Annotated in this window: 99 protein-coding genes and 2 tRNA genes (2 of these 101 running past the window's edge); 57 read left to right on the top strand and 44 right to left on the bottom strand. The window is 72.2% G+C overall.

Annotated elements, in window-relative coordinates; translation table 11 throughout:
- A protein-coding gene (locus JSY14_RS05545; RefSeq protein ID WP_259557787.1) for a DNA polymerase III subunit gamma and tau crosses the window boundary here: on the top strand, positions 1-1867 show its 3' portion. 1259 nt of this gene lie to the left of the window's left edge; 1867 of the gene's 3126 nt are visible here — the last part of the coding sequence; its start codon lies beyond the left edge, outside the window; it ends in the stop codon at positions 1865-1867.
- A 3-nt stretch (positions 1868-1870) separates the two neighbouring features.
- Here the strand turns inward: JSY14_RS05545 and JSY14_RS05540 are convergent, their stop codons facing one another.
- Positions 1871-2395, bottom strand: coding sequence for a GyrI-like domain-containing protein (locus tag JSY14_RS05540; protein WP_259557785.1), 525 nt, complete (start codon positions 2393-2395; stop codon positions 1871-1873).
- A 155-nt stretch (positions 2396-2550) separates the two neighbouring features.
- Between JSY14_RS05540 and recR the strand changes: the two genes are divergently transcribed.
- Entirely contained in the window at positions 2551-3144 is a 594-nt protein-coding gene (recR, locus tag JSY14_RS05535) for a recombination mediator RecR (protein ID WP_285892252.1), read from the top strand.
- Between the two features lie 10 nt (positions 3145-3154).
- Entirely contained in the window at positions 3155-4792 is a 1638-nt protein-coding gene (locus tag JSY14_RS05530) for a hypothetical protein (RefSeq protein ID WP_259557783.1), read from the top strand.
- 27 nt (positions 4793-4819) lie between these two features.
- On the opposite strand, the gene JSY14_RS05525 is transcribed toward JSY14_RS05530, so the two are convergent.
- Complete coding sequence (locus tag JSY14_RS05525) at positions 4820-5965, bottom strand: ABC transporter permease (protein WP_259557782.1); 1146 nt, start codon at positions 5963-5965, stop codon at positions 4820-4822.
- Positions 5965-7014, bottom strand: coding sequence for an ABC transporter ATP-binding protein (locus tag JSY14_RS05520; protein ID WP_259557781.1), 1050 nt, complete (start codon positions 7012-7014; stop codon positions 5965-5967). Before JSY14_RS05520 ends, JSY14_RS05525 begins: the two co-directional genes overlap by 1 nt.
- A 368-nt stretch (positions 7015-7382) precedes the next feature.
- On the opposite strand from JSY14_RS05520, the gene JSY14_RS05515 reads away from it, so the two are divergent.
- The 8 genes from JSY14_RS05515 (at position 7383) to JSY14_RS05480 (ending at position 17082) form a co-directional block, all read left to right on the top strand.
- Positions 7383-8750 (top strand): aspartate kinase, encoded by a 1368-nt coding sequence (locus JSY14_RS05515; RefSeq protein WP_259557780.1) that lies wholly within the window; start codon positions 7383-7385, stop codon positions 8748-8750.
- A 5-nt stretch (positions 8751-8755) separates the two neighbouring features.
- Positions 8756-9892 carry an aspartate-semialdehyde dehydrogenase gene (locus tag JSY14_RS05510; RefSeq protein ID WP_259557779.1) on the top strand — a complete coding sequence of 379 codons (1137 nt, stop codon included), beginning with the start codon at positions 8756-8758 and terminating at the stop codon, positions 9890-9892.
- Between the two features lie 5 nt (positions 9893-9897).
- Complete coding sequence (locus tag JSY14_RS05505; RefSeq protein ID WP_259557778.1) at positions 9898-10671, top strand: TetR/AcrR family transcriptional regulator; 774 nt, start codon at positions 9898-9900, stop codon at positions 10669-10671.
- The gene (locus JSY14_RS05500) at positions 10668-13100 is read left to right on the top strand and encodes a hypothetical protein (RefSeq protein WP_259559703.1); all 2433 of its coding nucleotides are present in this window, start codon (positions 10668-10670) and stop codon (positions 13098-13100) included. Before JSY14_RS05505 ends, JSY14_RS05500 begins: the two co-directional genes overlap by 4 nt.
- 32 nt (positions 13101-13132) lie before the next feature.
- Complete coding sequence (locus JSY14_RS05495; protein WP_259557777.1) at positions 13133-13531, top strand: PRC-barrel domain-containing protein; 399 nt, start codon at positions 13133-13135, stop codon at positions 13529-13531.
- Between the two features lie 12 nt (positions 13532-13543).
- Positions 13544-14422, top strand: a complete 879-nt coding sequence (gene rfbA, locus JSY14_RS05490) for a glucose-1-phosphate thymidylyltransferase RfbA (RefSeq protein ID WP_259557776.1) — start codon at positions 13544-13546, stop codon at positions 14420-14422.
- Positions 14423-14581: 159 nt separating this feature from the next.
- On the top strand, positions 14582-15595 hold the full coding sequence (gene rfbB, locus JSY14_RS05485; protein WP_259557775.1) for a dTDP-glucose 4,6-dehydratase: 1014 nt from the start codon (positions 14582-14584) through the stop codon (positions 15593-15595).
- Positions 15596-15648: 53 nt separating this feature from the next.
- On the top strand, positions 15649-17082 hold the full coding sequence (locus JSY14_RS05480) for a bifunctional dTDP-4-dehydrorhamnose 3,5-epimerase family protein/NAD(P)-dependent oxidoreductase (protein WP_259557774.1): 1434 nt from the start codon (positions 15649-15651) through the stop codon (positions 17080-17082).
- 36 nt (positions 17083-17118) lie between these two features.
- On the opposite strand, the gene JSY14_RS05475 is transcribed toward JSY14_RS05480, so the two are convergent.
- Complete coding sequence (locus tag JSY14_RS05475) at positions 17119-17316, bottom strand: hypothetical protein (protein WP_259557773.1); 198 nt, start codon at positions 17314-17316, stop codon at positions 17119-17121.
- A gap of 1311 nt (positions 17317-18627) precedes the next feature.
- On the opposite strand from JSY14_RS05475, the gene JSY14_RS05470 reads away from it, so the two are divergent.
- From JSY14_RS05470 to JSY14_RS05460, 3 genes are read left to right on the top strand one after another with little or no spacing between them, the layout of a single operon-like run.
- On the top strand, positions 18628-19635 hold the full coding sequence (locus JSY14_RS05470) for an AAA family ATPase (protein ID WP_259557772.1): 1008 nt from the start codon (positions 18628-18630) through the stop codon (positions 19633-19635).
- Positions 19632-20858: a DUF58 domain-containing protein gene (locus JSY14_RS05465; protein ID WP_259557771.1), complete on the top strand. Its 1227-nt coding sequence runs from the start codon at positions 19632-19634 to the stop codon at positions 20856-20858. Before JSY14_RS05470 ends, JSY14_RS05465 begins: the two co-directional genes overlap by 4 nt.
- Positions 20858-23332 carry a transglutaminase TgpA family protein gene (locus JSY14_RS05460; RefSeq protein ID WP_259557770.1) on the top strand — a complete coding sequence of 825 codons (2475 nt, stop codon included), beginning with the start codon at positions 20858-20860 and terminating at the stop codon, positions 23330-23332. The genes JSY14_RS05465 and JSY14_RS05460 overlap by 1 nt, the downstream gene beginning before the upstream one ends.
- Here the strand turns inward: JSY14_RS05460 and JSY14_RS05455 are convergent.
- Positions 23296-24669, bottom strand: coding sequence for an NAD(P)/FAD-dependent oxidoreductase (locus tag JSY14_RS05455; protein ID WP_259557768.1), 1374 nt, complete (start codon positions 24667-24669; stop codon positions 23296-23298). The two genes, JSY14_RS05460 and JSY14_RS05455, sit on opposite strands and share 37 nt — an antisense overlap.
- A 318-nt stretch (positions 24670-24987) precedes the next feature.
- On the opposite strand from JSY14_RS05455, the gene JSY14_RS05450 reads away from it, so the two are divergent.
- The 12 genes from JSY14_RS05450 (at position 24988) to JSY14_RS05385 (ending at position 42791) form a co-directional block, all read left to right on the top strand.
- The gene (locus JSY14_RS05450; RefSeq protein ID WP_285892251.1) at positions 24988-27390 is read left to right on the top strand and encodes a bifunctional metallophosphatase/5'-nucleotidase; all 2403 of its coding nucleotides are present in this window, start codon (positions 24988-24990) and stop codon (positions 27388-27390) included.
- 129 nt (positions 27391-27519) lie between these two features.
- On the top strand, positions 27520-30282 hold the full coding sequence (locus tag JSY14_RS05435) for an ExeM/NucH family extracellular endonuclease (RefSeq protein WP_285892250.1): 2763 nt from the start codon (positions 27520-27522) through the stop codon (positions 30280-30282).
- Positions 30283-30438: 156 nt separating this feature from the next.
- Positions 30439-31635, top strand: coding sequence for an exonuclease SbcCD subunit D (locus tag JSY14_RS05430; RefSeq protein ID WP_259557766.1), 1197 nt, complete (start codon positions 30439-30441; stop codon positions 31633-31635).
- Positions 31632-33974, top strand: coding sequence for an AAA family ATPase (locus tag JSY14_RS05425; RefSeq protein WP_259557764.1), 2343 nt, complete (start codon positions 31632-31634; stop codon positions 33972-33974). Before JSY14_RS05430 ends, JSY14_RS05425 begins: the two co-directional genes overlap by 4 nt.
- 374 nt (positions 33975-34348) lie before the next feature.
- Positions 34349-34810, top strand: coding sequence for an SbcC/MukB-like Walker B domain-containing protein (locus JSY14_RS05420; protein WP_349773619.1), 462 nt, complete (start codon positions 34349-34351; stop codon positions 34808-34810).
- Positions 34811-34916: 106 nt separating this feature from the next.
- A complete protein-coding gene (locus tag JSY14_RS05415) occupies positions 34917-35426 on the top strand; it encodes a DUF456 domain-containing protein (protein WP_259557762.1) in 510 nt (169 codons plus the stop codon).
- Positions 35423-37354 carry an ABC transporter ATP-binding protein gene (locus JSY14_RS05410; RefSeq protein ID WP_259557761.1) on the top strand — a complete coding sequence of 644 codons (1932 nt, stop codon included), beginning with the start codon at positions 35423-35425 and terminating at the stop codon, positions 37352-37354. Before JSY14_RS05415 ends, JSY14_RS05410 begins: the two co-directional genes overlap by 4 nt.
- Positions 37351-39192, top strand: coding sequence for an ABC transporter ATP-binding protein (locus tag JSY14_RS05405; RefSeq protein WP_259557760.1), 1842 nt, complete (start codon positions 37351-37353; stop codon positions 39190-39192). Before JSY14_RS05410 ends, JSY14_RS05405 begins: the two co-directional genes overlap by 4 nt.
- The gene (locus tag JSY14_RS05400; RefSeq protein WP_432803602.1) at positions 39189-40097 is read left to right on the top strand and encodes a class I SAM-dependent methyltransferase; all 909 of its coding nucleotides are present in this window, start codon (positions 39189-39191) and stop codon (positions 40095-40097) included. Before JSY14_RS05405 ends, JSY14_RS05400 begins: the two co-directional genes overlap by 4 nt.
- A gap of 128 nt (positions 40098-40225) precedes the next feature.
- Positions 40226-41143 carry a WXG100 family type VII secretion target gene (locus JSY14_RS05395; RefSeq protein ID WP_259557759.1) on the top strand — a complete coding sequence of 306 codons (918 nt, stop codon included), beginning with the start codon at positions 40226-40228 and terminating at the stop codon, positions 41141-41143.
- 50 nt (positions 41144-41193) lie between these two features.
- On the top strand, positions 41194-42078 hold the full coding sequence (locus JSY14_RS05390) for a hypothetical protein (RefSeq protein ID WP_259557758.1): 885 nt from the start codon (positions 41194-41196) through the stop codon (positions 42076-42078).
- The gene (locus tag JSY14_RS05385; RefSeq protein WP_259557757.1) at positions 42075-42791 is read left to right on the top strand and encodes a hypothetical protein; all 717 of its coding nucleotides are present in this window, start codon (positions 42075-42077) and stop codon (positions 42789-42791) included. The genes JSY14_RS05390 and JSY14_RS05385 overlap by 4 nt, the downstream gene beginning before the upstream one ends.
- 524 nt (positions 42792-43315) lie before the next feature.
- Here JSY14_RS05385 and JSY14_RS05380 read toward each other — a convergent pair.
- Positions 43316-43978, bottom strand: a complete 663-nt coding sequence (locus tag JSY14_RS05380) for a DUF6318 family protein (RefSeq protein WP_259557756.1) — start codon at positions 43976-43978, stop codon at positions 43316-43318.
- 106 nt (positions 43979-44084) lie between these two features.
- Between JSY14_RS05380 and JSY14_RS05375 the strand changes: the two genes are divergently transcribed.
- The 3 genes from JSY14_RS05375 (at position 44085) to JSY14_RS05365 (ending at position 46851) form a co-directional block, all read left to right on the top strand.
- Entirely contained in the window at positions 44085-45005 is a 921-nt protein-coding gene (locus tag JSY14_RS05375) for an ABC transporter substrate-binding protein (protein ID WP_259557754.1), read from the top strand.
- Positions 45002-46012, top strand: a complete 1011-nt coding sequence (locus JSY14_RS05370) for an amino acid ABC transporter permease (RefSeq protein ID WP_259557752.1) — start codon at positions 45002-45004, stop codon at positions 46010-46012. Before JSY14_RS05375 ends, JSY14_RS05370 begins: the two co-directional genes overlap by 4 nt.
- 77 nt (positions 46013-46089) lie before the next feature.
- Positions 46090-46851 carry an amino acid ABC transporter ATP-binding protein gene (locus JSY14_RS05365; RefSeq protein ID WP_259559561.1) on the top strand — a complete coding sequence of 254 codons (762 nt, stop codon included), beginning with the start codon at positions 46090-46092 and terminating at the stop codon, positions 46849-46851.
- Positions 46852-46923: 72 nt separating this feature from the next.
- Here the strand turns inward: JSY14_RS05365 and JSY14_RS05360 are convergent, their stop codons facing one another.
- From JSY14_RS05360 to JSY14_RS05345, 4 genes are read right to left on the bottom strand one after another with little or no spacing between them, the layout of a single operon-like run.
- A complete protein-coding gene (locus tag JSY14_RS05360) occupies positions 46924-47940 on the bottom strand; it encodes an aldo/keto reductase (protein ID WP_259557751.1) in 1017 nt (338 codons plus the stop codon).
- Complete coding sequence (locus JSY14_RS05355; protein WP_259557750.1) at positions 47937-48488, bottom strand: GNAT family N-acetyltransferase; 552 nt, start codon at positions 48486-48488, stop codon at positions 47937-47939. The genes JSY14_RS05360 and JSY14_RS05355 overlap by 4 nt, the downstream gene beginning before the upstream one ends.
- Positions 48489-48495: 7 nt before the next feature.
- Positions 48496-49560: an App1 family protein phosphatidate phosphatase gene (locus JSY14_RS05350; protein ID WP_259557747.1), complete on the bottom strand. Its 1065-nt coding sequence runs from the start codon at positions 49558-49560 to the stop codon at positions 48496-48498.
- A 50-nt stretch (positions 49561-49610) separates the two neighbouring features.
- Positions 49611-50096, bottom strand: a complete 486-nt coding sequence (locus JSY14_RS05345) for a GNAT family N-acetyltransferase (protein WP_259557746.1) — start codon at positions 50094-50096, stop codon at positions 49611-49613.
- 173 nt (positions 50097-50269) lie between these two features.
- Here JSY14_RS05345 and JSY14_RS05340 point away from each other — a divergent pair, with 173 nt between their 5' ends.
- Positions 50270-50806, top strand: a complete 537-nt coding sequence (locus JSY14_RS05340; RefSeq protein WP_259557745.1) for an arsenate reductase/protein-tyrosine-phosphatase family protein — start codon at positions 50270-50272, stop codon at positions 50804-50806.
- A gap of 47 nt (positions 50807-50853) precedes the next feature.
- Here JSY14_RS05340 and JSY14_RS05335 read toward each other — a convergent pair whose 3' ends face one another.
- From JSY14_RS05335 to JSY14_RS05310, 6 genes are all read right to left on the bottom strand, one after another.
- Positions 50854-51411 carry a hypothetical protein gene (locus JSY14_RS05335; protein ID WP_259557744.1) on the bottom strand — a complete coding sequence of 186 codons (558 nt, stop codon included), beginning with the start codon at positions 51409-51411 and terminating at the stop codon, positions 50854-50856.
- Positions 51412-52290: 879 nt separating this feature from the next.
- Entirely contained in the window at positions 52291-53928 is a 1638-nt protein-coding gene (pgm, locus tag JSY14_RS05330) for a phosphoglucomutase (alpha-D-glucose-1,6-bisphosphate-dependent) (protein ID WP_259559559.1), read from the bottom strand.
- 74 nt (positions 53929-54002) lie between these two features.
- Positions 54003-54551, bottom strand: a complete 549-nt coding sequence (locus JSY14_RS05325; RefSeq protein WP_259557742.1) for a hypothetical protein — start codon at positions 54549-54551, stop codon at positions 54003-54005.
- 205 nt (positions 54552-54756) lie between these two features.
- Complete coding sequence (locus tag JSY14_RS05320) at positions 54757-55806, bottom strand: inorganic phosphate transporter (RefSeq protein ID WP_259557740.1); 1050 nt, start codon at positions 55804-55806, stop codon at positions 54757-54759.
- 3 nt (positions 55807-55809) lie between these two features.
- The gene (locus JSY14_RS05315; RefSeq protein ID WP_259557739.1) at positions 55810-56430 is read right to left on the bottom strand and encodes a DUF47 domain-containing protein; all 621 of its coding nucleotides are present in this window, start codon (positions 56428-56430) and stop codon (positions 55810-55812) included.
- 184 nt (positions 56431-56614) lie between these two features.
- Positions 56615-57235, bottom strand: a complete 621-nt coding sequence (locus JSY14_RS05310; RefSeq protein ID WP_259557737.1) for a hypothetical protein — start codon at positions 57233-57235, stop codon at positions 56615-56617.
- 86 nt (positions 57236-57321) lie between these two features.
- On the opposite strand from JSY14_RS05310, the gene JSY14_RS05305 reads away from it, so the two are divergent.
- The 3 genes from JSY14_RS05305 to JSY14_RS05295 all read left to right on the top strand — a co-directional run bounded on the left by JSY14_RS05305 (position 57322) and on the right by JSY14_RS05295 (position 60095).
- Complete coding sequence (locus tag JSY14_RS05305) at positions 57322-58083, top strand: VIT1/CCC1 transporter family protein (protein ID WP_259557736.1); 762 nt, start codon at positions 57322-57324, stop codon at positions 58081-58083.
- Positions 58084-58173: 90 nt separating this feature from the next.
- Positions 58174-58779: a DUF4126 domain-containing protein gene (locus JSY14_RS05300; protein ID WP_259557735.1), complete on the top strand. Its 606-nt coding sequence runs from the start codon at positions 58174-58176 to the stop codon at positions 58777-58779.
- Between the two features lie 104 nt (positions 58780-58883).
- The gene (locus tag JSY14_RS05295) at positions 58884-60095 is read left to right on the top strand and encodes a pyridoxal phosphate-dependent aminotransferase (RefSeq protein WP_259557734.1); all 1212 of its coding nucleotides are present in this window, start codon (positions 58884-58886) and stop codon (positions 60093-60095) included.
- An 18-nt stretch (positions 60096-60113) separates the two neighbouring features.
- Here JSY14_RS05295 and JSY14_RS05290 read toward each other — a convergent pair whose 3' ends face one another.
- From JSY14_RS05290 to JSY14_RS05270, 5 genes are all read right to left on the bottom strand, one after another.
- A complete protein-coding gene (locus tag JSY14_RS05290; RefSeq protein ID WP_259557733.1) occupies positions 60114-62375 on the bottom strand; it encodes an alpha-galactosidase in 2262 nt (753 codons plus the stop codon).
- Positions 62376-62414: 39 nt separating this feature from the next.
- Positions 62415-63911 (bottom strand): FAD-dependent oxidoreductase, encoded by a 1497-nt coding sequence (locus JSY14_RS05285; RefSeq protein WP_259557732.1) that lies wholly within the window; start codon positions 63909-63911, stop codon positions 62415-62417.
- 102 nt (positions 63912-64013) lie between these two features.
- The gene (locus tag JSY14_RS05280; protein WP_259557731.1) at positions 64014-64997 is read right to left on the bottom strand and encodes a transglutaminase family protein; all 984 of its coding nucleotides are present in this window, start codon (positions 64995-64997) and stop codon (positions 64014-64016) included.
- Positions 64990-67320, bottom strand: a complete 2331-nt coding sequence (locus JSY14_RS05275; RefSeq protein ID WP_259557729.1) for a circularly permuted type 2 ATP-grasp protein — start codon at positions 67318-67320, stop codon at positions 64990-64992. The genes JSY14_RS05280 and JSY14_RS05275 overlap by 8 nt, the downstream gene beginning before the upstream one ends.
- Positions 67321-67331: 11 nt before the next feature.
- The gene (locus JSY14_RS05270) at positions 67332-68012 is read right to left on the bottom strand and encodes an AIM24 family protein (RefSeq protein WP_259557728.1); all 681 of its coding nucleotides are present in this window, start codon (positions 68010-68012) and stop codon (positions 67332-67334) included.
- A gap of 183 nt (positions 68013-68195) precedes the next feature.
- Here JSY14_RS05270 and JSY14_RS05265 point away from each other — a divergent pair, with 183 nt between their 5' ends.
- From JSY14_RS05265 to JSY14_RS05255, 3 genes are all read left to right on the top strand, one after another.
- Positions 68196-70127 carry a serine/threonine-protein kinase gene (locus JSY14_RS05265; protein WP_259557727.1) on the top strand — a complete coding sequence of 644 codons (1932 nt, stop codon included), beginning with the start codon at positions 68196-68198 and terminating at the stop codon, positions 70125-70127.
- Between the two features lie 198 nt (positions 70128-70325).
- Positions 70326-71201, top strand: coding sequence for a DsbA family protein (locus tag JSY14_RS05260; RefSeq protein WP_259557725.1), 876 nt, complete (start codon positions 70326-70328; stop codon positions 71199-71201).
- Between the two features lie 72 nt (positions 71202-71273).
- Positions 71274-71345: transfer RNA gene (locus JSY14_RS05255), tRNA-Thr, on the top strand.
- Positions 71346-71447: 102 nt separating this feature from the next.
- Here the strand turns inward: JSY14_RS05255 and JSY14_RS05250 are convergent.
- From JSY14_RS05250 to treS, 5 genes are all read right to left on the bottom strand, one after another.
- Positions 71448-71660: a hypothetical protein gene (locus JSY14_RS05250; RefSeq protein ID WP_259557724.1), complete on the bottom strand. Its 213-nt coding sequence runs from the start codon at positions 71658-71660 to the stop codon at positions 71448-71450.
- A gap of 134 nt (positions 71661-71794) precedes the next feature.
- Positions 71795-72502, bottom strand: a complete 708-nt coding sequence (locus JSY14_RS05245) for a DUF3618 domain-containing protein (RefSeq protein ID WP_259557723.1) — start codon at positions 72500-72502, stop codon at positions 71795-71797.
- The gene (locus JSY14_RS05240; protein ID WP_259557721.1) at positions 72499-72942 is read right to left on the bottom strand and encodes a phage holin family protein; all 444 of its coding nucleotides are present in this window, start codon (positions 72940-72942) and stop codon (positions 72499-72501) included. Before JSY14_RS05240 ends, JSY14_RS05245 begins: the two co-directional genes overlap by 4 nt.
- Positions 72939-73802: a hypothetical protein gene (locus JSY14_RS05235; RefSeq protein WP_259557719.1), complete on the bottom strand. Its 864-nt coding sequence runs from the start codon at positions 73800-73802 to the stop codon at positions 72939-72941. The genes JSY14_RS05240 and JSY14_RS05235 overlap by 4 nt, the downstream gene beginning before the upstream one ends.
- A gap of 387 nt (positions 73803-74189) precedes the next feature.
- Complete coding sequence (gene treS / locus JSY14_RS05230; RefSeq protein ID WP_259557718.1) at positions 74190-75965, bottom strand: maltose alpha-D-glucosyltransferase; 1776 nt, start codon at positions 75963-75965, stop codon at positions 74190-74192.
- A gap of 52 nt (positions 75966-76017) precedes the next feature.
- On the opposite strand from treS, the gene JSY14_RS05225 reads away from it, so the two are divergent.
- Together JSY14_RS05225 and JSY14_RS05220 are read left to right on the top strand one after the other, a co-directional pair.
- Positions 76018-77361, top strand: coding sequence for a TrkH family potassium uptake protein (locus JSY14_RS05225; RefSeq protein ID WP_259557716.1), 1344 nt, complete (start codon positions 76018-76020; stop codon positions 77359-77361).
- Positions 77354-78094, top strand: a complete 741-nt coding sequence (locus JSY14_RS05220) for a potassium channel family protein (RefSeq protein ID WP_259557714.1) — start codon at positions 77354-77356, stop codon at positions 78092-78094. The genes JSY14_RS05225 and JSY14_RS05220 overlap by 8 nt, the downstream gene beginning before the upstream one ends.
- A 10-nt stretch (positions 78095-78104) precedes the next feature.
- On the opposite strand, the gene JSY14_RS05215 is transcribed toward JSY14_RS05220, so the two are convergent.
- Entirely contained in the window at positions 78105-78797 is a 693-nt protein-coding gene (locus JSY14_RS05215) for a uracil-DNA glycosylase (RefSeq protein WP_259557713.1), read from the bottom strand.
- 83 nt (positions 78798-78880) lie between these two features.
- Here JSY14_RS05215 and JSY14_RS05210 point away from each other — a divergent pair, with 83 nt between their 5' ends.
- The 3 genes from JSY14_RS05210 to groL all read left to right on the top strand — a co-directional run bounded on the left by JSY14_RS05210 (position 78881) and on the right by groL (position 81710).
- Positions 78881-79159, top strand: coding sequence for a DUF3263 domain-containing protein (locus JSY14_RS05210; protein ID WP_259557712.1), 279 nt, complete (start codon positions 78881-78883; stop codon positions 79157-79159).
- Positions 79160-79213: 54 nt separating this feature from the next.
- A complete protein-coding gene (locus tag JSY14_RS05205; protein ID WP_259557711.1) occupies positions 79214-79843 on the top strand; it encodes a LytR C-terminal domain-containing protein in 630 nt (209 codons plus the stop codon).
- Positions 79844-80075: 232 nt separating this feature from the next.
- Positions 80076-81710: a chaperonin GroEL gene (gene groL, locus JSY14_RS05200; RefSeq protein WP_259557709.1), complete on the top strand. Its 1635-nt coding sequence runs from the start codon at positions 80076-80078 to the stop codon at positions 81708-81710.
- Between the two features lie 114 nt (positions 81711-81824).
- Here groL and JSY14_RS05195 read toward each other — a convergent pair whose 3' ends face one another.
- Both JSY14_RS05195 and JSY14_RS05190 read right to left on the bottom strand, forming a co-directional pair.
- The gene (locus JSY14_RS05195) at positions 81825-82310 is read right to left on the bottom strand and encodes an NUDIX domain-containing protein (protein WP_259557708.1); all 486 of its coding nucleotides are present in this window, start codon (positions 82308-82310) and stop codon (positions 81825-81827) included.
- Positions 82310-82741: a rhodanese-like domain-containing protein gene (locus tag JSY14_RS05190; RefSeq protein WP_259557706.1), complete on the bottom strand. Its 432-nt coding sequence runs from the start codon at positions 82739-82741 to the stop codon at positions 82310-82312. The genes JSY14_RS05195 and JSY14_RS05190 overlap by 1 nt, the downstream gene beginning before the upstream one ends.
- 67 nt (positions 82742-82808) lie before the next feature.
- Between JSY14_RS05190 and JSY14_RS05185 the strand changes: the two genes are divergently transcribed.
- On the top strand, positions 82809-84119 hold the full coding sequence (locus JSY14_RS05185; RefSeq protein ID WP_259557705.1) for a threonine/serine exporter family protein: 1311 nt from the start codon (positions 82809-82811) through the stop codon (positions 84117-84119).
- On the opposite strand, the gene JSY14_RS05180 is transcribed toward JSY14_RS05185, so the two are convergent.
- The 9 genes from JSY14_RS05180 to JSY14_RS05140 form a co-directional block, all read right to left on the bottom strand.
- Entirely contained in the window at positions 84103-85137 is a 1035-nt protein-coding gene (locus JSY14_RS05180) for an LLM class flavin-dependent oxidoreductase (RefSeq protein WP_259557703.1), read from the bottom strand. The genes JSY14_RS05185 and JSY14_RS05180 overlap by 17 nt on opposite strands.
- Positions 85138-85192: 55 nt before the next feature.
- Positions 85193-86026, bottom strand: coding sequence for an energy-coupling factor transporter transmembrane component T family protein (locus JSY14_RS05175; protein ID WP_259557702.1), 834 nt, complete (start codon positions 86024-86026; stop codon positions 85193-85195).
- Positions 86023-87768 carry an ABC transporter ATP-binding protein gene (locus JSY14_RS05170; RefSeq protein WP_259557701.1) on the bottom strand — a complete coding sequence of 582 codons (1746 nt, stop codon included), beginning with the start codon at positions 87766-87768 and terminating at the stop codon, positions 86023-86025. Before JSY14_RS05170 ends, JSY14_RS05175 begins: the two co-directional genes overlap by 4 nt.
- Positions 87765-88316, bottom strand: a complete 552-nt coding sequence (locus tag JSY14_RS05165) for an ECF-type riboflavin transporter substrate-binding protein (RefSeq protein ID WP_259557700.1) — start codon at positions 88314-88316, stop codon at positions 87765-87767. Before JSY14_RS05165 ends, JSY14_RS05170 begins: the two co-directional genes overlap by 4 nt.
- A 37-nt stretch (positions 88317-88353) precedes the next feature.
- The gene (locus tag JSY14_RS05160) at positions 88354-89193 is read right to left on the bottom strand and encodes an SAM hydrolase/SAM-dependent halogenase family protein (protein WP_259557699.1); all 840 of its coding nucleotides are present in this window, start codon (positions 89191-89193) and stop codon (positions 88354-88356) included.
- Between the two features lie 76 nt (positions 89194-89269).
- Complete coding sequence (locus JSY14_RS05155; RefSeq protein WP_259557698.1) at positions 89270-89800, bottom strand: hypothetical protein; 531 nt, start codon at positions 89798-89800, stop codon at positions 89270-89272.
- A 303-nt stretch (positions 89801-90103) separates the two neighbouring features.
- On the bottom strand, positions 90104-91063 hold the full coding sequence (locus tag JSY14_RS05150) for a cation diffusion facilitator family transporter (RefSeq protein WP_259557697.1): 960 nt from the start codon (positions 91061-91063) through the stop codon (positions 90104-90106).
- A gap of 91 nt (positions 91064-91154) precedes the next feature.
- Positions 91155-92480 (bottom strand): DEAD/DEAH box helicase, encoded by a 1326-nt coding sequence (locus tag JSY14_RS05145; RefSeq protein ID WP_259557695.1) that lies wholly within the window; start codon positions 92478-92480, stop codon positions 91155-91157.
- A gap of 251 nt (positions 92481-92731) precedes the next feature.
- Positions 92732-94723, bottom strand: a complete 1992-nt coding sequence (locus JSY14_RS05140; RefSeq protein WP_259557694.1) for an OPT family oligopeptide transporter — start codon at positions 94721-94723, stop codon at positions 92732-92734.
- Positions 94724-94871: 148 nt separating this feature from the next.
- Here JSY14_RS05140 and JSY14_RS05135 point away from each other — a divergent pair, with 148 nt between their 5' ends.
- The 4 genes from JSY14_RS05135 to JSY14_RS05120 all read left to right on the top strand — a co-directional run bounded on the left by JSY14_RS05135 (position 94872) and on the right by JSY14_RS05120 (position 98707).
- Positions 94872-95945 carry an alpha/beta hydrolase gene (locus JSY14_RS05135; RefSeq protein ID WP_259557692.1) on the top strand — a complete coding sequence of 358 codons (1074 nt, stop codon included), beginning with the start codon at positions 94872-94874 and terminating at the stop codon, positions 95943-95945.
- Positions 95946-96048: 103 nt separating this feature from the next.
- Positions 96049-96966: a ribonuclease HI family protein gene (locus JSY14_RS05130; protein WP_259557691.1), complete on the top strand. Its 918-nt coding sequence runs from the start codon at positions 96049-96051 to the stop codon at positions 96964-96966.
- Complete coding sequence (locus JSY14_RS05125; protein ID WP_259557690.1) at positions 96963-98162, top strand: DUF418 domain-containing protein; 1200 nt, start codon at positions 96963-96965, stop codon at positions 98160-98162. Before JSY14_RS05130 ends, JSY14_RS05125 begins: the two co-directional genes overlap by 4 nt.
- Positions 98159-98707 carry a DUF4031 domain-containing protein gene (locus JSY14_RS05120; RefSeq protein ID WP_259557688.1) on the top strand — a complete coding sequence of 183 codons (549 nt, stop codon included), beginning with the start codon at positions 98159-98161 and terminating at the stop codon, positions 98705-98707. Before JSY14_RS05125 ends, JSY14_RS05120 begins: the two co-directional genes overlap by 4 nt.
- Here JSY14_RS05120 and JSY14_RS05115 read toward each other — a convergent pair.
- From JSY14_RS05115 to JSY14_RS05105, 3 genes are read right to left on the bottom strand one after another with little or no spacing between them, the layout of a single operon-like run.
- On the bottom strand, positions 98680-100251 hold the full coding sequence (locus tag JSY14_RS05115) for a sensor histidine kinase (protein WP_259557687.1): 1572 nt from the start codon (positions 100249-100251) through the stop codon (positions 98680-98682). The genes JSY14_RS05120 and JSY14_RS05115 overlap by 28 nt on opposite strands.
- 14 nt (positions 100252-100265) lie before the next feature.
- Positions 100266-100979 (bottom strand): response regulator transcription factor, encoded by a 714-nt coding sequence (locus JSY14_RS05110; RefSeq protein ID WP_259557686.1) that lies wholly within the window; start codon positions 100977-100979, stop codon positions 100266-100268.
- A gap of 55 nt (positions 100980-101034) precedes the next feature.
- Positions 101035-101466 (bottom strand): LapA family protein, encoded by a 432-nt coding sequence (locus tag JSY14_RS05105; RefSeq protein WP_259557685.1) that lies wholly within the window; start codon positions 101464-101466, stop codon positions 101035-101037.
- A 124-nt stretch (positions 101467-101590) separates the two neighbouring features.
- Here JSY14_RS05105 and gnd point away from each other — a divergent pair, with 124 nt between their 5' ends.
- Positions 101591-103147: an NADP-dependent phosphogluconate dehydrogenase gene (gnd, locus tag JSY14_RS05100; protein ID WP_259557684.1), complete on the top strand. Its 1557-nt coding sequence runs from the start codon at positions 101591-101593 to the stop codon at positions 103145-103147.
- 100 nt (positions 103148-103247) lie between these two features.
- On the opposite strand, the gene JSY14_RS05095 is transcribed toward gnd, so the two are convergent.
- The gene (locus JSY14_RS05095; RefSeq protein WP_259557683.1) at positions 103248-103595 is read right to left on the bottom strand and encodes a hypothetical protein; all 348 of its coding nucleotides are present in this window, start codon (positions 103593-103595) and stop codon (positions 103248-103250) included.
- Between the two features lie 155 nt (positions 103596-103750).
- On the opposite strand from JSY14_RS05095, the gene JSY14_RS05090 reads away from it, so the two are divergent.
- From JSY14_RS05090 to cls, 8 genes are all read left to right on the top strand, one after another.
- Positions 103751-103825, top strand: a tRNA-Leu gene (locus JSY14_RS05090).
- Positions 103826-103856: 31 nt separating this feature from the next.
- A complete protein-coding gene (locus JSY14_RS05085; RefSeq protein ID WP_259557682.1) occupies positions 103857-104573 on the top strand; it encodes a YggS family pyridoxal phosphate-dependent enzyme in 717 nt (238 codons plus the stop codon).
- Positions 104574-104645: 72 nt separating this feature from the next.
- A complete protein-coding gene (locus JSY14_RS05080) occupies positions 104646-105779 on the top strand; it encodes a trans-sulfuration enzyme family protein (RefSeq protein WP_259557681.1) in 1134 nt (377 codons plus the stop codon).
- Between the two features lie 42 nt (positions 105780-105821).
- Entirely contained in the window at positions 105822-106706 is an 885-nt protein-coding gene (locus JSY14_RS05075) for a transporter substrate-binding domain-containing protein (protein ID WP_259557680.1), read from the top strand.
- Between the two features lie 5 nt (positions 106707-106711).
- Positions 106712-107380: an amino acid ABC transporter permease gene (locus tag JSY14_RS05070; protein ID WP_259557679.1), complete on the top strand. Its 669-nt coding sequence runs from the start codon at positions 106712-106714 to the stop codon at positions 107378-107380.
- A complete protein-coding gene (locus JSY14_RS05065; RefSeq protein WP_259557678.1) occupies positions 107364-108134 on the top strand; it encodes an amino acid ABC transporter ATP-binding protein in 771 nt (256 codons plus the stop codon). Before JSY14_RS05070 ends, JSY14_RS05065 begins: the two co-directional genes overlap by 17 nt.
- A 132-nt stretch (positions 108135-108266) precedes the next feature.
- Positions 108267-109208 (top strand): Bax inhibitor-1/YccA family protein, encoded by a 942-nt coding sequence (locus JSY14_RS05060; protein WP_259557677.1) that lies wholly within the window; start codon positions 108267-108269, stop codon positions 109206-109208.
- Positions 109209-109345: 137 nt separating this feature from the next.
- Complete coding sequence (cls, locus tag JSY14_RS05055; protein ID WP_432803601.1) at positions 109346-110842, top strand: cardiolipin synthase; 1497 nt, start codon at positions 109346-109348, stop codon at positions 110840-110842.
- A 24-nt stretch (positions 110843-110866) separates the two neighbouring features.
- Here the strand turns inward: cls and JSY14_RS05050 are convergent, their stop codons facing one another.
- Positions 110867-111763 (bottom strand): hypothetical protein, encoded by an 897-nt coding sequence (locus tag JSY14_RS05050; RefSeq protein ID WP_259557676.1) that lies wholly within the window; start codon positions 111761-111763, stop codon positions 110867-110869.
- Between the two features lie 45 nt (positions 111764-111808).
- The gene (locus JSY14_RS05045) at positions 111809-112945 is read right to left on the bottom strand and encodes a glycoside hydrolase family 3 N-terminal domain-containing protein (protein ID WP_259557675.1); all 1137 of its coding nucleotides are present in this window, start codon (positions 112943-112945) and stop codon (positions 111809-111811) included.
- A gap of 39 nt (positions 112946-112984) precedes the next feature.
- Between JSY14_RS05045 and JSY14_RS05040 the strand changes: the two genes are divergently transcribed.
- Together JSY14_RS05040 and JSY14_RS05035 are read left to right on the top strand one after the other, a co-directional pair.
- Positions 112985-113548 carry a hypothetical protein gene (locus tag JSY14_RS05040; protein WP_259557674.1) on the top strand — a complete coding sequence of 188 codons (564 nt, stop codon included), beginning with the start codon at positions 112985-112987 and terminating at the stop codon, positions 113546-113548.
- Positions 113545-115343, top strand: the 5' portion of a protein-coding gene (locus JSY14_RS05035; RefSeq protein ID WP_259557673.1) for a prolyl oligopeptidase family serine peptidase. 331 nt of this gene lie beyond the right edge of the window; the window shows 1799 of its 2130 coding nt (coding positions 1-1799); its start codon is at positions 113545-113547; its stop codon lies beyond the right edge, outside the window. Before JSY14_RS05040 ends, JSY14_RS05035 begins: the two co-directional genes overlap by 4 nt.

The following is a 115343-nucleotide window of genomic DNA, read 5'->3' as shown; positions in this document are numbered from 1 at the left end:
GGAGCAGATGCGACGCATCGCCCGTGAACAGGCCGAGATCGCCCGCCGCGAGCGGGAGGGGCGCGGCGCCCCGGTGCGACCGGGGACGCCCCCGGCCGGTGGCGGGTCGCTGACCGAGGAGACCCGCCCGCGTTCCTCGACCCCGGTCGGGGACTCCGGCGACGGGTGGCCCACCGAGACCCAGGCCCCGCGCCCGACGGGCCCCGAGACCCAGGCCCCGCGCCCGACGGGCCCCGAGACCCAGGGACCGGAGCATTCGTCGCCCGGGCAGACCGCACCCGCGCAGCCCGCGGCGGCGGAGGCGACCCCGAACCGTCGGGAGGAGGGCCCCGGATCACAGGACGCCGCCGATGACGGCTGGGGCCCGGTCGCCGCGCCCGGTGGGCGGGGTGCGGCAGGACGCCCCGAGCACGACGGTGAGCAGCGGTCCGAGTCCCCGACCCCCGCCGACGCCCCCGCGGATGAGCCGGGCGCGGGCGGTGTCACGCTCGAGGAGATCCTCGGGCACTGGTCGGCCATCGTCGACGAACTGCACGAGATCCGCCGCCCCGCATGGGCGCTGGTCTCGCAGAACGCCCACCCGGTCGCGGTGCGCGGCGATGTGCTGGTGCTCGGTTTCCGCACCCAGGGTTTGGTTGCGGCGTTCCACCGTGGCACCACCGCCGACAACCTCGCCGACGCCGTCCGCCGCGTCACCCGCCACACCCTGCGGATCGACGCGCAGGTCGGGGACGAGGGCCCCTCCGGTGGCGGCACCGGCGGCGGCACCGGCGGCGGCGCCGATGGAGGCGGGCCCCGCCGGCCCCCTGCGCCGACCCAGAGCGGATCGGGCCGCTCACCGCAGGCCACGGCGCCCGTGCGCAGCCCCGGCCCCGGTGACCGTCCGCAGGACGGCCCGGGGAACGGACCGGCCGATCGGGGGAGCGGTCCGCGCGCCGCCGGCCGGGAGGACTCCGCCCCCGTCGGGGCCGGTGCCCCCGCCCGGGTATCCGGGCCGCCGCCCGGTGACGACTGGCCGCCGGAGCCTGACGACGACCCCTACCCGCCCGACCCTCTGGACCACCCCGGCGAGCCCGTCGGCGCTGCGGCCAGCACCGATACCCCCGCCAGCCCGCCCGCGGAGCCTGCCACCGGGCCACAGGGCGACGCCTCACAGGCCGGTGATGCCGCTGACGAGACGCTGGAGCACCCCGCCCGCACCGACGAGCCCGAGATCGCGGACGAGGTCCCTCGGGACACCGTGCCGGAGGGGGAGCCGCGCACACACGGTCAGGCGGCGCTGCGCCGTGCCCTGGAGACCGGACGGGTGGTGCGCCCCCGTCGTGTCACCGGCACGCCCGGGTCGCCGGGCGCAGCCCCTGCGGATGAGGGGGAGACCCCGACGTCGGCTCCCGCGACCTCATCGGAGCCGCCCCCCGTGCACGCCGATGCGGACTGGCCGACGGCCTCGCTTCCCCACGGGGAGCAGGCCCCCGCAGCCCGGCGGGACGACCCCATCGATGACCGGTCGGCACCGCCAGCCTCCCCGGTGACCGACGAGCACCCCAGCGGGCCGAGCCTGGTCCGGGCGGCCCTGCACAGTGCTGGACCGGGGTCCACCACCGGGCGCCCCGGCCCGGCGGGAGGGGCCACCGGTCGCCGCGGCACAGGCGCCGCGAGCCCGGGGCACACCCCGACCGGCGGGCGTGCGGCCGCCCCCGGGTCCGAGGAGGCGGACCCCACCGGTGGGGCCTCCCGCGACGACGCCGATGCCGACCCGATCTCCCGCCGCAGCGGCCGCGAGGTGATCGAGCGCCTGCTCGGCGGCACCGTACTCGAGGTGATCACCGAGCAGCCGGGGGAGGAACCGCGCCGCACCGCGCGCTGAGGCTCAGGCCAGCAGCGTCACCAGGTCCGTGCGCACCTCGGCCGGGTCCAGATCCGGCGTGGGCTCCGTGACGTAGAACTCCCAGAACGGCAGAGCCCCGCGCTCACCGCGCTCACCCACGGCCGCGATGAACGCCCCCCACGCCTCCGCCAGGCCCTGGTACGGGCCGACATGGCTGATCACCGCGACCCGCCCGCCCGGCAGCCGGGAGGGGGTGGCCACCATGTCGTCGTCGAGCTCCAGACGCACCTGCGCCGGGGCCGCGACAGGGAACCCCACCTCGATGTCCGCCGTCGCCACCGGCATCCGGTGGTACAGCGCGTAGGCGGGGCCCGCCGGCTCCAGACCGTGGTGCGCCAGAGCCTGCGGCAGCTGCGAGAACACGGTGTCCATCAGGTGGCCCATGTCGGCGGTGCGCCAGTCCCGCACGCACACCGCCACGGTCGGCACCTCCGGCACCTCCCGGATCTCCACCGTGTGTAGCGGCTGTTCCGCCCGGTGCAGAGCCAGCCCGTCGCTCGTGGTCATCACCGCCTCCTCCCGCGCCCGCTGGGCCACCGCCGCGGTGGTCCCGCCCCGGACGCCTCCCTCGCATCCTCTCAGACCCGCTCGGACCCATCCCCGGTGGCCGGTTCCCCGGTCACCGCCCTCGGATGTCGGGCCCCCTCACTACAGTGGAGCGCGTGTACGAAGGCATCGTCCAGGACCTGATCGATGAGCTCGGCCGGCTTCCCGGCATCGGGCCGAAGTCGGCGCAGCGCATCGCGTTCCACCTCCTCGACGCCGACGTCGAGCAGGTCCGCCGCCTGGCCGACGTTCTCGTCACGGTGAAGGACACGGTGCGCTTCTGCGAGATCTGCGGGAACGTCTCCGCCGAGGAACGCTGCCGCATCTGCACCGACCCGCGCCGCAGCGACGAGATGATCTGCGTGGTCGAGGAGTCGAAGGACATCGTCGCGATCGAACGTCTGCGCGAGTTCCGCGGCCGGTATCACGTGCTCGGCGGCGCCATCGACCCCATCGGCGGTGTCGGCCCCAACGATCTGCGCATCCGGGAGCTCATGGCCCGTCTCGGCAGCGGGGAGACCCGGGAGGTGATCCTCGCCCTGGACCCGAACATCGAGGGGGAGGCCACCGCCGCGTACCTCTCGCGCCTGCTGGCGCCCATGGAGCTGACGGTCACGCGGCTCGCCTCCGGTCTGCCGGTCGGCGGCGACCTCGACTACGCCGACGAGATGACCCTCAGTCGCGCCTTCGCGGGGCGCCGCTCCGTGTGAGGGACAGCCGATGACCACCCCGGCAGGGCGCACCGGCCCATCGGCAGCACATCCGCCGGGTCTGCCCCCGGTCGTGCTGCCGCATGAGTATCTGCTCGACTCCCGCCGGGAGATCCTCACGAGGCTCGGGCGCCGCAGTCTCGGGCCCGCTGTGCTCGTCGCCGGAGTGTGGGCGACCCTGTGGCTGCTGTTCGTTCTTGGCAGCGGCCCGTCCATGTGGGTGCTCTCCCTGCTGGTCACTGCGACGGGGGAGAACACCCTCGGGATGACCGCCCGCAGCGCCGGTGTGCCGTTGCGCAGCGTCGGGCTGGGGACCGTGCTGGTCCCGCTGCTCGGCGTGCTCGTCTCCTTCGCCCTGCTGCCCTGGGCGGCGCGGTCCCTCGCCGCCCTCGAACCACCGGCCCATCCCACCGAGGCCGGTTTCCGGGAGGTCGCCACCCGCCGCGCCGCGGCGCCGTGGCTCCTGCCACCGGTCGCAGCCCTCGGGGTGCTGTTGCTCCTGGTCGCGACCCAGGTGCGTCTGCCGTGGCGGGACCTCAGCTACGGGGCCCTGCATGCGCTAGGGCTGATGATCCTCGTCCTCGCCGTCGCCTGGGCGTGGCTGCGGCAGATGCTGCGTGCCGACACCCTGCTCTCACTGCCGCCACCGGGTCGCACGAGCCCGGACCAGCACCAGGACACCTCCGCGCAGCGCGACCGCGCCCTCGCCGCCGTGGCCATGCCGGATACCCGGGAGGTCACCGCGATCGGCGCACCGCGCCAGGTGGCCCGACGCGCTCTCACGGCCACGGTCGGGCAGGCGCTGCCCCGGGTGGGCCTCACCGCGGCGGTGCTGATGTGGCTGGTGCTCGGGGTGGCGGACATGGTCATCGTGATCATTCGTCTCGGGGACCTGCCGCTCACGCGGACGGTCTCCACCGGCATGCCGTGGTTCACGTGGGCCGGGCTCGGTCTGCTCCTGGCCGCGACCCTCACCGCGTGGGCCGTGGCCCCGCTCCTCGCCCGTCGAATGGTGGCGCCGGACTCCCCGGAGCACCTGCAGCGTTTCGCGCTGCTCGTCAGCCTGATCTGCGGCGGCGTCCCGGCGGTCGGAACGATCCTGCTGGTGCTGGCGCATCTGCCCGCGGGACGGGTAGGGGTGGTGGGGGCCATCACCGCGGCCCTCACCGTGCTGGTGCTGTCACCCCTGGCGGGGGAGTCGGGTCGCAGCACCGTGCGGCATGACCCCCGGCCCGTGCTCCAGGGGCCCGTCACCACGCTGATCCCCCGACCGGTGCCCTGGCGTCGGATCGCTCCCGAGCACGGCACCCGCCGCGACGTCGCGCGGGACCCGTCCGTCCGCGCGGAGGCGCACCGGCGTCTGCTCACCGGGGACCCGGACCCGTATCTGGCGGCGCTGGTGGGGGAGCAGCAGGGGCCGTGGTCCTCCTCCCCGTTCGAGGCAGGTGCGTCGACCGCTCCCGGATCGGCCGGGACCCTTCCGGGGCCCGCGTCGGTATCCGCGCACGACCCCGGCACACTGCCGGACCTGGGGGTGCGCGCGGAGAGTCCCCGGCGCCGACGCCGCGGGACGAGCGCCGGCTCGCGGGCCGTGCCCGACAGCCTCGCGCAGTCGCGGGAGTGGAGCCTCAGCGATCGCGATCGCTGAGCGCCCCGGCCGGGCCGACGCTCCGGGTCAGGCGATGCGCATTCCCCGCGGCAGACGACGCACCGGCGTGCGCAGGCGCAGCACCGCGAGCACCGTCCCGAGCAGCCCGGTGAGTACCCAGGCGCCGCCGCTGAGCGGCCACATCGGCAGGGTCTGCGGTGTTCCGAGGTCCTTCGGGTATCCGGGGTCCGCCGGATCCCAGCAGCGGTTGAAGTGGCTGGGGTGCAGCGGCTGCGCCAGCATCCGCATACCCGTCTTGATGTTGCCGAGCATGTCGTTCCGCTCGAACGGCCGCTCAGAGGGCGGAGGCATGGGTGCCGCCTCGGAGACCAGCACGTAGGGGTTGACCGCGAGCAACGGCAGGGCCACCTCCGTGTGATAGATCCTCTCGGTGCGGACCGCCTGGACACAGCGCCCGGTGTCGGTCACCGACGAATACACCGTGTCCCACACCGTGACGGTGTGCTGCCGCTCCGTGAAGGGGAGAGTGCCCAGATAGGCCACCGGCAGCACGAAGGTCGTGCCGAGCACCAGCAGGTAGGCCAGCACCACTGACCCGAGCGGGCGCCGGGTCAGCGCGGACAGCCCCAGGCCGATCCCGCTGACGGTCAGCGCCAGGATCGAGAGCACCAGCAGGACCCGCAGCAGATACCAGGGGTCGGCGCCACCCAGGGCGGCCGCCCCCACCAGAGCCGGCAGCGCCAGCGCCACGAACACCAGGCCGGTGAACCAGGCCGCCAGCAGCTTCCCGACGGCGATCTCCACCGGGCTGAGCAGAGTTGCCTGCAGGATCGCCAGCGTGCCCTCGCTGCGATCCCCGTTCACGGAGCCGCTGGCGAGCGCCGGCAGCACCAGCAGCAGCGCGGTGAGCGTCAGGAACACCACCATGCCGAACACCAGCGACCCGGCTTCCTGCCACGTGACGTTCCCACCCCACGCCCAGTCCACCGCCGCCACGGTCAGTGCTGCCAGCCCATTGATCAGCAGGAACCACACCGCGAAGGCGATGTACCAGCGGACCCCGCGGATCCGTTGGCGCAGCTCCAACCCCAGCACGGTGGCGAGACCGACGGGCCGCAGCGCCCACCAGGGGGCATGAGCGGCAGGGGTGTCAACGGCGCGGGCGGTCGCCACCGCGGGCTGAGGGACGGTGGGCAGGGTGGTGGTGGTCATCACAGGGCTCCCTCGCGTCGGGCGGCGTCGGTGGAGAGGTAGGCGGCCTCGAGCCGCCCGGTGGCGGGGGCGAAGGACACCACCTCGGTGCCCTCCTGCAGCAGGTCCCGCAGCAGGCGCGCCGCGGTGCGGTCATCCGGCAGTGTCATCTCCGCCTCCGCGTGACCACTGGTCGACTCCGAGGGCGGGGTGAGGACGTCGACGCGCACCTGCAGGCGCTGCAGGGCGGAGTGCAGCCCGGTGGCGTCCAGCGCCGCGACCCTCCAGGGGCGGGGGCGCTGCGCGAGACCGCGCACGCTCGCCGCGTCGACCACCCGGCCGCGGTCCATCATCACCACCTGGTCGGCCATCTCCTCCAGCTCCGACAGGATGTGGCTGGAGATCAGCACGCTGCCGCCGTCGGCGGCGAAACCCCGCACGATCTGCAGCAGGCGTCGGCGGGAGGCGGGGTCCAGGCCGGAGGCGGGCTCGTCGAGCACCAGCAGCTCGGGGCCGGGCATCAGCGCCCGAGCCAGACCGAGCCGCTGCTTCTGCCCGCGCGAGAGCACATGCGCGGGGGTGGCGGCGAGCGCCGTGAGGTCCAGCCGCTCCAGCAGCGCCTCGGCCCGGAGGCGCACCTGATCGCGCGGCAGGAAACAGGCCCGGCCCACGAGGTACAGCACCTCCCGCACCGTCAGGGAGTCCCAGGCGCCGAACTGGTCGGGCATCCACCCCACCCGGGCTCGCACCGCCGTGCCCTCGCGCATCGGGTCGTGCCCCAGCACCCGCACCTCGCCGCTGTCGGGGGCCAGCAACCCGACCAGCATGAGCATCAGGGTGGACTTCCCGCAGCCGTTGGGGCCGACCAGGGCGGTGACCGAACCGCGGGGCGCCACCAGGTCCAGACCCTGAACGGCCTGCACGGTCCCGAACGCCCGAGACGCCCCGCGCACCTCCACCGCCGGTGTGGGCGCAGGGGCGCCCGGGGGGCCGGTCGGCGCCGTTCCGACGGCCGTCGCCGTCAGCGGGGACGGATCCTCCCCGTGGACCCATCGCTGTCCTGTCGTCATCTCGTGGTCTCTCCTCACCCCGGTCTGCCCCGTGGCCCGGGCCGTCGGCCCGGGGACTGTCACCGACCGTCGGGTCGATCCTGGCACGGGCCCGGTCCGTGGGCATCCGACCTGGGGTGGACACCGCGGGTGCCTCGGTCCTCCCAGGGGCGGGGTCGACCGGGCGGCCGGGCGGCGGGTCGCGGAGCGGGCGGGTGCTGGATCCGGGCGCCTCCATCGGGCCTCCCGCGTCCGAGGGATCGGACATGCCGGGGCCGTGGCGTGGTCGCATCCCCGGTGCTCGTCGTGGGATTCGTATGCTGTAGGGGCTCGCGCCCGCGGGCGCCTCTGTCCCTCGTCCTTCCCCCCACCTCCAGGAGCCCTCCTCGATGAGTCTCGTCGTCCAGAAGTACGGCGGCAGCTCGGTCGCTGACGCCGCGGGGATCCTGCGGGTCGCCGACCGCATCGCCCGGTATGCCCGGGAGGGGCACCGCGTGGTCGTGGTCGTCTCCGCGATGGGGGACACGACGGACGATCTCATCGACCTCGCGCACGAGGTGACCTCGGCCCCGCCTCCGCGGGAGCTGGACATGCTGCTCACCGCGGGGGAGCGGATCTCCATGGCGGTGCTGTCGATGGCCCTGAACGCGCGCGGGGTCTCGGCCCAGGCGTACACCGGCAGCCAGGCCGGTCTGATCACCGATGCCTCCCACGGTCGCGCTCAGATCCTGCAGGTCACCCCGGGGCGTATCGAGGAGGCCGTCACCGGTGGTCACGTAGCGATCGTCGCCGGTTTCCAGGGCGTCTCCCGCAGCTCCAAGGAGATCACCACCCTCGGTAGGGGCGGCTCCGACACCACCGCGGTGGCGCTCGCGGCGGCCCTCGGCGCGGATGTCTGCGAGATCTACACCGACGTCGACGGCGTGTTCACCGCGGATCCGCGGATCGTCGGCCCCGCCCGCCGCGTCGCCCTGATCTCCTGCGAGGAGATGCTGGAGCTCGCCGCGAACGGCGCGAAGGTGTTGATGGGACGCAGCGTCGAGTACGCCCGGCGTCACGGCGTCCCGTTGCATGTGCGCAGCTCCTTCTCCGGCCGCCTCGGCACCCTCGTGTCGGACGAGCCGGATCGTGAGATCCCGGTGGATCCCGACCTGACCCTCCGCATCGGGGACTTCCCCCGTCTCGATGCGTCCGACCCCCACAAGGAGACCAGCGTGGAGGACCACTCCGACCCCGGCCTCGAGGCGCCGATCATCTCCGGCGTCGCGCATGACCGCAGCGAGGGCAAGCTCACCGTCGTGGAGGTGCCCGACACCCCCGGCAAGGCCGCCCGCATCTTCGACGTCGTCGCCTCAACCGGCGCGAACATCGACATGATCGTGCAGAACACCTCGACGGTCGACGACACCGTCGCGATCTCCCTGACCCTGCCCGACGAGCAGGCGCCCGCCGCGATCGCCGCCCTGGAGGCGGTGCAGGCGGAGATCGGGTTCACGGAGGTGCGCTACACCTCCGAGATCGGCAAGGTGTCCGTCGTCGGTGCCGGGATGCGCTCCACCCCGGGTGTCTCCGCGACCCTGTTCCGCGCCCTCGGGGAGGCCGGGATCAACATCGACATGATCTCCACCTCGGAGATCCGCATCTCGGTGGTGACGGAGAAGGCGCGCCTGGATGACGCCGTGCGGGCCGTGCACACAGCGTTCGGCCTCGACGCCGCGCAGACCGAGGCCGTGGTGTACGGCGGGACGGGACGGTGACCAGCATGTCCGACGACGTTACGAGCAGCGCCCCCACGACCGGCGCCCCCACGACCAGTGACATCCCCGCCGGCGGCATCCCGGGCCGCACCGCGGACGGCCCCGTCATCGGCGTGGTCGGCGCCACCGGTCAGGTGGGCCGGGTGATGCTGCAGCTGCTGGCCGACCGCCGGGTGCCGCACTTCCGCCTCCGTGCCTTCGCCTCATCCCGTTCCGCCGGCTCCACCGTCCGCTTCGCCGGCACCGAGATCCTGGTGGAGGACGCCGAGACCGCCGACCTCACCGCCGACCCGGTGGACGTGGCGATCTTCTCCGCCGGCGGCGGCACCTCCACCCGGCTGGCACCGCGGTTCGCGCAGGCCGGCGCGGTGGTGATCGACAACTCCAGTGCCTGGCGGCGCGATGACCAGGTGCCCCTGGTCGTCGCCGAGGTCAACCCGCAGGCCGCCGAGGAGCGACCGCTCGGCATCATCGCCAACCCGAACTGCACCACCATGGCCGCGATGCCCGCGCTGAAGGTGCTGCACGACGCCGCCGGCCTCACCCGGCTGATCGTCTCCACCTACCAGGCGGTGTCCGGTTCCGGCGTGAAGGGCGTGCAGGAGCTCGCCGGGCAGATCCGCACCGGCGCCGACCACCTGGAGGACCTGGCGCTCGACGGCGCCGCCGTCGACCTGGGCGAGCCGCAGGTGTACGTCAAGCCCATCGCCTACAACGTGCTGGCCATGGCGGGGTCCCTGGTGGATGACGGCAGCGGTGAGACCGACGAGGAGCAGAAACTCCGCCATGAGTCCCGCAAGATCCTCGGCATCCCGGACCTCGCGGTGGCCGGCACCTGTGTCCGCGTGCCCGTCGTGACCGGTCATGCCGCCGCGGTGCACGCGGAGTTCTCCCGTCCGATCACCCCGGAGGAGGCCACACGGTTGCTGGCCGATGCCCCCGGGGTGACCCTCATGGACGTCCCCAGCCCCCTGGATGCCGCCGGCCGCGACGGCACCCTCGTCGGCCGCATCCGGCAGGACGCCTCCGTGCCGGAGGGGCGCGGCCTGGTGCTCTTCGTCGCGGCGGACAACCTCCGCAAGGGCGCGGCGCTCAACGCCGTGCAGATCGCCGAACTGGTTCTCAAGAATCTGAAGGGATGAGTAACGTGGCTCCCACCGTCCACGGATCCGGCGCCGGTCCCGTCCCCGTCGCCACGTCGATCTCCGACCGCGCCGGCGAGACCACCGCCGAGGCGGAGGCCTCCGCCCCCGCGTCCATGGACCCGCTGTCCCGCGCGATCGTCACCCTCGACGCCGTCGCCGGCGACGAGGCGCCCCGGGACCACTCCGGGTCCCGCGGCCGCCGCGCCGAGATCCTCGAAGCCGCCTCCGCCCTGTTCACCGAGACCGGGTACCACGGAACCAGCCTGCGGGATATCTCCCGCCGTGTCGGGATCTCCCACCCCGGCATGCTCCACCATTTCCCCTCCAAGGAGATCCTGCTGGGCTCGGTGATCGAGGTGCTGGAGGAACACGCCCAGACGGTCATCGACGACGCGGACCGGCTCACGCAGAGCCCGCAGGCGCTGCACGCCCTGTTCGACGGGGCCCTGGCACCGACCGATCCGCGGATCCGTCTGCTGGCGACCCTCGCCGGGGAGGCGGTCAGCCCGGATTATCCGGCCCGCTTCCGGGTCGCGCGGTTGCGCCGCGTCCACGAGCACATCCTGGAACGCGTCTTCGCCGCCTACGAGGGCAGGGACCTGCTGCGGGAGGGCATCGACCCGGCCTTCGCCTCCCGCACGATGGTGTCGCTGCTGCTGAGCCTCGCGGTGCGTGAATCCACCATCCGTTCGGTGCAGCCGGGCGCCGCCGGCGCGGCGGGCCCGGACCTGCATCGCGCGCTCGACATCATCCTCGCCGGGCAGGGGCGGGCATGAACCCGGCCCGGCCGCTCCCGCAGCCGTACGGCATCGGCGGAACCGACGGTGCCAGCGGGGAGGTGACCCTCGCGCCCTCCGGTCCTGCGCAGCTGCTCGAGGGTGACCGCGCCGAACGACTCGGCGTCGGGGTCGAGCGACAGGATGACGGCAGTGTGCTGCTGCGCCGCCTCGCGCCCGCCGCGGCCCAGCTGTACCTCGCGGTGGACCCGGCCCCGGCCGGCGGCACCGCGCCGGTGGTGCGCTGGGCGACGGACCTGGCGCGTCTGGTGCATGCCCGCCGCGACGCCGGGATCGCCCCCCAGCCGCACCATGGCACCGTGCTCGCGTACCTGCGCGGCGACGACACCGCCACCGGCCGCCTCACCTTCTTCCAGGGCATCCAGCGGCTCGACGCCCACGACGAGGTCCGGGTGCTGCCCGACGGCACCCTTCAGCGCCGACGCGGGGATGACCAGCCCGGGTCGGGGGCGGCCTCGGCCCGCCCCGCCGCGCCCGCAGCCCTCGCAGACGCCGTGACCGACGCCGTCGCAGCCATCGGCCCGGCCGATGTCCTGCTGCTGGCGGAGGACGACGCCTCCACCGCTCTCGCCGGTCGGGTGGCCGCCCGCCGGGCCGTGTCCGTCCGTGCCGCCTCCACCCGCAGTGCCGACGCCGCCCGGGAGGATCTCGGTCGTTCCCGCGTCTCCACCCTCGTGCAGCGCGGCGGCCTGGACCTGGAGGACGTGCGCCCGACCACGGAACAGTTCAAGAAGGACCTGCCGGACCTCATCCGCAGCCAGGTCGAGCCCTTCGAGGTCTTCGGTGTCTACGCGCACTACTGCGCCGTGCGCGCCGCTGCCCGTCTCGCCCCCGAAGGGGTGGTGGTCGACGCCACCGGGCCGATCGGTGCCGGGTTGGTCGGCACCTCCCGTCTGCAGGCCGGGTCGCCCGGAGTGGTCGGCCCCCGCCGTGAACGCTCCGGTGATGCCCTCGTCGGCCGGGTGACGGACCGCGCCGCGGGTCTCGCGCACCGTGTGCGGCAGGCCCGGCGGATGCTCGTCGAGGCCGATGCGCTGCTGGACCCGCGGTTCGTCACCGGCACCGCCGCCACCGGGCACCGTCCCGAGGAGCTCGGACGGGACCGCGACACCGGGGCGGTCGTCGCCGCCGCCCGCAGCGCCGTCCGTTTCCGGGTGCACCTGCGCATGCCGCTGCTCGATCCGGCCGTCCGCACCGCCGCCGGTCAGGACGGTCTCGCCTCCTATGCGGCCCTGGTCGATCCGGCACTGGCCACGGCCCGCTACGAGCGGACTGCGGCGATCGACGCCGAGGAGTGGACCGGTCGCCTGAAGGGCCTGTTGCACCAGGTCTTCCGCTCCGCTTCGTTCGCCGGTCGCCCGTGGGTGGTGCAGCGCGACGTGCTGGACGCCTTCGACAGCCTCGTCGCCCGTCGTCTCACCGGCATCGAGGTGTTCTGGCGCCTGTTCGTGCTGGAACTGTGGATGCGCACCTGGATCGACGCCGATCCCCGGGAGGCCGCCGGGCCGGCCGCCGGCGTGGATGGCGGCGTCGAGACCACCGACGGCATCACCGACTGGGACGGGGAGGACGACCACGGCCGCAGCCATGAGCCCGAGCCGAAGGAACCGCTGACTCCGAACGAGGGCAAGCAGCTGGACCTCGAGTTGACGGACCGGGAGGGCGGTCGCATCGCCCGCCGCTACCCGCTGCGCACCGCGAAGTTCTCCGCCGACTCCCGCCTCGTCGAGGATGTCGTCCCGTACGTCACCGGGTTCTTCGCGGACCTCGACGCGGCACTCGCCGCGGACGGCTCGACCGCGGCGGACCATCGCGAGGCCACCGAGGGACGCTCCTGGAACCTCACGATCAGCGAGAAGATCATCGCCATCATGCAGGGCCGCTCCTACTTCGTGTGGGACGTGAAGCCGTCCTGGTGGGCTCGGCAGCTGTCGCGGTTCGTCTCGCGCACTCCCGCCGGCATCGGCCTGGGGGACCCGGTCACCATGCACCTGGCGATCCAGGAGGCCGGCCTGCCGCGGGTGCTGCTGGCCTCCGCCGCCGGCGCCGCCGGGAAGCTGGTGCGTCGCCGCGGTCTGTTCTACCAGGTCGTCGGCGGGAACGTGCGGGCGATCGACGGCCCCACCGAGTACTCCGTGTACCCGGCGAACGTCTCCGCGAAGCTCCCGCCGAAGGACCCCGACCGGGTCGCCGAACAGCTGAACGAGGCGATCCGCGCGGCCCTGCCGGAACGCTGGGCCCGCACCTTCACCGGCACCGTGGTGATGGACGCCAACGACATCGGACGCAATACCCTCGGCAAAGCGGCCCCGCTCAGCGGTGCCCACTACGAGGGTCAGTTCGCCGACAATCCCCTCGGCCAGGGGCGTGAGCAGACGCCGATGGCCGTGGTGTTCGAGCGACCCTGACGACCGCGACCACGGACAGGGGAGGCCACCGGATGCCGACCACGCAGCAGCGACGCGCACGCCGGCGCGGGCTCACCGCCGCCCGCCCGGAGGTGCTCGCGCTCTCGGCCGCGCATGTGCTGGACCAGGAGGGCCGACGCAGCGGGCACGTCCACGACGTGTACCTGTCGGATGCCGACGGACGCCTGGAGGCGGTCGCCCTGCGGATGGGATGGTGGCGGCCCCGGCAGGTGCTGATCCCGGCGGAGGCGCTGATGATGGACGAGCACGGTCACCTGCGCGTGGCCGCGCCCCGTGCGCGGATCCGCCGGGGCCCGGAGGCTCCGGTGAACGGGCACCTGCCGCGGGCCGCCCTGGATGAGGCCCGCGTCGCCTTCACCCGGGATGTCGCGCCGCAGGCAGAGCCCGCGGGCCCCGCCGAGCCGTCCTGACATACTGGCCCCATGCGTGGCATCATCCTGGCCGGTGGCACCGGCTCCCGTCTGCATCCGCTCACCATCGGCGTCTCCAAGCAGCTGATGCCGGTGTACGACAAGCCGATGATCTACTACCCGCTGAGCACCCTGATGCTCGCGGGGATCCGCGACATCCTGGTCATCACCACTCCCCACGATTCGGAGGCCTTCCAGCGGGTACTCGGTGACGGCTCCCGTTTCGGCGTCTCCCTGACCTACACCGTGCAGCCGTCCCCGGACGGCCTGGCGCAGGCGTTCACCCTGGGGGAGGACTTCCTCGGCGGTGACCACGCCGCCCTGGTGCTCGGCGACAACCTGTTCTACGGCCAGGGCATGGGCACCCAGTTGCGGCGGTATGCACAGGTCGACGGCGCTGCCGTCTTCGGGTACTGGGTGGCCGACCCGACCGCCTACGGCGTGGTGGAGATGGATGACAACGGCCGCGCCGTCTCCCTGGAGGAGAAACCGGCTGCACCGCGCTCCAACCTGGCCGTGCCGGGTCTGTACTTCTACGACGGCACGGTCTCCGAGCGGGCGAAGGCCCTGAAGCCCTCCGCCCGCGGGGAGCTGGAGATCACCGACCTCAACCGCACCTACCTCGACGAGGGCCGTCTGCACGTCGAGGTCCTCACCCGTGGCACCGCCTGGCTCGACACCGGCACCTTCGACGATCTCGCGGCCGCCGGTGACTTCATCCGCACCGTGCAGAAGCGCCAGGGGCTGTCGCTCGGCGCCCCCGAGGAGATCGCCTGGCGGATGGGCTGGCTGAGCGACGACGAGCTGCGCGAGCTCGCCGAGCCGCTGGTGAAGTCCGGGTACGGGCGGTATCTGCTGGACACCCTGGAGCGGGAACGCGCGGAGCGCTGACCCCGAGGAGAACCCCCGGGGTGGGCTGCCCCACCCGGGTGGGGTCCCGGTCCTGTCCGGATCGCCCGAGATGGCAGGATGGGGGCGGTCGCGGATCCCCGCGGCGGATTCGGAGGACACGGTCATCACCCCGGCCGTTCATGGTGAGGAAAGGTCTCCATGCCCCGCACCCTGCTTGTGACCGGTGGCGCCGGTTTCATCGGTTCGAACTTCGTGCACTACGCGACCGAGCACACCGATGCCCGCATCATCGTGCTCGACAAGCTCACCTACGCCGGGAACCGGGCCTCCCTCGCCGGTCTCCCGGAGGACCGCGTGACCCTGGTGGAGGGGGACATCGCCGATGCCGACCTGGTCGGGCGCCTGGTCGCGGATCTCACCGGGCCGGACGACGCGATCGTCCACTACGCCGCGGAATCCCACAACGACAACTCCCTGTCGGATCCCTCGCCGTTCCTCACCACCAACCTCATCGGCACGTACACGCTGATCGAGGCCGCCCGTCGGCACGACGTCCGCTTCCACCACATCTCCACCGATGAGGTCTACGGCGACCTGGAGCTCGACGACCCGCAGCGGTTCACCGAGTCCACCCCGTACAACCCCTCCAGCCCGTACTCCTCCACCAAGGCCGGCAGCGACCTGCTGGTGCGGGCATGGGTGCGGTCCTTCGGGCTGCGCGCCACCATCTCCAACTGCTCGAACAACTACGGTCCGCGCCAGCACGTGGAGAAGTTCATCCCCCGGCAGATCACGAACCTCATCGACGGCATCCGCCCCCGCCTCTACGGAGCCGGTCAGAACGTGCGCGACTGGATCCACGCGGACGACCACTCCAGCGCCGTGCTGGCCATCCTCGACAGGGGCCGCATCGGGGAGACCTACCTGATCGGTGCCGACGGCGAGAAGAGCAACAAGGAGGTCGTGGGGCTGATCCTTGAGGCCTTCGGCCGGCCCGCCGACGACTTCGACCACGTCACCGACCGTCCCGGCCACGACCTGCGCTACGCCATCGACTCCACGAAGCTGCGCACCGAGCTGGGCTGGACGCCGTCCTTCAGTGACTTCGAGGCGGGTATCGCCGACACCATCGCCTGGTACCGCGACAACGAGGACTGGTGGCGTCCGCAGAAGGCCGAGACCGAAGCGAAGTACGCCCGCTCCGGTCAGTGACCCGCCGTCAGTGACCCTCCCCTTCGTCTGACGCCCCGGAAGGAACACCCGCCGTGTCCGATCCCCGCCCCCTCGCCGTGCACGAGACCCCGATCCCCGGACTCCTGGTCATCGACCTCCCTGTCTCGGGGGACAACCGGGGCTGGTTCAAGGAGAACTGGCACCGGGAGAAGATGGTCGCCGCCGGGTTGCCGGACTTCGGCCCCGTGCAGAACAACATCTCCTTCAACCAGGCGGTGGGAGTCACCCGCGGGATCCACGCCGAGCCGTGGGACAAGTACATCTCCGTGGCCACCGGCGCCGTGTTCGGGGCGTGGGTGGATCTGCGTGAGGGCGACAGCTTCGGCGCGGTCTACTGGCATGAGATCCGCCCCGATGTCGCGATCTTCGTGCCGCGGGGCGTGGGCAACGCCTTCCAGACCCTGGAGGCTCCCGCCGCGTACACGTACCTCGTGAACGACCACTGGTCGGCCGAGGCGCAGTCGCAGTACACCTTCCTGAACCTGGCCGATGAGACCGTGGCGATCCCCTGGCCGATCCCGCTGGAGGACGCGGAGCTGTCCGAGAAGGACCGGCAGCATCCGCGGCTCGACCAGGTCACCCCCATGCGCCCCACCACCTCGGGCCGCACCCTCGTCGTCGGTGCCACCGGTCAGCTGGGCCGTGCCCTCGCCGCCCTGTGGGAGGACCGCGACGACGTCGACCTCGTCGGCCGCGACCGCCTGGACCTCGGCGACCCGCACTCCGGCGCCGACCTGGATCTCTCGCGATACTCGACCATCGTCAACGCCGCCGCGTACACGGCGGTCGACGCCGCCGAGACCCCTGAGGGGCGTCGGCAGGCGTGGGCGGTCAACGTCGACGGCGTGGCGCGCCTGGTCGAGGCCGCGCGGCGCTCCGGTGCCACCCTGGTGCATGTCTCCAGCGACTATGTCTTCGACGGCACCGAGCAGGAGCACACCGAGGACGAACCGTTGACGCCGCTCGGGGTGTACGGGCAGACGAAGGCCGCCGGGGATCGCCTCGTGGCGACCCTCCCGCAGCATTACATCGTGCGCACCAGCTGGGTGGTGGGCGAGGGGAAGAACTTCGTGCGGACCATGCAGGCCCTCGCCGCGAAGGGCGTGGACCCGCAGGTCGTGGATGACCAGATCGGCCGTCTCACCTTCACCGACGACCTCGCCGCCGGCATCGACCACCTGCTGCGCACCCGCCCCGAGCCCGGGGTGTACAACCTCAGCAACAGCGGGGAGCCGACCTCCTGGGCGGGGATCGCCGCGGACGTCTTCGAACTCGACGGTCATGATCGCGGCCGTGTCGGCGCCGTCGCCACCGCCGACTACTACGCCGCCCAGGACAAGCGGGAGGGCGATGGACAGGTCGCCCCGCGGCCCCGGCGCTCTGTGCTGAGCCTCGAGAAGCTGGGCGCCACCGGGTTCACCCCCCGGGATCAGCGGGAGGCCCTGCGGGCCTACCTGCGTGCCTGACCCCGCGGCGCCCGCTCAGGCCCCGCGGTGCAGGTGTCATCGGCCGGCGAGGGCCGCCGCACCCCCGACGAGGAGCACCGCCCCGGCACCGCCGAGGGTGAGATCTGCACCGGTCATCGGCATCTCCTCGAGTGCGCCCGCCCTCTGCTCGTCACCGGGGGCCGTCGTGTCCTCCGTCGCGGCGGCCGCAGCGAACGCCCCGGCCATCCGCTCCACGGCCCCGCCCAGCAGCATCCCGGCGGCCTCGCCACCGGCCAGGGGGGGCAGTTCCGGGACGGGGCGCGGCCGGTGCCCCAGGGTCGTGCCGACGATCCGGGGCGGCGGGGGAGGGCTGACCCTGCGCTGGTCCGGTGACGTCCGCCGGGGTGTCACGCTCGGCGGCGTCCCCCGCACCGGTGCATGGGCCCTCGGTCCCGGGGGTTCCGGGGGCGGGCGAACCGGTCACCGGCGCATTGTCTCCGACGGGTGCCCCCGGTGCGGGGGAGGTCGGCCCCGCGGTGCTGGAACCGTCATCCGTCGGCGTCTCCGGGGAGGGCTGCGTGGGGGCGGAGCCACCCGGGGAGGGGTCCGCCGGGTCGCTGGGGTTCGGTGCGCTGCGCGAGGGCTCGCTGGGGACCGGCTCGCTGGGGGTGGGGTCACCGGGCGTCGGCTCGCTCGGCGTCGGCTCGCTCGGCGTCGGCTCGGAGGGAGCGGGATCCGAGGGAGTCGGCTCACTCGGCGTCGGCTCGCTCGGCGTCGGCTCGGAGGGAGGGGGATCGGAGGGCGCCGGAGCCGTCGGGGCCGGTTCCGGATCGGCAGGCGGGACCTGCTCCACGGTGCCGGGTTCCGTGACCGTCACGCGGGTGGAGACGTTCAGTGACCCGTCCGCTGAACGCAGCACCACCTCGTACTCCCCCGGAGCGTCGAGGCTGATCTCCTGGGTGATGGTGCCCGCCGAGCCCACCGACACCTGCATCTGGCCCTCCGCCGGACCGATCCACAGCAGCGTGCCCCTTGCTGCCCCCCTCCAGACCGCACCCCGTGACGGTCACCGGATCGCCCGCGGCGACCGCCTGCGGGGTGGCCTCCACGTACGCGCTCTCGCACACCGTCGGCAAGGCCGGAAGGAGAGCATGGGCCTGCGTCCGCGGGCCGGTTGCCGTCGCGGCGAACAGGCCGGTGGCTCCCAGGGCGGCGGTCGCCAGCGCCGCGGCGAGGCGCGGGCCGTGAGGGGGCGCGGGGCTCGACGGGCCGCGGGGACTCTCCTTGGGGCCGGGAGGGGGCACGATCCGACGGATCGCAGTCGATCGCTCCCGGCGGTATCGCGTCGGGCGCTCAGGCACCTCCCGGGAACCACCGTCCACAGTAGACGCGGGTCGGCACGCCCTCGCACCATCGGACGGCGGAGTTTGCCCGAAGTTTGCCGGTCCGCGAGAGACCGCCGACCCGCGGAGCGGAACGGTCCGGGACGATGACTGGACGTGCCCGGCGCGCGAGGTCGGCCGGACGCCCGGCCACGGTGGATCGGCTCGCGCAGGAGCCGGGGGAGGAACGTGCATGCGACGCATGGCGAGCAGGGAGGACCTCGGGCAGGAGAGCATGCCCGCCACGGCGGCGGAGGTCGAGGAGGTCGCCCGCACCGGCGAGGCCGTGATCGACGCCATCGGCACCGTCATCGAGGGCAAGCGCCCCGTGGCGGGCCTCGCGCTGCTGGTGCTGCTGGCGGGCGGTCACCTGCTCATCGAGGACGTCCCCGGCGTCGGCAAGACCATGCTCGCCCGATCCCTCGCCGCGACACTGGGTGCCACCAGTCGGCGCATCCAGTTCACCCCGGACCTCCTGCCCGGGGACATCACCGGGGCGAGCGTCTTCGACCAGTCCACCAGCAGCTTCGAGTTCCGACCGGGCGCTGTGTTCACCCAGGTCCTGCTGGCCGACGAGATCAACCGCGCCTCCCCCAAGACCCAGTCGGCCCTGCTGGAGGCCATGGAGGAGCGCCAGGTCAGCGTCGACGGCGCCACCCACCCGCTGTCGCGGCTGTTCATGGTCGTCGCCACCGCCAACCCGGTGGAGATGGACGGCACCTTCCGCCTCCCCGAGGCCCAGCGCGACCGCTTCCTGGCGCAGGCCTCCATGGGTTACCCGCAGCCCAGCGCCGAGGCGCGGATGCTCGCCGCCCAGACCGGGCCCCTGCGGGGGAACGCCCAGGAGCCCGTGGACCTGCTGCGGGCGGTCACCAGCCCCGAGCAGATCCTCCGCCACGCCGAGGTGGTGCGTCGCGTCCACGCCTCCTCCTCCCTGCTCGACTACGTGGTGAGGCTGGCCACCGCCACCCGCAGCCACCCGCAGGTGGTGCTGGGGGCCAGTCCCCGCGCCGCCGTCCACCTGGTGCGGGCCGCGAAGACCCACGCTGCGCTGCGGGGACGCCCGTACGCGGAACCGGAGGACATCCGCGCGATCATCGCCCCCGTGTGGCGGCACCGGCTCCACCTCGCGCCCCAGGGCGTCACCCGCGGGATCACCGCGGGCGACATCCTCGACGAGGTGCTGGCCTCGACCCCGGTCTCGGCGTGAGCATCCCGCGTCCGCTGCCCACCGGGCGCGGCCTGACCCTCCTGGTCCTCGCCGTGCTGCTGGGGACCCTCGGCATCGTCACCGGTCTGTACGCCGCCCGTGCCGCCGCCGTGGTGCTCGCCCTGGCGCTGCTGGTCGGCCTGCTGGCGGTGCTTCTGGGGAGCGGCGGGCGGGGCGTGCGACGGCAGCTGCGGGAGGACGCCGTGGAGGTGGGGGAGGAGACCCACCTCCAGCTCACCCGGACAGGTCGGGCCCCCTGGGGTCGTCTCACGGTGCGGCAGGCTCTCCCGCAGGCCCTCGGCGGCCCGGCCACGGTCCCCCTGGTGAATGGCCTGCAGGGGACCCTGCCGGTGCGGCACCGCGGCATCCACCCCCTCGGTGCGGTGGACCTCGATCTGCACGACCCGTGGGGACTGTGGCGGATGCGCCGACGTGTGCCCACCGGTGACGACGCTGTCATCGGTCTGCCCCGCTGGGAGCGGATCAGCGAGGAGATCGCCGCCGCCGCGGGCATCGCCCGCCGGGACGGCCGGAACGCCGCCGCTCCCCGCGGCGGCGGGGAGATCGGCACCTTCCCCCGGCCCTACGTCCCGGGAGACGACATCCGCCGCATCCACTGGCGCGCCACCGCCCGCACCGGGTCCCTCATGACCCGGGAGGACGAACCCGCGGAGGCGGACTGCGCCGTGATCATGCTCGACACCCGCCGCAGCACCCCTGCGGATGACCGCCTGGTGGAGCTCACCGCCAGCCTGCTGGAGACCCTCCGCACCCACGCCTGGACGGTGCATGTCCTGGACGCCGGGGGAGAGGAGATCACCCGCGCCGAACCCCGCAGCGGGCGGCAGGGGTCACCCCTGGGTGGGGAGGTCGACGCGGTCGCGGTGCGCCGCTCCCGTATCGCCCTGGCCCAGGTCGGCTTCGCCGGGGAGACCCCCGGCCGGGGGCGGGGGGACCTGCCGGTCGCCGGAGCGCTCGGGACCGGTGCCGTGCTGGCCGTGGCGGTGGTCGCGGCCGGCGCCGGGCGGCCCGATGCCGACGGTCTCGACATCGACCAGGTCGCGGGCCGCTCCGCTCGCCGCTGGGTGTTGGTGGTCGACCCGGCGACGCCGCCCGACGGTCCCGTGGAGGTCACCTCCCGCGGCCGGTGGGCCATCGCGCGGCTCGGCACCGCCACCTCCCTGGCGGAGGCCCTGCGCGCCCTCAGCAGCGAGGGGGTGTGATGACGACGCCGACGTCCACCACCGCGCCCGTCACCGCTGTCCCGTCCGCCGCGGGTGTGACGGTGCTGCGTGCCGCGCTGCTGATGGGGGCGGTGCTGCTGGCCTCGACCCCGTTCAGCCTGCTGCTGCAGGGCGGGAACTGGCTGCTGTGCCTGCTGGTGTGCCTGCTGGTGCAGGTCCCGCTCACCGCGTTGCTGCGCATCCTGCGGGTACGGCCGGTGCCGTCGACCCTGGTGCAGGCCACCGCCCTGGTTCTGATCGTCGTCGGCGGGCTCATCCTGCTGGGGCGCGTTCCGCTGCCGGACGCCCCGGCGCGCGCGCCTGCGACCCTCGAACGCGTCATCACCGTCCTGCGAGAGGGGGCGGAGGAGTTCGCGCAGGGGGTGGCCCCGCTCGCCGTCGACGGGCCCGGCCTGCTGCTGGTGCTCATCGTGAGCGGCTGTGCGGTGATGTCCCTGGCCCTGCTGTACCTCGAGCTCGATCTCGACCTGCCGCCCGCCCTGGTGCTGCTGGCGGCGGTGCTGGTGCCGGCGCTGATGAACCCCACCAGCATGCCGTGGTCCACCGTGGCCGGGCCGGCGCTCGGGGCGCTGCTGCTGTGGTGCGGTCCGACCCCGCCCCGCCCCGGCGGGGGGCCGCAGGCCGGGCCCGCGGTGCCGCGGCTACCCCGCCGCACCGCCCTGGCGACCGTCGGTTCCGCGGCGGGCATCGCCGCCCTCGCCCCGCTGCTCACCGACCGCCTGCCAGTGCCCCGTGCCCGCATCCCCGTGGACGTCGACGTCGTCAACGCCTGGCTCGGTCGCCCCTCGGCGGCGCTCGATCCGCAGATGATCGACGACACCATCTCCGTGCGCCGCGACCTGCTGCGGGCCGAGGAGACCGAGCTCTTGCGCATCACCACCCCGGCCGATCCCCCCGGTTACGTGCGGCTGCGGACTCTCACCCGGTTCGACGGCGTGGTGTTCTCCGCCGGGCCGCCCGGGGGCCGCGGACGCCGTCGACGCCGCGCCGACGACTGGGCGTCGTCGCTGACCGACACCGCCCTCGACGACGGACCGGACGACACCCTGGTGCCGTACGACATCACCGTCACCGCGCTCACCTCCGACCGCCTCCCGGTGCCGCAGGACCCGATCCGCTGGACCGACGCCCCGCTGCCCCCGCAGACGCTGCAGGACCCCCGCTCGGGGGAGCTGCGACTGCCCTCGCCCGAGGACCTCTCCGGCCGCCGCTACACGGTGCAGGTGCTGCCCCCCGGGACGCCGACCCCGCAGGACCTGGCCGCCGTCGCCTACGACGACCCGCAGCTGGCGGTGCCCCTGCAGGAGGGATACGTCTCCGCCGTCGACGTGCCCGAGGTGCTACGGGATCTCGCCGCCACCGTCACCCGCGAGGCGGGCGCCACCACCCCGTGGGAGGCCGCCCGCGCCCTGGTGGACCACTTCACCGCCTACGACTACTCGCTGACCATCCGCACCCGCCCCGATGAGGACCCCCTGGAGTCCTTCCTGCGCGACCGCATCGGCTACTGCGAGCAGTTCGCGGCCTGTTTCGCGCTCGCCATGACGTCCCTCGGAGCACCGGCCCGGGTGGCGATCGGTTTCACCTCCGGCACCGCCCAGGGCGAGCAACGGGTGATCACCAACCACCACGCCCACGCCTGGCCGGAGGTGTGGTTCGGCCCCGAGGCCGGATGGGTGCGCTTCGAACCGACACCCGCGGCCGCCGGGAACGGTGTCACCGATCCCGAGCGCGGTGCGGACGAGCCGGCTGCGGCCCCGGAACCGTCCCCGAGCTCGCAGGCGCCGTCCCCGAGCCCCTCCTCCTCGGCGGCGGAGACGCCCAGCAGCGAGGCCGCCGAACCGTCGGCATCGGCGGAGGCCGAGCCGACCGCGGGCACCGACGGCGGCGCGGGCGGCGACGGTGGTGGCGACGTGCTGGGTGTGCTCGGTGGGCTCGCCACGATCGGTGCGGCCGCCGGGGCTGTGCTGCTGCGGCGTCGGGGAGAGCTCGCCGCCCGCGAGGGGCGCTGGGAGCAGGCCTCGACCGCCGAGGATCCGACCGCGGCCGCGGCACACCTGGCCTGGCAGGAGATCGCCCGGCAGGCAGAGCGACGGGATCGGCGGCGGCCGGGTGGCGACGGCGCCGTCCTGGACGCGGCGCTGCCCGAACGGGAGGCGCTCACCGGGATGCTCGAGCGGCTGGAGACCGAGGGGGTCGAGGTCACCGAGGCCCACCGGGCCGCCGCCTCACGCATCGCCGAGGCCATCGTCCGGGCCCGCTACGCACCCCCGCCGGCGCGGGACGGGTACCGTGCGCCCACGGATGACTCCGGTGAGGCACCCCGGGAGGCCCGGGCCGCCGCACGGGCGCTTCGCGAGGACGCGGAGAGGCTGACCGAGCTGTTGCGGCAGCGGCCGCGACCGGCCGAGCGCGCTCAGCCCTCGGCGCCCTCCCCGAACCTGCGGTCCTGACGGGCCGCGTGGAACCGCTCCACGGCGCGCCGGGAATCGACCTCGCCGACGACCGGGTTCGGCTGATGGGTGGCACGGGTGCCGCCGTACAGGGACAGCAGGTTCGCCGCCACCGCCCGCTGGTTGCGGTGCCCCAGCAGTTTCGCGGTGTGCACACCCATCCACGCGAACCAGCTGAGGGAACCCGTCAGCGCCAGGTTCTTCCACGGCAGCTGGGTGATGGCGTCGCGGCGGCCGATGGTCGCCATGGTGCCGAGGTCCGTGTAGCGGAATGCCTCGCGCGGGCCGCCGGTGACGTCCGCGTGGATCATCTTCGCCACGTGCTTGCCGGTCTGGATCGCCGGCTGCGCCAGCTGCTCCAGGGGGTCGTCCTGGCCGGCGATGTCCCCGGCGGCGTACACCCCGGGGAAGCCCTTCACCTGCAGGGTGTCGTCGACGGCGATCCGTCCGCCGTGCTCCGTCAACGGCAGACCCCACTCGGCGACCTGCTGCGCGACCGCCACCCCGGCGGCCCAGATGGTGATGTCGGATTCCAGCACCTCGCCGTCCTCCAGCACCACGTAGTCGTATCCGACCTCCTTGACGCCCTTGCCGAGTGACAGCGTCACACCGCGCTCCTGCAGGGCCTCGGCCGCGTAGCGGCGCATGGGTTCGCGGAACGTCTTCAGCAGCTCCTTGCCGCGCTGCACCACACGGATGCTCAGGGTGCCCGGGTCCATCTCCGGGTAGAGGATGTCCAGCTCCTGCTGCCGGAAATCCGCCAGGGCGCCGGCGATCTCCACGCCCGTCGGGCCGCCGCCCACCACCGACACCGTCAGCAGATCGCTGAGGTCCGTGCGGCTGGTGCGCTCCAGTTCGGCGAAGATCCGGTCACGGATGGCGATGGCATGCGAGCGGGTGTACATCGGCATCGCGTGCTCCTCGGCACCCGGGGTGCCGAAGAAGTTCGTGGTGAGCCCGGTGGCCAGCACCAGATAGTCGTAGGAGAGCTCGGCGATGCGGTCCTCCCCCTCATCCAGCCGCACCACCTTCCGCTGCGGATCCACCCCGACCACCTCGGCCTGCCGGTACCGCATGTTCGGCACGTTGAGCGACAGCGCGCGCAGGAACATGGTGACGTCACCGGGGTTCAGGCCCGCGGTGGCCACCTGGTACAGCAGCGGCTGGAAGGTCTTGTACACGTTGCGGTCCACCAGGGTGACGCGCACGCGGGTGTTGCGCAGGCCGATCACGGCGTTCGCCCCGGCGAAGCCCCCACCGAGGATCACGACATGCGGCCAGTCCTGGCCGTCCGGGGCGGGAACGGTGCGGGGCCGGGTCAGCAGCGGCAGGTCCATCGGAACTCCTGTCGGCGAAGGTGCGCGGAGGGAGGCGCACGAGCCGGCGCGCGCCGGGGAGCACTCTAGCCAGCCACCCCGACAGGCGTCTCCGGGTCGGGCATCGAGGGGGAGCCGAGGGAACGGACACCCCCTCCGGGGTCCCGGACGTCCCTGCCACCGCGGGCCACCCCGAAGTGAACAGTCGGTGACAAACGGCGTCGCTGCGTCCCGAGCCCCTCCCGGCGCGGTGGGTTTCGGGAGACCATGGTCAGGTTCCGTTCACGGATCACTCATCCGTCGCCCAGGCTCGCCGCCGGGCCCAGCCCAGGAGTTCGCATGCGTCCTCTGTCGTCCCTGCTTCGCGCCCGCAGCGCTGCCGCCGGTGCCGGCCTGCTCGCGCTGGTCGCCGCCCCCGCACTGTTCGTCGCCCCGTCCGCCGTCGCCGCCGAGACCGGCGATCAGGTGACGCTGTTCAACATCAACGACTTCCACGGCCGGATCGAGTCCAGTGCCGTGCCGCTGGCCTGCACGCTCACCACCGAGCGTGCGGCTGCCGGGGAGAACACCGCGTTCCTCTCCGCCGGGGACAACATCGGCGCCACGGAGTTCGCGTCCTACATCCAGCAGGACGTCCCCACCATCGAGTACCTCAACGCGCTGGGCCTGCAGGCCTCCGCCGAGGGCAACCACGAGTACGACCAGGGGCAGGACGACCTCCGCGGCCGCGTGGACGACCTCGCCGAGTGGGAGTACCTCGCCGCGAACGTGTACAACACTGACGGCACCCGCGCCGCCACCCCGTACACCGTCGTCGATGCCGGGGGCGTCAAGGTGGCCGTGGTCGGCGCCGACACCGCCGGCACCCCGTCGCTGGTGTCCCCCTCCGGGGTGGAGGGTCTCGAGTTCCGTGATCCGGTCGAGTCCGTGAACGCGGCGATCGAGGAGCTGAAGGCCTCCGGCACCGCCTACGACGTCCTCGTCGTCGAGTACCATGACGGCTCCTCCGCAAGCGCGGACGCCGGCACCGCTCCGGCCGAGTCCGGGGACCTCTTCACCCGCATCGTCACCGAGACCTCCGCCGAGGCCGATGCGATCTTCAACGGCCACACCCACGCCACCTACGCGTACAACGCCCCGGTGCCCGGCCAGGACGGCGAGGTCCGCCCGATCGTCCAGACCGGTTCCTACGGCGACAACCTGGCGGCGATCACCCTGGAGCTCGGCGCCGACGGTGACTGGGACGTCACCGCCGACGGCACCCGCCTGGTGTCCACCGACGAGGCGAACATCGAGGCCTGCGACGCCGCCGCCGACCCCGTCTATGTCGAGGCGAAGCGGATCGCCGAGGAGGCCGCGGCCGCCGGCGAGGAGGCCGCCTCCGTCGAGGTCGGTTCCGTGGCCGGTGACATCACCACCGCCTGGGCCCCCGGCGATGCGCAGTACGTCGACGGGGTGTGGACCGCGTCGGTCGACAAGGCCAAGGGTGACGACCGCGGCAGCTCCTCCGCACTGTCGAACGAGCTCGCCGATTCCATGGTGTGGGCCACCCAGCAGGACACCTACGCCGGCCCGCAGGCCGACATCGGCATCATGAACCCGGGCGGCGTGCGCGCCGAACTGTGGTACGACCAGGCCGCCTCCGAGGGCGACGGGGTCGTCACCGCGGGCGAGGCCAACGACGTGGTGCCCTTCACCAACACCCTCGTCACCGGCGAGCTCACCGGTGAGCAGGTCGTGACCCTGCTCGAGCAGCAGTGGCAGCGCGACGCCGAGGGCAACGTCCCCTCCCGCGCCTACCTGCAGCTGGGGCTGTCGGACAACGTCACCTACACCTACGACGCCTCCCTCCCCGAGGGCCAGCGCATCACCGGCGTGACCATCAACGGTGAGCCGATCGACCTCGAGGCCACCTACACCGTGGTGGCCGCGAGCTTCCTCATGTCCGGTGGCGACAACTTCCACGTCCTCGCGGACGCCGCGAACGTCACCGACACCGGTCTGCTGGACCGCGACGCCTGGATCTCCTACCTGGGCGCCCACCAGGACCTCGCCGCCGACTACTCCCAGCGCGGGGTCGAGGTGCAGGACCTGGGTGGCACCGGGAGCGGCGAGGAGGATCCGTGGGTCCTGCGCCTGTCGGGCTTCGAGTCCCGCAGCCTGGGCGCCCCGCAGATCACCTCCGTCACGGTCGAGCTGCTCGACGCCGACGGTGAGGTGACCGGCACCTTCCAGGCCCCCTACGTGCAGAACGAGGAGACCGGCGAATGGGAGGCCGAGGTCGAGCTGGTGGCGCCGGAGTGCGCCCCGGCGGGTGACGACTACATGCTGCGCCTGACCGCGGTGGCCGACACCGGCACCGAGATCGCCTATGGCCCGATCGAGGTCACCCGCGAGGGCGACCTCCCGGCCGCCTGCGACGACTCCTCCGAGGATGACCCGAAGACCCCGGGCACGCCGGAGACTCCGGGGAAGCCCGAGAACCCCGGCAAGCCCGAGAACCCCGGCAAGCCGGAGCACCCCGGGAAGCCGGAGCACCCCGGGAAGCCCGAGAACCCCGGCAAGCCGACCACCGCGCCCGTCGCCCAGGTTCCGGTCCAGCCGCAGCCGACCCAGCCGCCGGCCTCGCAGGGTGAGCTGCCGCGCACCGGTGCGGAGGTCGCACCCTTCGCGATCGGCGCCGGGGCCCTGACCCTGGTCGGTGCCGGGGCTGTCGCCCTGCGTCGCCTCCTGCGTCACTGATCCCCCGGAGAACGGGGTCGAGCCCGCCGCTCGGCCCCGTTCTCCGTCTCCGGGCCCCGGCCCGTCCCCGTCCCGCGCGTCCTCCCCGCCTCCCACCTCCGTCCGCTCCGCGTTCCCAGGAGACCCCCCATGCGACCGATCTCGCGCCCCGCCCGCCTCGCCCGTCTGCGTCGCCTCGGCCCGGCCCTCGTGGCCGTCACCCTTGGTGCCTCCGTCCTCCCCGTCGGCCTCACCGCCGCCCAGGCCGCCGTGGTGACCCCCGGCGCGGTCGTCATCAACGAGGTGTACGGCGGGGGCGGCAACTCCGGTGCCACCTACACCCACGACTTCGTCGAGCTGCGCAACACCGGCACCGAGCCCGTCTCCCTCGACGGCTGGACCCTCCAGTACGCCTCGAAGACCGGCACCTTCAACAACTCCCTGGCGCTGAGCGGCACCATCGCCCCCGGGGACACCTTCCTCATCCAGCTCGCCCAGGGCGCGGGCGGCACCACCCCGCTGCCGGGCGCCGACCTCACCGGCACCATCAACGCCGCCGGCACCGGCGGCGTGTTCGCCCTGTCCGACGCCTCCGGGAAGCTGGCCTGCACCGGCACCACCTGCGCCACCGACCCCGCCGTGGTGGATCTCGTGGGCTGGGGCGGCGCCTCCACCTACTCCGGTGACGCCCCCGCGCCGGCCACCACCAACGCCACCTCCGTGGCGCGCACCGCCTCCACCGGGGAGAACTCCACCGACTTCACCGTCGGGGAGCCGACCCCGCAGCCCAGCGGCACCGCTGTGGAGGAGCCCACCCCGACCGATCCCACCCCGACGGATCCGACGCCCACCGACCCGGCCCCCGCGCCCCAGGTCGTGAGCATCTCCGAGATCCAGGGCACCGGCGCCGCCAGCCCGCTGGTCGGCCAGACCGTGACCACCGAGGGTGTCGTCACCGCGGTGTACGCGGAGGGTGGCCTCAACGGCTACGTGATCCAGACCGGCGGCACCGGCGGTGCCCTCGACTTCTCCAGCCATCAGGGATCCACCGCGGTGTTCGTGTACTCCCCGCAGACCGTCTCCCAGGTGGCCATCGGCGACTCGGTGCGCGTCACCGGCCAGGTCTCGGAGTACTTCGGCTCCACCCAGATCACCGTCCAGGACGGCGGCCTGACCAGGCTCGACGCGCCGCTGGAGGCCGTCCAGCCGCTGAGTCTCGACCTGTTCCCGACCGAGGAGGCGCAGCGCGAGAGCATCGAGCACATGCTCTACCTGCCGGGTGAGGGTGACTTCACCGTCACCGACGTCTACCCGACGAACCAGTACGGCGAGGTGGGCCTCGCCATCGGCGATCAGCCGCTGCGCCAGCCCGGCGACGTCATGATCCCGGGCGCGGAGGCCACCGCCGCCTACGAGGCGCTCGCCGCGCAGAAGGTGCTCCTCGACGACGGACGTACCACCAACTTCTCCCGCAATCCGCAGCAGCCGATGAGCTGGCTGACCACGGAGGAGCCGGTCGTCGTCGGCGCCTCCACCACCTTCACCCAGCCGGTGATCGTCTCCTATGGCTTCGACGCCTGGCGTCTGCAGCCGACCAGCCCGTGGACCTCCGCCGCCACCGACGGGGTGACCTTCGGCGATGCCCGTGAGGAGACCCCGGAGAACGTCGGCGGGGATCTGCAGCTGGCCACCTTCAACGTGCTGAACTACTTCACCACTCTGGGGGAGAACACCCCCGGCTGCACCCCGTACACGAACATGGACGGTGACGGCACCAACGTGCGCGGCGGGTGCGACCTGCGCGGTGCCTGGGGTGCGGACGACCTCGAGCGCCAGCAGACGAAGATCGTCGAGGCCATCTCCACCTCCGGCGCGGAGGTCGTGGGGCTGATGGAGATCGAGAACTCCGCGCGGCTGGGGGAGACCCCCGATGAGGCCACCGCGACCCTGGTGGCGGCGCTGAACGCCCGCGACGGCGAGGGCACCTGGGCGTACGTCCCGACGGCCGACGCCTACGCGGCGCAGGGTCGCGACGGCGGCCAGGACGTGATCACCAACGCGATCATCTACCGCACGGCGGCCGTGACCCCGGTCGGTGGGGCGCAGATCCTCGCCGGTGACCCGGCCTTCGACAACGCCCGTGAGCCCATCGGCCAGGTGTTCGCCCCGGTCAACGCCGAGGGCGAGCAGGGTGATCCGTTCCTCTTCGTGCTGAACCACTTCAAGTCGAAGGGCTCCCAGGACGCTGAGGACGCCGGTCTCACCCCGGATCCGGTCCAGGGCAACGCCCGCACCTCCCGCATGCAGCAGGCGAAGGCGCTGTCGGCGTGGGTGGCGGAGCGTCAGGCGGCCCTCGGGGTGCAGGACGTCTTCCTCGCCGGTGACTTCAACGCCTACTCCCAGGAGCTGCCGCTGCAGCACCTGTACGAGCAGGGCTACGTCAACCTCGGTGCCACCTACGATCCGGAGGGCTTCAGCTACACCTTCGGCGGCATGGTCGGCTCCCTGGACCACGTGATCGCCAATGCGTCCGCCGCGGAGCGCGTGACCGGGGCCGACCACTGGCACATCAACGGTGGTGAGTCGCCGATGACGCAGTACTCCCGGTACCGCAACAACGTGACGGACCTGTACGAGCCCACGGTCTTCGGGTCCTCCGACCACAGCCCGCTGGTGGTCGGCCTGGACGGCGAGTTCCCGGCCCCGCAGCCGACCGATCCGGAGCCGACGGACCCGGAGCCGACGGACCCGACCCCGACCGATCCGACGCCCGAGCAGCCGGGGAAGCCCGGGAAGCCGGAGAACCCGGGCCGTGGCCTGGGGCGTGACAAGGGCGCCGGCCACCCCGGCCGCGGCGCTGACCACGCCTCCGAGCAGGGCCTGACCCACGGCAAGGGGCTGCAGCGTCGGTGACCGCTGACCCCTCAGCCTCGAGCGCCCCGGTCCCTGTGGCCGGGGCGCTCGCCCGTCGCCTGGGGTTGGCCGACGCGGTGGTCGCGGCCGGTCTGCTGCTGCGGTGGGGGAGGGCGCGGGCTTCGTCTGTCGGGGCCTCGTCGTAGCCTCGGCGGCATGAGAATCCTCCACACCTCGGATTGGCATCTGGGGCGCACCCTGCACGGGCATGAGCTGCACGAGCACCACGAGGCCTTCCACCGGGAACTGGTCGCCACGGTGCGAGAGCGGCAGGTCGACGTCGTCGTGATCCCCGGGGACGTGTACGACCGGGCGATCCCCCCGGTCCAGTCGGTGACGCTGCTGTCACGCACCCTCGCGCAGCTGGCGGAGATCACCACCGTGGTGCTGACCCCCGGCAACCACGATTCCGCCGCACGCCTCGGCTTCGGCCGCGAGATCATGCGAGACGGCATCCATCTGCTCACGGACACCCCCGGGATCGACCACCCCGTCACGGTGGAGGACGAGCACGGCCAGGTGCTGTTCTTCGGGCTGCCCTTCCTGGAGCCCGACATCACCCGCCACTCCCTCGTCGCCGAGGGGGAGGACCCGCTCGGCCGCAGCCATGAGGCGGTCACCCGGGCCGCGATGGCCCGCGTCCGCGCGCGGCTCGAGGAGCGCACCGCCGCGCTCGCCGGCGAGGGTCGGCCGCGTCCGCGCTCCGTGGTGCTCGCCCACACCTTCGTCGCCGGAGGCGTCGAATCCGAGTCCGAACGGGATCTGACCGTCGGCGGGGTCGACACCGTGCCCGCGAGCGTGTTCACCGGCATCGACTACGTGGCGCTGGGGCACCTGCACGGGTGCCAGGACCTCTCCGGTCTGCTGCGCGACGCGGGTGGGGCGATGTGGTACTCCGGCTCGCCCCTGCCGTACTCCCTGTCGGAGCGGAACCAGCGCAAAGCGATGCTGCTGGTCGAGATGGGTGCCGACGGCGTCGAATCGGTGCAGCGGCTGCCGATCACGCAGCCCCGCCGGATCGTGGAGCTGACCGGCACGCTCGACGAGATCCTCGCCCAGGGGGAGGTGCACGGTGACGACTGGGCGGCCCTCACCGTCACCGACCGGGAACGCCCCGCCCACCTGCAGGAACGCCTGCGAGCCGTCTTCCCCCACCTGCTGCTGGTGCATCACCGGCCCGAGGGCCGCGAGCTCGCCGCGCGGGTACGGGAGGTGCGCGGGGAGCAGGATCCGATGGAGGTCATGGGGGACTTCCTCGCCCACGCCACCGGTGGGCCCGCCGATGCGCAGGACCTGGAGATCCTCGAAGGCGCCTGGGGCGCCGTCCGTCGACGTCAGCAGGAGGCCTCATGAGACTGCACCATCTGCGGCTGCGGGGCATCGGCCCGTTCCGCGACGAGATGCGCATCGACTTCGCGGCGCTCGGTGCCTCCGGAACCTTCCTGTTGGAGGGGCCGACGGGGTCGGGGAAGTCGACGATCCTCGATGCCGTGGTGTTCGCGCTCTACGGGGGTGTGGCCGGGCAGGGGCTCGGCACCGACCGGATCCGGTCCCAGTTCTCCGCGCCCGACGAGCCCTCGGTGGTGGACCTGGTCTTCGAGACCGGCAGCGGCATCTACCGGGTGTTGCGCAGCCCCCAGTTCGAGCGGCCGAAGAAACGCGGCACCGGCACCACCACACAGCAGGCCCGGGCCCTGCTGTGGCGGTTGTCGTCCCCGGAGCTGATCCCGGCGGCGATCGCCGACACCACCGGCAGTGGCGCCGGGGTGGAGGTCCGTGCCACCCGGTTGGATGAGGTCGGTGCCCAGATCCAGGGGGCCATCGGTCTCACCCGCGAACAGTTCACCCAGACTGTGCTGCTCCCGCAGGGGGAGTTCCAGCGTTTCCTGCGGGCCGACACCTCCGAGCGCCAGCGGGTGCTCACCCGCGTGTTCGGCACGGAGATGTATGAACAGATCGAGAAGGAGCTGGAGGATCGCCGCCGCACCGCCCGGGCGCGGGAGGCCGATGCCCAGGTGCTCCTCGCGAAGGCGGTGGAGCGCTTCACCGAGGCCTCCGGCCTGGATGCCGTGCCCGGACCGGCGGACGACGATCACCCGGGAGAGCAGGCAGGGGAGGACCGCGAGCACGCTGATGCCGAGGACGAACCCCTGACCCTCGCGGAGCACGTGGAGCGGCGCGACCTGGCAGCCCTGCAGGCTGATGCCACCGTGATCACGACGATCCTCACCGAGCGCGCCACCGCACTGCAGCAGCAGGCCGAGGCCGTGGCCCGGGAGCTCACCTCCGCCCGGGACGCCCACCACCGGCAGGGCGAGGAGCTCGCCCGCCTGGAGCGTCGCCGCACCCTCGACGAGCTCGCCGACCGCCTCACCCGGCAGGCCCCCGCCATCGAGGAGGACCGTGCCCGGCTGCTGCTGCATGCGGCCGCTGCGCCCGTCGTCGAGGCTCTCAGCCGCCGCGATGAGGCCGCCGGTCGGGCCGACCGTGCCCGGACCCACCTCGAGGACCTCACACACGCAGCACAGACCACCCACCCCGACCTCGCCGCCCTGGTGGCGCAGCCGCAGGCCCTGCAGACGCTCGCGGCCACCGCGGAGGAGGACACCGCCGCCGCGGGACGTCTCAGCGCCCTGGTGGAGCTGGAGGCATCCCTACCCACCCGAGAGACCGAGATCGCCGCGACCAGACGGGACCGGGATGAGGCTCGTGAACGTGCCGCCCGCCTCACCGAGCAGCTGGCGGACCGCCCCGCCCAGCGGGAGGCGATGGAGCAGCAGCTCGAAGCGGACCGCACCGCCGCGGCGGACCTCGCCCCCGCCACGCGGACGGAGCAGACCGCCCGGCAGCGCCTCGCAGCCGCCCGGTCCGCCGACCGCCTGGAACGTGCCGTCGCCGACGCCGAGAAGGCCCTCGAGGCCGCGGGACGCACCGCCCAGGTGGCGATCGACCGGGAGCATGACCTGCGGACCCGGCGCCGCGCCGGGCTCGCCGCGGAACTCGCCACTGGGCTCACCGACGGGGAACCCTGCGCCGTCTGCGGGTCCCGGGAGCATCCCGAGCCGGCCGCCCCCCAGGACGGTCACGTGGATGAGGAGACCATGGACGCGGTGGAGCAGCTGCGTCGTGACGCCGAGACCGCTCTGGCCGCTGCCCGTTCCGCGCGGGACCGCGCCCGGGATCGTCACGAGACCCTGCGCGAGCAGGCGGGAGACCTGACCGTGTCCGCCGCCGAGAAGGCCCATGCGCAGGCCCGCGAGGCGATGCGCGCGGCCGAGCAGGCCGGGGCCCGCGTCACCCGCGGGGAGCAGCAGCTGCGTGACCACGAGGCCGCGACCCACGCCTTGGAGCAGCAGCGCCAGCAGCAGATCTCCCGGGTAGAGGCCCTCACCGACGCCCTCACCGAGGCCACCGCCCGTCTGGAGGCCGATCGGCTGACCGTCGCCGAGGCCCGGGGGAGTCGGCCGGCATCTTGGAGAAGGTTGAAGCCCACAGGCGCCGCGCCGGTGTCGCCCGCGAGCTGCGCGAGGCCCTGGTGGCTGCGGACCAGGCTCGCACCCGCTGGGAGGAACTGCGCACCGAGGCCGAGCGTCACCGTGACGAGGCCCGCCGCTCCCTCACCGACCAGGGGGCCGACCCGGCTGTGGTCACCGAACTCGACAGCGACGAGGGGGTGCGCCGCAGCGTCCTGACCGCTGCGCAGCGGAAGGAGCGTCAGATCCGCGTCGACCAGGACCGGGTGGACCGCGCACGGCTCGAGGAGGGCCTCGCCGCACCGGGGATCGCGGATCTCACCGCCGACGAGGACGCGCTGGCCGCCGCGCGTGCCGCGCTCGCCCGCACCCAGGAGCAGGTCACCCACCAGGAACAGCAGGCCACCGCCGCCCAGGCCCGGGCCGCCACCGCCCGCCACACCGCCGACCGCACCGCCGGCGCCCGCGCGAACCTGCAGAACTCCGTGCAGCAGGTGGAGACCGTGACCCGGGAGGCCGGAGCGATCATCCGCGTGGCCGACCTCGCCACCGGCAACGCCGGGGACCGGGTGCGCCTGTCGACGTACGTGCTGATGCGCCGCTTCGAGGACGTGGTCGACGCCGCCAACGCGCGGCTCACCCGGATGGGTGACGCCGACCTCGAACTCGTGCGGGAGGACGCCACCAGCGGACGCGGCCGCACCGGCCTCGACCTGCGGGTGATCGACCGCCGCACCGACCGCTCCCGCCGCCCGGAGACCCTCTCCGGCGGGGAGACGTTCATCGTCTCGCTCGCACTGGCGCTGGGCCTGGCCGACACCGTCAGCGCCGAGGCCGGAGGCGTCACCATGCAGACGCTGTTCATCGACGAGGGCTTCGGCAGCCTCGACCCGGAACGCCTCGACGGCGTCATCGAGGAGATCTCCCGCATCGCCGAGGCCGGGCGCAGCGTCGGCATCGTCTCCCACGTGGCCGAGCTGAAACAGCGGATCCCCGACCGCATCAGCGTGAGTCGGCAGGCGGACGACACCTCCACCCTCACCGTCACCGCCTGACCGCTGGTCACCCCGGCCCGGGGTGACGCCGGTTACGCTGGGAGGCCCGCCCCCGCCCCTCCCGCTCCTGACCTCTGCCGCTCCCTCTCCTCGCCCCGGAGGCCCCGTGGTCGCGTACCCCGTCGACGTCCTCGTCACCGTCCTCGCCGCGCTGTTGTTCATCGTCGGGCTCACCGGCATCGTGCTGCCGGTGCTGCCGGGCACCCTCACCCTGGTCGTGACCATGCTGGTGTGGGCGATCCTCATCGGCGGCTGGCCCAGCTGGGTCGCCTTCTCGGTGGTGCTGGTGCTCAGCGTCATCGGCATGACCGCCAGTTACGTGCTCACCGGGAAACGGTTGAAGTCCCGGCAGGTGCCCACCTGGGCGATCCTCCTGGGCATCGCCGGGGCCATCGTCGGCTTCTTCGTGATCCCGGTGCTCGGCATTCCCCTCGGGTTCATGATCGGTCTGTACCTCGCGGAACTGTCGCGCCTGCAGAACGCCCGCACCGCCCTCGACTCCACCGTCGTGGCTCTCAAAGCCATCGGGCTGGGCATCCTGGTGGAGCTCGCCTGCGCCTTCGGCTCCAGCCTGGCGCTCGCGGTCGCCGCCATCGTCCACTTCACGCAGTCGTGAGCGGCGCCCCCGCGGCGCCGGGCCCGTCCGCCGTGCCCACCCGGGTGCTGCTGCCGGGTCTCGCCCGCCTGCTGCGCTCCGCCGCCGAACGCAAGGGTCTGTTCGCGCTCGCCGTCGGTGGCGGCATCGTCTTCGCGATCCTGCAGATCATCACCAGCCAGATCATCGGCCGCACCACCGAGGAGGTCGTGCTGCCGGCCTTCGCCGCCGGCACCACACCCTGGGGTGCCCTGATGGTGGCGGGCCTGGCCATCCTCGGCATCGCCGTGGCGCGGGCCGTCGCCGTCGCCGTGCGGCGCACTGTCACCAACGCCCTGATCTTCGACCTGCACCGCGAGTACCGGGAACGCCTGGTGGCGGTCCACGCCCGGTTGCCGCTGCTGTGGCACCGCCGGCAGTCCACCGGCACCCTGCTCAGCAACCTCCAGGCCGACATCGAGGCCACGTTCTTCTCGATGATGGCGTTCCCGTTCGCCCTGTCCACCCTGGTCATGCTCGCCTATGCGAGTGTGCTGGTGGCACGGGTCGACCCCTATGTGCTGCTAGTGCTGCTGGCGCTGTCACTGGGTCTGATCGGCCTGAACGTGCTGCTGCAGCGGCAGGCCACCCCCGTGGTCGTCGAATCGCAGCGGCTGCGGGCGAAGGTCGCGGAGATCGCCCACGAGTCCTTCGACGGCGCCCACGTGGTGAAGTCCCTGGGCCGGGAGGACCTCGAGGAGGCCCGGTTCCGGGAGGCCGCCCAGCAGCTGCGCCACAACGGCATCCGCTTCGGGTATGTCCGCGGATGGTTCGACCCGCTCATCGAACTGCTGCCGAGCCTGGGCATCCTCGTCGTGGTGCTGCTGGGGGCCTGGCGGGTCGGCGCCGGCGCGATCACCACCGGGGACGTCGTGCAGATCGCCTATCTGTTCACCCTCATGGGGCTGCCGATCCGCTCCTTCGGCTGGGTGCTTGGGGACCTCTCGCGCAGTGTCGTCGGCTGGGGCCGGGTGCAGCGGGTGCTGCAGGCCTCCGACCATCTGCCGCACGGCACCGCCGAGCTGCCGCCCGGTCCGGGCCGTCTCGAGCTGCGCGACGTCGAGGTCACCTACCGCGACCATGAGGTCGATGTCCTCGCCCCGCGCCTCGCCACCGCCCCCGCGGGCACGACCGGGGACGCCGACGCGGATGCCGAGGCGTTCACCGCGCCGGAGCCCACGCACTCCCTGCACGGGGTGTCCCTCACCGTGGATCCCGCCGCGGGCCGTCGCGTCGTCGCGGTCGTCGGCCCCACCGGGTCGGGGAAGTCCACCCTCGCGCAGGTCGCGGCCCGCCTGTTCGACCCGGACACCGGCCAGGTGCTGCTCGACGGCACCCCGCTGCGGGACCTCAGTGCCGAGGCCCTCACCCGTGGTGTCGCCCTGGTGCTGCAGCAGGCTTTCGTGCTCGACACCACCGTGCGGGAGAACATCACCCTCGGGGAAGAGCGCAGCGAGGAGGAGATCCGTCGCGCCCTGCGGATCGCCCAGGCCGACGGTTTCGTCGACGCCCTCCCGCAGGGACTCGACACCCCACTGGGGGAGCGCGGTGGCACCCTGTCGGGCGGCCAGCGGCAGCGCCTGGCGCTGGCCCGGGCGATCGTGCGGCGCCCCCGCTTGCTGATCCTCGACGACGCCACCAGTGCCGTCGATCCCGCCGTGGAGGAGGCGATCCTCGCCCAGCTGCGGCGGGAACTCACCGACACCGCTCTGCTGCTCGTGGCCTATCGGAAATCGACCATCGCCCTGGCCGATCACGTGGTGCTGCTGGAGCACGGGCGGGTCACCGCGCAGGGCACCCACGCGCAGCTGCGGCAGGACGTCCCCGCGTATCGGGCACTGGTCGATGCCTATGACGAGGCCGCCATCGCCGACGGGCTGCTCGAAGCGGCCGGGGAGGAGGAGCGATGACCACGACCTCCACCCTGGCCGCGCAGTCCGCCGACGAGAGCGCCCTCGCGACCGTCCGCCGTGGCCTCGCCCTCACCCCGCAGGTGCTGCAGGGCCTGTGGATCACCGTGCTGTTGGCGGTGATCGCCACCGCCGGGCGCATCGTCGTGCCGATCGCGGTGCAGCGTGTCATCGACCGCGGCATCGTCGAGCCGCCACGGCCGGACATCCCCTACGTCGCCGCCGCCACCGGCCTCGCCGCCCTCGTGCTGCTGGTGACCACCCTGGCGAGCATCCTCATGAACCGGCGGCTGTTCCGCGCCTCCGAGACGGCCCTGGCGACCCTGCGCACCCGCGCCTTCCGCCACATCCACGACCTGTCCCTTCTCACCCAGGGCACCGAGCAGCGCGGCGCCCTCGTCTCCCGCGTGACCAGCGACGTCGACACCGTCAGCCAGTTCATGAGCTTCGGCGGGATCATGCTGGTGGTGATGGTGCTGCAGCTGGCCCTCGCCACCGTCGTGATGGCGGTGTACGCGTGGCCGCTGGCGATCCTGGTGTGGGTGGCGTACCTGCCGGTGTTCCTGCTGCTGCGGTGGATCCAGGCGGGGATCCGCCGCCGATACCAGGGGGTGCGCACCGCCGTCGGCGGGATGCTCGGGGAGGTTTCCGAGTCTCTCGTCGGTGCCGCCACCCTGCGCGCCTACGGCGTGGCGGAGAGGTCCCGCGACCGCAGCACCGAGGCGATCCGCGGGGTGCGCCGTGCCCAGTACCGGGTGCTGCTGCCCACCTCCACCTCCACCTTCGTGGGGGAGGCGTCCGACGGTGTGGCGACCGCCCTGGTGGTCGTCGGCGGTGTGTGGCTCGGCACCAGCACCGGCATGCTCACCGCCGGGCAGCTGCTGGCCTTCGTGTTCCTGGTGTCGCTGTTCGCCCAGCCCGTGCGGATGGGTATCGAGATGCTGTCGGAGGCGCAGAACGCCGTCGCCGGGTGGCGCCGCGTCCTCGGGGTGCTCGACACCCCCGCCGATGTCGCCGACCCCGCCGGGTCTCTCGACCCCCACACCGGTGGCCGGACCGCCGCGTTGCCCGACGCCCGGCCCCTCCCGCCGGGGGCGCTGGGTGTCTCCGTGCGGGATCTGCGCTACGCCTACCCCGGCGGGCCGGAGGTGCTGCACGGCCTCACGGTGGACCTGCCGCCCGGTTCCCACACCGCGATCGTCGGCGAGACCGGATCGGGCAAGACCACCTTCGCGAAGCTCCTCACCCGCATGATGGACCCCACCTCCGGGCAGGTGCTCATCGGTGGCGTGCCGGTGGATCGGGTGCCGTTCGCCTCCCTGCGCTCGCGGGTGGTGATGGTACCGCAGGAGGGCTTCCTGCTGGACACCACCGTCGCCGGGAACCTGCGGTTCGGGCGGCCCGACGCCACCGAGCGCGACATGCGCGCCGCGCTCACGGAACTGGGCCTGGCGGAATGGCTGGAGTCGCTGCCGCGGGGGCTGCACACGCCCGTCGGGCAGCGCGGCGAGTCCCTCAGCGCGGGGGAGCGGCAGCTGGTGGCGCTGGCCCGCGCCTACCTTGCCGATCCCGATGTGATCGTGCTGGACGAGGCCACCAGTGCCGTGGACCCCGCGGCCGACGTGCGCCTGCAGCAGGCCATCGACGGCCTGGCCCGCGGCCGCACCACCCTCACCATCGCCCACCGTCTCTCCACCGCCGAGCGGGCCGATCAGATCCTGGTGCTGGACCACGGCGACCTGGTCGAGCACGGGCCGCACGCCGAGCTGGTGGATCTGCCCGGCGGGATCTACGCGGGGCTGCACCACTCCTGGGTGGCGCACCGGGAGGCGCGGTGAGCTCCCCGCGATCGCCCCAGGCCAGGTCCGAGCGGCGCGCGCCGCGTGTGCCGGCCGGACCCGCGCCGACCGTCCCGCCCGTCTCCTCCCGCCATCAGCCGCGATTTCGCAGCGCCGAGCGGAAGGAGGCCCTCGCCGCCGCGTTCCAGGACCAGGGCGAGGACTACGACCGCCTGCGGCCCGGCTACCCCGGCGCCGTCATCGGCGCGATCCTCATTCACCTGCCCGATACCGACGACGACGGTACCGCTGCCGGCGCTGACGGCGGCGCCCGTGCCGTCGACCTCGGTGCCGGCACCGGGAAGCTCGCCTGGGCCCTGGCCGAGCGGGGACTTGACGTCACCGCCGTGGACACCAGCGCCGCCATGCTCGAGACCGCGCGCAGGCGAGGACCGTCGGCCCCCTCGCTCACCACCCACCTCGCGCCCGCCGAGTCCACGGGCCTGCCTGAGGGGATGGCCCACCTCGTCACCGCCGCGCAGGCCTGGCACTGGTTCGACGCCCCGGCCGCCACCATCGAGGTGGCGAGGCTGCTGGCCCCCGGTGGGGTGCTCGCGCTGGTGTGGAACACGCTGGACGTTGCGATCCCCTGGGTGCACCGGCTGTCCCGGATCATGCATGCCGGTGACGTGCAGCGGGAGGACTTCGAGCCCGCTGTCGGTCCTGAGCTGTCACTCATCGAGCGCCGGGTGCACCGCTGGGAGGACCCCATGCCCAGCCATGACGTGATCGACCTGGCCCGCACCCGCAGCTATGTCATCACCGCCGCCGCGGAGCGCCGCAACCGGGTGCTCGCGAACCTGGACTGGTACCTGCACGAGCACCTCGGTCACGCACGCGGAAGCACCATCGGCGTCCCTTACCGGACCGACCTGTTCCTGTACCGAACCGTCGGCCCTCGCTGAGGCAGCGCGGGATCCACTGGCCCTCCGGCATGGGGAGTACTCCCCATAGTGCTCCGGTGGCGTGCTGGATACCCTGACTGCTGACGATCAGACCGCATGCGCGGCACGGACAGGGGAATGAGGCAGGGATGAGCGGCTTCTACGGTGCCGATACCGACGCGCTCCGTGACTACGCGGACAGGGTGCAGCTGGGCTCCGGGCGCCTGATGGAGCTGCGCGACACCCTCCAGTCGCGCGTCACCTCCGTGGAGTGGGTGGGCCAGGACGCCGACTCGTTCCGCGATGACTTCGCCGGCCGCATCTCCTCCCTGTTCGATCAGGTCGCGGGCAAGCTCGACTCCCGACGCACCGAGATCGGCGAGCACGCGGAGGAGCAGGACCAGGCCAGCGGTGAAGGGGGCGGCGGAGGCGGCGGTGGCGACCGCTCCTTCGGCGACATGCTCTCCGACCTGCTCTCCAATCCGCTCAGCACCATCGCTGGCGTCGCCACCTCCGTGGGCAGCGCCGCCGGTGCCGCCTGGAAGATGTTCAAGCAGGGCCGCAGCCTGATGGCGCTGCGCCAGGCGATGGGCACCCTCGGCCCCGCCGCACAGTCCGCCCAGGCGTTCATCCGCTCCGGGATGGTCGACGATGCCGCCGGTTTCCTGGGGAAGCTCGGAGGCGTGGGCCGGTTCCTCGGCGGGGCCGGGGGCGTCCTCGCGATCGCCGGGGGCATCTCGGACATGATCAACCCCTCGCACGACGGATGGCGCGGGTGGGGCGACCGCATCGCCGGCGGCCTGAGCGTCATCAGCGGTGCAGGTGGACTCGCCGTCGCCCTCGGCGCCGGCGCCGCCCTGGGCCCCATCGGGCTGGGAGTGGTGGCCGCGGCAGGGCTCGGCGCGGGCCTGTGGGCAGCCGGCAACGCCATCTACGACAACTGGGACAGCATCACCTCCTTCGCGGGGGACGTCGGCGGGCATGTCAGCGACTTCGTCAGCGACGCGGGCGATGTCGTCGGCGGAGCGCTCGACGCCGCTGGCGATTTCCTCGGCGGCCTGTTCTGATCCATCGGTGACGGCGTGCACGTGAACCCGCTTGTGCGTACGCTCAGACCATGACTTCCGCACCGCAGCCGCCGTCCAGCGCCCCCAGCTTCTCCGCCGAGGACATCCAGGTCGCCACGGACCTGTTGATGCAGCCGCTGGACGGGGAGGTCAAGGAGATCGTCACCCTCACCGACGAGGAGCTGATGGCTCTGGACGGCTTCCAGAACGATCCGCTCACGCCCACCCCCTGGGTGGCGGAGTCGGCTCCGGGGGAGGAATCCCGCGCTCTGGTCACGGCTGCCGCCATGCGGTCGATGATCGCGCGCGGCATCGTCACCTCCGCCGTGGTCAACGACCCCCGACGCGATGACGCCGCAGGCGAGGAGCAGGCCTCGATGGTGGCGGTGCCCGAGCTGCAGGGCACGGCAGTGCTGCGCCGCACCTCCGACGCCGTCATGATCGCCGAGCGCCGCACCGAGCGCGGGACGGCCTATGGCTACTTCTACCTCTTCCACATGGACGGCGAGGTGCGCGTGCTGTGGGAGGTGTTCGACGCGACCGGGTTCCACCTGTTCTTCCTGATGGACGGCGCGGCGCTTCCGGAGCAGCTCATCGCCTTCATCGATCCGGCCGAGGGCATCGGCGAGACCGACGAGGAGCCGGTGGAGGTCCCGGCATCGGAGTTCGGCAGCAGCCCCACGGCGGCTCGCCTGGCAGAGTCACGGGCCATGACCACGATCCTGGTCCTCGAGCGTGAGGGCGCCCAGGAGCCCACCGCTTTCACACTGTTCTCCGGCGGGAGCCGGGTCGCTCTGATGGAGGAGGCCGGTGAGGGCGAGGACACCGTACGACGCGTCGGCACCGTGTCCCGCAGCACTCTTGAGGCCCTCCTGCAGGATGTCGTCGCGGCCACTGCACCGGAGGGCTCCGGCACCGAGGACCCCCAGGAGTGACGGCCCGCAGCAAGGCCCGCCGTCACCGGGACGAGGTGGGTGAGGTCCTCGCCGTCCACTCCGACCGCCCCGGTCCGCTGGTGGTGGGGATATTCGTGCTGGTCTGGGCGCTGTTCTCCGGGCTCACCCTGATCAACCCCGGTGAGAACGCGCTGTTCATCATCGGGCCCATCGCCACCTTCGCGCTCATCTTCGGCCTGATCCTGCTGTACATCAGTGGCGAACGGCTGGTGGTGTGCGAGCGCGGCCTGGTGATCGGCTCCGTCGCCCCAGGGCTGCGCCCGTACGTAGTCCGCTACGAGCAGATCGTGCCCGGCAGCGTGGTGCCCGTGACCGGCGCTCGGAAGTACGGGCGCGAGACCGGCCACTCCGGCTTCCCGCAGTCCACGGTGCGCCGCAGTGCCTGGACCGGCAGGGGCGTGCACTTCGTCGGCCCCTCGCCGAAGGAGGCGCGGCGCCACAACGCGCTGCTCGCCCCGCTGCAGGATCCCCCACCCCTGTCCATCGACGGGCGCTGGGTATGGTTCGCCGGCACCAGTTCCACCCCGCCGGAGCAGGTCACCGCACAGATCGCCCAGGCGGCCGGGAGCCTCGCCCGCTCCGTCGGCGCGGAGCGACTCGCCCAGCTGGCGCAGGCCACCGGCCAGGCGCCCGTGCGCGAGCTCACTGGCAACTCGGCCGACGCCGCACGGCAGCTGCCCGGGTTGAGATAGCCCCGGCGCGGCCAGCGGGGCCAGCCAGCCCGGCTCACGTGCCCCGCACCGCGGCCGGCTCGGCCCACCCCGCACCGCGGCCGACTCGGCCCACCCCGCACCGCGGCCGACTCGGCCCACCCCGCACCGCGGCCGGCTCGGCCCGCCGGTGAGACTCGAGGGGCGCGCAGTTGGCGCTATCCAGGGCCGATTCCGCCAACTGCTTCGATGTCGCGGCGTCGGCCAGCGTGGCACGCTGATGTTGCCCCCGCCTCCCACAGCGTGCTCCGCTGATGATCTCCACCCCCGGCCTCGCTGGTGGTGGGCACCGCATGCCCAGCTGGTGATCTCCAGCTCCGGCCCCGTTGGTGGTGCCCACTCAGTGCTGTGCGGGTGCCAACGTCCCGACTCCTCCAGAGTGACGCTTCGGTAGTGCGATGAGAATGGCGTTTCGGGACCTGGATTCCGCCAGTTTCGTCCAGCTCGACGGGGGAGGCGCAGCGCGGTCCCCTCCACGCAGGCATCCTTCAGCCCGTCAGTGTCGCTCAGCCCGCCCCGCCGTCGGACCCCGCCGCGCCCTGGTGATCCGGCGCGAGGGCCATGTCTCGGACGCGCCAGCGCGACCCGTCCCAGGCCACCTGGGCACTGAGGGTGCCGCTCACGGGCGGGATCGGAGTGCCCTGCCGCGTCGGGTCGTCGATCAGGAGCCCTTCGGCCTCGCGGAAACGGACCTCCACGGTGCCGCTGGCGGGCGGCTCGCCGGTGCCGCTGAAGCGCGTGTCGTCGACGGTGAACTCACCCCCCACCAGGTACCCGTCCTGCGCGGAGAGCGCCTGCGCATTGTCCAGGAACTGGGTGCAGACCGCGCACTGGGGCGAGACCACCTGCTCCCAGGCGGAGGTGTCCCCGGTGGTCATCATCGCGGGGTAGGAGTCGAGCAGGTACCGCACCGCCGCCTCGGCACCCGCAGGTGTCTGCTGGTCGACGGCGGCCGGCAACGGTGGCATCGCCAGCTGTGGCCGGGCCGGTTGATCGGCGGGGTCCACGGCCGGACGGGTGTCCTCGACGACGGGGGAGGCTGCACCCGGGCCGCCCGCGTCCGTGCTGTCCTGCCCGCCGGTCAGCGCACCCACGCCGATGAATCCGGTGGGGATGATCAGCGCGAGCGCCACCACGGCGATGACGATCTTCTGCATGCGGGAGCTCACCGGAACACCGTAGCGTGCACCCCCGAGCTCGCTCCCTACGTGAGCTCCGCCACCAGCGCCCCACAGGACACTCAAGGATATGCATAACCATGCATACACTTGTGGGGTGAGTACTCGACCGTCCCGGCGCAGCCTGTTGCGCGCCCTCCCGCTGGCCGCCCTCGGCGCCGGTGCGCTGGCCTCCTGCACGCACGCCAGTGACCGCCTGCTGGCGGAGACCAACGCGGTCCCCACCGTCGACCTCTCCGCCATCACCGAGGTCCCGCAGATCGCGCAGCGCGTCCCCGCCGCGATCCGGGAGCGCGGCGAACTGGTCAACGGTGCCTCCCTCGACTACGCGCCGGGGGAGTTCCTCGACGGCCAGGGCAACGCCGTCGGGTATGACATCGACCTGTTCAACGCCCTCGGGCGTGTCCTGGGGCTGCGCACCCGCACCGAGTCCGCGGTGTTCTCCCAGATCATCCCCGCCGTGGGCAGCAGCTACGACGTCGGAATCTCCAGCTTCACGATCAGCGCGGAACGCCTTCAGGCGGTCTCGATGGTGTCGTACTTCCGCGCGGGATTCTCCTACGCGGTGCGCACCGGCAACCCCTACGGCGTCGACCCGGCCGACCTCTGCGGGGAGCGCGTGTCCCTGCAGGTCGGCACCTACACCGAGGAAGTGGCGCGCGAGCGCGCCGACCGCTGCCGCGCCGAGCAGCGCCCCCGGTTGGACGTGCTGGCATACACCACCAACGCCGACGCCGCCACGAACACCGCCGGCGGCAAGACCGACGTGCTCATGGCCGACTCCCCGGTGATCGAGTACGCCGTCGCCCGCTCCCGCGGAACCCTCGAGCGCATCGGCCCGGTCGAGGAGTCCGCCCTCAACGGCATCGTCGTCGCGAAGGATCAGCCCGAGCTGGCCCGCGCGCTCCAGCAGGCCGTGCAGCACCTCATCGACTCCGGCCACATGCAGCGCATCCTCGCCGCCTGGGGCAATGAGTCCGGCATGATCCCCGTCTCCGAAGTGGACCCCGACGCATGAGCACCTCCGCCTCCCTCCCCGCCGACCCGACCGGGCCGTCGGCCTCCGCCCCGACACCCACCACGCCGCGCCACGGTGGCCTGCCGGCCGCCCGCCGGGTGCGCTCCGCCCCACGCCCGGGCACCTGGATCTCCGCGGCGATCGTCGCGGTCCTCGCCCTGGCCCTGCTGATGTTCCTGGTGCGCAACGAGGTGTTCGCCTGGGGCACCGTCGCCCGGTTCCTGTTCGACGTGCGCGTGATGCAGGGCGTCGGCTGGACTCTGCTGCTGACGCTGCTGTCGATGATCGTCGGCACCGTGGTGGCGCTGACCGCCGCGATCATGCGGCGCAGCCACAACCCGGTGCTGCGGGGTGTGTCGTGGGCGTACATCTTCGTCTTCCGCGGCACCCCGGTGTACACCCAGCTGGTGTTCTGGGGACTGTTCACCGTGATCGTCCCCAAGATCGCGGTGGGTGTGCCCTTCGGTCCGGAGCTGTTCGCGTTCGAGACCCGTGACCTCTTCACCGCGTTCTGGGCGGCGGTCATCGGCCTCGGCCTCAACGAGGGCGCGTACCTCGCGGAGATCATCCGCTCCGGCCTGAACAGTGTGGATCGCGGCCAGAGCGAGGCCGCCCGTGCCCTCGGCATGGGGGAGGGGAAGATCCTGCGACGGATCGTGCTGCCGCAGGCGATGCGGGTGATCGTCCCGCCCCTGGGCAACGAGACCATCGGCATGCTGAAGACCACCTCGCTGGTGCTCGCGGTGCCGTTCACCCTGGATCTCACCTTCGCCACCAACAGCATCGCGAACATGCTGTTCACCCCGGTGCCGCTGCTGATCGTCGCCGCGTTCTGGTACCTGCTGGTCACCAGCATCCTGATGGTCGGCCAGCACTACCTGGAGCGCTACTTCGGCCGCGGTTTCGACGACCGCCCCACCGGCCCGTCCACCCGGCATTCCCGCCAGGCCGCCGTGAACCGCGCCGGCACGACCCCCAAGGACTCCCTCCCGGAGGTGGAGCTGTGACCAGCACCCGGCCCGACAGCCCGACGCCCGACAGCCCGACACCCGAGAGCCCGGCCCGGGACACCACCGCCCACCCCCTGGTGGAGGTGCAGGACCTGCACAAGGTGTTCGGTTGCCTCCACGTGCTGCGCGGCAACGACCTCGTGGTGCGCGAGGGTGAGGTGTGCGTGCTGATCGGCCCCTCCGGGTCCGGGAAATCCACCCTGCTGCGCTGCATCAATCAGCTGGAGGAACCGACCTCCGGCCGGGTGCGCATCGACGGCGTCACCCAGGGTTTCGCCGAGGAACCGCTCCCGGACGGCCGGTGGCAGCGCCTGAGCGAGAAGGAGATCGCCGCGCAGCGCTCCCGCATCGGCATGGTGTTCCAGCGCTTCCACCTGTTCCCGCATCTGACCGCCCTGCAGAACGTGATGGAGGCCCCCGTGCAGGTGCGGGGCATCCCCCGCGACCGCGCCGAGGCCACCGCCCGGGAGCTGCTGGACCGCGTCGGTCTCGCCGACCGCGCCGACCACTACCCCTCGGAGCTCTCCGGTGGCCAGCAGCAGCGGGTGGCGATTGCGCGGGCGCTCGCGATGGAGCCGGAGCTGATGCTCTTCGATGAACCCACCAGCGCTCTCGACCCGGAGCTGGTGGCGGAGGTGCTGAGCGTGCTGAAGGACCTCGCCCGCTCCGGCATGACGATGATCGTGGTGACCCACGAGATCGGGTTCGCCCGGGAGGTCGCCGACCATGTGGTGTTCATGGCCGACGGGGAGATCGTCGAGCAGGGCCCGCCCTCGCAGGTGATCGACGCCCCCCGCACGCAGCGCCTGCGGGCCTTCCTCAATTCGGTGCTCTGAGGCCCCGGTGCTTTGAGGGCTCGGTGCCCTGAGTACCCCGTGCTCTGGGGCGGAGGTCAGTGAGGCAGGGGTTCAGCGCCGCCCGGTGCCATCGACGGCGAACTCGTCGATCGCCTCGAGTTCGTCATCGGTGAAGGCCACCGATCGCGCCGCCTCCACGTTCTCCTCCAGCTGCTCCACCCGGGAGACTCCGATCAGGGCGGTGGTCACCTCGGGTCGGCGCAGCACCCAGGCAAGGGCCATCTGCGCGAGCGTCTGGCCGCGCTCTTCGGCGATCGCCGCGAGGCCCTGGGCCCGCTCCCGGTAGAGCGGGTCCTCGGCCTGGTCCCGCTGCAGGAACCGGCCCTGCGTCGCCCGCGACCCCTCCGGCACGCCGTCGAGGTACCGGGAGGTCAGCAGCCCCTGCTGCAGCGGCGAGAACACTGCCACTCCGGCACCCACCTCCGCGGCCGCCTGCAGCAGCCCCTGCTCCGGCTGCCGCGTGAACATCGAATACGACGGCTGGTGCAGCAGCAGGGGCGTGCCGAGGTCCTGCAGGACGCGGGCGGCCTGGCGGGTGCGCTCGGGGCTGTAGTTCGAGATCCCGACGTACAGCGCCTTCCCGGAGGTCACCGCCTGGGCGAGCGCGCCCATGGTCTCCTCCAGCGGAGTGTCCGCATCGGTGCGGTGGTGGTAGAAGACGTCCACGTAGTCGACGCCCAGACGGGTGAGGGACTGGTCCAGGCTCGCCAGCAGGTGCTTGCGGGAGCCGCGGTCGCCGTACGGGCCGGGCCACATCTCGTACCCGGCCTTGGTGGAGAGGAACAGTTCATCGCGCAGGCCCCAGAAGTCGGCCTTGAGGATGCGGCCGAGGGTCGCCTCGGCGGCGCCGGGCGGCGGCCCGTAGTTGTTCGCGAGGTCGAAATGCGTGATCCCGAGGTCCACGGCGCGGCGCACGATCTGACGCTGCTCATCCAGGGTGTGACTCTCCCCGAAGGAGTGCCACAGTCCCAGGGCGATCGCCGGCAGCAGCACACCGGAGCGGCCGGCGCGCCGGTAGGGCATCGTGTCGTAGCGGTCGGGGGCCGGGGTGTACTCCGGAAGCCTCATGCCCGGGAGTCTACGGAGGCGTCCTGCAGCGGGCGTTCCATCTCCACCATGCGGGTGCCCGCCACGACGAGGGTGCCGGGACGGCCGGCGAACGGCACCAGGCGACCGGTCGGCGCGAACCCTCGCCGTGCGTACCAGGCCTCCAGCTCGGGCCGACCCTCCAGCACCCGCAGCCGCAGCGCCGGGGCGCCCTGCACCCGGGCCCACGAGATCGCGGCGTCCATCAACCGGCCGCCGACGCCCCCGGCCTGCCGCACGGGATCCACCGCGAACAGGCCGAACTCCAGCACCGGGGAGTCGGGCTCGTCATCCAGCGGATGCACGGCGCAGCAGCCGACCACCCGCTCATCCGTGACGGCCACCAGCAGCTGGGAGCGCGGATCGGCCAGCAGGGCGCGCACCTCCGTGGCACTGGTGCGGTCCTCCCGCACGAGGCCCTCCTCGGTGGTCCAGCCGCGCACCCCGGAGCGACCCCGGTAGGCATCCTCCACCACGCCCAGCACCGCGGGGATGTCGGCCGCGGTGGCGTCGCGGATGCCCACGGTCATGACGGGCTCACGAGAGCACGTCGATGCGCTGCAGCTCCCGCAGCAGGCCGTTGCCGTCGGGCGCCTCGACCGTCGGCACCGGGCCGCGGTCGGTCGGCTCCTCCATCGGGCGGGTGGTGCCGTGGGCGAGCACCTGCTCCGATGGGGTGAGCTGCCGGATCGCCACCGCCCGCACATGATCCGGGTGGTTCTGGGAGAAGCGGCCGTAGATCTCGGGATCGTGCTGGCCGTCGTCACCGATCAGCAGCCACCGCACGCCGGGCATCATCTCCGCCAGCTGCTCCAGCGATCGGTCCTTGTGCTGCATGCCGGAGCGGAACATGCCGGTGTTCGTCGGCCCCCAGTCCGTCAGCAGCATCGGACCCTCGGGGTACCCGTTCTTGAACAGGAAGCGCTGCAGCACCGGGAACACGTTCCAGGCGCCCGTGGACAGGTAGATCACCGGCGCGTCCGGGTACTCCCGGCGGAAGCGCTGGTACAGCATCGGCATCCCTGGCACCACCTTGCGGGAGGACTGGTGCACGACGAACGCGTTCCAGAACGCCAGCATCGGACGCGGCAGCCAGGTCACCATCACCGTGTCGTCGATGTCGCTGACCAGGCCGTGGGTCTCTGCCGGGTCGACGATCCACACACTGGCGGTGACCTCGTTGCCCGGGTGGGTCGACAGCACCACCTCGTGGGTGCCCGGCGGCAGGTCCACATGGATCAGGGCGTCGACGATGCCGGCGCGGTCGGCCCGCACCGAGAACTCCTGGCCGTCCACCAGGATCCGCACCTTCCGGAACGGCGCCACCTGGGAGGTGAAGTTGCGCCAGCCGCGCACCGCCATGCTGCGCATGTCCACCACCGGCTGATCGTGGAAGTCGGCGGGGGTGCCGGGCCGCGCGTACAGGGCGCGGGCCAGGATGCGCACGGTGCCGTCGCTTCCGTAGCCGTGGAACGGCTGCAACCGCACATCCCAGCCGGCCGTCCGCAGAGCGGTGCCGACGAGGCGGTTCTTGCCGTTCTCCAGACGGGCGGACCAGTGGGGGCGGTCGCGCAGGGGGCGGAAGGGACCGGTCTCGGGCATGGAAGGGCTCGCGTCTCTGCCGGGGTGGGGTGCTGGGGAGGGAGGGGTGCTCAGATCTCGCGGGCCATCTTCGTCCAGGCCGAGGCGGGGTCGTCCTCGACCACCTGCCAGCGGTCACCGGTGTCGGTGAAACCAAGCGCCTCGTACAGCGCCCGCGCGGGTTCGTTGTCGGGCCCGACATACAGCGTCACGGTGTCGGCACCGTCCTCCTTCGCCCACGCGAAGACGGCCTCGGCCAGCTGCTGGGCGATGCCGAGCTTGCGCGACTCCGGGCTCACCCACATCGCCTGCAGCTCACGCTCGTTCGCGGGGGAGTCCTGCTCGTGACGGGAGGCGACGACGGCCACCGGGGTGTCGCCCTCGACCGCGAGGAACCAGGCGGCCTCGCGGACGCGCTGGCGCCACATCTGGTCGTCGTAGGTCGACTCGCGCTCCCACGACTGGCCGAAGGCCGCCGGGTCCGAGCTCAGCGACCGCAGACGGATCTCACGGACCAGCGGCCAGCTCTCCTCCTGGGCGCGGATGATGTCGACCATGGGTCCTCCTCGGGCTCGGCGACTGGGTGGGACGGGATCGTCGCGAACGTTCGGCAGCGGCGCCCGCCGTCGGCGAGGGCCGCGTGTCGTCGAGTCTACCGGGGGGTCGTCCTCGGGTCGCCGGCGTCACCCGCTGTTCATCTGAGCCCGGCCCCACCTGGGAGAATCACCCCATGCCCTCCCTGCGTGTCCTCACCGTGTGCACCGGGAACGTCTGCCGTTCCCCGGCCGCCGCGGTGATGCTGCGCCGTGCCCTGCACCTCGCGGGCCTCGAGGACCGGGTGGAGGTTGCCTCGGCCGGCACCAGCTGGGAGTCGGAGGGGCACGGGATGGATCCCCGGATCGAACTGGCGTTGTCACGGGCCGGATTCGAGCCGCCGTTTCCGCATGTGGCGCGGGCCGTCCACCAGTCGGAGATCGGCCAGTGGGACCTCGTCCTGGCCATGACGCAGCAGCATGCCGAGACGATCCGGCGGCAGGTCGATCAGCTTCCCGAGGGCGAGGCGCGGCCCACCGTCGCCCTGTGGCGGCAGTTCGATCCGGTCGTGCCCGTGACGGCGCGGGAGGAGGAGATGCCGGTGCCGGACCCGTGGTACTCCGGGCAGAAGGCCTTCGACCGCTGCGTGCTCACGATGGAGCGATCCCTTCCCTCGCTGGTGTTGCACCTGCGCAGGATGCTGCGGGACGACAGACCGGAGCAGGGGGACTGATCGCCGCGTCGTGACCTCTGACGCCTCGTCGAGGCCGGGCGGGCGGATCAGCGACCCAGCAGGCGCCGCACCTTCTCCAGCAGACCCGGGCGCGGGCCGCGATGTACCGCCGACGCGCTGGCGCTCGCGACGTTGTGGGAATGCCAGGTCGCGCCGATGAAGCCGGCCGCGGTGAGGAACCCGACCGCGAAGGCGCCGATGAGGATCTGCCGCAGCCGCACCGAGCTCTCACCCTGGTCGGTGACGAAGGCGTCATAGAGCATCACCAGTGGGCCGCGGTCACGGGGTCCGGAGATCTCGGCACTGCGCGGGGGTTGCGGGGTGACCGGTTTCCCGTCACCGCCCTCGGCCCGATCAGGTCCGGCTCCGGGCTCGGGGGTGGTGCTCACCGACGGCTGGGGTGTGGGCGGGGTGCTGGACGGCGCGGGGGGCGCGTCGGCGGAGGGCGCGTTCTGCTCCGGGGACGCGAGGGGCGCAGGCTGCGTCTCCTCGGGCTGCGGCTCCGGGCTCTGGCGCTGGTCGTCCGGGGCGGCGGCCGGTGCGGTGTCCTCCTGATCCTCATCCGCTGGTGGGTCATCACCGGTCTCGGAACGGCGCTCGGGCACCGGGGCGGACTCCGGTTCCGACGACGGGGTCGGATCGTCGGTCTCCTCGCGCGGCGACTCCTCCGGGGAGGGGCCCTCCGACGTCGGGCTCGGGTCCTCGATGCGAGTGGGCTGCTCGGGGGTCTCCTCGGGGGCCGACTCGGTCGGAGTCTCGGTGGGCGTGGGCGAGGGTGACTCGGTGGGTGTCGGCGACGGTGACTCGGAGGGGGTCGGCCTCGGTGACTTGGTGGGGGTCGGAGTCTCGGTGGGCGCCGGCGTCTCGGTCGGTGTCGGCGAGGGTGACCCGGTGGGCGTCGGCGTGGGCGACTCGGTGGGCGTCGGATCCTCGGTGGGCGTCGGCGTGGGCGACTCGGTGCGGGTCGGAGTCTCGGTGGGCGAGGGTGACTGCGTGGGCGTCGGTTCTTCGGTGGGGGTCGGCGAAGGTGACCCGGTGGGCGTCGGGTCCTCGGTGGGCGGCGGGTCCTCGGTCGGGGACGGCGTCTCGGTGGGCGTCGGGGCGGGGGTGTGACGACACGGGCGCTCCAGGGGCGCGCAGTCATGGTTCGGGTGCGTCGGAGGCCCCGGATCGGAGGGCGGTTGCGCCAGGGCCGAACCGGCGATCGGGCTCACGAGGAGGAGGCCCGCGGCGGCGGCAGCGGCGGCTGCACCCGCGGGACGGCGTCCACGATGGGACATCCGGACCTCCCTCTTCCGATCGTGCGCTGTTCCCTCACCGGCCGACGATCTCGGTGTCATGCCGATCTGGCGAAGGTGTGGCGCACCGATGACGATCTCTTGACCGGTGGACCAGAGTCCGGCACCTCACCCCTGCGGCGCAAGCCCGCTGTGGACTCCGACACGGCGCCGGAGCCGACCGCCTGGTCGGCTCCGACGTGGGCGTCAGCCCGCCAGGGCCGCATTCACCACGGCCGCCGCCTCCTGCTGCACCTGCGCCAGATGCTCCTCGCCGCGGAAGGACTCCGCGTAGATCTTGTAGACGTCCTCGGTGCCGGAGGGGCGAGCGGCGAACCATGCCGACTCCGTCGACACCTTCAGGCCACCGATCGCGGCACCGTTGGAGGCGTCCGTCTCCTTGCGCAGGATCGGCTCGCCGGCCAGCTCCGTGGCGCTGACCTGCTCCGGGGAGAGCTTCTTGAGTCGGGCCTTCTGCTCGCGGTCGGCGGGCGCGTCGACACGGGCGTAGGCGCTGGCGCCGAACTCCTCCACCAGCTCCGCGTGCAGCTGGCTGGGTGTTCGACCGGTGACGGCGAGGATCTCGGAGGCCAGCAGCGCCAGGATGATGCCGTCCTTGTCGGTGGTCCACACGCCGCCATCGCGTCGCAGGAACGACGCTCCGGCGCTCTCCTCGCCGCCGAAGCCGACGGACGCATCCAGCAGACCCGGCACGAACCACTTGAAGCCCACCGGCACCTCGTGCAGAGAGCGGCCCAGCGAGGACGCGACCCGGTCGATCAGGCTCGAGGACACCACCGTCTTGCCGATGGCTGCCCCGGCGGGCCACCGGTCACGGTGCGTGAACAGGTAGCGGATGGCCACCGCCAGGTAGTGGTTGGGGTTCATGAGCCCGCCGTCGGGGGTGACGATCCCGTGGCGGTCGGAATCGGCGTCGTTGCCGGTGGCGATGTCGTATTCGTGGCGTCGCTCCAGCAGAGACGCCATCGCCCACGGGCTGGAGCAGTCCATGCGGATCTTGCCGTCGCGGTCCAGGGTCATGAAACCCCACTGGGGGTCGACCACGGGGTTGACCACCTCGAGATGGAGGTCGTGCATCTCCGCGATCAGCGCCCAGTAGTCGACGGACGCACCACCCAGGGGATCGGCCCCGATGCGCACACCCGCCTGACGGATCGCCTCGAGGTCCACCACGTTCGGCAGGTCCTCCACATAGGTGTGCAGGTAGTCGTACCGTTCCGCCCGGTCCAGTGCCGTCTGACGCTCCACCCGGCGCACCCCGCCCAGGCCCTCCCGGATCAGCGCGTTGGCGCGGTCCTGGATCCATCCGGTGGCGTCGGTGTCGGCCGGCCCGCCGTGCGGCGGGTTGTACTTGAAGCCGCCGTCCCGCGGCGGGTTGTGGCTGGGGGTGACGACGATGCCGTCGGCGCGCTGCCCATCGTCAGCGGAACGGTCACGGTTGTGGCGCAGGATCGCGTGGGACACCGCCGGGGTCGGGGTGTAGGTGTCCTGCGCGTCGACCAGCACGGTGACGTCGTTGGCGATCAGTACCTCGAGGGCGGTGTCAAAGGCCGGGCGGGACAGTGCGTGGGTGTCGCGGCCGATGAAGAGGGGACCGCGGATGCCCTGCGCGGCCCGGTATTCGACGATCGCCTGGGTGGTGGCGGCGATGTGGTCCTCGCAGAAGGCGCCGTCGAGGCTCGAGCCGCGGTGGCCGCTGGTGCCGAAGGCGACGGCCTGGTCGGGGTTGTCCGGGTCGGGGTGGCGGTCGTAGTACGCATCGAGCAGGGCGTCGATGTCGACCAGGTCCTCGCTCTGTGCCGGCTTCCCGGCCCGGGGGTGCATGCTCACAGTTCTCCCTCGATCCTCGCGTGGCCCGTGCTCAGGGGGCACAGGCTCGGGTGGCTCTCTCCGTCACTCTAGGCGCCGGCCCCTGGGCGCGAGCGCAGCAGCCGCACGATCCCGAGGATCGTCAGCCCCAGACCCAGCAGCCCCAGCAGCAGGGAGACACCGAGGCCGATCAGCAGCGGGAGGCCCATCTCCATGATCCCCAGCGGGCCCATCACCACGGCACCGGCCGCCCCCGGTCCCTCGCACTGCACCGTCACGGGGGTGGCCTCGAGGGTCCCGACGCCCACCACGGGGGTGTAGGAACGCCCATCGGCGAGCACCACCGGGTCGTTGCCGGCCGGAACGGTGGTCAGGGCCGCCTGCTCAGGGGAGGTGGCGGTGCAGGTCGTGTCCGCCGACTGCTCCGAGGGGACCATCACCAGGAACATCTGCTGCGCCTCGGCCTCGACGGTGAGACCGGTCGGCGGCACCGTCGGGGGTTGCTCCGTCACGTGGCCGACCATGCTCCCGACGGCCACGGCGATCCCGATGAGCACAGCGGCGGGGGCGCCCACCAGCATGCTCAGCAGACCGAGGATCAGCGGGATGAGCCCCTTGCGTCGCCGCGGTGCGGACACGGGCGCGGGGGAGGGGGAGGGTGCCCACGCGGTGGCCCCCGCCGGCCCTGCGCCGACGGGTCCAGGGCCTGATGCCCCGGGGCCGACCGGGCCGGGATCGGCGGAGCCGAACGCCCCGTGCGCTCCCGGAGCGTCAGAACCGGGCGCGGGGGCAGGACCGGGCAGGCCGTAGGTCGGTCGGGGGCGCTCTGAGGACGTCACCCGGTCAGGATATCCCGACGCTGTTCACCACGATCCGGGTGGCCACCAGCCCCAGCAGGGCGCACATCGGCGGGGTCACCACCCACACCAGCACCATCCGGCCCACGATGCGCCAGCGCACGGCCCGGCGACCGGTGGCCAGGCCCGCGCCGACCACGCCACAGGCGAGCGTCTGGCTGAGGGAGATCGGGGCGGTCGGGGCGATGAGCACACCCGCCAGCAGGACCGCGGTCGCAGCTTCCGCCGCAAGCCCCTGGACGGTGGTGAGCTGGGTGAGACGACGCCCGAGGGTGCGGATGATGCGGTGCCCGCCGGTGAGGGTGCCCGCCGCGATGAGCACCGCGGAGGCGGGCAGCCCGATGCCGAGCAGCAGCGCTCCGTCGGTCACTGTCGTCGCCCCGCTGCGCTCGTACAACCCGACGGCCAGCACCAGGGCGGAGGCCGGGATCAGCACGTCCCGCACACCGTGACCGACCGCGACGGACCCTGCGGAGACGGTCTGCGCGAACCGCAGGTGGTCGGTGCGCACCCGGTCCCAGGCGGCGAGTCGGGCGAGGCCCTGGACGGCGAGGAACGCGACCGCGGCCCCCAGCAGCGGGGTGAGCAGAGCGGGAGCCACCAGCGGGAGCAACCGGGTCGACCAGTCGGCGGCCAGCCCCACCCCCAGCAGGGAGCCGCCCAGGCCCCCCGCCAGCGCCTGCCACGTGGAGGAGGGCATACCGATCCACCAGGTCACCACACCCCAGGTGAACGCCGCGCCGACACCGCTGGCCAGGGCCAGCAGCAGCGTCCGCGCCAGCGCGGGATCGGTCACCGTGGAGGGGTCCGGCAGATGCAGCACCCTCGCCGCCGCCCCACCGGTCAGGGCGGCCAGGCCCAGGCCGATGAACCCCCCCAACAGGTTCAGCACCGCGGCGTACCGCAGGGCCGTCGACTCCCGCAGGGTGCGGGTGGCGATCGAGGTGGAGATCGCGTTGGAGGCGTCGTGGAGACCGTTGAGGTACGCCAGCGCTGCGATCAGGACCACCGTCACCAGGAGCAGCGGATCCGCCATCGCTCAGGCGTCCTTGATGCGCAGCAGGTCCACCGTGCGGGCGATCCCGGTCAGGTGCCGCAGGGAGCGCTCCAGTTCGTCGAGCACGTCCCGTCGGCGCAGCAGATCGGCGGAGCTGCCGCCGCCGTCGTACAGCTCGGCGCGGGAACGTCGCAGCAGCTGTCCCGCATGCCTCTCGACACGGCGGATCTCCAGCACCAGCTCCCCGCCCCGCGGGGTGCGCGACAGCGTCCAGGTGGCGCGCACGATGATCTCGGCGGCGCGCTCCAGCTGCTGCGCCACCTCCAGCACCGGTGTCGGGACGCTGCGCAGGCGGAACAGCACGACGAGGTCGCCCACCCGGTCGAGGGAGTCGAGCAGATCCGCCATCGCACCGGCGAGGCCGTGGAGGACCTCCGCCTCATACGGGGTGATGATCGCGTCGGTGAGGCGGCTGGAGACCCGACGGGACAGCTCCGCCCCCTGGGAGGCGTGCTCGTGGAGCCGCGCGGCCATGCGGGTGCGTTCGCGAACGGGGTCGGCCAGGGTGCGGGACAGCGCCTCCGTGCTCGCGACCAGCAGCTGTGCCAGGTCGCCGAACAGGTCGTACAGGGGCTGTTCGAAGCGCCGCGGGAAGAGACTCACCGCACCTCCGTGGGTCGTGACGCGCCGGACCGGGATGCGCCTGACGGCGCGAAGGCCGCTCGTAGCGGCAGATGTTGGAGCCCGGGGCAACCGCGGCCCGGCGCGCCGACCAGTGTAGGGGATCGTCGCCGGGACAGCGCGCGCAGGAACGGGAGGCCGATCAGCCGTGCGGTCGGGTGCCCACTCAGGTGAGGGTTCCGGCGTCTTCCGCGCGGCCCGCACTCATGAGGTCCTCCCCGGTGTCGAGCAACCGGCGGGCCTGGGTGGTGAGGCCAGCAGCGCGCTCGCCGTCGACCTCCTGATCGGCCAGATGGGCCGACCCGTGCGCCGCGATCACCGCCACTGCGCCCGCCCGGCGCAGCGCCAGACCGAGGTCTCCGATGAACGCACCGCGCAGAATCCGGTCGAGGGTGCGCCGCACCGCATCGACATCCGGAGGATCGCTGAACCCGGCCAACAGCTGCAGCCCCGGCACCGTGGTGCTGCCCAGCTCGTAACGGCGCAGCAGGTCCTGCGGGTCCCGCTGAGCCCACGTGTGCAGCACGTACATCCGCCACAGAGCCCCGGGCAGCGAGTCCGCGGGCGCGGCCGACCACAGCGTCGCGAGATCCCCCAGACCCTCCGTGCGGGCGAGGCCCACCACGCGGTCCACCGTCTCCGGGTCCTCGCTGTGTCGCACCCCGTCGAGCAGGGCCGCGGCGCTGCGGTGTGCGAGGTCCGTCACCTCCGCCGGATCGGGGGCGCCGGGGATCTGATCGGCCCGGGCGGGGGAGAGCGAGGCCGGGCGGCGGAAACGGGCGGTCATGGACCCCACCGTAGCCCTCTGACCTGCAACGAAGGCAAGCCTCAGCTTGCTTGCGAGGGTCGGCGCCCCCTCCTAGCGTCCCGGTCATGAGCATCCCTGACGACGTCCGCGAGCGCGTGCGCTCCCCGGCATCCACACCGGGCGAGACGTCCCCCGCCGAGCACTCCCGCGAGGAGCATTCGCAGCGCATCAACCAGCTGCGCGCCGGCGTCCTCGGTGCCAACGACGGGATCGTGTCCGTGGCCGGCATGGTCATCGGTGTCGCCGCCGCCACCCCCACCCTCAGCGCCATCGCCGTCGCCGGCACCGCTGCCCTCACCGCGGGTGCCCTGTCCATGGCGATGGGGGAGTTCGTCTCGGTCTCCACCCAGAAGGACACCGAGACGGCGATGCTGCAGCGCACCCGCCGGGACCTCGCCGAGCGGCCGGAGAAGGCGCTGGAGGACCTCACCGTCGCCCTGGAGGAGACGGGGGTGCCGCGGGACCTCGCCCGGCAGGCGGCCGAGCGCATGACCGCGCATGACGGACTCGACGCCCACGCGCGGGTGCGCCTGGGCATGGACGAGGACACCATCGCCTCCCCGATGCACGCGGCGATCGCCAGCCTCGTCGCCTTCACCATCGGCGGTCTGCTGCCGCTGCTGGCGGCGCTGCTGGTGCCCGGAGGATGGCGGATCCTCGCCACCATGCTCGCCGTGGTGGTGGGCCTGGCCCTGACCGGCCTGATCAGTGCGCGGCTGGGGCAGGCGGCCGCGGGCCGCGCGACCGTCCGCACCATCATCGGCGGTCTGCTGGCGATGGGCGTGACGTATGCGATCGGCTCGCTGCTCGGGGTCGCGGGCGTCTGAGATGGACCGGCGATGCATCGGCCGCGATGATGGGGCTGATGCACCGCCTCCGCGCCCGGCGGAAGGGCGGGCGCGAGACGAGGAGACCGGATGGAAGCGACGCTGATGTCCCTGGGGTCCGGCTGGGTCAGCGGGATCCGGCCGTACTTCATGATCTTCCTGCTGGGCCTGGCAGGCCGCGTGTTCGGGCTCGAACAGGTGCCGACGGTGCTGCAGCGCACCGATGTGCTCGTCGTTGCCGCGGTGCTGCTGCTGGTGGATCTGGCGGCCGACAAGATCGCCTACTTCGACTCCTTCTGGGACCAGCTGAACACGGTGGTGCGGCCCCTGGCCGGGGCGGTGCTCGGGTACCTGCTGGCAGGGGAGACCGACGTGGTCAACGCGATCGTCATGGCGCTGCTGGGCGGTGGGGCGGCCCTGGGTGCACACGCGGCGAAGTCCACGGCACGCGCCGCGGTGAACGTCTCCCCGGAGCCGGTCTCCAACGTCGTCGTCTCCACCGGGGAGGATCTCCTGGCCCTGGTGATGGGTCTGCTGACGATCACCGTGCCGCTGGTGGCGGGTGCCCTCGCGCTTGTCCTGCTGCTCATCGGCGGATACATCGCCTACCGCATCCTGCGCAGCATGCGCCGCCTGCGGGAGAGGCTGCGGGAGGCCCGGCGTCGCCGCGCGCCGGTACCCGCCGGCGAGGTCTGACCCACGACATCCGACCCCGGAACGGTGACGCGGACCACGCCCCACGGGGACTAGCCTGGGCCCTCCCGGACCCCGGCCCCGGCCCCCTCGACCCAGGAGCATCCATGCCGCTCACCCAGTCCTCGAAGCTCTCCGGCGTCAGCTACGACGTGCGCGGCCCGGTGCTAGCCGAGGCCGCCCGGATGGAGGCCGCCGGGCAGAAGGTGCTGAAGCTGAACATCGGCAACCCGGCCCCGTTCGGCTTCGAGGCGCCCGACGAGATCCTCGTCGACATGATCCGCGCGCTGCCCACCGCGCAGGGCTACTCCGACTCCAAGGGCATCCCGTCGGCGCGCCGCGCCGTGGCGCAGTACTACCAGACCCTCGGGATGCCCGGGGTCGACCTCGAGGACGTCTACCTCGGCAACGGCGTCTCCGAACTGATCGCGATGGTCTGCCAGGCGCTGGTCGACGACGGCGACGAGATCCTGGTGCCGAGCCCCGACTACCCCCTGTGGACGGCGTCCGTGTCGCTGGCCGGCGGCACCGCCGTGCACTACCGTTGCGACGAGCAGAACCACTGGTGGCCCGACCTCGAGGACATCGCCGCGAAGGTCACGCCACGGACCAAGGCGATCGTGGTGATCAACCCGAACAACCCCACCGGGGCGGTCTACCCGCAGGAGGTGCTGGAGGGCATCGTCGAGATCGCCCGGGAACACGACCTGCTGCTGCTGTCCGACGAGATCTACGACAAGATCCTCTACGACGACGCGGTGCATGTGCCGATCGCGCGACTCGCCCCGGATCTGCTGTCCATCACCTTCAACGGCCTGTCCAAGGCGTACCGGGTGGCGGGATTCCGCGCCGGCTGGATGGTGCTGTACGGCCCGCAGGACGACGCCGCGAGCTTCCTCGAGGGACTCACCACCCTGTCGAACATGCGACTGTGCGCCAACGTCCCGGCGCAGCACGTGATCGCCACTGCGCTGGGCGGCTACCAGACCATCAACGACCTGGTGCTGCCGGGCGGCAGGCTCCGCGAGCAGCGGGATGTCGCCTATGAGGGGCTGAGCGACATCCCCGGGGTGCAGGTGGAGAAGGCCCGGGGAGCGCTGTACATGTTCCCGCGGCTCGACCCGGAGATGTACCCGATCACCGACGACGAGCAGTTCGCCTTCGACCTGTTGCGCAGCACCAAGATCCTCGTGACGCAGGGCAGCGGCTTCAACTACGCCGGCACCGACCACTTCCGCCTGGTGACCCTGCCGAGCGTCGACGTGCTGGAGACGGCGATCGACCGGATCGGAGCGTTCCTCGCGACCCTGCGGCGCTGAGGAGAACCACGCGCCGCGTCAGCGGCCGTCGTCGGCCGTGACCTCCAGCAGGACCAGCTGTTCCGCATCCAGCAGGGGAGCGGCCAGGCCCACCATCTCGAGGGCGCGGCCCGAGAGCACCGGGGCGTGGCCGTCCGCCGCGTCGGCCATCCAGGCGGGCTCCCGCCACCCTGACGGGGTCCCACCCGGCATCAGCACCTGCACCGTGTAGGCCCGGTAGGGGTCGAGGCCCGGCAGCCGCACACGCTCCCGCGGGGAGACCCCGGAGCGCCGCAGCGACGCCACCGCGAACAGGCCCTCGGATCCATCGGCGGCGACGACGCCCTGCACACTGAGGGACTCCTCCGTCTGCGGGTCGGCGCTGCGGTCGGCCCGCACCAGATCGCCGGTGAACAGCAGCTCCCGGCGTTGCTGGAACACCTCGATCCACGCCCGCAGGGCGGTGAGCTCCTCCTCGGTGGCCTGCGCCAGGTCCCATTCGATGCCCATGTGGCCGAACAGTGCCGTGCCCGCGCGGAAGTCGAGGCTGTGCAGGCGCCCGGTGGTGTGGGAACGACCGGAGGCGACGTGGCAGCCCATCAGTTCCAGCGGGATCAGCTGGGCGGTCCACCGCTGCATCTGCTGCCGCTCCAGGGGGTCGATGCAGTCGGAGACCCACACGCGGTCGGTGCGCTCCAGGACTCCGAGGTCGATGCGCCCGCCTCCGGAGGAGCACGACTCGATCTCCAGGCCGGGGAAGCGTTCCTTCAGCTCGTCCATGAGCCGGTAGGCGGCGAGGGTCTGTGCGTGGGCGGCGGCCCGCGCCTGACCGTCACGACGGCTGCCCGGCTCCAGCAGATCGCGGTTGTGATCCCATTTGAGGTAGGAGATCGGCGCAGACTCGATCACCGCGACCATCTGGTCCCGCAGATGGGCGTACGCCGCGGGGTTCGTGAGGTCCAGGACCTGCTGGTGGCGGGACTGCACGGGCAGACGCTCCGCCGACGGGGTGAGCAGCCAGTCCGGGTGGGCACGGGCGACGTCGGAGTCCTCATTGACCATCTCCGGTTCGAACCACAGACCGAACTGCATGCCGAGCCCGGTCACATGCTCGGCGAGCGGTGCCAGGCCGTCGGACCACACGTCGGGGGAGACGACCCAGTCGCCGAGCCCGGAGGTATCATCGCGGCGGGACCCGAACCAGCCGTCATCGAGCACATACCGTTCGACACCGAGGGCGGCGGCGCGGTCGGCGAGGTCCGTCAGGCGCGGCCGGTCATGGTCGAAGTACACGGCCTCCCACACGTTGAGTGACACGGGCCGGTCGGTGCTGACGTGCTGCGGCCGGGAGCGCAGGTATCGGTGGAAGCGGTGCGCGATGGTGTCGAGTCCATCGGCCGACCATGCCCCGTACACCCACGGGGAGTCGTAGGACTCGTCGGGGCCCAGCAGCCCCTCCCCGGCCATCAGCAGCTCCCCGCCACCGATCACCTGCAGCCCGGTGGGGGTGCGCTCGGCCAGGTGCACGTGGTTGCCGGAGAACGCGGTGTGCACCGCCCACACCTCACCCCGGCGGAACCCGAAGCCGCGGCGCCCCACATGCAGCAGATACGCGGAGTCGAACCCGGTGCGGCCCTTGTGGGTCTCCCGCAGATGCATCCCGACGGTCATCTCCCGCCGCTGCGGTGTGCGCTCCTTGCCCCAGCGGCCGGCGAAATCGAGGATCTCATCGGCCTCCAGCGGAGTGGGGAGCGTGAGGGTCAGGGACCGCAGGCTGTACGGGGTCTGGCCGGTGTTGGTGAGGCGCGCGCGCTGGCGCAGCAGACCGCTCGGCAACATCTCGATCTCGAGCTGCACCGCAAGACCGCTGTCGGGGTCCTCCAGGTCGATGGTGAGGGCTGTTGCCCCGAGATCGTGCAGGGAGTCATCCAGCGGGAGGTCCCGGCCGGAGGAGGTCAGGGAGCGGGTGATCAGCCGCGGGGAGAAGGCGGTGCCGTCGATCCGGCCGCCGTCGATGCCGGGCCGTCCGGGCCAGCCGTCGGCGGCCTGCGGCAGGATCGCGGTGCGCAGCGGCGCATCGACGGTGTTCTCCACCCGCACCGGCGTCGTGACCAGGCGCAGCCCCCGAGCCTCCTGCTCGCCCAGGTCCGGCAGCGCCGCACCCCAGTGGAGCACCGCGGGGGAGCGCCCATCGGTGACATCCACCAGCAGCGACACCCCGGCCGCGTGCAGGTGGACCAGGGCCGACCGGGCCGGGGCCGGGGCCAGGGTGGCGAGGGAGTGCGAGGGTGGAGTGGGCACCGGATCCTCCGGGGGCGTCGGCGACGGGAGCTGAGGGTCTCAGTCTGCCGTGCGCGCCCGCGCCACCGCCTCACGTTCGATCCGCGCCATCTCCTCGCGCTCGATGACCTTCACCCGGGCGCGGGGCTGCCCCTCGGCGTCCAGCGCCGCGGCACCGAGCCCGCGCTCGTGCTCGTCGAGGGCCATCCATCCGTCCCACGTCGTGTACTGCACACCGCGCTCGTCGAGCAGCCGCACCACCGAGTCGGGGTCTCGGTCCGCGGCCGGCAGCAGCACGCCGGAGTCGATGTCCTCCAGCAGGCTGGTGATGGTCTCGAGGGCGTCGGACTTGGTGGCGCCGATCAGACCCACGGGGCCGCGCTTGATCCACCCGTTGGCGTACAGGCCGGTGAGCAGCTTCCCCTCCGCGGTGGTGATGCGGCCGGCGTCGTTGTGGATCACGCCGCGCTGGGGGTCGTACGGCACCCCGGGCAGCTCGGAGCCGAAGTAACCGACGGCGCGGTACACGGCCTGCAGCGGGACGTCGACGATGCGGCCGGTGCCCTCCACCCGGCCGTCCTCCGTGCGGCGGGTGCGCTCGAAGCGCATGCCCACGACGCGGCCGTCCTCGCCGAGGACCTCAACGGGGCGGTGCCAGAAGTGCAGGTGCAGACGGCGCTGCACCGGGCCGCCGTAGCTGTCGGTCGGCTCCTGCCCGGCGGCTTCACGGGCCTGCTGCTCCTGCAGCCAGCCCTCGAAGGTGGCGTACACCTGGTCGGTGCGCTTGTCCGCGGCGATGCGCTCACGCTCCTCCGGGGTGATGTCCGCGAAGTCCTCCGGGTCCAGCACGATCTGCACCCCGCGCGGGTGGGCCAGCTCGCGGGTCTCCAGCGGGGAGAACTTCACGTCGGCGGGACCGCGGCGCCCGAACACGTGCACATCGGTGGTGGCGGCGGCCTTCAACCCGTCGTAGACGTTGGCGGGGATCTCGGTGCGCAGCAGCTCATCGGCGGACTTCGCCAGCACCCGCGACACGTCCAGCGCCACGTTGCCATTGCCGATCACGCCGACCTCCTGCGCCGTCAGCGGCCAGGTGCGCGGGTAGTCGGGGTTGCCGTCGTACCAGGCGACGAAATCGGCGGCGCCGTAGGAGCCCTCCAGATCGATGCCGGGGATGTCGAGCTGGGCGTCCTTCAGCGCACCGGTGGCGAAGATCGCGGCGTCGTAGCGCTGGTGCAGGTCCTCCAGGGTGAGGTCGCGCCCGAACTCCACGTTCCCCAGGAAGCGGATGTCCCCACGGCCCAGGATGCGGTGCAGCGCGGTGATGATGCCCTTGATGCGCGGGTGGTCGGGGGCCACGCCGTAGCGGATCAACCCGAAGGGGGTGGGCAGCTGGTCGAAGAGGTCGATCTCCACGCGCAGGGCCCCGGACTTCACCGGCTCGGAACGCAGCAGGGTCTCGGCGGCGTACACCCCGGCGGGGCCCGAACCGATCACGGCCAGGCGGAACGGCTGGGTGGTGGGGGTGGTCTCGCTCGCAGCGGTCGTCTCGCTCATCGCACCTTCGTCTTCTCGGTCGGCGGGTGTTCCCAGGCTAGCGAGAGGCCCCCGCCCCGCGGTGGGGTCGATGGCGCTGTGTGTCAGGCGTTACCCGATGTGTCAGGCGTCATCGGCCTCCGGCACCACCCCCACCGCCACCGAGAGGGTGGAACGGGCCCCCTTGGGGCCGACGACGATGCCCTTCAGCGGCGGAACGTCGCTGTAGTCGCGTCCCCAGCCGGTGGTGACGAACCGCTGATCGACGAAGGTGTTGTTCGTCGGATCGATGTCCACCCATCCGGCCCCGGGCACGAGCACGCTCACCCAGGCGTGGGATGCCGCCGAACCGATCATGCCCTCATCTGCCGGGGTGGTGCCGAGCGCGTCGGGGTCGCTGGTGGGGCGGGTCGCCGTGCGCAGATACCCCGAGACGTACCGGGCCGCCAGGCCCACCGACCGTGCCACCGCGATCGCGACGTGGGAGAAGTCCTGGCACACGCCCTGCCGTGCGGCGAGCACGTCCTCCAGGGTGCTCGAGACCGTGGTGGCAGTCGTGGAGTACGTGAACTCGGTGTGGATCAGATGCGTGAGATCCGCCAGGCAGGATCCGGCGGGCCGACCCGGTGTGAACACCCGCTCGGCGATCTCCCGCACCCCCGGCACGGTGCGGATCCGTGGGGAGGGCAGCACGAAGTCATGGCTCTCGGGCGGCATCAGCGGGCCCCAGTGCTCGGGCCGGCACTGTTCCCACGGCACGCTCATGCGCTCGATCGGATAGCGCCGGGCCTCCACCTGCACGCGGGTGCGGGAGTGCACATCCAGTGAGTCGTGGGGGCCGTCGACCAGCAGGAAGGTCGAGGAGTTGCCGTAGAAGTCGGTGTGGGCGGTGAGCACGGCGGCCGCGGGCTCCACCGTGAGGGTGTGGGAGAGCACCCGTTGATACGGGGTGGCGCGGGGCTCCACATGCGCCCGCCCGTAATTGCGGGAGACCGGCTGCGGGTGGTACCGATAGCGCGTCAGGTGGTGCACCCGGTACGTCACCGGGGCGGGCTCCGGGGCATCGGCGGACGCGAAGGGAATCAGCGGGCGTGGCCGCTCAGACATCGTCGAACCCCCAGGGGGAGAGCATCTCGGGAGAGGAGAACAGGTCCTCCTCCAGGGCGCGGGACAGCTCCCGCAGCTCGCCGAGCGCCGCCTCGATCTCGGCGGCCAGGGCGGGCTCCGGAGGATCGCTCGGGATCGGGCCGTCCTCGGCCGGCGCGGCGAGCAGCTGGGCGGCGTTCCAGCCCGCGACCCGCTGCCGCAGCGCCCGCAGGCGCCCGGGCACGGACGACACCCCGGCGGTCTCGGGCAGGCGCTCCACGTCGGCGACCAGCTGCTCCAGCTGCGCGGCGACGGAGCGGGGAAGGGTCATGTCGTGGAGCAGCATGTCCAGCAGCAGACGTGGTCGCAGCGCCGCATGGTGCGTGCGACGGTACGCCGAGGCGGTGCCGGTGGTGGCGGCCACCGCTGCTGCCACCCGGGCCTCGATGGCGCGGTCGTGGCGCGGTGACAGGGTCGCGCGCAGCAGCCGCAGCGTCGCACTCGCCCGCTCGATCCGCCGCCCGGCGTCGAGCAGGTCCCGCCCGGCGGAGCGGACCATCGTGTCGCCGACCGCGCCGCTCAGCGCATGGGTGCCCATCACCACCCGCGACAGGGCCGCCGACAGCGCCGATGACGGCTCGCCCTCCGCCGCCGGGCGGGGGGTGCGCAGCTCGTCCGACATCAGCGACAGCACGCCCCAGATGTCGTCGGTGACGAGATCCCGGAGGTTCCGGGCGGTGCCCTCCAGAGCGGTGAACGACTGGCCCAGCGCCCCCAGGCGAGTGGGGGACAGGGCCACGCTGAGAAGTTCCTCCCGCACACTGCGACGGTCGGTGGTGTCGACCTCATGGAAACCGGGGAACGTGGTGGTGGCGTCGGTGACCGCGTGCAGCAACACCTCCAGCGCGGTGCGCGCGGTGGCGGAGCTCTCCGCACCGAGGTCGGTGGCGTGGTCCTCGACGGTGCGCAGCAGACGAGCCGTGAAGTCCACCCGCTCCAGGTAGCGGCCGAACCAGAACAGATCCGAGGCGATCCGGCGGGTCATCGGCGCCGGGGCGATCAGCGGAGCCTCCACCGCATCGTCCTCCGGGCCGTCCGCCGGGGGTCCCGCGGCGGCCGGATCCGCAGGGGCCGACCCCGAGGAGGCGGGCTCCTCCTCCGCCACCAGCACCCACACGTCCTTCCACGCCTCCGGCGCGTCATCGAGGGTCCGGGCGATGCCACCGGGCAGCACGGCGAAACCGTCCCCGGTGTCCATCACCATCAGCTGCAGCTCCACCGGCCGCCCCACCAGCGACACCGCCCCGGTCGAGGGGGTGGTGTCGGCCGCGGCCGCGGCGCCGAGCGACGGCACCTCAGCGATCTCCTGGTCCGAGGAGGCGGTGGGGAGCAGGAGGTCCTCGTGCAACAGGTGCCGGCAGATGTCGGGCAGGGCGACGGCCAGGGCGCGGTTCTCCAGGATCCCCGCACCCACGGGGTTCACCACCTCCACCTCTCCGCGGCGGGCGGTCTCCACCAGCCCCGCGACCCCGGGGAACGGACCCGGGCCCAGCTCCAGGGGGTCGACCGCTGTCGAAGGGACCATCCGCACCACCACGTCGACGCGCGGGGCGCTGCCGACGCCGGTGCCCTGGAGTCGGAGTTCCCCGTCGCGGACCGCCAGGTCGGTCCCGGTGACCGTCGGCCACCCCAGGAGGTTCGCGAGCCAGCGGTGGTCGAAGGCCGACCGGGCATCTCCGCCGTCGGTCAACACCACCGCCCGGCCGGGCAGGCCGCCATGGCCGGTGCGGCGCCCCAGGGCGGAGCGCAACCGGTCGTAGAACGGATGCAGGCGCTGCAGGGCGGTCGAGCGCAGCAGCGTCGGCGCGGTGCGGGAGATGACCCGGCGCATCTCCAGGGCCAGCCCCGCGCCGGTCGGGACGTCCGCCTGCACGCCGCGCACCGCCCAGTGCCCGTCGGAGGTGCGCACCACCGTCACCGCGAGAACCACCAGGTGGCGGGGGCCGCGCGGCGGGATCGACGTCGCCGCCCGCACGTACCCCGCGTCGGCGAACAGCTCCGGGGCGGGCGCCACCCCGGCGGCGAGGATCGTGCGCGCACCGTACAGGTCGGCGTGGATCGCATCGAGCAGACGCGCCCTCTGCACTAACCCGGCGGTCAACTCCTGCCAGTCCCCGGCGGTCAGCACCACCGGCACCGGGTCGATCAGCGGCGGCTCCTGACCGGGCACCTCGGCGGTCACCTCGCGTCGGGCCGCGGCGGCCGCGGCCCGCAGTCCGCGCCCGCCGAGCTCGTCGATCTCGCGCTGCAGCGCGAGGGGGAGATCGGCAGTCACGCGTGGCATCGTAGGGGGACTCAGCTGGAGGCCGTCACGACCGGTGCCCCCTCGGACGGCTGTACGACCACGAATCCGGGGCCGTGGAAGGCCAGCTGGAAGGATTCCCCGGAGCCGCGGCCGATCAGCGAGCCGATCGAGAAGTCGTTCTTGATCTGGGGCTGCAGATTCGCCGACCAGCACACGGCCGCCTGCGGGTCCACGTACGTCGGCTGCTGCGAGCAGTCCAGCAGCATCGGCGGGCCGTCGGAGGTCACCGCCACCAGGCCCTGACCCTGCAGCAGCAGGTTGAACAGGCCGCCGGCCATGAACCCGGCCCCGCCCAGGGTGCGGATGTCCCAGCTGATCGAGGAGTCGAAGGCCAGCAGGTTGCCGGTGTTCAGAGTGAGGGCGTCGCCCTCCAGCAGCAGCAGGAAGATGTCCTCGGCGCGGCGGGCGAAGAACACCTCACCGTGGCCCCGCACCCGCATCAGGTTCGCCCCCTCCCCGGTGGCGAGTTTCTTCAGCAGCTTCATCCCACCGCCGCTGCCCTGGTACTCGAACTGCATGTTCCCCTGGTACGCGACCATCGCCCCGGCCGAGGCCACGATCTCCGGGTCCTGAGGGCCGAGGGCACAGCGCAGCATCTTGGAACTCTGCAGCGTCCACCTCTCGGTGGTCTGCTTCTCCTGGTTGGCGGCGTCGAACAGGGTGCTGCGCATGGGAACCTCCCGGTGGCGTCGAGCCGCCGGGATGTTCCGGCGGCGGGTGCGCGGCCAGCGTCCCACACGGGTCCGACCGTCGAATCCGCCGAAGGTCGACCGTCCGGCGGCGTGGTCTCCCCCCGGGGGCGGAACCTGCTCCGAACCCCTGGCACCCGGGAGGGCGCTCAGTAGCATGGCCGCATGTCCGAGCCGCGCCCCTCGATCCGACCGCCGCGCCGCGATCCCCGTCTCGCGGCACTCGCCGCGGACTCCGGGTACACCGTGCGCGAACGCATCGGTGCGGGCGGGATGGGCATCGTCTACCGGGCCACCGACGCCGACGGGCAGGACGTCGCCCTGAAACTGCTGCGGCCCGAGATCGCCGACGATCCACGGGCCCGCCGCCGACTGGCGCGGGAGGTCGCGGCGCAGAGGCGCCTGCGCGACGAGAACATCGTCCGGGTGATCGACGCCGAGCTCGACTCCCCGGAGGCCTTCGTCGCCACCGAGTTCGTGCCCGGTCCCACCCTCGAGGACGCCGTGCGGTCCCGCGGTGGCCTGCACCCGGAGATCGTGCGGGAGATCGGGCTGATCCTCGGCGGCACCCTGCGCAGCATCCACCGGGCCGGAGTGGTGCACCGCGACCTGAAGCCCTCGAACATCCTGTTGCGTGACGCCGCCCCCGAGGACCTCGACGGGTACGACCCCGACGGACCGCGGGTCGACCCGGTGATCATCGACTTCGGGATCGCCCTGGCGGCGGAGGAGTCGCGATTGACCTCGACCGGGCTGGTGATGGGCACCGCCGCCTATCTGGACCCGGAGATCATGCGCACCAACGTGTCGACTCCGGCGGGTGACTGGTGGGCGTGGGCGGCGATCCTGGCCTTCGCCGCGACCGGTCGGGAGCCGTTCGGGTCCGGCCGGGCCGACATCGTGTTCCTGCGTGCCGACCGGGGGGAGATCGACCTCGCCGGCGTGCCCCCGGAGCTCGCCGGCCTGCTGCGGGACGCCCTGACCGCCGCTCCCGCCCGGCGTCCCGACCCCGAGGACCTCCTGCGCCGCCTCGAGCGGATCGACATGGACGCGGCGGTCGAGGGCGCGGAGGTCAGCGCCGACGACGAGGCCGGTGCCGCCGCGGCTGAGTTGTCCCAGTCCTCCCTCACAGCTGAGCCCAGGACGGAGGTCATCCCCCCTGTCGGCCGGCTCGGCACTGCGACCGCGCCCCTCGATGTGGCCGACGGTTATCGCGCCCCCGTCACCGAGGTGATCCCGGTGCAGGACGTCGAGGACCGCGGCCGTACAGAGGTTCTGCCGGTGGCCGCCCGGTCCGAGCGCTCGTCGACGCCGCCGGAACCGCCGACGGCGGTGCTGCCCCCGGTGCTCGGCGCCCCCACGCAGGCGCTGCCGCGGATCGCGGAGCCGATCGCCCCACAGCCGTACCCGCCCCATCCCGCCCCCCTGCAGGCGTACTCGCCGCAGGGGTTCCAGCCCCACCCTGCGCCGGCCTCTGCGCCGCCGGGGTATCCGGCGGCCCCAGCGCCGCCGCCCCGCCGGCCGCTGCTCGTCGGGCTCGGTCACCTGCTGCTCATCGGAGTGGCAGGAGTGGCCCCGTACCTGTCCCTGATCCTGATGCTGGTGCTCGGAGCCCTCGCTCGCACCTGGGAGGCCTCTTCGGCAGGTCTCCTCGCGCGACGCTCCCGGGGAGAGCGTGGGGGTGGCTGGACGGTGGGTGTCGCCGCCCCGTTCCGTGCCCTCCTCAACCTGTTGGTGGTGGCGTTGCAGGCACTCCTGCCGCTGGTCCTCGGACTCGTGCTGGTCGTCGCCCTCGACGCCGTCCTGGTGATGAGTCTGCAGACCCGCCTGCCCGTCGGGGTGCTGCACATGGGGGCGATGGCGGTGTGTCTGCTCCTGACCTGGTTCGGGCTCGGCGGGGGACCGACCCGCCGCGGGGCACACCGGATGGTTGGGGCGGCGGCACCGGACCGTGTGTGGTCGGCGGTGCTCGCGGGTCTGTTGCTGCTGCTCCTGGCAGCCGTCGCGTTGACGTTCATGGCGCGGAACGGCGCCCCCGACTACTTCCCGTTCCCCCAGATCCCGCCGCTCACCGAGGTTCTCGTCTGGCGCCGCTGACACGAGAGGGCTGCGCCGCTGACAGGGGGTCGCACGCACAGTGCTGGAAGGGTGGAGAGTGCGAAGGGTCAGGAGTGATCCGGCGCACTCGTCCCGAAGCGGTGCGACCGTGCCCGGTAGGCTCGGGTCGTTGAAACCTGTCGTTGATCGCTGCGCCGGTTCGCCCCGACGCGCGGCCTCATCCTGATGGAGGAACGGATGGCATCCCGCTCGACCCCCACCGGTTCCGGCAGCACCGGAGGCTCCGGCGCCTCCCGCCGCGAGGCCCAGCGCGAGGAGCTGCGGCGCCAGCGGCAGGAGGAACTCAAGCGTCAGACCACTCGTCGCAACCTGCTGATCGGTGGAGCATCGGCAGCAGGTCTGCTCGCCGCCGGGGGAATCGGCTACGGGCTGTTCCAGTCCTCGCAGTCCCGCACCCCCGAGGGTGAGGTGACGGCCCCGCAGGGCATCGCCGCGGACCAGCCGTACTACTCCCTCGGTGCGGCCCCCGGTTCGGGAGCGCCCGTGGTGGACGTGTACATCGACTTCATGTGCCCCTGGTGCGCCGTGTTCCACCAGACCAACGGCGCCGACCTCAACGCCCTGGTGGAGGAGCAGGTGGCCGAGTTCCGCATCCACACCCGTCGGTTCCTGGACCAGCTCTCCACCACCGGTGACTACTCCACCCGTGCGGCGAACGCTGCCGCTGCGGTGTACAACGAGAACCCCGCGAACTTCCTGCCGTATCTCGATCTGCTCTTCGAGAACCAGCCAAAGGAGCAGTCCGCGGGCCTCGACAACGCCCGGCTTCTGGAGCTCGCGCAGCAGGCGGGGGGCTCGGCGGAGCTGCAGTCCGCCATCGACGGGCGGACGTACTGGCGGTGGATCCGTGAGGTGGTGGAGGCCGAGGCCGCCGAGCGCACGCAGGGCACCCCGGCCGTGTTCATCAACGGCACACAGTGGGGCGCGGGCAACGAATGGCAGCAGGCCGGTGCGTTCGCCGCGGCCGTCCGCCAGGCCGCCGGCTCCGGTGCCGACGCCTCCGACGCGGGTGGGGCCTCGGACGCGGGTGGCGCCTCCGACGGCGGCCGCTGATCCGGACCGTCCTCCGTCAGCGAGGCCGCACCCCGTACGCTGGACACACCTCGCGGTAACACCGCGGGGCCCGCAGGAGTGGCGCAACGGTAGCGCACCTGTCTTGTAAACAGGTGGTTGCGGGTTCGAATCCCGTCTCCTGCTCCGAAGACACAGGTCGCGCCACCGTTCATGAACGGTGGCGCGACCTGTGTGCAAGGGCGGGTGGGTGCCGGGCCCCGCCCGCCGGGTGTGGTCAGTGCGTGGTCACTGCTTGATCTGGATCTGGGTGGTCTGGCCGCCCTCCCAGGTGTAGATCTTCCGCAGGTTCGTCGGAGACTGGGCGACACACCCGAGGGTGTGGCCGGACAGCGTGTGCGCGTGCAGCAGGATCCCCGAGCCCTTCCCCGAGATGTACGGGTTCTGGTTGTAGGAGATCACCTGGCCGAGGGCGAACGCCGTCGGGTTGCTGGTCGCCATGCCACCGGTGCCCGGGACGCAGCGCAGCTGGTTGCCGGTGGAGTCGTTGATGCCGCAGATGCCCGGGTCTCTCTCCGCGACGACGAACGGCGCCCGCCCCGAAGGGGGCGGGCGCCGTCGATGAACGCGGAACGTCAGGCGTTCTTCGCGGTGTTCTTGACCTCACCGGCGGAGCTCTGCGCGGAGTCCTTGACCTGCTGCGCCTTGTCGGCGCCCTCGGACTTCAGGTTCTGCGCGGACTGTGCGGCGGAGTCCTTCAGCGAGGCGGCGGCGTCACGGGCCTCCGGCTCGAGCTCCTCGCGCAGCTGCTGGGCGGCCTCGGTGGCCTTCTCCTTGGCGGCGTCGAGCAGCGGGGCGGCGCTGTCCTTCGCGCGGTTGGCGGCGTTCTGCTCCACCTGCGAGGAGGGGAGCAGGGCGCTCAGCAGCATGCCGGCGCCGAAGGCGATGACGCCGGCGGCCAGCGGGTTGCCGCGGGTCTGGCGACGCACCTGCGCCGGGGCCTGCTGGACGGCGCGCTGCGCCTCACCGGCCCACTCGGAGGCCTTGTCGCCCGCCTGATGGGCGTACTCGCGGGCCTGGTCGGCGTACTCGCCGACCGTACCCTGCACATCTTGCGCGGCGTAGCGCGCACGATCGCCCACGGAGGGGCCGTTGTTGTCGTCGGCGGAGCCCATGATGTTCTCCTTCATGTTCTGGATGCCGTCCTTGATCCGGTTGGTCTGACGACCCATCGCCTTGGCGGGGCTGACCTTCTCGGCGAGAGCGTCGACGTCCTGGCCGAGCGCGTAGCGGGTGCGCTCGATCTCGGCGCGGATCTCGTCGGGATTGTTGCTCGTGGTCATCGCGTCTCCTTCGCGGGGTTCAGGGTCTCGGGGATCTCCTGAAGCGTCTGCTGGGTCTGCGGCAGACCCTTGATCTTCTCGAGGTGCTTCTTGCCCAGCAGGGCGAGGACGGCGGCGATGATGCCCCACAGGATCGCCACGATCAGCGCGGCGAGACCGAGGTGCATGACCTCGTCCAGCAGCCACATGAGCATGAGCGAGAGGAACATCAGGGTGAAGAAACCGGCCACGGCGGCGCCGGCCAGGAAGCCCGCACCCTTGCCCGCCTTCTTCGCGGAGTCGGTGGCCTCGGCCTTTGCCAGAGCCACTTCCTGGCGCACCAGGATCGACACCTTCTCCGTCATCGAGCTGAACATGTGACCGAGCGACTCATGCTCGGCGCGCACCTCGGCCTGCGTGGGGCCGGGCGTGAAGGAGCCCTCGGTGTGGGGTGCGCTCATGCGTGACCACCGCGGTGGAGGTCGTCATGCGCGCCCGGCTGCGGGCTGTAGGCCGGCGCCTGGGAATCGACGTAGTGGGTCGACACGTCCGACTGGCCACCCTCCGGGGCGGCGGCGCGGCGACCGGTCGTCGGCTGGGCCGGGTAGGTGTACCCCTGGCCGGCCGGGTGTGCCTGGCCCGCCGCCGGGTAGGTTGGCGCGGCGGGGTAGCGCTGGTCGGCGGGGTAGCCCTGACCGGCCGGGTAGCCCTGGCCAGCGTGGCCGGTGCGCGAGGAGTACAGGTTCTGCGGCTCGTCGTCCTGGGCGGCGTCACGCAGGCTGCGGGTCAGGCGACCGACGACCACGCCGGCGCCGAGGGCGATACCGAGGAACGCCCCCGGGCGGCGTGCGGCGAAACGACGCACATCATCGAGCAGCTCGCTCGGCTGGGCGTTCTCGAGACGCTGAGCGACGGACTCGGCACGCTCGGTCACCGCGGAGAGGGCGTTGCGCACCATGTCGGTCTCCGGCTTCTGACCGGAGGCCAGGCGCTGGAGGTCGTCGGTGAGGGTCCGCACCTGGGCGGCAGCGCGCTCCTGCTGGGTGCCGGCCTGGGCGCCGAGGCGCTCCTGGACGGTGCCGCCGAGCTGCTTGGCGGTCTGGACCGCCTCATCCTTCAGCTGGCCCGCCTCCTGCTGCGCCGACTGCGCGAGGTCCTTGGCCTGGGCCTTCGCGTCCTGCGCGACGTCCTTGGCCTGATCCTTCGCCTCACCGGCGGTGGCCTGGGCCTTCTGCTTGGCGGCGGAGTCCTGCTGCCCGGTCTGCGGGGCGCGGGAGCCGTGAGAGGTGGGGTGGGAGTTGCCAGGGGCAGTGTTCGCCATGGGAACCCTTTCCGTGTCCTGTCGACACTTGTGGTCTAGCGGCAGCCGTGCTGCCTGCGCGACGTGCGCTGGGCATTGTGCCTCGGCTTCTTGAACGGCAGGTGAATGCCCCTGAGGCGTGTGCCCCGATGCTAAGGTTCGCTCCCTGATGTGACCTGCATCAATCGCCAGCGGCTCCCCGGCATCCCCCCTTCGGACATTCGTGCAGGTCAGCGCCGGTTCCGCATCGGGGGGTCGCCGGAGACGATCACCCCGCCGGGGGAGTGATAGCCCGGCGTCGGAGGGGTCTCCGTGCTGGTGAGTGGCGCGAACAACCGAACGGTCACCGCGGGCGCGGTGACCGTTCGAGGAGGGCCGGTGGGAGCCCGCCGGTTCAGGCTCCCGGCCTCACGCCCCGGAGGTGATGACCGGGATCGCGGTGGTGGCCGTCCCCGGCTCGGCGTCGGCGGAACGGATCTTCAGCCAGTAGAAGCCCTGCCCGGCCAGCGACAGCGTGACCCGTCCGTTCTCATCGATCGCGGGGAAGTCCGCGCCGCCGAAGATGTCCCGCAGGGCGCGGTTCTCGAAACCGTCCACGTGCAGGCGCGTGGTCACCGGCTGACCGGACAGGTTGAAGACGCACAGCAGGGTCTCGGCGTGCTCGGAGGCGTCCTCGCCGTGGTCGGCCCCGTCATAGGAACGGGTGAAGGCGAGCACGCGATCGGACTCCGTCGGCACGTTCGTGTAATCGCCCATCCCGAACGCCGCATGCTGCCGACGCACCGCCAGCATCCAGCGGACGAACGCCAGCAGCGACCCGGAGTGCGCCATCTGCGCCTCGACGTTCACCGTCGTGTAGTGGTAGACGAGCGACTGGATGACCGGCAGGTACAGCTTGCCGGGGTCGGTGATCTCGCTGAACCCGGCGTTGCGGTCAGGGGTCCACTGCATCGGCGTGCGCACCGCGTCGCGGTCCTCCAGCCAGATGTTGTCGCCCATCCCGATCTCATCGCCGTAGTACAGGAACGGCGACCCGGGCATCGCCAGCAGCAGGGCGTGGATCAGCTCGATCTCGGAGCGGGAGTTGTCCAGCAGCGGCGCCAGGCGCCGACGGATGCCGACGTTCGCGCGCATCCGTGAATCCGGGGCGTACCAGCCGAGCATGGCACTGCGGTCCTCGGGGGAGACCATCTCGAGGGTCAGCTCGTCGTGGTTGCGCAGGAAGGTGCCCCACTGCGCCCCGGCCGGGATCTGCGGGGTGTCGGCCATGATGTCGATGATCTTGCGGGCGCTGCCCTCGCGCAGGGCGTAGAAGATCCGCGGCATGACGGGGAAGTGGAAGCACATGTGGCACTCCGGGCCCTCCTCGTCGCCGAAGTACTCCACCACATCCTGCGGCCACTGGTTCGCCTCGGCGATGATCACGCGTCCGGGCCAGTTCTCGTCCACGAACGCGCGCAGCTCCTTGAGGAACGCGTGGGTGGCGGGAAGGTTTTCGCCATCGGTGCCGTCCTCCTCATAGAGGTAGGGGATGGCGTCGGCGCGGAAGCCGTCGATGCCCTTGTCCAGCCAGAAGCGCACGACGTCGAACATCGCCTCGCGCACCTTCGGGTTCTCGAAGTTGAGGTCCGGCTGGTGGGAGAAGAAGCGGTGCCAGAAGAACTGGCGGCGCACCGGGTCGAACGTCCAGTTCGACTCCTCGGTGTCCACGAAGATGATGCGGGCGTCCTGGTACTTCTCGTCGGTGTCGGACCACACGTAGAAGTCGCCGTAGGGGCCCTCCGGGTCGGAGCGCGACTCCAGGAACCACGGGTGCTTGTCGCTGGTGTGGTTCATCGGCAGGTCGATGATCACGCGGATACCGCGACGATGGGCCTCCGAGACCAGCCGCTCGAAATCAGTGATCGAGCCGAACTCCGGCAGCACCGACTCGTAGTCGGAGATGTCGTACCCGCCGTCGCGCAGCGGTGAGTTGAAGAACGGCGGCAGCCACAGGCAGTCGATGCCGAGCCACTGCAGATAGTCGAGGCGGTCGATCAGGCCGCTGAAGTCGCCGGTGCCGTCACCATTGCCGTCGGCGAAGGCTCGCACCATCACCTCGTAGAACACGGCGCGGCGATACCAGTGGGGGTCGTAGTCCACACCGGGACCGTGCGGGTTGAACTGAGCGGTCGGCAGGGGCATCGCGTCGGCTCCTGGGATCGAGGGGCGGGTGGCACCACGGTACTCTCACCGGGTGCCCGGTCCCCGCTCACCGAGCAAGCCCCTGCCACCGGCCCGCGTCATCGCCGCCGCCATGGCGGCGCTCCTGCTCACCGGCACCGGCCTGTTGATGCTGCCGGTGTCCTCGCCCGGCCCCGGATCGCCCCGCCGGGTCGGTGCCCTGTTCACTGCGGTCTCCGCGCTATGCGTCACCGGACTCACCGTCGTCGACACCGCCCGTGACTGGACCGTCTTCGGTCGCGTGGTGATCCTCGCGCTGATCCAGATCGGCGGTCTCGGTGTGATGACGCTCGCGACGCTGCTCGGTCTGCTCACCGCCCGGCGGCTCGGTCTCACCGCCCTGGTCCGCGCCAGCGGGGAGTCGCGCACGGCCCTCGAGGAGGCGCGCTCCGCGGTGCGGGGGATCCTGCTGCTGTCGCTGGGCACTGAGGCGCTGATCGCCGCGACGCTGTTCCCGCGGTTCCTGCTGGGGCATCACATGGACGCCGGTGCCGCCGCCTGGTATTCCGTGTTCCACTCGATCTCGGCCTTCAACAACGCCGGTTTCGCGTTGCGCAGCGACAATCTCATGAGCTTCGCGAGCGACCCGTGGGTGCTGCTGCCGCTCGCCGTGGCGAACATCGTCGGTGGCCTCGGGTTCCCCGTGCTGGTGGAGCTGGGGCGGCGCTACCGGGTGCCGCACTCCTGGAGCCTCGGCACGAAGCTGGTACTCACCGCCACACCGCTGCTGCTCGCGGCGGGTGCGGCCTACACCGCGGTGATGGAGTGGGACAACCCCGGCACCCTCGGGGCGCTCAGCCCGCGCGATCGCCTCGTCAACGCCTTCTTTCATTCGGCGGTCTCCCGCACCGCCGGGTTCAACGCCCTGGACATCGGGCAGATGCGCCCGGAGACCTGGCTGTTCACCGACGTGCTGATGCTCATCGGGGGTGGCCCGGCGGGCACCGCGGGTGGCGTGAAGGTCACCACCGTGCTGGTGCTGCTGGCGATCGTGCGCTCCGAGCTGCGGGGCGATCCGTTCGTGCTGATCCGCGGTCGTCGGCTCTCGCGCGCCCTGCACCGTCAGGCCATTACCGTGCTCACCCTGATGCTGCTGTCCATCGGCACCGTCACCCTGCTGATGGTCGACCTGGAGTCCCACTCCCTCGACCGGATCCTGTTCGAAGCGGTCTCCGCCGCCAGCACCACGGGCCTGTCCACGGGCATCACCGCCGATCTGTCGGACCCCTCGAAACTGCTGCTGTGCCTGGTGATGTTCGCCGGGCGAGTGGGCCCGGTGACGCTCGGTACCGCCCTGGCCGTGCGGCGGCGCCCGCTGCTGTACGAACCTCCGAAGGAAAGGCCGCTCATTGGCTAGATCACCGTTCTTCCCGTCCCGCCGGCACGAGGGCCGCGACGGCGTGCGCGGCGGTGAGGACCGCGTCCGCACCGTCGCGGTGCTGGGGCTCGGCCGCTTCGGCGCCACCCTCGCCCGGGAGCTCGCCCAGATGGGGGTCGAGGTCCTCGGGGTCGACGCGCACGAGGACATCGTGCAGGACCTGGATCCCCATCTCACCCACACGGTGCGGGCCGATATCTCCCGCGCCGAGGTGTTGGAACAGCTGGGGGTCGCGGAGGCCGACCGGGTCGTCGTCGCCGTCGGCGGTCGCCTCGAGGTGAGCGTGCTCGCCTGCTCCCATCTGCTCGCGCTGGGAGTGCGGGAGCTGTGGGCGAAGGCGGATACCGAGGCGCACGGGCTGATCCTGCAGCAGCTCGGCGTGCCGCACGTGGTCATGCCCCAGAAGGCGATGGGCCGCCAGGTGGCACACCGCCTCGTGGATCGGGCGGAGGACTGGGTCGACTACGGCGGCGGGCTCATCCTGGCGCGCTTCAGTGCACCGCAGCCGCTCTTCCATCGCACCGCCGCCGACGCCCGCCTCGGTGGCCACGATGACCTGCGGATCATCGCGCGGATGGGCGCCGGGCCCGCGAGCGCCGCCGGCTGGGAGTACGTCACCCCGCAGACGGAGTTCCTGCCCGGGGACGAGCTGATCGTCGCGGGCAGTGCCGCTCAGCTGGAACGCTTCGGCCGGCTCGCCCACGACGACTGACCCACCCTGGTCAGCGCTCGACGCGCCAGTCCACCGGTGCACCGCCCTGTCGCTCCAGCAGGTCGTTGGCGCGGGAGAACGGCCGGGAGCCGAAGAACCCCCGCGATGCCGACAGCGGGCTCGGATGGGCGCTGGTGATCACGGGGACCTCCCCGAGCATCGGTTGGAGCGACTGCGCATCCCGACCCCACAGGATCGCCACCAGCGGGCCGCCTCGATCGACCAGGGCCTCGATCGCCCGTCCTGTCACCGCCTCCCAGCCCTTGCCGCGGTGGGAGGCCGGTGCCCCGGGTCGCACGGTCAGCACGCGATTCAGCAGCAGCACGCCCTCGTCCAGCCACGGTGTGAGATCTCCGTGCGAGGCGGGCGGGATGCCGAGGTCGGCCTCGAGCTCCGTATAGATGTTCTGCAGCGACCGCGGCAGTGGTCGCACGTGCTGCTCCACCGCGAACGACAGTCCGATCGGATGCCCCGGCGTCGGATACGGGTCCTGCCCGACGATCAGCACCCGTACCTCCGCCAGGGGGCGGGTGAACGCACGCAGCACGTTCCGTCCCGCCGGGAGGTATCCACGGCCGGCCGCGTTCTCCGCCCGCAGGAAGTCCCCCATCGCGTGGATGCGGTCCTCCACGGGGGCGAGGGCCTGCGCCCAGTCGGGGGCGATCTGCTCAGACAGCGGGGCGGGAGAGGGACCGGTCGACATGCGCCCAGTGTGGCATCGGCACCGCCACCGGTTCCTCGGCGCGCCTGCCCACCGGGGCGCCGCCTGCGCCCTACCGTCGAGGGATGACGTCGCCCACCGAGCCGCTCACGGACCTCGACCGCCGCATCCTGGCGCTCGAGGGGCTCACCTTCCGCCGCATCGGTGCGAAGGAGCGGCGCATCCGCGAGGACCTGGGGCTGAGCCCCGCCGCGTACCGGGTGCGGCTCAACGCACTCCTGGATCGCCCCGAGGCGCTGCGTGAGGCCCCTGCGGTGGTGAACCGGTTACGGGCACGCCGCACCTCGGCCGATGCCCTCGGCGACGGAATCCGCGGTGTCGACGGGGACGAGCGCGTGGCCTGACCCGCCCTGTGTGGCCTCCCGCCCCTGGGGCACGCGGCCTGGTTCAATGGCCCCGTGGCAGATTCGTCGTACCCGTACCCGCCGGACCAGTTCGACCGTGAGGCCGATGCGGCGTCCTTCCATGGCGCCCACCGCGCGGAGGAACCGTTCTGGAAGCAGAACCTGGTCTACATCCTGGTGATCGCCGCGGCGTTCCTCACCCTGACGGTGCTGCTCTTCGCGCTCAACGGGCTCGGTGGCGGGGACCGGGAACCCGTCGAGGGCGGTTCTGTGGCGCCGACGACGCAATCCGCTCCGCCCGCCTCCGAGGCCCCCAGCTCCGAGGCGCCCGCGGCCGAACCCGACCGCTCCGTGACCGTCTCCGTGGTCAATGCCGGGGGGATCAACGGCCTGGCCGGACGCTGGCGCGAGCAGCTCGAGGATGCCGGCTGGGAGGATGTCGAGGTCGCCACCGCCGACAGCCGCCAGGAGAACCCGGTCGTCCTCTACCGCGATGAGGCCGACAGGGCCACCGCGCAGGCGCTCGCCGATGAGGTCGGTGCCGGGGAGGCCCAGCAGTCCGACGAGTACGAGTCCCGCATCACCTTCCTCGCCACCAGCGAACCCAGCGGGGAGGGTGCCGGCGAGGGCGAGGACCAGGGCGACGACCAGGGCGACGAGCAGGGCGACGACGGCGAGGGCTGATCGCCCTCGGCGAAGTGCCCGGGGCCGGAACCCGGAGCGTTAGCACTCCCAGCCGTAGAGTGCTTATGATGCCGTTGGCACTCGAAGGGCCCGAGTGACAGCCCGGGCCCGCGGTGCCGTTCCGGCTCCGTGAGGGGGCGGGTCCGCCTGTGACGTGAACGGCGGGCCGGTCCTCGTCCGTCGCGGGCACTGGGCCGGGTGGACACCACCACCACACGGGAGAGATTCCACAATGGCCAAGCTCATCTCTTACGACGAGGAGGCCCGGCGCGGTCTCGAGCGGGGTATGAACCATCTCGCCGACGCCGTCAAGGTCACCCTCGGCCCCAAGGGCCGCAACGTCGTGCTCGAGAAGTCCTGGGGCGCCCCCACCATCACCAACGACGGCGTCTCAATCGCCAAGGAGATCGAGCTCGACGATCCCTACGAGAAGATCGGCGCCGAGCTCGTCAAGGAGGTCGCCAAGAAGACCGACGACGTCGCGGGTGACGGCACCACCACCGCCACCGTCCTGGCCCAGGCGCTCGTGCGCGAGGGCCTGCGCAATGTCGCCGCCGGCGCCAACCCGATCGCCCTGAAGCGAGGCATCGACAAGGCCGTCGCCGCGGTCTCCGAGACCCTGCTGGCGCAGGCCAAGGAGATCGAGACCAAGGAGCAGATCGCCAACACCGCCGCCATCTCCGCGGCCGACCCGGCCATCGGCGAGCTCATCGCCGAGGCCCTCGACAAGGTCGGCAAGGAGGGTGTGATCACGGTCGAGGAGTCCAACACCATGGGCCTCGAGCTGGAGCTCACCGAGGGCATGCGGTTCGACAAGGGCTACATCTCGCCGTACTTCGTCACCGACGCGGAGCGCCAGGAGACCGTCCTGGAGGACCCGTACATCCTCCTGATCAACTCCAAGATCTCCTCCGTCAAGGACCTGCTGCCGCTGCTGGAGAAGGTCATCCAGGCCGGCAAGCCGCTGGCGATCATCGCCGAGGATGTCGAGGGTGAGGCCCTCGCGGTGCTCGTGGTGAACAAGCTGCGCGGCTCCTTCAAGTCCGTGGCCGTCAAGGCCCCCGGCTTCGGCGACCGCCGCAAGGCGATGCTGGAGGACATGGCCATCCTCACCGGTGGCCAGGTCATCTCCGAGGAGGTCGGCCTGAAGCTGGAGACCGCCGGTCTGGAGCTGCTGGGCCAGGCCCGCAAGGTCGTCGTCACCAAGGACGAGACCACGATCGTCGAGGGCGCCGGCGACGCCGAGCGCATCGCGGGCCGCGTGAAGCAGATCCGCACCGAGATCGAGAACTCCGATTCGGACTACGACCGCGAGAAGCTCCAGGAGCGCCTCGCGAAGCTGGCCGGCGGCGTGGCCGTCATCAAGGCCGGCGCCGCCACCGAGGTGGAGCTGAAGGAGCGCAAGCACCGCATCGAGGATGCCGTGCGCAACGCCAAGGCCGCCGTGGAGGAGGGCATCGTCGCCGGTGGTGGCGTGGCCCTGCTGCAGGCCGGCAAGGACACCTTCGGCACCCTCCAGCTCGACGGTGACGAGGCCACCGGTGCGAACATCGTCAAGGTCGCCATCGAGGCCCCGCTGAAGCAGATCGCCGTGAACGCCGGCCTCGAGGGCGGCGTCGTGGCGGAGAAGGTGAAGTCCCTGCCCGTGGGCGAGGGCCTCAACGCCGCCACCGGCGAGTACGAGAACCTGCTCGACGCCGGCATCATCGACCCGGTGAAGGTGACCCGTTCCGCGCTGCAGAACGCCGCCTCCATCGCGGGCCTGTTCCTCACCACCGAGGCCGTCGTGGCCGACAAGCCGGAGCCGAAGGCCCCGGCCGCCGGTGGCATGGACGACGGCATGGGAGGCATGGGCGGCATGATGTGATCCGCCCCTGAGGCGATCACCTCGGCCCGCGCCGATCATCCGCAGCGCCCCGTCCCGGATCTCCCGGGGCGGGGCGCTGCGCATCCGGAGTGCGCCGTGCTCGCACTCGACGGCTCACACGTCGAGGATCCGCTGCACCACGGCCCGCTGTTCCGGCCGCATCCGCTCCAGGGCCTCCGCCACCGGCAGCAGTGCCGCACCGGTGATCTCCCGGCCGTCGAGCTGCTGGACAGGCGGGGCATCGGTGATGTCGACGGTTCCGGTCAGCCAGATCTCCACCCGGTGCCTCATGCCGGTCTCCACCTGGGCGAGGGTGAGGTCGCGCGGTGTGAGGCCGCATTCCTCGCGCAGTTCGCGCGCCGCGGCCTGCACGGCCTGTTCCCCGGGGGTGAGGTGCCCGGAGGGCACGCCCCATCGTCCGCCCTCCCAGAAACGGTGCTCGAACAGCAGGATCCGACCGTCCGGGGAGCGCAGCACCGTGCACACGCCGACGAGGAACCGTGGTTGGGTGAGCACCACCGCCCACCACACGAGCTTGCGCCGCAGCAGCGGGGGTGCGGCCGCGGCGGCCGCCCGGGCCAGGCGATCCAGAAACGACATCAGTGCACGTGGCGGGTGGGCTCGGCCTGCACGGGCAACCCGGCCGCCGCCCAGCCGCGGAACCCGCCGTCGAGGTCCGTCGCATGGACCAGGCCCAGCTCTCGCAGGTTCCGCGCCATCAGCGAACTCGAATAGCCCTCATTGCAGACCACCACCACGATGTCGTCGTAACCGGGACCCCCGTCCATCCGATACGGGCATTGGGGGTCCAGCCGCCACTCCACCACGGTGTGGTCGATGACCACTGCCCCGGGGATGTGGCCCTCCGGTCCGCGGGTGTGGGCGCCGCGGATGTCGATCACCAGCGGCGCGCGCTCCCCGGCGAGTGCCTCCTGCAGCTCACGCGGGGTGAACCGGTGCGGCCCCGACGCCCGGGCGGCGGCGAGGACCTCGGCGATGCTGCGGCGCGGTGCGGGGGAGTCGGTGGGCATCCCCCGAGCCTAGCCGGGAGGGACACTCGCCGCGGACGGGGCCGGGAGTGTGCCCTAGCCTCGAGGTATGCAGCCTGAGCAGGAGCACGACCACCCGGCCCCGGTCTCCACCGCCACCAGCCCCCTCGGGGTCCCCGACTCGCTGACGGTCCGCTCCGAGGCGGCTGCGGCGGTCGGCGCGGCCCTGCTGGCCGGCGGCATGGCGTCGTTCCGGGTGAAGGCGGCGATGGCCGTGGTGGCGCGGGCGTTGGGGCTCGACTCCTTCCGGGCGATCGTCACCTTCACCGACATCACCGCCACAGCCACCCTCGGGGGGCGGTACCGCACGCGCATCACCCAACCCGAGCACGTCGGCGTCGATGTCGACCATCTCGCGCGGATCCACCGCATGGTCGAGGACCTCCCGGAGCGGGTCGAGGCCGCGGAGGTGTTCGAGCGGCTCGCGGTGATCGCCGCCCGGCCGCCGCTCCATTCCGCAGTGGTGAACGCTCTCGCGGCGGGTCTCGCCTGCGCGGCGTTCTCGTTCCTGAACCGTGGCGGTCCGACGGAGATGGTGTGCGTGCTGATCGCTGCGACCCTCGGTCAGGCGCTGCGTCGGGCCCTGCAGCGCCGCCAGTGGAACCACCTGCTGATCACCGTGCTCGCGGCCACCCTCACGAGCATCGTGTACGCCCTGACGATCGCCGCCGGCACCCGCTGGGGGGTGGTGGGGCCCGGCCATGAGGGCGGGTATCTCGCGGCGATGCTGTTCCTGGTGCCGGGGTTCCCGATGATCACCGGGATCCTCGACATCGTGCGCTCCGATTTCTCGGCGGGCGTCGCCCGGCTCACCTACTCGGCAATGATCGTGCTGGCCGCCGCGGCGAGCGTGTGGACGGTGTCGGTGGTCGTCGGGATCACCCCGGGTATGCCCCCTGGGGCTGAGGTCCCGTTCGTGCTGGACCTGGTGCTGCGGGCGCTGGCCACATTCGTCGGCGTGCTGGGGTTCGCCGTCATCTTCAACTCCCCGTGGGGCATCGCCCTGGGGGCCGCCGCGGTGTCGATGGTCGCGAACACGCTGCGGCTGGCGATGATCGACTCCGGGGCCCCCGCGCAGCTCGCGACCCTGGTGGCGACCTGCCTGGTGGGGGCGCTCGCCTACCTAGTGGCGCGGCTGACGCACATCCCCCGCACCACCATCTCCGTGCCGGCGGTGGTGATCATGATCCCCGGTTTCACGCTGTCCATGGCGTTCGCCCTGATGAACTCCGGGGACGTCACCGGGGCCCTGGTGCTGGCGCAGGAGGCGGTGCAGGTGATCCTCGCGGCCGGGTTGGGCCTGGCCCTCGCCCACCTCGCCACGTCACCGGCGTGGCGTCGGGTCACCCAGCCGCACTGACGGCACCCGGCAGGCCCCAGGCGCGTGCCAGCAGCTCCAGCGACCGCAACCGGTCGGCTACGTCCACGAAGGTGCCCGAGAGGATCAGCTCGTCGGCCCTCGTCTGCTCGACCAGTCGCTCCAACTGGGCCGTCACGGTGTCGGGGGAGCCGACGGCCCGCACGGAGGTGGCGTGTTCCACCCGCTGCAGCACGGGTTCCGGCACCACGGTGGTGATGTCGTCGACCGGCGGCTGCGCCAGGCGTCGCTGCCCGGTGATGATCCCCGCGAAGGCCTGCTGCCCGGTGGTGAACAGTCGACGGGCCTGCTCGTCGGTGTCGGCCACCACCACGTTCACCGCGACCATGGTGCGGGGCTCACGGATCTGCGCCGTCGGGGCGTCGGCCGTGAACTCCCGCCGGTACAGCTCCAGCGCCTGGAACAGCTGATCGGGGGCGAAATGGCTGGCCACGGCGAAGGGCAGGCCTAGGCGCGCGGCCAGCCGGGCGCCGTTGACGGTGGAGCCGAGCACCCACATCGGTACCTGCGTGCCCTCCGCCACGGGGGCCTGGATCCGCAGCGTCCGCTCCTGATCCGCAGGGGCCGACCACGCCTGCATCAGTCGCACCGCCTCCATGAACGCCTCTGGGTCGGCGGCCGTGCGGGACAGCAGCTGGGCGGTGAGCGGGTCGGTGCCGGGGGCGCGGCCCAGACCCAGGTCGATGCGGTCGCCGTGGATCTGCACCAGGGTGCCGAACTGCTCGATCACCGCCAGCGGTGCATGGTTCGGGATCATCACCCCGCCGGAGCCGACGCGGATGCGTTCGGTGCGAGCGGCGGCATGAGCGATCAGCACACTGGTCGCGGTCGCGGCGAGGTTCACGGCGTTGTGGTGCTCGGCGTACCAGAAGCGCTCGTAGCCGAGACGGTCGGCCGCCTGTGCCGCCGCCACGGAATCGGCGATGGCCCGGGCGGCGGTGGTGCCCTCCGCGATCGGCACCACATCGAGGATTGACAGGGGAACGCGCACAGAGCTCATGAGGCGAATCTACGCGCGTCGACGGGGGCGTGCCGGGGCGTGTGAGGTGGGCGGGTCAGGCCGCGAAGACATTCCAGAAGCGTCCGCCGTCGATGACCACCATCAGGGCGCCGACCACGGCGATCAGCACCCCCAGCGCGATCACGAACCCGTCGGCGACACGCAGGGGACGCCGGGCGTACCAGGTGCGGCCGCGTCCGCTGCCGAAGCCGCGCAGCTCCATCGCGGTGGCCACCGTCTCGATCCGTTCGAAGGTGCCCAACAGCAGGGGCACCAACACCCCCACTGCGTTGCGGATCCGCTCGCGCAGCGGCGCCGCGCGGCTCAGGTCCCGTCCGCGGGCCTGCTGTGCGCGGGAGATGATCAGGAACTCCTGCTGCACCTCGGGGATGTAGCGCAGAGCCAGGGATACCGCATAGGCGATGCGGTACGGGACACCGAGACGATGCAGTGAGGAGGCGAACTCCGGCGGTCGCGTGGTGGCGATGAACAGCAGCACGCTGGGCAGGATCGCCACATACTTCGCGGTGACGGACGCCTGATACCACAGCTGTTCGGCGGTGAGCGCCCAGCGGCCCGGCAGACCCACCAGCACCGTGCGGGATCCGAACAGCTCTGCGCCGTACTGCGGTGCGAACACGTAGATGAGCAGGTTGTTCAGCGTCATGAACACGGCGATGAACCCGAGCACCACGGCCAGGTCCCGCAACCGCACCCGCGAGACCACCCACAGCACAGCCGAGAGCACGCACAGGGCCAGCAGGTAGCGCAGGTCGAAGGTCAGCATGCCGCCGATCACCACGCCGATCACCAGCACCAGCTTCGACACCCCGCTGAGACGGTGCAGGGCCCCGGGCCGGTCCACGTACCCCAGGACAGAGCCGCTCATGCCCGCTCCTCCCGGTCCGCGGCGATCTGACGGCGCACCAGCGCGTCCGGGTCCAGGCCGCAGCGCACGGCGAGGGTGTGCAAACCGGTGGTCACCAGATCGGCGGCGTGGGTGAGCTCCGGGTCGGTGAGCACCCGCGCGGGGTGCGCGTCGGCCAGGAGGCGGCCTCCGCTCATCACCAGCACCCGCTGCGTGTACTCCAGGGCGAGGTGCATGTCGTGGGTCACCAGCACCACGGCGGTGCCCTCGGCGGCCACCAGCTCCACGTGGTCCATGAATTCCGCGGCATGGCGCATGTCCTGCCCCGCGGTGGGCTCGTCCAGGATCAGCACAGACGGACCCACCACCAGCACTGACGCGATGGTGAGGCGTTTGCGCTGCCCGTGGGACAGCGCGCTGATCGGCCATGACCGGTAGGGCAACAGCCCGCACACCTCGAGTGCGTGGCGGATGCGCTCCGCGGCCTCCGGCTCCTCGGGGTTCCGTCCGAGGCCGAGGGCGACCTCCTCCCGGACCGTGGGCTGCGACAGCATCTGTGAGGGTTCCTGGAGGACGTAGCCGACGCGGCGGCCGCGGGCGGCGATGCCCTCGGAAGCGGTGTCGCGCCCGTCCAGCAGGATCCGGCCACCGGCGAGCGGCACGAACCCCGCGATCGCCCGCGCGAGCGTCGATTTCCCCGCACCGTTGGAGCCGACGAGGCCGACGATCTCCCCGCGTCCGACGGAGGCGCTCACCCCGTCGAGCACCCGCCGGCCGCCCAGGTCGACGGCCACGTCCTGGAGCTCCAGCGTGGCTGAGACCGGTAGGCCCGCTGCCACGGGCGGAGTCTGCACCGTCGGAGGGGAGGTCGGCCCGGACGTCACCCAGTGGTGAAGTGCCTCCACCTGGGCGGGTGTCAGAGTGAGCGTCTCCGCCCGGCGTGGCGCCTGCTGCGCGGTGACCGGCTGGCCGGCATGCCGCAGGGCCTCCACATGCAACGGAGGTCGGATGCCGTGCGCGGGCAGCACCCCGCTGGCCAGCATCTCATCCGGTGGGGCGTCGGCGACGATCCGACCCTGATCCATCAGCACCACGCGGTCGACGTCGCGGTGCAGGACGTCCTCCAGCCGGTGCTCCACGATCACCACGGCGGTGCCGCGCTGCGCGTGCACCTGCGCGAGCAGATCGATCGCCGCCCGCCCTGAGGCGGGGTCCAGCATCGCGAGTGGCTCATCCACCAGCAGTGCGCGCACCTCGTCGACCAGCACCCCGGCCATCGCCACGCGTTGCTTCTGACCTCCGGACAGGGCCTGCGGCGGGTCGTCGAGACGATGATCGATACCCACGAGCCGCGCCGCCTGTGCCACCCTCCGGGGCATGTGCGCGGGATCGACCTGCTGGTTCTCCAGCGAGAACGCGATGTCCTCCGCGACGGTGAGGCCGACGAACTGCGCATTGGCGTCCTGCAGCACGGTGCCCGCGACCCGTGAGACCTCCACCAGGGAGGCGCGGGACGGGTCGAGGCCCGCCACGTGCACTCTCCCCTGGAGGGTGCCGGGGAAACGGTGCGGCACGAGGCCGTTGATCAACCGCAGAAGGGTCGACTTCCCACTGCCGGAGGCACCGATGATCGCGACCCGTTCCCCGGCGTCGATCCGCAGCGACACCTGGTGCAGGGTCGGCTCAGCTTGAGCACGGTACTGGAAGGTGACGTCCTCGAGCCGGATCAGTGGGTCGTCGGGACGCTGGGCGGCCGGGCTCACCGGTCGACGGTCAGCGAACCGGTGCGGGTGCGGGTGCGGGAGTAGGCCAGCAGGAGCAGAGTGCCGATCACCCCGGTGGTGAGGGTGTTCGCGACGAAAGCGACCGCGCCCTGCGTGAACACCTTCCCGGCGGGCTCGGCGTAGATGAGGATGTCACCCAGCGGGGCGATGACCAGCCAGGCCAGAGCGTGCGCGACCACCACGGCGCCCAGGAACCGGCCGATGGTGCGGCCGCCGAACTCACCCTCGTGGATCGCGTGACGCAGCATCAGCAGGCCGACGACCAGTCCGAACACCCCCGTCGCGAACTCCCAGGAGAGCCAGATGCCGAACCCGGTGGCGTCCACCAGTAGGTGGCCGATGAACCCGGCGAGCGCACCCACCCACGGCCCATACAGCACCGCGAACACCGCCAGCACCCCGTACTGCAGAGCGATCGAGGTGTTCGGCACGGGGGAGGGGACCGCCACGAAGCGGCCGAGGACGAAGAACAGGGCGGCGCCGATGCCGATGGCGACGACCTGGGTGACGGGGGAGGTGCGGTGCATGGTGGTCTCCGGTGGGTGAGAGGAGGGATGGACGGGATCAGGGTGCGGGGCGCAGCGACACCCGCCAGGAGGCGCCGGTGCCCAGGGAGAAGGCGCGCGCATAGTGTCCCCGGTTGATGGCGATGGCCATACGGTCCAGGGAGTTCACGTACAGCAGGGACTCGCCGATCTCCACCGACGCGAAACTCGGCACGTAGCGCATCTGGGCGGCATGGACGACGACATCGTGGTGCATCACGCGCACCGTGACGCGGTCCCCGTGCTCGACCCCGAGCTCGCGGAACAGGGGCCGCGGGATGGAGGTCCACAGGGAGCCGTAGCGCACGTCGAGAGCATCGATCGCGCCGTGGACGGCGCCGTCCTCGAGGACCGGGTCATCGACCGGCAGGGTCACCAGCTCCTCCCGGGCAACGGGGGCACCGACATCGGCGAAGTCGATGATCCCGGCGGCGAGGCGCGCCCCGGTGTAGGCGTAGACGTCGCGACCGTGGAAGGTGTAGGACTCCGCGGATCCCTGCAGACGGTTGGCGGTCTCATCGATGATCCGCACCTCGTCCAGCCCGAAGAAGCGATCGACATGGGTGAGGGTGCCGTTGTTGGGCGTCACGACCAGGTGGCCGCTGGCGGTGCGGGCGACGACGCTCAGCCGGTCGGAGCCCACTCCCGGATCCACGACGGACACGAACACTGTGCCCTCGGGCCAGTACTGCACCACCTGCGCGAGACGGTAGGACCCCTCGTGGATGTCGTACGGCGGGATGTTGTGGGTGAGGTCGTGGACCCGCAGCTGCGGGGCGACGCCCAGGGCCACGCCGTACATGGCGCTGACGGCGCCGTCGTCGAGGCCGAAGTCGGATTGCAGGACCAGGGGGTGCATCCGCTCAGTATGCGGCCCGGGAGCGCCCCAGCGCTCCCGGGTCCATCGGCGCGGCATCAGCCGAGCGAGGGCAGGGTCACTCGCGGACCTTCTGCTCACGCGCGGCGGTGTAGCCCAGGGCCACTCCCTGGCAGGGGTCGAGTGCGCTCGTCGCGATCGTCGGCGACGCGGTGGTGTCGATGCCTGCCCCGAATCCCAGAGGCCCACTGGCGTCGTAGAGTCCCGCGTCCATACCTCTGACGACATAGTGCAGCTGACCGTCGGCGGTCCCGGAGCCATCGAGTGGCCCGACCACTCGCACAAGGGCCGTTGCAGTCCAGGTGGTTGTCTCGACGTCGGTCCAGGTCCCGTCGGGATTCTGCACTGAGGTCAGCGGTCCGGGCGAGGGCGTCAGACCTGTGGTGGAGACGATGTCGAGGGAACCGTCAGGGCTGCTGAACGTGAGCGTCCCGATCTGGTCGGTGGTGTAGGTCGAGGGAACGGTGAGCCGCCAGAGGTAGAGGACCTCCAAGCCGGCAGCGAGGGGGGTACCGCCTTCGGTGGTGCCGATGGCCACAGTGTTCTCCACGATTGTCGGCGTCATGGCGATCACGCCGGTGTTGGCCATCGAATAGTTGTCTGATGGGTACACCAGGGCCGATCCCGTCACATTCGTGCTCGGGTCACACTGCGACGCGGCGAGGGCGGGGGCGGTCACGGAGACGACGGCGACGGGGCGGCCCAGAGGACGCCTCGGGTCAGGGCACGGCGGGACACAGTGGTCATGCGGGGGTCCTTCGGTGGGGGTGGCGCCACCGAAGGGTGGAGCGTCATGCCACCGTATGACCTGCACGAATGCAGTGGAATGGCGAGGAATCAGTGGGACCGTGACGTCCGTCCCGTCGCGGGCCGCAGACCGGAGAGCCGGGTCTCAATCCTCGCGGGGCGGCACCGTCGGATCGTGGTCGTCGTCGTGGATACGGATGTAGGCCGTGGGGATGTCCATGTACGACGCCGGATCGCTGATGGGCTCCAGGTGCGTGAGCACATGCAACCCCTCCAGGGCGCCGCGCAGCTCGTCCTCGAGGCCGTCGATGTAGTCGTGGCCCTGTTTCACCGTCCAGTCGTCGGGCACCAGCACGTGCACGTTCATGAACTTCTGCTGCCCCGCCTCGCGGGTCTGCAGGCCGTGGAACGTCACCTGACCGTCGGTGCGGCGCCGCAGGATCTCCGTGATCACGGCGTTGTCCTCCTCCGGCAGCACCTTGTCGAGCAATCCGGAGATCGACTCGGTCATCAACCCGATGCCGGTCACGATGATGTTCACACCCACGGCGAAGGCCACCACGGCATCGAGACGGTCCCAGCCCGTCAACCACACCAGCCCCACGCCGACCAGCACGCCCACGGAGGTCCACACGTCCGTCATGAGGTGTTCGCCGTCGGCGGTGAGGGTGATGGACCGGTGACGCGCACCGGCGCGCATCAGCACCACCGCCACCACACCGTTCAGCAGGCTCGCCGCCACGGAGATCAGCAGCGCCGGGCCGACATTCTCCAGCGGACGCGGATGGATGAAGCGCTCCACACTCGTCACCAGGATCACGGCGGCCGCCACGAAGATCATGGCGCCCTCCACCGCTGCAGAGAAGTATTCGGCCTTCGCCCGCCCGTAGAGGAACTGCTCGGTGGCGGGTTTCGCCGCGATCTTCAGGGCGATCAGCGCGCCGATCGCGGCCACCAGGTTCACCGTCGACTCCGCGGCATCGGAGAGCAGGCCGACCGACCCGGTCATCGCCCAGGCGGCGGTCTTCAACGCGATGGTGGCGATCGCAGCGGCGATCGACAGCCAGGCGAACCGGGTGAGGTCCACGGGCTGAGAAGGGGTCACGGTGCCTCCTGGGGCGGGGCGTGGGGTGCGGGGGCCGAGGGGCGCCCCCGTACGGTACCCGGGGCAGGACCGGTGGGGCGGCTCCGGTCGGTCACCCGCGAGGGCGGCCTTGGCCCGCAACGCGCCGACGACGGCGCCCGCTGCCGGAGCCACGCCCGCCGCCTGTGCGGCCTCCACCGGGCCCGCGCCCACCGCCGGTGCCCGTCTGCTGCGGGGCCGGTGCCGGGTCCGTGGCCACCTCGGAGATCTGCCGCTCGCCGGGCGCGAGCTCCTGCAGCACCGGGCTGCCGGCATGCACGTCCTGGTGGTGGGTGGGGCGGATGTTCGCCTGACGCATGAGCCCGGCCACGTCCTTGCGCTGCTCCGGCAGCTGCACCGTCACCACGGTGCCGTCGGAGCCGGCGCGGGCGGTGCGGCCGCTGCGGTGCAGGTAGGCCTTGTGCTCGGCTGGCGGGTCGGCGTGCACCACCAGGCCGACATCGTCGACATGGATGCCACGGGCGGCGATGTCGGTGCACACCAGCGTGGTCGCGGCACCCGATTCGAAGGCCTCCATGGTGCGCACCCGTGCGTTCTGCGAGAGGTTGCCGTGCAGTTCCACGGCCGCCACCCCGGAGCGGTTGAGCTTGCGGGTCATGCCCTTGGCGCCGTACTTCGTGCGGGTGAAGACGATGGTGCGGCCGGGGGCGGCGGCCAGATCCCGGATGACGTCGAAGCGGGTCTCCGGGGTGACCTCCAGGACGTGATGGTCCATGGTGCCGACGGGCGAGGTCGCCGGATCGGCGGAGTGTGTCACCGGGTCGTGCAGGTACCGGTCCACGACGGTGCGCACCCCGCCGTCGAGGGTGGCGGAGAACAGCATTCGCTGACCGCGCCGCGGGGTGCGGTCGAGGATCCGCCGCACCATCGGCAGGAACCCCATGTCGCTCATGTGGTCGGCCTCGTCCAGCACGGTGATCTCCACGGCGGAGAGATCCGCGTGGCCCTGGCCCATGAGGTCGAGCAACCGGCCGGGGCAGGCGATGAGCACGTCGATACCGCCCGTGAGGGTATCCACCTGGGGCTTCTGGCCGACCCCGCCGAACACGACGGCGTACCGCAGCTCGGCTGCCCGGGCCAGAGGGGCGAGCGACTCGCCGATCTGGCTGGCCAGTTCCCGGGTGGGTGCGAGGATCAGCGCCCGGGGTCGACGGGCCTGGCGGCGGCGCGGCTGGGCCAGCAGGCGGGCGACGGTCGGCAGCAGGAAGGCGTAGGTCTTCCCGGAGCCGGTGCGTCCGCGGCCGAGCACGTCCCGGCCGGCCAGGGAATCCGGCAGGGTCGCCTGCTGGATGGGGGTGGGGGAGGTGATGCCCTGCGGCGCGAGCGCCTCGATCAGGACAGGGGGCACGCCGAGGCGCGCGAAATCGGTGGAGGTCAAAGGGGGTCCGTTCGATGACGGCCTGCCGGTCGCGACCTCGACCCGGCGCCAGGGCGCGCGGGGAGTCGGACGCCCGGGTCGGGCGCGCGCCGTGGCAGGGCTGGACGGCGCAGATCCTCGACACTACCCGCCCGGGCCCGGCACGCCGGGCCGGCTGTGACGTTCCCGGCAGGGCCACCCCGACAGGCCGACGGCCCGCCACCCCGCAGCAGCGGGACGACGGGCCGTCGGTGTCGCGCAGTCGGCCGGGCTCAGTGCTCCAGCGCCGAACGCTCGGACAGCTTGCGCACCCACAGGTACAGCGCCGCGACGGTCGCGGCGAACACCAGCACACCGAGCACGGTCGCGATCGGGGCGAAACCCTGCGGCATGATCGCGAGCGGGGAGTCGTTGCCGGTGGCCGCGACGATGCCCGCCAGCAGCACTCCGAACAGGGACTCACCGACGATCAGACCGGTGGCCATCAGCACGCCCAGGCGCTTGGCCAGCTCCGGATCGCGGGCGCGGTCGGCCCAGCGGTCGTACAGCATGCCGATGAGGGCACCCAGCGGGATGATCAGGGTGATGGCCATCGGCAGGTACATGCCCATGCCCACCGCCAGCGGCGGCAGTGCGAGCTTGCGCTCGGAGCGACGGGAGACGGCCCGCAGCACCTCGTCGATGACGATCACGACGGCGCCGATCAGCGCACCCAGGCCCAGCAGACCCCAGTCGAGGTCACCGCCGAGCACGCCCTCCACCAGCGAGGAGATCAGGGAGGCCTGCGGCGCGGCGAGGGCGTTCTCACCGGCCCCGGGTGCTCCGGCGAACCCGAAGGCGGTGGCCATGAGGCCCAGCACCGGGGGGATGATCAGGGAGCCGAAGGCCACACCGATCACGAGCGCCACCTGCTGCTTCCACGGGGTGGCGCCCACCAGCTGGCCGGTCTTGAGGTCCTGCAGGTTGTCGTTCGAGATGGTCGCGATGCCGAACGCCACCGCGGCGGTGAACAGGGTGTACGCGACCAGCGCGGAGGTGTCGGCGCCACCGGCGACGGCCTTCACCACCAGGGCGGCGGTGAGGGCCACCAGGATGCCCACGCCCGAGATCGGGCTGTTGGAGGCGCCGATCAGACCGGCCATGTATCCGCAGACGGAGGCGATGAGCAGGCCCAGCAGCAGGATGTACAGGATGCTGACGAGGATCAGCCCGCCGACGCTGCCGACCAGGGCGGTGTCGCGCACGAAGAACCACAGCAGCCCGGCGATCGGCAGCATCGAGGCGAGCGTCACCCCGGCGACCACCGGGAACGGGATGTCGCGCTCGGTGACGTCCACCTCGGTGCCGGCCTTCCGGGCGCGGCTGGAGGCGAGGCTCTGGGTGATGCCGCGGACGATCGGCCCGAGGATCCGCAGCAGCGTCCAGATCGCCGCCACGGCGATGGCGCCGGCGCCGATGAAGCGCACATCGGAGCCGAAGATCCCGCCGACGGTCTCCATCAGGTCACCCTGGCCGACCTGCCCGGCGGAGCGCATGGGCAGCAGCACGAAGTAGCTGAGGACCATGCCGATGATCATGGCGATGCCGACGGTGATGCCGACCAGGTGGCCGACGCCGATGAGAGCCAGCGAGAGGCTGGCACCGACCATGGTGCCGCCGGCGCCGACGCGGAACGCCCGCTCCACGGACGACCCGATCAGCTTCAGGTTCGCGAGCAGGTTGAACCCGGCGGCGGCGAGGGAGCCGACGAGGATCGCCCGCAGGCCGCGCTTGGACTCGACGGCGCCGGTGTGGGCGTTACCGACCTTCAGCACCTCCGCGGCGGCGACACCCTCCGGGTAGGGGAGGTCGGAGCCGGTCACCAGGGCGCGGCGCAGCGGGATGGAGAACATCACGCCGAGCGTGCCGCCCAGCAGACACACCGCCACGGTGGTCCAGTAGGGGAAACCGGTCCACCAGCCGACGATGACGAGACCCGGCAGCACGAAGATGATCGCGGAGAGGGTGCCCGCCGCCGAGGCGATGGTCTGGACGATGTTGTTCTCCATGATCGTGTGATCGCGGAAGTTCCGCAGGATCGCCATGGAGATGACCGCCGCCGGGATGGAGGTGGCGAAGGTCAGGCCCACCTTCAGGCCCAGGTAGACGTTGGCCGCGGTGAAGATCAGCGTGATGATGCCGCCGATGATCACGCCGCGGAGGGTGAGCTCGCGCAGACCGCTGGTGCGGGGCGTGGGGGAGCTCGTCGGAACTGCTGCCGACATGAGGAGGCTCCTCGGGTCAGGCGCCCGGGGGAGGGCGCGGGGGTCGGCCCCGCCGACGCGGGACCGGGGAAGGGACGAGGGGAGCCTACCGCGCCGTCGGTGTCCACGCCGTCTCGTACGCTGGACCTACCCGGGAAGGGAGTCACCGATGACCGCGCTGCGCCCCACCCCGGCGGATCGTGTGATGCGCGCCGCCGTCGGGGTCCTCGCTGCTCTGCCTCGCCCCGTGCTGCGGCTACTCGCGGGTCCCGCGCGGACGGTCGACGGCCAGGTCCTCGACCCGGAGGTGCGGATCGGTCTGCGGGTCCTGTCGCTCTCCCCGCCGAAGCCGTTCGCCTCGCAGCCCGTGGAGGTCTCTCGCCGCACCATGGACCATGAGGCCTGGCAGTTCGGTGGGCGGCCGCTGCCGGTCGGCGGGATCGAGGACCACACGGTTCCCGCGGATCACGGGGGCATCCCGGTGCGCCTGGTGCGGCCGCCGGCCGCGGCCGGGCGCCCACCGCTGATCGTCCATTTCCACGCCGGCGGGTTCGCTCTCGGTTCGATCGAGTCCCATATGCCGCTGGCGCGGTTCCTCGCGCATCACTCCGGGGCAGCCGTTCTTCTGGTGGACTACCGCCTCGCCCCGGAGCACCCGTTCCCCGCAGGCCACGACGACGCCGTCACCGCCTACGGCTGGGCCCTCGCACAGGCGGAGCGTCTGGGCCTGTCCCCGCGGATCGCCGTCACCGGTGACTCCGCCGGCGGCAACCTCGCCGTGCACGTGGCGCGCACCGCCCGGGATCGTGGCCTGCCCGCCCCTGCCCAGCTGGTGCTGCTGTCCCCGTGGCTGGACCTCGCCTCCCGGCGCCGCTCCCGCACCCTGTTCCACGACGGCTACTTCCTCACCGTCCCCGACCTCGAGTGGTATGTGCGGCAGCTGCTGCCGGAGGCCGGCACCGGGGGAGTCGGGCCCGACGATCCGCGGGTGTCGCCGCTGCGGGATCCCGATCTGCGCGGCCTGCCGCCCACCCACCTGGCATACGCGGGCTTCGACCCGCTGCGCGATGAGTCCCGGGACATGGCGGCGCGCCTGCGGGAGGCCGATGTGCGGGTGTCGGAGCGCTGCTGGCCCGGACTCGTCCACCCGTTCTGCAACACCCTCGGCACGGGCGGCAGTTCCCGCCGCGCCATGCTGGAGGTCGCGACGATCCTGCGGACCGCGCTCGACGCCCCCGCCTGAGCTGGCGGGTGAGGCGTCCCGACATCAGCACGCAGGGCCGCCGCCCCCTCGTGCACGGGGCGCCATCCTGCCCCGTCGCACCCCGTGCGGGACAATGGGTCGCATGACGATCACCGCGGCCGCAGACGGCTCCGCCCTCGGGAACCCCGGCCCGGCCGGCTGGGCCTGGTACATCGACGACGACACCTGGCGCGCCGGCGGCTGGCCCCACGGGACGAACAACATGGGCGAGCTGAAGGCGGTGCTCGACCTGCTCGAGGCCACCGCCGTCGACGCCGACCAGCACCTGCGGATCCTGTGCGACAGCCAGTACGTCATCAACTCCGTGACCCGCTGGATGCCCGGTTGGAAGCGCAAGGGATGGCGCAAGAAGGACGGCAAGCCGGTGCTGAACGTCGACCTGCTGAAGGCGATCGATGCCGCGCTGGCGGGCCGCAGCGTGGAGTTCGAGTGGGTGCGCGGCCACGCCGGGCACCGCATGAACGAGGCCGCCGACGAGCGCGCCCGCGCCGTCGCCACCGCCTACCAGAAGGGCACCGCTCCGCAGGTCGGACCCGGGTATCGCGGCGGCCCGGCGCCCACCGCCCCGACACCCGCCCCGAGCGCCGCCACGGCGGGTGAGGGCGACCTGCTCTCACTGCTGGGGGATGACCCGCAGACCGGCCCTGCGATCGACCCCGTGGCCGACATCGCCGCCGACGAGGTCGCCACCGCTGAGCTCGCCCTCCTGCGCGACGACGTCCGCTCGAGCCGCGAGGCCGCCGCCCGTCTCGTGCACCCGCACGCCACCGAGATCGGTGCCTCCGGCCGCGCCTACGACCGGCAGGGCATCCTCGACCTCCTCGGGCCCCTGGATCCTCCCGCCCAGCCGGAGAACCTGGTCACCGAACAGATCGCCCCCGGCGTGATGCTCGTGCGGTGGGACGACCGTCGGGCTGACCGTCTGGTGCGCCGCTCCTCGGTGTGGGTGCGCGACGGCGGACGCTGGCTGCTGCGCCACCACCAGGGAACCCCCGCATGACCACCCCGCCGGCCCCGCGCCTGATCGGGCCGGACGCGGCACGGGGCCTCGCGCTGCTCGGCATCGTCATCGCCAACACCGTCCACTACCTCAGCGGCTCCGACCAGACAGTGCTGTTCAAGCAGCGCACCACGGTGCCGTGGGACCGCGCCGCCGATGTCCTCGCCGCGGTCCTCGTCGACAACCGGCTGCTGCCCCTGTTCGCACTGCTGTTCGGCTGGGGCCTCGGGGTGCTGTGGCGGCGCTCCCACGACCGCGGCGACCGCGCCCCCCTCACCCGGCTGCTGCTGTGGCGCCGCTGCCTGGTGCTGCTGGGGATCGGTCTGCTGCACGGGCTGCTGCTGTTCAGCGGCGACATCGTCCACGCCTACGCCCTGTTCGGGCTGCTGCTGGTGCTGCTGATCCCCCGTCACCCGGTGGTGCTCGGCCTCACCTCTCTCGTCGGCGTCCTCGGACTGGTCGCCTGGGGCTGGTTCGACGGCACCTCCGGCCTCGTGTCCGGCCTGGTGCCGCCCGTCGTCCCGGAGGTCGTCGCCCCCACCTACGGCCAGTCCCTGCTGCAGCGCGGCCAGGCCCTGGGATGGTCCCTGCTCACCGCGCCCCTGGCCGACATCGGCCTGCTCACCCCGCTGGCACTCGGGGCCCTCGCCGCCCGCGTCCGGTTCCTCGAGGACCTCGCCCGGTGGCGGCCGTGGCTGCGTCGCCTCGCCCTGTGGGGTCTGGTCGCGTCGGTGCTCGGTGCCCTGCCGCTCGCTGCGATCCTCGCCGTCCCGTCCCTCGTGCCGGCGCCCGGTGCGGCCCCCGGGGCGATGCCGGGCACGGGTGCCGGCTCCCCGCTGGCGGAGATCGTGCTCGGCCTGCTCGGGGTGCTGCACCAGGTCACCGGCGTGGCGGGCGCCGCCGGCATCGCCGCCCTGTGCGCGCTGCTGGCCGACCGGCCCGCATCCCGCCGGGCCCTGCAGCCGCTCGCCGCGCTCGGCCGGATCTCCCTCACCGCCTACGTGGCGCAGTCGCTGATCGCCGCGCCGCTGTACTCGGCGTGGGGCCTCGGCCTGGGCGGCACCGTCGGCTCCGCCACCGCCACCGTCATCAGCCTCGGCATCTGGCTGCTCACCCTGGCGCTCGCCGTGCTCCTCGCCCGCACGGGCCGTCGCGGGCCGTTGGAGATGGTGCTGCGGCGTCTGGGCCGCGTATGACGGTCTATGCCGACACGCCCCGCTGGCCCCGCCACGGCACCCTGTGGGGGCACCTGGTCTCCGACACCTCCCTGGAGGAGCTCCACGCGACGGCCGCACAGGCGGGCGTGCCGCCCCGGTCCTTCGATCTCGACCACTACGACTGGCCGATGGGTGCCGAGACCCGGCTGCGGGAGGCCGGGGTGGTGATGGTCGGCAATGCGGAGCTGACCCGGCGGTTGATCGCCGGGGGCCTGCGCATCCCCGCGGCCCGCCGGCCCGCCGCGCGCCGTGAGCGCACCCGCCGAGCGGCCGCGCAGCTCGGTCTCGATCCCGTCCCCCGCGACCTCATCACCGGGCCGATCGGGCACGTCGATCCGCTGCCCGATCAAGCCGGCTCTTTCCGCCTCACCCGCGACGATCCGGCCCGGCCGCCGCGGATCGAGGCGCACGATGCGTCGGGCCGGGCGGCTGCCCGGCGGATGCTGGAGCGCCTCGATGCCGCCTCTCGGGCGCGCTCCGGCGCCCCGTGGACGGGTCAGGTGATGGACGGCCCGTCGTCCTGACCGAGGACGCGGACCTGATCGGGTGCCACGCTGTCCTCCGGGTCGATCTCCGCGGGCTGCAGTTCCACTCGGAAGGTGGCGCCGCCGCCGGGGGTCTGGTGCACCGTGATGCGGCCCTTGTGCTGATCCACGATGGTCGCGGCGATGGACAGGCCCAGCCCGGCGCCGCCGCCCTGCTCGGGGGTGCGCTGTCGCGATTCGTCGGTGCGGTAGAACCGCTCGAACACCTTGTCCCGCTGTTCCGGCGGGATGCCCTTGCCGTGGTCACGGACCTCCAGCAGCACCGTTCCCTCACGGGAATGCCCGACCGCGAGCTCCACGGGGGAGCCCTTCGGGGTGTGCCGATTCGCGTTCCCGACCAGGTTGAGGATCACCTGCCGCAGCGCCGGTTCATCACCCATCACGCCGACCGGTACATGCGGGGACACCGGCAGTGGCGTCCCGGTGAGGCCCACCACCATGACGGTGCGGGTGGGATCCAGCGCCCGCAGGTCCTGGGCGGCGTCGAAGATCGCGTCGGCGAGGTCCACCGGGGCGAGGTCGGGCTCCGGGTTCTCATCCAGGCGGGCCAGGCGCAGCAGGTTCTCCACCAGGGAGCCCATGCGGCGGGCCTCGTCCTCGATGCGGCGCATCGCCTGGGCGACGTCCTCCTCGGTGCGCATCGCCCCCATGCGGTACAGCTCCCCGAATCCGCGGATCGCCGCCAGCGGGGTGCGCAGCTCATGGGAGGCATCACCGACGAATCGGCGCATGCGCGCCTCCGAGCGCGTGGCCTTCGCCTCGGACTCGCTCTGCGAGGCGAACGCCTGCTCGATCCGCACCAGCATCTCGTTGAGCGTGATGGCGAGGGTGTCGACCTCCTGCGAGGCCCCGGAGACCGGCACCCGGCGGGAGAGGTCACCGGCGGCGATCTGCGAGGCCGTGTTCTCGACATCCCGCAGTGGTGCCAGCGCCCGGTGCGCCACCCAGCCCCCCGCGGCCATGCCCACCAGCACCACGGTCGACCCCACCACCACAATGATCAGGGCCATCTCGTGCATGGTCGAGTCGACGGCATCCAGCGGCAGCGCCAGGATCACGGAGCCGCCGACGGGCTCGCGGGTCGGTGCGGACATCGCCCGCCACCGGTTCCCGGAGGCGTCGAGCACGGTGAACGGCTTGCCCTGCTGGGCCGCGACCGCGTGCTGGGTCAGCTGCGGCAGGGCCGCCCGATCCCCGCGGGACCCGTGGCGGCGCGGCGCGAAGGTGGCGATGGTGGTGCCATCGGGGCCGCGGAACTCCACCACGAAGTCCACGGGGGCGCGGGACAGCTGCGACAGCCGCTGCCCGGTGTCCCCGTCGAGCTCCGCCTCGGTGAGGGCCACCATCTCCTGCATGCCCTGGTCGAGCTGGGTGTCGACGGTCTGCAGCAGCGTGCGCTCCAACAGGAACAGCGACAGCCCGCCCGTGACGAGGGTGCCCGCCAACAGCAGCAGAGAGATGACGGTGACCACCCGGGTCCACAGGGACACGGGCTGGTGGGTGCGCAGCGGGAGACGCGGCATCGGCGCCGCGCGCCTCAGGAGTCGGCGGCGCGCAGCACGTACCCGATGCCGCGCTTGGTGTGGATCATGGGCTCCCCGAGCACGTCGATCTTCCGCCGCAGGTAGGAGATGTACGACTCGACGATCCCGACCTCACCGGACCAGTCGTAGTCCCACACGTGATCGAGGATCTGCGTCTTGGAAACCACGCGGCCGGCGTTGAGCATGAGATACCGCAGCAGCTTGAACTCGGTGGGGGAGAGGTCCACCGGGACGTCACCGCGGAACACCTCGTGGGAGTCCTCGTCCAGCCGCAGATCACCCACGACGATGGCGCTCTCGGCCACCTCCTCGGTGCCCCCGCCGGTGCGGCGCAGCACCGCTCGGATGCGCGCCACGACCTCCTCCAGGCTGAACGGCTTGGTGACGTAGTCGTCACCGCCGACGGTGAGGCCCTGGACCTTGTCCTTGGTCTCGTCGCGGGCGGTGAGGAACAGGATCGGGTACTGCTCGCCGCGGTCCCGCAGCCGACGGGTGACGGTGAAACCGTCCATGTCGGGGAGCATCACGTCGAGCACCACCAGGTCGGGCTGGTGCTCGGTGGCCTCCTTGATGGCCTCGTTCCCGGTGGCGGCGGTGAAGACCTCGAATCCGGCGAAACGCAGCGAGGTCGCCAGCAGATCGCGGATGTTGGTCTCGTCGTCGACGACGAGCAGTCGTGCCTCGTAGTCGGTGTGCTCGGTGGTCATGGTCCCCACGGTGCTCTGATCGGTTGGGAGTTCGCTGGGATGATCGGCGCGGTGATCAGCGGCGACGCTCACGCAGCTCGGCCAGGCCGCGGCGCAGCTGACGCATCTGCCAGGCCATCTGCATCATCCGCACCGACCCGACCAGCGCCATGACCAGCGCGCCCACGATCGCGGCCAGCAGTATCGCCACCCCCAGCGGCAGGGTGAACTGCGCCCCGAAGTAGGTGAACACGGTCGGGATGTTGTTCTGGATCACGAAGATCAGCAGCAGCACCAGCACGATCGCACCGAGGATCAGCGCCAGCCAGATCCCGGCGGTCTTGCCGCCGCTGCGGGCCGGGACCTCGACCTCCTCGGCACGCGGGGCCGGGCGCTCCTCGCGCCGGACGTCACGCTGGACCTCCCGGCGGTCGTCGTACCGGTCCTCGCGGCGGTCGTCGAAGCGCTCGTCCTCGCGACGGTCGAAACGATCGGCGGTGGGGCTCATGGGTGCTCTCCTGCGGGGGTCGTGGAAACCAAGCACAACAGACTCTAGGCGCTCCGGCCGACTTCTAGGATGGGCGGCACGGGCCGTCCGCGGCCACGGAACCGACCAGCAAGGAGCCCTCCGCATGGCAACCTTCGCCCCCTCGCCCGCCGCCGTCGCCGACATCGGCGTGACCGGAATGGCGGTCATGGGTTCGAACCTCGCCCGCAACCTCGCCCGCAACGGGTTCACCGTCGCGATCCACAACCGGTCCGTCGGCCGCACCGAGGCCGTCATGGACGAGCACGGCTCCGAGGGCGATTTCCGCCCCTCGGAGTCCATGGCCGATTTCGTCGCCTCCCTGAAGTCCCCGCGCGTGGCGATCGTCATGGTGAAGGCCGGCGCCCCCACCGACGCCGTCATCGACGAGCTCGCCGACCTGATGGACGAGGGCGACATCATCGTCGACTGCGGCAACGCGCTGTACACCGACACCCGTCGTCGGGAGGCCGCCCTGCGCGAGCGCGGCCTGCATTTCGTCGGCGCCGGCGTCTCCGGTGGTGAGGAGGGTGCTCTGAACGGCCCCTCGATCATGCCGGGTGGCCCCAAGGAGTCCTACGACCGCCTCGGCCCGATGTTCGAGAAGATCGCGGCCCAGTACGACGGCGAGCCCTGCTGCACCCACGTGGGTGAGGACGGCGCCGGACACTTCGTGAAGATGGTGCACAACGGCATCGAGTACGCCGACATGCAGGTCATCTCCGAGGCCTACGACCTGATGAGTCGCGCGCTGGGGATGTCCGCCGCCGAGATCGGGGACGTCTTCGACACCTGGAACAAGGGTGATCTCGAGTCCTTCCTGATCGAGATCACCGCGACCGTGCTGCGGCATGAGGACCAGCGCACCGGCAAGCCGTTCGTCGACGTGATCCTGGACCGCGCCGCCCAGAAGGGCACCGGCGCCTGGGCCGTGCAGACGGCCCTGGACCTGGGGGTCCCGGTCACCGGCATCGCCGAGGCCACCTTCGCCCGGTCCGTCTCGGGGTCGGTGCCGCAGCGGGAGGCCGCCCGCGCTGTACTGCCGGCGCAGGTCGAGGCACAGGACGTGCCCGATCGTGAGCAGTTCATTGCCGACCTGCAGCAGGCCCTCTACGCGGCGAAGCTCGTCTCCTACTCCCAGGGGTTCGACGAGATCGCGGCCGGCGCCGCCCAGTTCGACTGGGACATCGACCTCGGCGCCATGGCGCGGATCTGGCGCGCCGGGTGCATCATCCGGGCGAAGTTCCTCGACCGCATCACCGAGGCATACCGCCGCGACCCGAAGCTGCCGCTGCTGCTGGCCGATGAGTACTTCACGCAGGAGATCACCCGGTGTGTGCCGGCGTGGCGCCGCGTCGTGGCCTTCGCCGCCGCTCACGGCTTCCCGGCCCCGGTGTTCGCGGCCACGCTGTCGTACTACGACGCCGTCCGCTCCGAGCGCCTGCCCGCGGCTCTGGTGCAGGCCCAGCGTGACTACTTCGGCGCCCACACGTACCAGCGTGTCGACACCGAGGGCACCTACCACGTCGAGTGGTCGGCCGATCGCAGCGAGACCCGTCAGGACCAGCCCGAGGGCAGTGTCACCCACGGTGCGGTCGACCGCGCCGCCGGTGAGCAGTCGCAGCGTCGCAGCACCGAGGGCGAATCCCACCATCAGGGCTGATCCCCGCTCCGCACGGGGACCCACGAGAACGCGCCCCGGTCACCAGCTGATGACCGGGGCGCGTTGCGCAGGTCGGGTGCGGGCCCGACGGGGGTGCGGCTCAGTAGGTGGTGCCCGCGCTGCCCACGAGGACGACCATCAAGATGATGTAGCCGACGACGAACAGCAGCGACAGGACGAGGCCGATGATGGTCACCAGCTTCGTCCACTTGATCAGCTTCTGGGCCCCGGCGGGGTCGGTGTCGACCTTGGCGATGCCGAGGATGCCCAGGATCAGCGCCGGGATGCTGAGCAAACCGCCGAGGAGAGCACCCAGGATGGTCCACAGAATGCCCTGGTTGCGCAGCTTGTCCCGATCGATGCCGACGGCACCGGGGGCGGTCGACGGGGCACCGGGGGTCGGGGTGCCGGGGGTCGGGGCGCCGGGAGCGGGGGTCGAGTAGGTCATCGATTCTCCAGTCGTGAGAGGTGGTCTCGCAGGGGAAAGGGATGGGCGACAGGCGCAACCGTCGCTGTGATCCCCGTCCGCCAGACTAACAACACCGTCACGGGATGCGACCCGACCGCCCGCTAGGCTTCCGGCGCGGGCCCCGCGGCCCGCCTGCCCCCATGGCCCAATCGGCAGAGGCGGCCGCCTTAAAAGCGGTTCCGGTCCGGGTTCGAGTCCCGGTGGGGGCGCCGCCTCACGCGTGCTGACTACGCTGGGTGCATGGACATCGTCGACCGTGTGGACGCCCTGTTGGAGCGCGTGGATCGGGCCTGTGAGAGGGCGGGCCGACGCCCGGAGGACGTGCTGATCCTGCTGGCCACCAAGACCCGCTCCCCGGAGGAGATCGCGGCCGCACTCACGGCGCTGCGGGAGGCCGGTCGGCGGGTCGCGGTGGGGGAGAACCGCGCCCAGGAGACCGCCAAGCATGATGACCCGCTGCTCCTAACGTTCCGGCAGGGCCCGGACCCGGTGGAGCGCCACTTCATCGGCCGCCTGCAGACCAACAAGGCCAAGGACGCCGTGGCCTTCGCCGATGTGGTCGAGAGCGTCGATCGCGATGACCTGGTGGAGGCCCTGGCCCGGCGCGCGGAGCTGGCCGATCGGGAGCTGCGCGTGATGGTGCAGGTGAACACCTCGGGAGAGGACTCCAAGGGGGGATACGCCCCGACCGCCGAGGCGGTGGCGCGCGCCGCCGAGGCGATGGCGGCGACGGGGCGCCTCCACCCGGTGGGTCTGATGACCATCGGCGCTCACACTGAGGACCCGGAGGCGGTGCGCGCCTCCCTCGCGCTGCTGCGCCGACTGCGCGACGAGGTCGCCCGGCCCGGTCTCACCGAGCTGTCGATGGGGATGAGCGGGGATCTGGAGATGGCGATCGAGGAGGGCGCGACGGTGGTGCGGCCGGGATCCGCGGTGTTCGGGCCGCGCGTCATGTGACGTCATCATCACTTATGGCCACCATGAGGAGGGCTTAGAGTAGTGGCTCCGCCGATCCCCGGGAGGAGCCCCATGCATATCGACACCCTCGCGGTGCAGACCCTGCGGCATCACGAGCACGGCGCCGTCGTGCCCCCGGTGCACCTCGCCTCCACCTTCGCGCTGGACCCCGCCACCGGTGAGGGCCCCTACGCCTACCAGCGCGGCGGCAATCCCACCCGTGCGGCCCTCGAGACGGTCCTCGCCGCACTCGACGGCGCCTCGCACGGTTTCGCCTTCGCCACCGGCATGGCCGCCACCGCCGCCGTGTTCGAGACCCTCCGCTCCGGGGACGTGGTGGTGCTGCCCACCAGCGTGTACGGCGGCACCTACCGCTTCGTCGAGCGTCTCCTCCCCGCGCGCGGCATCACCGCCCGCTACGTCGACGACCTCAGCGCCCTCACCGATGACGACCTGCCCGAGCGCACCCGCATGGTGTTCGTCGAGACCCCCGCCAACCCTACGTTGCGCATCACCGATCTGCGGCGGGTGGCCGAGCTCGCCCATCGTCACGGGGCGTTGCTGGTCGTCGACAACACCTTCATGACCCCCGTGCTGCAGCGGCCCCTGGAACTGGGTGCCGACATCGTCGTGCAGTCCGCCACCAAGTACCTCGGCGGCCACTCCGACCTGCTCGCCGGAGTGGTCACCACCGACGATCCGGCCCTCGCCGAGACCCTGGCCCTGGCCCAGAAAGCCGGCGGCGGGGTGCTCGCCCCGCAGGACAGCTTCCGCCTGATCCAGAGCATCAAGACCCTGCCGCTGCGCCTGGGCCGCCAGCAGGACAACGCTGTGGCGATCGCTGCCCACCTGCGCTCCCACGAGGGGATCGCCGCGGTGCTCACCCCCGGCAGTGCCTCCGAGGAGGAGGCCCGCGTGCATGCCGAGCAGGCCGCCGGCCCGGGGGCGGTGCTGTCCTTCCGCCTCGCACCCGGCCTGGACCGCGTGCGCTTCCTGCGCGCGCTGAACCTGCCCGCCTACGCGGTGAGCCTCGGGGGCGTCGAATCCCTCATCTGCCACCCGGCCACCATGACCCATGAGGCGATGACCCCCGAGGCCCGCGACCGCGCTGGTATCACCGATGACCTGCTGCGCCTCAGCGTCGGCATCGAGCGCGTCGACGACCTCATCGCCGACCTCGACCAGGCCCTCGCCGCCGCACGCTGACCCCCGCACCCCCGTCCGCCGCCCTCCCGAAGGAGCACCCCCATGACCCGACCCCTCGATCCCCGCGCCACCCGCCGCAGCGCCCTCGCCCTCGGCGGCACCTCCGCCCTCGCTCTCGTCCTCGCCGCCTGCGGCCCCGCCCAGCAGCGCGGCGCCGACGGGCAGGTCGCCCCCGCCTCGGGGGCCGCCAGTGACGGTGGCGGCAGCCCCGCCGCGGAGGACCTGCTGCAGCGCATCACCAGCACGAAGCGCGTCCGCATCGGCCTGGAGGGCACCTACCGGCCCTACGCGTTCCACGACGACAGCGGCGCCCTGGTCGGCTTCGAGAAGGAGATCGCTGACGCCATCGCGCAGCAGCTGGGGGCGACCCCCGAGTACATCGAGACCGAATGGGACTCCCTCATCGCGGGCCTGGATGTCGACAAGTACGACCTCGTCATCAACAACGTCGGCATCACCCCGGAGCGGCAGGAGAAGTACCTCTTCACCCAGCCGTACGCCCGATCCGTCGGCCGGGTCGCCGTCCCGCAGGACTCCGACATCCGCACCCTCGCCGACCTCGAGGGCCGTCGCGCCGCCCAGTCCGCCACCAGCAACTGGGCCGCCCAGATGACCGACCTGGGGGCGCAGATCCTGCCGGTGCAGGGCTTCGCCGAGGCGATGGAGCTCCTGACCGCCGGCCGCGCGGACGCCACCGCCAACGACATCGTCTCCTTCCAGACCTACCAGGAGGAGCACCCTGACGCGCCCTTCCGGCTGCTGGAGGAGGAACTGCCCGGGGACACCGAGGTCGGGATCATCCTCCCGCGCGGCCAGGAACCGCTGCAGCAGCGTCTGGACGAGATCCTCACCTCCCTGCAGGAGGACGGCACCCTCACCCGGATCTACACGGAGTGGACCGGGGTCGACCTCTCCCCGACGGCCTGATCTCCATGGATCGCGCCCTCGAGATCTGGGTCGCCTCCCTGCCCCGACTGCTGGAGGCGGCCCTGCGGGTCACCGTCCCGCTGTCCCTGGTCAGCTTCGCCATCGCCCTGGTGATCGCCGTGCTCGTGGCCCTCGTGCGCCTGTACGGGCCGCGGCCGCTGGCCGCACTCGGCTGGCTGTACGTGTGGGTGTTCCGCGGCACCCCGCTGGTGGTGCAGCTGTTCATCGTGTTCTACGGGCTGCCGAACCTGGGCATCGTGCTGAGCGCCTGGGCGGCGGCCATCGTGACCCTCGCGCTGAACACCGGTGCCTACGCCTCGGAGGCCGTGCGCGCCTCGATCCTGTCGATCCCGCGCGGTCAGTTCGAGGCCGCCCGCACCCTGAACCTGTCCTCGCGGGACACCTTCGCGCACGTGGTGGCCCCGCAGGCCCTGCGGATCGCCCTGCCGCCGCTGGCGAACGACTTCATCGACCTGGTCAAGGGCACCAGTCTGGTCTTCGCCATCACCATCGTGGACGTGTTCCAGGTGGGGCGACAGATCGCCGCCGCGAACTTCGAACCGATGGTGATGTATGTCGAGGTGGCCGCGATCTACCTCGTGATCGTGTCGCTGCTGAGCCTGCTGCAGTCCCTGCTGGAGAGGAAGGTGTCCACCCATGTCCGCACGGCCTGAGCGTCCGGCGGGGCCCTCGCTGCGCCTGGAGGGAGTGCGGATGGTCTTCGGTGACCTGGTCGCGCTCGATGACGTCTCCCTCGAGGTCCCGGCCGGCCGCACCACGGTGCTGCTGGGCCCCTCCGGTTCGGGGAAGTCGACCCTGCTGCGCTCCATCAACCTGCTGGAGCGCCCGCAGGCGGGCGTGCTCGACGTCGGTGACGGGCCGGTCCGTCTCGGCCCTGAGCTCACCGAGCGGCAGGTGCGGACGGTCCGCTCCCGCTCCACCATGGTGTTCCAGCAGTTCAACCTGTTCAGCCATCTCACGGCGCTGGGGAACGTGACGCTGGCGCCGCGCCGGGTCCGGGGCCTCGCAGCGCGTGAGGCCGAGGAGCAGGGCCGCGCGCTGCTGGCGAAGGTCGGTCTGGCCGACAAGGCCGATGCCTACCCGGACCGGCTCTCCGGTGGTCAGCAACAACGCGTCGCGATCGCCCGCGCCCTCGCCATGGACCCCGACTTCCTGCTGTTCGACGAACCCACCAGTGCCCTCGACCCCGAGCTCGCGGCGGAGGTGGTCGAGGTCCTCGCGGATCTGGCCGCGGAGGGACGCACCCTGGTGGTCGTCACCCACTCCCTGCCCTTCGCACGGCGCGTCGCCGACCAGGTGGTGTTCCTGGAAGGGGGACGGGTGATCAGCGCCGGCGGCCCCGACTCGTTCTTCGCGTCCGACGACCCGCGACTGCGGCGTTTCCGCGAGATGATCGGCTCGGTGTGAGCGCCCGGCCCGGGAGCCCCGGGCCGATCGGTACGTCATGCACATCACGGGAAGATCCGGCGGACTCCCGGCGTTACTAGGATGGACGTGCCCGCCGGGCACCGCCATTCCGTCCCGTTCGTGAGGAGCGCCATGGCCCGTCACAATTCCTTCCTTTCCGGCGACCGAGCCTTCACCCAGGAGGCCCCGTCGTACGTCTATGGCGCACCCGCGCCCCAGTTCGGTCAGCAGCCGCAGTTCGGCCAGCAGCACTACGGCCAGCAGCAGTTCGGGGGCCAGTACGGTGCGCCCGCCCCGCAGTACGGGCAGCAGGCGCCGAACCCCGCCGACCTCGAGGCGATGTACGCCCGGCCCGCCGCCACGGGCCACGACACCGGGCGCATGACGATGCCGGACGTGCTCAACGCGCTCACGGTCACCCTCGGCCTGACCCTGGTCACCGGTGCGAGCGTGGTGGGCCTGTTCATGCTGCTGCCGGTGTTCGGCGGCCCGAACGGAGCGGCCGTGGCCCAGCTGGTGGCCATGGGTGCCCTGGGCATCGGCCTCATCGGCGGCCTGATCACCGGTCTGGTCAACGCCTTCATGCGCATGCCGTCCGCGCCGCTGGTCATCGCCTACGGCTTCTTCGAGGGTCTGCTGCTGGGCGGCCTCACCGCCCCGCTCGACGCCATCTACCCGATGATCGGCGTGCAGGCCGTGGTCGGCACCCTCGCGGTGGCCGGGACGGTGCTGGTGCTGTACCGCATGGGCATCCTGCGCACCTCCCCGGTGCTCACGAAGATCTTCATGGTGGCGATGCTCGCCTACCTGCTCTTCGGCCTGGTCAACATCGGTTTCATGCTCTTCGCCGACGTCAGCCTGCGTGGTGGCATGGTCGGCCTCGCCGTCGGTGCCCTGGCCGTGCTGATGGCCTCCTACTCGCTGGTCATGGACTTCGAGGACGTCGAGCGCGGCATCCGCAACGGCGTGCCGCGGAAGATGGCCTGGCGCTGCGCCTTCGCGCTGACCGCCACCCTCGTCTGGATGTACCTGGAGATTCTCCGCATCCTGTCCATCCTGCGCGGCAACGACTGACCGCCCCCGCGCGACCACCGCACGGCGGATCCTCCGCCGACCGCCCACGACGGCGGGGCCCTTCGGGGCCCCGCCGTCGTACTATCCGGTGACCGCCGTGGCGAGCCCGCCGCCGCGGGGAGAGCACGAGGAGAGATGTGGATCTGCTGACGGCACCCTTCGCATGGCTCCCCGACAACTGGGGCGTCACGGCCACCTGGATCTACGGGATCATCGACGTGTTGCTGCGCCTCACCGCGATCGTGGTGGTGCCCCGCAACCGTCGACCGGGCTCCGCCATGGCCTGGCTGCTCGCGATCATGGTGCTCCCACTGGTCGGATTCCCGCTCTACCTGCTGCTCGGCAAGGCGGAGCTACCGCGCAAGCGCCGGGCCAAGCAGCGCACCGTCAACCGGCTCCTCGAGCAGCGCGCCCGGGAGGTGCCCGCCGCCCGCCCCGATCCCAGCACCGCCAGCTGGCTCACCTCCGCGGTGCGGCTCAACGAGAAGCTCGGAGCCCTACCGCTCACCGGTCACAACCAGGTGGAGCTGGTCACCGAGTACGACGAGTCCATCGCCCGCATGACCGCCGACGTGCGCGCCGCGAAGCGTCAGGTCCATGTGCTCTTCTACACGATGGGTCTCGACGACACGACCGAGGACTTCCTGGCAGCCCTGGGGGAGGCCGCCGACCGTGGAGTCACGGTCCGGGTGCTGTACGACCACCTCGGATCGATCACCCCGTGGCGTCCGTACCGGCGGATGAAACACGCCCTGCGCGCCCACGGCATCGAGCACTACGCGATGATGCCGGTCAAGCCCTTCCGCGACGGCGCGTTCCAGCGGCCCGATCTGCGCAACCACCGCAAGATGGTGGTGGTCGACGCGGAGGTCGGCTGGATGGGCAGCCAGAACATGATCGCCCCCCACTACGACAAGCGGGCGAACATCCGGCGCGGTCTGCGCTGGCAGGAGACCATGGCGCGTCTGCGCGGCCCCATCGTCTCGGAGCTGAACCTGCTGTTCGCCGCGGACTGGTTCTACGAGTCCGGGGACATGCTGCCGGAGTCGGACCTGGTGCATCCCGACCCGGACGTCTCCGGGGAGGTCGAATGCCAGCTGGTGCCCAGCGGCCCCGGCTTCGTGCAGGAGAACAACCTGCTGCTGTTCAACCAGCTGCTCTACAGCGCGCAGCGGCGTGTCGTGGCTGTCAGCCCCTATTTCGTGCCCGACGAGTCGATGTTGCAGGCCTTCGTGGTGGCCGCGAAACGGGGCGTCGAGGTGGAGCTGTTCGTCTGTGAGATCGGGGACCAGTTCCTCGTATTCCACGCCCAGCGCTCCTACTACGAGGAGCTGCTGGAGGCGGGGGTGCGGATCCACCTGTACCGCCCCCCGCACATCCTCCACGCCAAGCACCTCAGCATCGATGACTCCGTGGCCGTCATCGGGTCCTCCAACATGGACATCCGCTCGTTCCTGCTGGACATGGAATGCTCCCTGATGGTCGGCGGCACCGATGTCCTCGGCCTGGTGAGGGAGGTCGAGGAGCTGTACCGCTCCCGCAGCCGGGAGCTCAGCCTGGAGGAGTGGCGCAACCGCCCCTGGGCCGTGCAGCGGCTCGACGACATCTGTCGCCTCGCCTCGTGGGTGGTGTGACCGGCGGAGGCGTGCGGTCCGCCCTCACCCGGTGACGCGGAGGCTCCCCAGGATCGCCTCGAGGTCCGTCGCGTGCTGCGGCACATCGGCCGCCACATCGGAGGCCAGCCCGCTGGGTCCGCCCGGGGTGTCGACCACCATGGCGGTGACGGTGGAGGCGGAGGTGGTCGACAGCTGCCGCTCCTCGAAGTGGTACGTGGCCTGCACGATCCACGCATCGCGGCCGTCGACCGTCGTCGGCTCGCTGCGGTAGTCGGTGATGGTGGGGTTCTCCCCGAACATGTCGAGCACGCCCGCGCTGGTGGCGTAGCACTGGAAGATCGCCACGGCGGCCGGTTCCATCCCCGGGAAACCGCCCTCCTCCTGGGGGAACTCCACGCGACCCAGCGCGACCACCGAGTACCAGGAGCCCTCGACGTGCCGTGCCTGGGCGGAGACGCCCGTGAGGTAGGAGGCGTCGCTGAAGCCCCACTCGGTGTCCCATCCGCGGGGGATCGTGTAGCTCAGGCCACCACCCGTCAGCGTGTCGCCGCGGCGGCCCGGCCCGGGGGGACCGCCCGGCACCGTGCATTCCGCGGTCGGCGCCTGGGTGAAGATCGGAGGCGGCGGGGCGATGTCGGGGTCGTTCGGATTCGGGATGTACTCCCCGCCGCTGCTGCGCGACGGGTTCGCCGGGCCGGGCGCGGACGGGCCCGCGGTCGGCAGCGGGTCGTCCCTCAGCACCCCGCGAAACACGGTCTGCGACAGCACCAGCGCAAGGATCGCCAGCAGGACGACGGCGGTGCCCGCCACACCCAGCACGATCGCGAGGGAGCGGCGCGGCGGCCGCTGGGGTGCGTCGTCGTCCCGTTCGGGCGCATCCCCTCCGCTGCGCCCGGCGGCGCTCAGATCAGGCAGCCCGCCCGTGGGTCCCTGGCTCACCCTCACACCTCCCCGGCTGTGGAGCCTGCTGCGCCCGCGATTCTCTCACGCACCGGCGAGCGCGACCCGGAGCACCCGGGAGGCGCTGCGGCGCACCCGCTGCTCCTGTTCGGCGCCCGACCGGGCGTACTCCACCACCGCGGCGACGAGCTCCTCGGCGATCCCCGGGTCGGCGGTGAGCACCGCATCGCCCCCGGCATCGAGCAGCCGGGTGGCGCGCTCCGCGACGGGCACGTCCTGCACCGCCTGGGCCGCGCCGATGTCGTCGGTGACCACCAGGCCGTCCCAGCCGAGGCGGCCGCGCAGCACGTCCTCGATCACGATGCGGGAGAACATGGCCGGGGTCTCCGGGTCGATCTTCGAGTAGATCGCGGAGGAGACCATCACCGCGCGGGCCCCGGCGTCGATCCCGCTGCGGAACGCCTCCAGCACCTCGTCCTCCGCGTGGGTGCGGTCGTCCTCGATGCCGTCGGCGGCGTGGTCGGTGTTGGATCGCACCCGCCCCAGACCCGGGAAATGCTTCAACGTGGCGCCCACCCGGTGCTGTGCCAGACCCTCCACAGCGGCGGCGACGCACGCCGCCGCCTCCTGCGGGTCGGTGCCGAACCCGCGGTCGAGCTCCCCGACAGGGGCGTTGTCGTCCCCCAGTTCCGGGTCCACCACGTCGGCGACGGGTGCCAGCGCCAGACCGATACCGCGGGCGGCGAGGTCCTCTCCGATGCTCACGTAGGCCTCACGCACCGCGTCGGGTCCCTGCTCTCCGAGCTCCTCCGCCGAGGGGGTCTCCCGGGCCGCGTCCCCGCGCAGCATGCGGATCCGCCCGCCCTCCTGGTCCACCGCGATCACCGGCGGGGGCAGCCGCAGGCCCGCCCGGTCCCCGCGCTGCCCAGCCTGCTCGACCACCCGGTCGACCTCGGTGGCGGACTCCCACACCCCCAACAGGAACCATCCTCCGAGCGGCAGGTCGGTCCGCAGCGGCTCCTGCCCTGCGGGGATCGCGCACCACACCAGCTGCGCGGCGGCGGCCTCCAGGGGAAGGTCGGCGACCGGATCGGGGGATGGCGAGGCCGACGGGCTCGTCGCGGACCCCGTCGACGGGCCGGACGCGGGGGTGGTGTCGGGCCGCGAACAGGCCGCGAGCCCGCCGAGGGTGAGCAGGGGCAGGAGGGTGCGACGGCGCATCCCGCCAGTGTCCCATCCCTGCGCGGATAGGGTGGTGACATGCCCGACACATCGCCGTTGCCGCCCCGCGCCGCCGCGATCGAGAGCGCCACCGGCACCCCGTTCCGGGAGTGGGCGCAGATGCTCGACGAGGCGGGTGCCCGGGCCATGGACCACGCGGAGATCGTGCGAACCCTGCGTGCGGGCGGCCGGCTCGACAGTGACTGGTGGGCACAGTCGCTCACCGTCGCGTACGAGCAGTGGATCGGCCGCCGGGTCGTCGGCCAGACCTGCGACGGCGCCTTCAACGCCTCCGCCTCCCGCACTCTGCCGCTGGACCCCGACACCGCCCGCGACACCTGGGACGCCTTCCTCACCCCGCAGCTCCAGGAGCTGGGACTGTCCGATGTGCGCACCAGCGACACCCCACGCTGGCGCTACTGGCGGGCGAACGTCGCCGACGGCAGCACCCTGTCGGTGAATATCAGCGCCAAGGACCAGGGCCGCAGCGTCCTCGCCATCACCCATGACCGCCTCGAGGACGCCGACGCCCGCGACGCCTGGAAGGCCCGGTGGGCGCAGGTGCTCACCGCCTTCCTCGCCCATCTGAAGGAGACCCAATGACGACCGAGCCCCGCCTGCCCGCCCCCGACGGCAGCGACGATCCATGGTTGTTCCTCGAGGACGTCACCGGTGACGAGGCCCTCGCCTGGGTGCGGGAGCGCAACGCCGAGACCGAACAGGAGCTCGACGCCCTCCCGCTGACCGCCACCCTCCAGCAGGAGATCCGGGAGATCCTCGACGCGCCCGATCGCATCCCCGGTGTCACCCTGCGCGGTGAGCACGTCTACAACCTGTGGACTGACGCTGGGCACGAGCGCGGCCTGTGGCGGCGCACCACTCTGGAGGACTACCGCCGCGATCAGCCCGACTGGGAGGTGCTGCTCGACGTCGACGCCCTCGGGCGGGAGGAACAGGAGAGCTGGGTGTGGCACGGTGCCCGGCTGCTGCGCCCCGCCGAGGGTGAACCCTACCGGCGTGCTCTGGTGACCCTCTCCCGCGGCGGTTCCGACGCCGACGTCACCCGCGAGTTCGACCTCGAGAGCCGTCGCTTCGTGGCACCCCCGGCCGAGGCGGGTGAGGGCTTCGTGCGCCCCGAGGCGAAGGGCTCCGTCAGCTGGGTCGACGCCGACACCGTCCTGGTGTGCACCGAGGTGGGGGAGGGCTCCACCACCACCTCCGGGTACCCCCGGCAGGCGCGTCTGTGGCGCCGCGGCCAGGACCTTGCCGAGGCCCAGATCGTGTTCGAGGGAGCCCGTGATGACATGGGCATCTGGGCCTCCCACGACTCCACCCCCGGGTACGAGCGCGACTGGGTGATCCAGGCCCACGCCTTCTACGACACCACCCTGCACCTGCTGGACCGCAGCACCGAACCGCCCACCACCACCGCGCTACCGGTGCCGCGTGACATGGAGGCCGGGGCCCACCGCGACCTGGCGATCCTCACCCCCCGCAGCGACTGGACCGTGGGGGAGGAGACCTTCCCCGCCGGGTCCGTCGTCGTCGGCGACCTCGATGCACTGCTGGCGGGCGAGCCGCGTCTGCACCTGCTGTTCGCCCCCACCGAGCGCTCCTCCCTGGCCGGCATGGCCCTCACCCGCGGCACCGTGGTGCTGTCGATCCTCGAGGATGTCGTCCACCGCCTCGAGGTGCACCACCGCACCGCTGACGGACAGTGGCAGTCCCGTGACCTGTTCCCGGAGCTGCGCGGCACCCTCGAGGTCGCCGCCGTCGACTCCGATCACGACGACCGGCTGTGGCTCACCGTCACCGACTTCGTCGAGCCCACCCGCCTGCTGCTGGCCGACCTCGCCCCGGTGCTCGACGGCGAGGATCCGGAGGAGCCGCAGCTGGTGAAGGCCGCTCCCGCCCGCTTCGACGCCACCGGTGTGGAGGTCACCCAGCATTTTGCCACCAGCGCCGACGGCACCCGGGTGCCGTACTTCGAGGTCGGCGCCGCCGACGGCTCGGGAGACGACGCCGCCCCGCGGCCGACACTGCTGTACGGCTATGGCGGCTTCGAGATCTCCCTGACCCCCAGCTACCTGGGGCCGATCGGCAAGGCCTGGGTGGAACGTGGCGGCACCTACGTGCTGGCGAACATCCGCGGCGGTGGCGAGTACGGCCCCCGCTGGCACCAGGCCGCCCTGAAGGAGAACCGCCCGCGCGCCTACGAGGACTTCGAGGCGGTGGCCCGGGACCTGGTGGAGCGGGGCGTCACCGACACCGCCCACCTGGCCGTGCGCGGCGGCTCCAACGGCGGCCTGCTCACCGGCAACATGCTCACCCGCTCCCCGGAACTGTTCGGCGCGGTGGTGATCCAGGTGCCGCTGTTGGACATGAAGCGCTACAGCCA

The organism is Brachybacterium sillae, assembly GCF_025028335.1.
Classification (GTDB): Bacteria; Actinomycetota; Actinomycetes; order Actinomycetales; family Dermabacteraceae; genus Brachybacterium; species Brachybacterium sillae.
This window is presented reverse-complemented; position numbering and strand designations above follow the sequence as displayed.

Excerpts from the sequence above, each read along its gene's own strand:
- JSY14_RS05475 (WP_259557773.1), bottom strand. The coding sequence starts at position 17,316 with ATGCTGCTGGGCGGGGCCGTGGAGCGGATGGCCGGGGCGTTCGCTGCG.
- JSY14_RS05435 (WP_285892250.1), top strand. The coding sequence starts at position 27,520 with ATGCGACCGATCTCGCGCCCCGCCCGCCTCGCCCGTCTGCGTCGCCTC.
- JSY14_RS05045 (WP_259557675.1), bottom strand. The coding sequence starts at position 112,945 with ATGCGCCGTCGCACCCTCCTGCCCCTGCTCACCCTCGGCGGGCTCGCG.
- JSY14_RS05065 (WP_259557678.1), top strand. The coding sequence starts at position 107,364 with ATGTCCGCACGGCCTGAGCGTCCGGCGGGGCCCTCGCTGCGCCTGGAG.
- JSY14_RS05080 (WP_259557681.1), top strand. The coding sequence starts at position 104,646 with ATGCATATCGACACCCTCGCGGTGCAGACCCTGCGGCATCACGAGCAC.
- JSY14_RS05260 (WP_259557725.1), top strand. The coding sequence starts at position 70,326 with ATGGCATCCCGCTCGACCCCCACCGGTTCCGGCAGCACCGGAGGCTCC.
- gnd (WP_259557684.1), top strand. The coding sequence starts at position 101,591 with ATGGCAACCTTCGCCCCCTCGCCCGCCGCCGTCGCCGACATCGGCGTG.
- JSY14_RS05125 (WP_259557690.1), top strand. The coding sequence starts at position 96,963 with ATGACCACCCCGCCGGCCCCGCGCCTGATCGGGCCGGACGCGGCACGG.
- JSY14_RS05190 (WP_259557706.1), bottom strand. The coding sequence starts at position 82,741 with ATGCCCACCGACTCCCCCGCACCGCGCCGCAGCATCGCCGAGGTCCTC.
- JSY14_RS05495 (WP_259557777.1), top strand. The coding sequence starts at position 13,133 with ATGCCGACCACGCAGCAGCGACGCGCACGCCGGCGCGGGCTCACCGCC.
- JSY14_RS05095 (WP_259557683.1), bottom strand. The coding sequence starts at position 103,595 with ATGACCTACTCGACCCCCGCTCCCGGCGCCCCGACCCCCGGCACCCCG.
- JSY14_RS05470 (WP_259557772.1), top strand. The coding sequence starts at position 18,628 with ATGGCGAGCAGGGAGGACCTCGGGCAGGAGAGCATGCCCGCCACGGCG.
- JSY14_RS05515 (WP_259557780.1), top strand. The coding sequence starts at position 7,383 with ATGAGTCTCGTCGTCCAGAAGTACGGCGGCAGCTCGGTCGCTGACGCC.
- JSY14_RS05420 (WP_349773619.1), top strand. The coding sequence starts at position 34,349 with ATGCGCCGCTTCGAGGACGTGGTCGACGCCGCCAACGCGCGGCTCACC.
- JSY14_RS05390 (WP_259557758.1), top strand. The coding sequence starts at position 41,194 with ATGACTTCCGCACCGCAGCCGCCGTCCAGCGCCCCCAGCTTCTCCGCC.
- JSY14_RS05460 (WP_259557770.1), top strand. The coding sequence starts at position 20,858 with ATGACGACGCCGACGTCCACCACCGCGCCCGTCACCGCTGTCCCGTCC.
- JSY14_RS05070 (WP_259557679.1), top strand. The coding sequence starts at position 106,712 with ATGGATCGCGCCCTCGAGATCTGGGTCGCCTCCCTGCCCCGACTGCTG.
- JSY14_RS05305 (WP_259557736.1), top strand. The coding sequence starts at position 57,322 with ATGAGCATCCCTGACGACGTCCGCGAGCGCGTGCGCTCCCCGGCATCC.
- JSY14_RS05235 (WP_259557719.1), bottom strand. The coding sequence starts at position 73,802 with ATGGCGAACACTGCCCCTGGCAACTCCCACCCCACCTCTCACGGCTCC.
- JSY14_RS05085 (WP_259557682.1), top strand. The coding sequence starts at position 103,857 with ATGGACATCGTCGACCGTGTGGACGCCCTGTTGGAGCGCGTGGATCGG.
- JSY14_RS05165 (WP_259557700.1), bottom strand. The coding sequence starts at position 88,316 with ATGCACCGCACCTCCCCCGTCACCCAGGTCGTCGCCATCGGCATCGGC.
- JSY14_RS05210 (WP_259557712.1), top strand. The coding sequence starts at position 78,881 with ATGACGTCGCCCACCGAGCCGCTCACGGACCTCGACCGCCGCATCCTG.
- JSY14_RS05075 (WP_259557680.1), top strand. The coding sequence starts at position 105,822 with ATGACCCGACCCCTCGATCCCCGCGCCACCCGCCGCAGCGCCCTCGCC.
- JSY14_RS05120 (WP_259557688.1), top strand. The coding sequence starts at position 98,159 with ATGACGGTCTATGCCGACACGCCCCGCTGGCCCCGCCACGGCACCCTG.
- JSY14_RS05265 (WP_259557727.1), top strand. The coding sequence starts at position 68,196 with ATGTCCGAGCCGCGCCCCTCGATCCGACCGCCGCGCCGCGATCCCCGT.
- JSY14_RS05135 (WP_259557692.1), top strand. The coding sequence starts at position 94,872 with ATGACCGCGCTGCGCCCCACCCCGGCGGATCGTGTGATGCGCGCCGCC.
- rfbA (WP_259557776.1), top strand. The coding sequence starts at position 13,544 with ATGCGTGGCATCATCCTGGCCGGTGGCACCGGCTCCCGTCTGCATCCG.
- JSY14_RS05240 (WP_259557721.1), bottom strand. The coding sequence starts at position 72,942 with ATGAGCGCACCCCACACCGAGGGCTCCTTCACGCCCGGCCCCACGCAG.
- JSY14_RS05370 (WP_259557752.1), top strand. The coding sequence starts at position 45,002 with ATGAGCACCTCCGCCTCCCTCCCCGCCGACCCGACCGGGCCGTCGGCC.
- JSY14_RS05360 (WP_259557751.1), bottom strand. The coding sequence starts at position 47,940 with ATGAGGCTTCCGGAGTACACCCCGGCCCCCGACCGCTACGACACGATG.
- JSY14_RS05115 (WP_259557687.1), bottom strand. The coding sequence starts at position 100,251 with ATGCCGCGTCTCCCGCTGCGCACCCACCAGCCCGTGTCCCTGTGGACC.
- JSY14_RS05510 (WP_259557779.1), top strand. The coding sequence starts at position 8,756 with ATGTCCGACGACGTTACGAGCAGCGCCCCCACGACCGGCGCCCCCACG.
- JSY14_RS05395 (WP_259557759.1), top strand. The coding sequence starts at position 40,226 with ATGAGCGGCTTCTACGGTGCCGATACCGACGCGCTCCGTGACTACGCG.
- JSY14_RS05540 (WP_259557785.1), bottom strand. The coding sequence starts at position 2,395 with ATGACCACGAGCGACGGGCTGGCTCTGCACCGGGCGGAACAGCCGCTA.
- JSY14_RS05160 (WP_259557699.1), bottom strand. The coding sequence starts at position 89,193 with ATGCACCCCCTGGTCCTGCAATCCGACTTCGGCCTCGACGACGGCGCC.
- pgm (WP_259559559.1), bottom strand. The coding sequence starts at position 53,928 with ATGCACCCCCGGGCCGGGAAGCCGGCACAGAGCGAGGACCTGGTCGAC.
- JSY14_RS05130 (WP_259557691.1), top strand. The coding sequence starts at position 96,049 with ATGACGATCACCGCGGCCGCAGACGGCTCCGCCCTCGGGAACCCCGGC.
- rfbB (WP_259557775.1), top strand. The coding sequence starts at position 14,582 with ATGCCCCGCACCCTGCTTGTGACCGGTGGCGCCGGTTTCATCGGTTCG.
- JSY14_RS05195 (WP_259557708.1), bottom strand. The coding sequence starts at position 82,310 with ATGTCGTTTCTGGATCGCCTGGCCCGGGCGGCCGCCGCGGCCGCACCC.
- JSY14_RS05245 (WP_259557723.1), bottom strand. The coding sequence starts at position 72,502 with ATGACCACGAGCAACAATCCCGACGAGATCCGCGCCGAGATCGAGCGC.
- JSY14_RS05040 (WP_259557674.1), top strand. The coding sequence starts at position 112,985 with ATGCCCGACACATCGCCGTTGCCGCCCCGCGCCGCCGCGATCGAGAGC.
- JSY14_RS05215 (WP_259557713.1), bottom strand. The coding sequence starts at position 78,797 with ATGTCGACCGGTCCCTCTCCCGCCCCGCTGTCTGAGCAGATCGCCCCC.
- JSY14_RS05110 (WP_259557686.1), bottom strand. The coding sequence starts at position 100,979 with ATGACCACCGAGCACACCGACTACGAGGCACGACTGCTCGTCGTCGAC.
- JSY14_RS05155 (WP_259557698.1), bottom strand. The coding sequence starts at position 89,800 with ATGGCCAACACCGGCGTGATCGCCATGACGCCGACAATCGTGGAGAAC.
- groL (WP_259557709.1), top strand. The coding sequence starts at position 80,076 with ATGGCCAAGCTCATCTCTTACGACGAGGAGGCCCGGCGCGGTCTCGAG.
- JSY14_RS05175 (WP_259557702.1), bottom strand. The coding sequence starts at position 86,026 with ATGAGCGGCTCTGTCCTGGGGTACGTGGACCGGCCCGGGGCCCTGCAC.
- JSY14_RS05105 (WP_259557685.1), bottom strand. The coding sequence starts at position 101,466 with ATGAGCCCCACCGCCGATCGTTTCGACCGTCGCGAGGACGAGCGCTTC.
- JSY14_RS05300 (WP_259557735.1), top strand. The coding sequence starts at position 58,174 with ATGGAAGCGACGCTGATGTCCCTGGGGTCCGGCTGGGTCAGCGGGATC.
- JSY14_RS05280 (WP_259557731.1), bottom strand. The coding sequence starts at position 64,997 with ATGTCTGAGCGGCCACGCCCGCTGATTCCCTTCGCGTCCGCCGATGCC.
- JSY14_RS05295 (WP_259557734.1), top strand. The coding sequence starts at position 58,884 with ATGCCGCTCACCCAGTCCTCGAAGCTCTCCGGCGTCAGCTACGACGTG.
- JSY14_RS05180 (WP_259557703.1), bottom strand. The coding sequence starts at position 85,137 with ATGAGCTCTGTGCGCGTTCCCCTGTCAATCCTCGATGTGGTGCCGATC.
- JSY14_RS05185 (WP_259557705.1), top strand. The coding sequence starts at position 82,809 with ATGCAGCCTGAGCAGGAGCACGACCACCCGGCCCCGGTCTCCACCGCC.
- JSY14_RS05530 (WP_259557783.1), top strand. The coding sequence starts at position 3,155 with ATGACCACCCCGGCAGGGCGCACCGGCCCATCGGCAGCACATCCGCCG.
- treS (WP_259557718.1), bottom strand. The coding sequence starts at position 75,965 with ATGCCCCTGCCGACCGCTCAGTTCAACCCGCACGGTCCCGGTGTGGAC.
- JSY14_RS05285 (WP_259557732.1), bottom strand. The coding sequence starts at position 63,911 with ATGAGCGAGACGACCGCTGCGAGCGAGACCACCCCCACCACCCAGCCG.
- JSY14_RS05060 (WP_259557677.1), top strand. The coding sequence starts at position 108,267 with ATGGCCCGTCACAATTCCTTCCTTTCCGGCGACCGAGCCTTCACCCAG.
- JSY14_RS05140 (WP_259557694.1), bottom strand. The coding sequence starts at position 94,723 with ATGTCGGCAGCAGTTCCGACGAGCTCCCCCACGCCCCGCACCAGCGGT.
- JSY14_RS05350 (WP_259557747.1), bottom strand. The coding sequence starts at position 49,560 with ATGCCCGAGACCGGTCCCTTCCGCCCCCTGCGCGACCGCCCCCACTGG.
- JSY14_RS05520 (WP_259557781.1), bottom strand. The coding sequence starts at position 7,014 with ATGACGACAGGACAGCGATGGGTCCACGGGGAGGATCCGTCCCCGCTG.
- JSY14_RS05250 (WP_259557724.1), bottom strand. The coding sequence starts at position 71,660 with ATGGCGACCAGCAACCCGACGGCGTTCGCCCTCGGCCAGGTGATCTCC.
- JSY14_RS05425 (WP_259557764.1), top strand. The coding sequence starts at position 31,632 with ATGAGACTGCACCATCTGCGGCTGCGGGGCATCGGCCCGTTCCGCGAC.
- JSY14_RS05405 (WP_259557760.1), top strand. The coding sequence starts at position 37,351 with ATGACCACGACCTCCACCCTGGCCGCGCAGTCCGCCGACGAGAGCGCC.
- JSY14_RS05270 (WP_259557728.1), bottom strand. The coding sequence starts at position 68,012 with ATGCGCAGCACCCTGTTCGACGCCGCCAACCAGGAGAAGCAGACCACC.
- JSY14_RS05275 (WP_259557729.1), bottom strand. The coding sequence starts at position 67,320 with ATGCCACGCGTGACTGCCGATCTCCCCCTCGCGCTGCAGCGCGAGATC.
- JSY14_RS05430 (WP_259557766.1), top strand. The coding sequence starts at position 30,439 with ATGAGAATCCTCCACACCTCGGATTGGCATCTGGGGCGCACCCTGCAC.
- JSY14_RS05525 (WP_259557782.1), bottom strand. The coding sequence starts at position 5,965 with ATGACCACCACCACCCTGCCCACCGTCCCTCAGCCCGCGGTGGCGACC.
- JSY14_RS05500 (WP_259559703.1), top strand. The coding sequence starts at position 10,668 with ATGAACCCGGCCCGGCCGCTCCCGCAGCCGTACGGCATCGGCGGAACC.
- JSY14_RS05310 (WP_259557737.1), bottom strand. The coding sequence starts at position 57,235 with ATGACCGCCCGTTTCCGCCGCCCGGCCTCGCTCTCCCCCGCCCGGGCC.
- JSY14_RS05355 (WP_259557750.1), bottom strand. The coding sequence starts at position 48,488 with ATGACCGTGGGCATCCGCGACGCCACCGCGGCCGACATCCCCGCGGTG.
- JSY14_RS05450 (WP_285892251.1), top strand. The coding sequence starts at position 24,988 with ATGCGTCCTCTGTCGTCCCTGCTTCGCGCCCGCAGCGCTGCCGCCGGT.
- JSY14_RS05455 (WP_259557768.1), bottom strand. The coding sequence starts at position 24,669 with ATGGACCTGCCGCTGCTGACCCGGCCCCGCACCGTTCCCGCCCCGGAC.
- JSY14_RS05340 (WP_259557745.1), top strand. The coding sequence starts at position 50,270 with ATGCCCTCCCTGCGTGTCCTCACCGTGTGCACCGGGAACGTCTGCCGT.
- JSY14_RS05320 (WP_259557740.1), bottom strand. The coding sequence starts at position 55,806 with ATGGCGGATCCGCTGCTCCTGGTGACGGTGGTCCTGATCGCAGCGCTG.
- JSY14_RS05345 (WP_259557746.1), bottom strand. The coding sequence starts at position 50,096 with ATGGTCGACATCATCCGCGCCCAGGAGGAGAGCTGGCCGCTGGTCCGT.